Annotated in this window: 95 protein-coding genes, 1 other RNA gene and 8 pseudogenes (2 of these 104 cut by a window edge); 55 read left to right on the top strand and 49 right to left on the bottom strand. The window is 41.9% G+C overall.

Translation table 11 applies throughout. The annotated features are described in order from the left end of the window. The 5 genes and pseudogenes from N8A86_RS14455 to N8A86_RS14480 all read left to right on the top strand — a co-directional run. Positions 1-147 (top strand): annotated as a pseudogene (locus N8A86_RS14455) (xanthine dehydrogenase family protein molybdopterin-binding subunit); it begins 2054 nt to the left of the window's first position. A gap of 182 nt (positions 148-329) precedes the next feature. After that, positions 330-895, top strand: a pseudogene (locus N8A86_RS14465) (molybdopterin cofactor-binding domain-containing protein); the annotation flags it as partial. A gap of 103 nt (positions 896-998) precedes the next feature. Then, complete coding sequence (locus N8A86_RS14470) at positions 999-1919, top strand: sugar phosphate isomerase/epimerase family protein (RefSeq protein ID WP_273566041.1); 921 nt, start codon at positions 999-1001, stop codon at positions 1917-1919. 79 nt (positions 1920-1998) lie between these two features. Next, a pseudogene (locus N8A86_RS14475) lies at positions 1999-3563 on the top strand (carboxylesterase/lipase family protein). 193 nt (positions 3564-3756) lie between these two features. After that, a complete protein-coding gene (locus tag N8A86_RS14480; RefSeq protein WP_273566042.1) occupies positions 3757-4251 on the top strand; it encodes a heme-binding domain-containing protein in 495 nt (164 codons plus the stop codon). Positions 4252-4323: 72 nt separating this feature from the next. Here N8A86_RS14480 and N8A86_RS14485 read toward each other — a convergent pair whose 3' ends face one another. From N8A86_RS14485 to N8A86_RS14495, 3 genes and pseudogenes are all read right to left on the bottom strand, one after another. Then, a complete protein-coding gene (locus N8A86_RS14485; protein ID WP_273566043.1) occupies positions 4324-5646 on the bottom strand; it encodes a prolyl oligopeptidase family serine peptidase in 1323 nt (440 codons plus the stop codon). Positions 5647-5694: 48 nt separating this feature from the next. Beyond that, positions 5695-6579, bottom strand: coding sequence for a dienelactone hydrolase family protein (locus N8A86_RS14490; protein ID WP_273566044.1), 885 nt, complete (start codon positions 6577-6579; stop codon positions 5695-5697). A 153-nt stretch (positions 6580-6732) separates the two neighbouring features. Further along, positions 6733-7973, bottom strand: a pseudogene (locus N8A86_RS14495) (exo-beta-N-acetylmuramidase NamZ family protein). Between the two features lie 3 nt (positions 7974-7976). Between N8A86_RS14495 and N8A86_RS14500 the strand changes: the two are divergent. The 13 genes from N8A86_RS14500 (at position 7977) to N8A86_RS14560 (ending at position 19278) form a co-directional block, all read left to right on the top strand. Then, positions 7977-9218, top strand: coding sequence for an ABC transporter permease (locus N8A86_RS14500; RefSeq protein WP_273566045.1), 1242 nt, complete (start codon positions 7977-7979; stop codon positions 9216-9218). A 57-nt stretch (positions 9219-9275) separates the two neighbouring features. After that, positions 9276-10256: a PLP-dependent cysteine synthase family protein gene (locus tag N8A86_RS14505; protein ID WP_273566046.1), complete on the top strand. Its 981-nt coding sequence runs from the start codon at positions 9276-9278 to the stop codon at positions 10254-10256. 252 nt (positions 10257-10508) lie between these two features. Next, the gene (locus N8A86_RS14510; protein WP_273566047.1) at positions 10509-11693 is read left to right on the top strand and encodes a CotH kinase family protein; all 1185 of its coding nucleotides are present in this window, start codon (positions 10509-10511) and stop codon (positions 11691-11693) included. A gap of 9 nt (positions 11694-11702) precedes the next feature. Next, positions 11703-12479, top strand: coding sequence for an aldose epimerase family protein (locus tag N8A86_RS14515; protein ID WP_273566048.1), 777 nt, complete (start codon positions 11703-11705; stop codon positions 12477-12479). A gap of 15 nt (positions 12480-12494) precedes the next feature. Next, the gene (locus tag N8A86_RS14520; RefSeq protein ID WP_273566049.1) at positions 12495-13127 is read left to right on the top strand and encodes a Crp/Fnr family transcriptional regulator; all 633 of its coding nucleotides are present in this window, start codon (positions 12495-12497) and stop codon (positions 13125-13127) included. 119 nt (positions 13128-13246) lie between these two features. After that, complete coding sequence (locus tag N8A86_RS14525) at positions 13247-13834, top strand: DinB family protein (RefSeq protein WP_273566050.1); 588 nt, start codon at positions 13247-13249, stop codon at positions 13832-13834. A 104-nt stretch (positions 13835-13938) separates the two neighbouring features. Then, on the top strand, positions 13939-15117 hold the full coding sequence (locus N8A86_RS14530) for a MalY/PatB family protein (RefSeq protein WP_273566051.1): 1179 nt from the start codon (positions 13939-13941) through the stop codon (positions 15115-15117). Positions 15118-15204: 87 nt separating this feature from the next. Then, positions 15205-15525, top strand: coding sequence for an ArsR/SmtB family transcription factor (locus N8A86_RS14535; protein ID WP_273566052.1), 321 nt, complete (start codon positions 15205-15207; stop codon positions 15523-15525). Between the two features lies 1 nt (position 15526). Further along, complete coding sequence (locus N8A86_RS14540) at positions 15527-15991, top strand: SRPBCC domain-containing protein (RefSeq protein ID WP_273566053.1); 465 nt, start codon at positions 15527-15529, stop codon at positions 15989-15991. 10 nt (positions 15992-16001) lie between these two features. Then, positions 16002-16241, top strand: a complete 240-nt coding sequence (locus N8A86_RS14545) for a DUF1059 domain-containing protein (protein WP_273566054.1) — start codon at positions 16002-16004, stop codon at positions 16239-16241. Between the two features lie 114 nt (positions 16242-16355). Beyond that, positions 16356-17834: a zinc-dependent metalloprotease family protein gene (locus tag N8A86_RS14550; protein WP_273566055.1), complete on the top strand. Its 1479-nt coding sequence runs from the start codon at positions 16356-16358 to the stop codon at positions 17832-17834. Then, positions 17831-18004 carry a hypothetical protein gene (locus N8A86_RS14555; RefSeq protein ID WP_273566056.1) on the top strand — a complete coding sequence of 58 codons (174 nt, stop codon included), beginning with the start codon at positions 17831-17833 and terminating at the stop codon, positions 18002-18004. Before N8A86_RS14550 ends, N8A86_RS14555 begins: the two co-directional genes overlap by 4 nt. Before the next feature lie 95 nt (positions 18005-18099). Then, positions 18100-19278 carry a cytochrome-c peroxidase gene (locus N8A86_RS14560; RefSeq protein WP_273566057.1) on the top strand — a complete coding sequence of 393 codons (1179 nt, stop codon included), beginning with the start codon at positions 18100-18102 and terminating at the stop codon, positions 19276-19278. Positions 19279-19284: 6 nt separating this feature from the next. Here N8A86_RS14560 and N8A86_RS14565 read toward each other — a convergent pair whose 3' ends face one another. Beyond that, positions 19285-20172 (bottom strand): 3-keto-disaccharide hydrolase, encoded by an 888-nt coding sequence (locus tag N8A86_RS14565; protein ID WP_273566058.1) that lies wholly within the window; start codon positions 20170-20172, stop codon positions 19285-19287. A 113-nt stretch (positions 20173-20285) separates the two neighbouring features. On the opposite strand from N8A86_RS14565, the gene N8A86_RS14570 reads away from it, so the two are divergent. The 5 genes from N8A86_RS14570 (at position 20286) to N8A86_RS14590 (ending at position 24417) form a co-directional block, all read left to right on the top strand. Beyond that, positions 20286-22016 (top strand): SulP family inorganic anion transporter, encoded by a 1731-nt coding sequence (locus N8A86_RS14570; RefSeq protein ID WP_273566059.1) that lies wholly within the window; start codon positions 20286-20288, stop codon positions 22014-22016. A gap of 59 nt (positions 22017-22075) precedes the next feature. Beyond that, positions 22076-23485 carry an MBL fold metallo-hydrolase gene (locus tag N8A86_RS14575; protein ID WP_273566060.1) on the top strand — a complete coding sequence of 470 codons (1410 nt, stop codon included), beginning with the start codon at positions 22076-22078 and terminating at the stop codon, positions 23483-23485. Positions 23486-23644: 159 nt separating this feature from the next. Continuing rightward, complete coding sequence (locus N8A86_RS14580; protein WP_273566061.1) at positions 23645-23851, top strand: YgaP family membrane protein; 207 nt, start codon at positions 23645-23647, stop codon at positions 23849-23851. 69 nt (positions 23852-23920) lie between these two features. Continuing rightward, the gene (locus tag N8A86_RS14585; RefSeq protein WP_273566062.1) at positions 23921-24061 is read left to right on the top strand and encodes a hypothetical protein; all 141 of its coding nucleotides are present in this window, start codon (positions 23921-23923) and stop codon (positions 24059-24061) included. 173 nt (positions 24062-24234) lie between these two features. After that, positions 24235-24417 carry a hypothetical protein gene (locus N8A86_RS14590; RefSeq protein WP_273566063.1) on the top strand — a complete coding sequence of 61 codons (183 nt, stop codon included), beginning with the start codon at positions 24235-24237 and terminating at the stop codon, positions 24415-24417. A 91-nt stretch (positions 24418-24508) separates the two neighbouring features. Here N8A86_RS14590 and N8A86_RS14595 read toward each other — a convergent pair whose 3' ends face one another. Beyond that, positions 24509-25900, bottom strand: coding sequence for an exonuclease domain-containing protein (locus N8A86_RS14595; protein WP_273566064.1), 1392 nt, complete (start codon positions 25898-25900; stop codon positions 24509-24511). A 392-nt stretch (positions 25901-26292) separates the two neighbouring features. Between N8A86_RS14595 and N8A86_RS14600 the strand changes: the two genes are divergently transcribed. The 3 genes from N8A86_RS14600 to N8A86_RS14610 are packed head-to-tail and all read left to right on the top strand — an operon-like array spanning position 26293 to position 31561. Continuing rightward, a complete protein-coding gene (locus N8A86_RS14600) occupies positions 26293-27879 on the top strand; it encodes a sulfatase family protein (protein ID WP_273566065.1) in 1587 nt (528 codons plus the stop codon). Next, positions 27880-29475: a sulfatase gene (locus N8A86_RS14605; protein ID WP_273566066.1), complete on the top strand. Its 1596-nt coding sequence runs from the start codon at positions 27880-27882 to the stop codon at positions 29473-29475. Next, positions 29462-31561, top strand: coding sequence for an alpha-L-fucosidase (locus N8A86_RS14610; protein ID WP_273566067.1), 2100 nt, complete (start codon positions 29462-29464; stop codon positions 31559-31561). The genes N8A86_RS14605 and N8A86_RS14610 overlap by 14 nt, the downstream gene beginning before the upstream one ends. A gap of 166 nt (positions 31562-31727) precedes the next feature. Here the strand turns inward: N8A86_RS14610 and N8A86_RS14615 are convergent, their stop codons facing one another. Then, entirely contained in the window at positions 31728-32513 is a 786-nt protein-coding gene (locus N8A86_RS14615; RefSeq protein WP_273566068.1) for an SDR family NAD(P)-dependent oxidoreductase, read from the bottom strand. A 10-nt stretch (positions 32514-32523) separates the two neighbouring features. Then, on the bottom strand, positions 32524-33573 hold the full coding sequence (locus N8A86_RS14620) for a sugar phosphate isomerase/epimerase family protein (protein WP_273566069.1): 1050 nt from the start codon (positions 33571-33573) through the stop codon (positions 32524-32526). Between the two features lie 304 nt (positions 33574-33877). Here N8A86_RS14620 and N8A86_RS22125 point away from each other — a divergent pair. The 5 genes and pseudogenes from N8A86_RS22125 to N8A86_RS14640 all read left to right on the top strand — a co-directional run. Beyond that, positions 33878-34788: pseudogene (locus tag N8A86_RS22125) on the top strand (dihydroxy-acid dehydratase domain-containing protein); the annotation flags it as partial. 120 nt (positions 34789-34908) lie between these two features. Next, on the top strand, positions 34909-35520 hold the full coding sequence (locus N8A86_RS22130) for an IlvD/Edd family dehydratase (protein ID WP_488226206.1): 612 nt from the start codon (positions 34909-34911) through the stop codon (positions 35518-35520). A gap of 10 nt (positions 35521-35530) precedes the next feature. Then, positions 35531-36868, top strand: coding sequence for a GntP family permease (locus N8A86_RS14630; protein ID WP_273566070.1), 1338 nt, complete (start codon positions 35531-35533; stop codon positions 36866-36868). Between the two features lie 38 nt (positions 36869-36906). Further along, positions 36907-39057 carry a DUF7133 domain-containing protein gene (locus N8A86_RS14635; RefSeq protein ID WP_273566071.1) on the top strand — a complete coding sequence of 717 codons (2151 nt, stop codon included), beginning with the start codon at positions 36907-36909 and terminating at the stop codon, positions 39055-39057. After that, entirely contained in the window at positions 39054-39389 is a 336-nt protein-coding gene (locus N8A86_RS14640) for a c-type cytochrome (protein ID WP_273566072.1), read from the top strand. Before N8A86_RS14635 ends, N8A86_RS14640 begins: the two co-directional genes overlap by 4 nt. 133 nt (positions 39390-39522) lie before the next feature. Here the strand turns inward: N8A86_RS14640 and N8A86_RS14645 are convergent, their stop codons facing one another. Next, positions 39523-39702: a hypothetical protein gene (locus N8A86_RS14645; RefSeq protein WP_273566073.1), complete on the bottom strand. Its 180-nt coding sequence runs from the start codon at positions 39700-39702 to the stop codon at positions 39523-39525. Positions 39703-39976: 274 nt separating this feature from the next. Between N8A86_RS14645 and N8A86_RS14650 the strand changes: the two genes are divergently transcribed. The 4 genes from N8A86_RS14650 to N8A86_RS14665 all read left to right on the top strand — a co-directional run bounded on the left by N8A86_RS14650 (position 39977) and on the right by N8A86_RS14665 (position 44060). Next, positions 39977-40558, top strand: coding sequence for a hypothetical protein (locus N8A86_RS14650; RefSeq protein ID WP_273566074.1), 582 nt, complete (start codon positions 39977-39979; stop codon positions 40556-40558). Position 40559: 1 nt separating this feature from the next. Then, complete coding sequence (locus N8A86_RS14655; RefSeq protein WP_273566075.1) at positions 40560-42425, top strand: sensor histidine kinase; 1866 nt, start codon at positions 40560-40562, stop codon at positions 42423-42425. Continuing rightward, positions 42422-43036, top strand: coding sequence for a response regulator (locus N8A86_RS14660; RefSeq protein ID WP_273566076.1), 615 nt, complete (start codon positions 42422-42424; stop codon positions 43034-43036). Before N8A86_RS14655 ends, N8A86_RS14660 begins: the two co-directional genes overlap by 4 nt. 328 nt (positions 43037-43364) lie before the next feature. Beyond that, complete coding sequence (locus N8A86_RS14665; protein ID WP_273566077.1) at positions 43365-44060, top strand: response regulator transcription factor; 696 nt, start codon at positions 43365-43367, stop codon at positions 44058-44060. Positions 44061-44453: 393 nt separating this feature from the next. Here N8A86_RS14665 and N8A86_RS14670 read toward each other — a convergent pair whose 3' ends face one another. The 12 genes from N8A86_RS14670 to N8A86_RS14725 form a co-directional block, all read right to left on the bottom strand. Next, entirely contained in the window at positions 44454-48614 is a 4161-nt protein-coding gene (locus N8A86_RS14670; RefSeq protein ID WP_273566078.1) for a hypothetical protein, read from the bottom strand. Positions 48615-48835: 221 nt separating this feature from the next. After that, complete coding sequence (locus tag N8A86_RS14675; RefSeq protein WP_273566079.1) at positions 48836-50812, bottom strand: hypothetical protein; 1977 nt, start codon at positions 50810-50812, stop codon at positions 48836-48838. A 158-nt stretch (positions 50813-50970) separates the two neighbouring features. Further along, the gene (locus N8A86_RS14680; protein ID WP_273566080.1) at positions 50971-54282 is read right to left on the bottom strand and encodes a hypothetical protein; all 3312 of its coding nucleotides are present in this window, start codon (positions 54280-54282) and stop codon (positions 50971-50973) included. 204 nt (positions 54283-54486) lie between these two features. Next, entirely contained in the window at positions 54487-54729 is a 243-nt protein-coding gene (locus N8A86_RS14685) for a hypothetical protein (protein WP_273566081.1), read from the bottom strand. Positions 54730-54774: 45 nt separating this feature from the next. Continuing rightward, a complete protein-coding gene (locus N8A86_RS14690) occupies positions 54775-55059 on the bottom strand; it encodes a DUF1360 domain-containing protein (RefSeq protein WP_273566082.1) in 285 nt (94 codons plus the stop codon). An 11-nt stretch (positions 55060-55070) separates the two neighbouring features. After that, positions 55071-57311 carry a hypothetical protein gene (locus tag N8A86_RS14695; RefSeq protein WP_273566083.1) on the bottom strand — a complete coding sequence of 747 codons (2241 nt, stop codon included), beginning with the start codon at positions 57309-57311 and terminating at the stop codon, positions 55071-55073. Between the two features lie 202 nt (positions 57312-57513). Continuing rightward, complete coding sequence (locus tag N8A86_RS14700) at positions 57514-58284, bottom strand: hypothetical protein (protein WP_273566084.1); 771 nt, start codon at positions 58282-58284, stop codon at positions 57514-57516. Next, on the bottom strand, positions 58232-58465 hold the full coding sequence (locus N8A86_RS14705) for a hypothetical protein (protein WP_273566085.1): 234 nt from the start codon (positions 58463-58465) through the stop codon (positions 58232-58234). Before N8A86_RS14705 ends, N8A86_RS14700 begins: the two co-directional genes overlap by 53 nt. Before the next feature lie 71 nt (positions 58466-58536). Further along, positions 58537-59001, bottom strand: a complete 465-nt coding sequence (locus tag N8A86_RS14710) for a D-Ala-D-Ala carboxypeptidase family metallohydrolase (RefSeq protein ID WP_273566086.1) — start codon at positions 58999-59001, stop codon at positions 58537-58539. A gap of 9 nt (positions 59002-59010) precedes the next feature. Then, a complete protein-coding gene (locus tag N8A86_RS14715) occupies positions 59011-62130 on the bottom strand; it encodes a hypothetical protein (RefSeq protein ID WP_273566087.1) in 3120 nt (1039 codons plus the stop codon). Between the two features lie 54 nt (positions 62131-62184). Continuing rightward, positions 62185-63759, bottom strand: coding sequence for an FAD-binding protein (locus N8A86_RS14720; RefSeq protein WP_273566088.1), 1575 nt, complete (start codon positions 63757-63759; stop codon positions 62185-62187). A gap of 9 nt (positions 63760-63768) precedes the next feature. Further along, complete coding sequence (locus N8A86_RS14725; protein ID WP_273566089.1) at positions 63769-64131, bottom strand: hypothetical protein; 363 nt, start codon at positions 64129-64131, stop codon at positions 63769-63771. Positions 64132-64794: 663 nt separating this feature from the next. Between N8A86_RS14725 and N8A86_RS14730 the strand changes: the two genes are divergently transcribed. Both N8A86_RS14730 and N8A86_RS14735 read left to right on the top strand, forming a co-directional pair. Continuing rightward, positions 64795-65562 carry a hypothetical protein gene (locus N8A86_RS14730; RefSeq protein ID WP_273566090.1) on the top strand — a complete coding sequence of 256 codons (768 nt, stop codon included), beginning with the start codon at positions 64795-64797 and terminating at the stop codon, positions 65560-65562. Between the two features lie 33 nt (positions 65563-65595). Next, positions 65596-66621, top strand: a complete 1026-nt coding sequence (locus N8A86_RS14735) for a phosphotriesterase family protein (RefSeq protein ID WP_273566091.1) — start codon at positions 65596-65598, stop codon at positions 66619-66621. 47 nt (positions 66622-66668) lie between these two features. Here N8A86_RS14735 and N8A86_RS14740 read toward each other — a convergent pair whose 3' ends face one another. Further along, positions 66669-66953: a DUF2188 domain-containing protein gene (locus tag N8A86_RS14740; protein ID WP_273566092.1), complete on the bottom strand. Its 285-nt coding sequence runs from the start codon at positions 66951-66953 to the stop codon at positions 66669-66671. 113 nt (positions 66954-67066) lie between these two features. Next, positions 67067-67312, bottom strand: coding sequence for a GIY-YIG nuclease family protein (locus tag N8A86_RS14745; protein ID WP_273566093.1), 246 nt, complete (start codon positions 67310-67312; stop codon positions 67067-67069). A 1000-nt stretch (positions 67313-68312) separates the two neighbouring features. Here N8A86_RS14745 and N8A86_RS14750 point away from each other — a divergent pair. The 4 genes from N8A86_RS14750 (at position 68313) to N8A86_RS14765 (ending at position 71012) form a co-directional block, all read left to right on the top strand. Continuing rightward, positions 68313-68723 (top strand): 6-pyruvoyl trahydropterin synthase family protein, encoded by a 411-nt coding sequence (locus N8A86_RS14750; protein WP_273566094.1) that lies wholly within the window; start codon positions 68313-68315, stop codon positions 68721-68723. Continuing rightward, complete coding sequence (gene folE, locus N8A86_RS14755) at positions 68686-69387, top strand: GTP cyclohydrolase I FolE (RefSeq protein WP_273566095.1); 702 nt, start codon at positions 68686-68688, stop codon at positions 69385-69387. Before N8A86_RS14750 ends, folE begins: the two co-directional genes overlap by 38 nt. A 16-nt stretch (positions 69388-69403) precedes the next feature. Then, positions 69404-69928, top strand: coding sequence for a glutathione peroxidase (locus N8A86_RS14760; protein WP_273566096.1), 525 nt, complete (start codon positions 69404-69406; stop codon positions 69926-69928). Positions 69929-70361: 433 nt separating this feature from the next. Then, the gene (locus N8A86_RS14765; RefSeq protein WP_273566097.1) at positions 70362-71012 is read left to right on the top strand and encodes a hypothetical protein; all 651 of its coding nucleotides are present in this window, start codon (positions 70362-70364) and stop codon (positions 71010-71012) included. Positions 71013-72047: 1035 nt separating this feature from the next. Here N8A86_RS14765 and N8A86_RS14770 read toward each other — a convergent pair. From N8A86_RS14770 to ssrA, 8 genes and pseudogenes are all read right to left on the bottom strand, one after another. Continuing rightward, a complete protein-coding gene (locus tag N8A86_RS14770) occupies positions 72048-72422 on the bottom strand; it encodes a DUF2237 family protein (RefSeq protein WP_273566098.1) in 375 nt (124 codons plus the stop codon). Positions 72423-72435: 13 nt separating this feature from the next. Then, a complete protein-coding gene (locus N8A86_RS14775) occupies positions 72436-72600 on the bottom strand; it encodes a Lacal_2735 family protein (RefSeq protein ID WP_273566099.1) in 165 nt (54 codons plus the stop codon). Positions 72601-72611: 11 nt separating this feature from the next. Further along, positions 72612-72836 (bottom strand): annotated as a pseudogene (locus tag N8A86_RS22050) (hypothetical protein). A 425-nt stretch (positions 72837-73261) separates the two neighbouring features. Then, entirely contained in the window at positions 73262-74146 is an 885-nt protein-coding gene (locus N8A86_RS14785; protein WP_273566100.1) for a HipA domain-containing protein, read from the bottom strand. After that, complete coding sequence (locus N8A86_RS14790; protein WP_273566101.1) at positions 74133-74468, bottom strand: HipA N-terminal domain-containing protein; 336 nt, start codon at positions 74466-74468, stop codon at positions 74133-74135. Before N8A86_RS14790 ends, N8A86_RS14785 begins: the two co-directional genes overlap by 14 nt. Next, complete coding sequence (locus N8A86_RS14795; RefSeq protein WP_273566102.1) at positions 74465-74695, bottom strand: helix-turn-helix domain-containing protein; 231 nt, start codon at positions 74693-74695, stop codon at positions 74465-74467. The genes N8A86_RS14790 and N8A86_RS14795 overlap by 4 nt, the downstream gene beginning before the upstream one ends. A gap of 1187 nt (positions 74696-75882) precedes the next feature. After that, the gene (locus N8A86_RS14800) at positions 75883-77127 is read right to left on the bottom strand and encodes a site-specific integrase (protein WP_273566103.1); all 1245 of its coding nucleotides are present in this window, start codon (positions 77125-77127) and stop codon (positions 75883-75885) included. Between the two features lie 234 nt (positions 77128-77361). Then, positions 77362-77761: a transfer-messenger RNA gene (ssrA, locus tag N8A86_RS14805) on the bottom strand. 248 nt (positions 77762-78009) lie between these two features. Here ssrA and N8A86_RS14810 point away from each other — a divergent pair. The 5 genes and pseudogenes from N8A86_RS14810 (at position 78010) to N8A86_RS14830 (ending at position 86888) form a co-directional block, all read left to right on the top strand. Further along, positions 78010-79217, top strand: a pseudogene (locus N8A86_RS14810) (NAD(P)-dependent oxidoreductase). A 64-nt stretch (positions 79218-79281) separates the two neighbouring features. After that, positions 79282-80013 (top strand): sterol desaturase family protein, encoded by a 732-nt coding sequence (locus N8A86_RS14815; protein WP_273566104.1) that lies wholly within the window; start codon positions 79282-79284, stop codon positions 80011-80013. Beyond that, positions 80014-81894, top strand: coding sequence for a beta-ketoacyl-ACP synthase III (locus tag N8A86_RS14820; RefSeq protein WP_273566105.1), 1881 nt, complete (start codon positions 80014-80016; stop codon positions 81892-81894). A gap of 10 nt (positions 81895-81904) precedes the next feature. Beyond that, positions 81905-82783: a DUF6999 family protein gene (locus N8A86_RS14825; RefSeq protein ID WP_273566106.1), complete on the top strand. Its 879-nt coding sequence runs from the start codon at positions 81905-81907 to the stop codon at positions 82781-82783. 247 nt (positions 82784-83030) lie between these two features. Continuing rightward, positions 83031-86888: a T9SS type B sorting domain-containing protein gene (locus N8A86_RS14830; RefSeq protein WP_273566107.1), complete on the top strand. Its 3858-nt coding sequence runs from the start codon at positions 83031-83033 to the stop codon at positions 86886-86888. 36 nt (positions 86889-86924) lie between these two features. Here the strand turns inward: N8A86_RS14830 and N8A86_RS14835 are convergent, their stop codons facing one another. The 5 genes from N8A86_RS14835 to N8A86_RS14855 form a co-directional block, all read right to left on the bottom strand. Next, positions 86925-88040 carry an Sb-PDE family phosphodiesterase gene (locus N8A86_RS14835; protein ID WP_273566108.1) on the bottom strand — a complete coding sequence of 372 codons (1116 nt, stop codon included), beginning with the start codon at positions 88038-88040 and terminating at the stop codon, positions 86925-86927. A gap of 109 nt (positions 88041-88149) precedes the next feature. Then, the gene (locus tag N8A86_RS14840; protein WP_273566109.1) at positions 88150-88791 is read right to left on the bottom strand and encodes a DUF1361 domain-containing protein; all 642 of its coding nucleotides are present in this window, start codon (positions 88789-88791) and stop codon (positions 88150-88152) included. A 96-nt stretch (positions 88792-88887) separates the two neighbouring features. Next, positions 88888-89340, bottom strand: a complete 453-nt coding sequence (locus N8A86_RS14845) for a Coq4 family protein (RefSeq protein ID WP_273566110.1) — start codon at positions 89338-89340, stop codon at positions 88888-88890. A gap of 49 nt (positions 89341-89389) precedes the next feature. Next, positions 89390-89680 (bottom strand): winged helix-turn-helix domain-containing protein, encoded by a 291-nt coding sequence (locus tag N8A86_RS14850; RefSeq protein ID WP_273566111.1) that lies wholly within the window; start codon positions 89678-89680, stop codon positions 89390-89392. A 212-nt stretch (positions 89681-89892) separates the two neighbouring features. Further along, entirely contained in the window at positions 89893-90531 is a 639-nt protein-coding gene (locus N8A86_RS14855) for a hypothetical protein (protein WP_273566112.1), read from the bottom strand. Between the two features lie 128 nt (positions 90532-90659). Between N8A86_RS14855 and N8A86_RS14860 the strand changes: the two genes are divergently transcribed. Further along, positions 90660-91019 carry a DUF1801 domain-containing protein gene (locus tag N8A86_RS14860; protein WP_273566113.1) on the top strand — a complete coding sequence of 120 codons (360 nt, stop codon included), beginning with the start codon at positions 90660-90662 and terminating at the stop codon, positions 91017-91019. A gap of 49 nt (positions 91020-91068) precedes the next feature. Here the strand turns inward: N8A86_RS14860 and N8A86_RS14865 are convergent, their stop codons facing one another. From N8A86_RS14865 to kdsA, 7 genes and pseudogenes are all read right to left on the bottom strand, one after another. Beyond that, the gene (locus N8A86_RS14865; protein ID WP_273566114.1) at positions 91069-92235 is read right to left on the bottom strand and encodes a serine hydrolase domain-containing protein; all 1167 of its coding nucleotides are present in this window, start codon (positions 92233-92235) and stop codon (positions 91069-91071) included. A gap of 190 nt (positions 92236-92425) precedes the next feature. Continuing rightward, positions 92426-93034: a DUF2268 domain-containing putative Zn-dependent protease gene (locus N8A86_RS14870; RefSeq protein WP_273566115.1), complete on the bottom strand. Its 609-nt coding sequence runs from the start codon at positions 93032-93034 to the stop codon at positions 92426-92428. Next, entirely contained in the window at positions 93031-93378 is a 348-nt protein-coding gene (locus tag N8A86_RS14875; protein ID WP_273566116.1) for a hypothetical protein, read from the bottom strand. Before N8A86_RS14875 ends, N8A86_RS14870 begins: the two co-directional genes overlap by 4 nt. 110 nt (positions 93379-93488) lie before the next feature. Further along, positions 93489-94379: a sulfatase/phosphatase domain-containing protein gene (locus tag N8A86_RS21655; protein ID WP_337251627.1), complete on the bottom strand. Its 891-nt coding sequence runs from the start codon at positions 94377-94379 to the stop codon at positions 93489-93491. A 37-nt stretch (positions 94380-94416) separates the two neighbouring features. Next, entirely contained in the window at positions 94417-94983 is a 567-nt protein-coding gene (locus N8A86_RS21660) for a sulfatase-like hydrolase/transferase (RefSeq protein ID WP_337251628.1), read from the bottom strand. 195 nt (positions 94984-95178) lie between these two features. Beyond that, positions 95179-97137, bottom strand: coding sequence for a TlpA family protein disulfide reductase (locus N8A86_RS14885; protein WP_273566117.1), 1959 nt, complete (start codon positions 97135-97137; stop codon positions 95179-95181). A 97-nt stretch (positions 97138-97234) separates the two neighbouring features. Next, positions 97235-98055 (bottom strand): annotated as a pseudogene (gene kdsA, locus N8A86_RS14890) (3-deoxy-8-phosphooctulonate synthase). 75 nt (positions 98056-98130) lie between these two features. On the opposite strand from kdsA, the gene N8A86_RS14895 reads away from it, so the two are divergent. Both N8A86_RS14895 and typA read left to right on the top strand, forming a co-directional pair. After that, positions 98131-98721 (top strand): hypothetical protein, encoded by a 591-nt coding sequence (locus N8A86_RS14895; RefSeq protein ID WP_273566118.1) that lies wholly within the window; start codon positions 98131-98133, stop codon positions 98719-98721. 135 nt (positions 98722-98856) lie between these two features. After that, positions 98857-100656 (top strand): translational GTPase TypA, encoded by a 1800-nt coding sequence (typA, locus tag N8A86_RS14900; protein ID WP_273566119.1) that lies wholly within the window; start codon positions 98857-98859, stop codon positions 100654-100656. A 66-nt stretch (positions 100657-100722) separates the two neighbouring features. On the opposite strand, the gene ppgK is transcribed toward typA, so the two are convergent. From ppgK to N8A86_RS14930, 6 genes are all read right to left on the bottom strand, one after another. Next, positions 100723-101475: a polyphosphate--glucose phosphotransferase gene (ppgK, locus tag N8A86_RS14905; protein ID WP_273566120.1), complete on the bottom strand. Its 753-nt coding sequence runs from the start codon at positions 101473-101475 to the stop codon at positions 100723-100725. Positions 101476-101550: 75 nt separating this feature from the next. Next, a complete protein-coding gene (locus N8A86_RS14910; protein ID WP_273566121.1) occupies positions 101551-103047 on the bottom strand; it encodes a sulfatase in 1497 nt (498 codons plus the stop codon). 45 nt (positions 103048-103092) lie between these two features. Next, positions 103093-104214, bottom strand: a complete 1122-nt coding sequence (locus N8A86_RS14915; protein WP_273566122.1) for a serine hydrolase domain-containing protein — start codon at positions 104212-104214, stop codon at positions 103093-103095. Between the two features lie 74 nt (positions 104215-104288). Then, complete coding sequence (locus N8A86_RS21665) at positions 104289-105104, bottom strand: NUDIX hydrolase (protein ID WP_337251629.1); 816 nt, start codon at positions 105102-105104, stop codon at positions 104289-104291. Positions 105105-105175: 71 nt separating this feature from the next. Next, positions 105176-105847, bottom strand: a complete 672-nt coding sequence (locus tag N8A86_RS14925) for a LytR/AlgR family response regulator transcription factor (RefSeq protein WP_273566123.1) — start codon at positions 105845-105847, stop codon at positions 105176-105178. Then, a complete protein-coding gene (locus N8A86_RS14930; RefSeq protein ID WP_273566124.1) occupies positions 105840-106721 on the bottom strand; it encodes a sensor histidine kinase in 882 nt (293 codons plus the stop codon). Before N8A86_RS14930 ends, N8A86_RS14925 begins: the two co-directional genes overlap by 8 nt. A 380-nt stretch (positions 106722-107101) precedes the next feature. On the opposite strand from N8A86_RS14930, the gene N8A86_RS14935 reads away from it, so the two are divergent. The 4 genes from N8A86_RS14935 to N8A86_RS14950 are packed head-to-tail and all read left to right on the top strand — an operon-like array spanning position 107102 to position 110590. Further along, entirely contained in the window at positions 107102-107404 is a 303-nt protein-coding gene (locus N8A86_RS14935; protein WP_273566125.1) for an EF-hand domain-containing protein, read from the top strand. A 25-nt stretch (positions 107405-107429) separates the two neighbouring features. Further along, the gene (locus N8A86_RS14940) at positions 107430-108911 is read left to right on the top strand and encodes a CotH kinase family protein (RefSeq protein WP_273566126.1); all 1482 of its coding nucleotides are present in this window, start codon (positions 107430-107432) and stop codon (positions 108909-108911) included. 39 nt (positions 108912-108950) lie between these two features. Continuing rightward, a complete protein-coding gene (locus N8A86_RS14945; RefSeq protein ID WP_273566127.1) occupies positions 108951-109961 on the top strand; it encodes a YHYH protein in 1011 nt (336 codons plus the stop codon). Positions 109962-109972: 11 nt separating this feature from the next. Then, positions 109973-110590, top strand: coding sequence for a hypothetical protein (locus tag N8A86_RS14950; RefSeq protein ID WP_273566128.1), 618 nt, complete (start codon positions 109973-109975; stop codon positions 110588-110590). 183 nt (positions 110591-110773) lie between these two features. On the opposite strand, the gene N8A86_RS14955 is transcribed toward N8A86_RS14950, so the two are convergent. Then, complete coding sequence (locus tag N8A86_RS14955; RefSeq protein WP_273566129.1) at positions 110774-111457, bottom strand: cell division ATP-binding protein FtsE; 684 nt, start codon at positions 111455-111457, stop codon at positions 110774-110776. A 222-nt stretch (positions 111458-111679) separates the two neighbouring features. Between N8A86_RS14955 and N8A86_RS14960 the strand changes: the two genes are divergently transcribed. Both N8A86_RS14960 and N8A86_RS14965 read left to right on the top strand, forming a co-directional pair. Continuing rightward, entirely contained in the window at positions 111680-114703 is a 3024-nt protein-coding gene (locus N8A86_RS14960; RefSeq protein WP_273566130.1) for a tetratricopeptide repeat protein, read from the top strand. A gap of 25 nt (positions 114704-114728) precedes the next feature. Continuing rightward, on the top strand, positions 114729-115343 hold the start of the coding sequence (locus N8A86_RS14965; protein WP_273566131.1) for a TonB-dependent receptor. The gene runs 1137 nt beyond the window's last position; the window shows 615 of its 1752 coding nt (coding positions 1-615); it begins with the start codon at positions 114729-114731; its stop codon lies off the right edge, out of view.

The following is a 115343-nucleotide window of genomic DNA, read 5'->3' on the forward strand; positions in this document are numbered from 1 at the left end:
TTTGTGGACAACGGCATCGACCCAACAGGATTAGGCGAACCATCATTGCCTCCAATATCAGGGGCCTTGGCCAATGCCATGTACAAGGCAACCGGTCGTAGGTATTATAGCCAACCTTATATATCAGATAGGCCTGTTGTCGGGTAGAACTGTATTTTCGAACATGAATTTTTGTTTCTGACCAATGTCCATTGAAAAAATTAAAGTCGGCAGACAATCTTTTTTAAAAAGTTCGGCTTTGGCCGGAGGTGGCTTGATGTTAAGTTTTAATTGGTTGACCTCTTGCAAAATGACACCGAAGGAAGTATCTGCTTTGCCTAAGGAATGGATTGGAACTTTTGGACCACGCGAAAAAGAATCCCGTGGGGGGAAGACAAAGATTATGATGCGGAACGTTATGCCGGAGTTTTAAAATTGGTAAAAGAAAAATCCAATTGGGACAATGGAGACGCCGATAGTAAGCGTGGGGGTGTCAGCCTATTTCTGCCATAATTCGTACGCAGCACAAGTCGTTGATATGCGGTGGGAGGATAATCGACCGATCATCGATAGGGTTACTTGCGCCATTGACTGTGGTATTGTGGTCAACCCAGATGCGGCGGTCAATTTATGCGAGGGCGGAATTGTAGATGGTATTGGAAACGCCTTTTATGGAGAATTGACCTTTAAAGAGGGTGTACCCCAAAAGAATAATTTTGATAGCTATCGCATGATTCGTATGAGCGAATCACCCAGGATTATCGATGTACATTTCGTAGAGAACAATATAGACCCTACCGGTCTGGGCGAACCTACCTTTCCGCCCATTTTCGCAGCTATTGCCAATGCGTTATATAAAACAACTGGTAAGCGGCATTATCATCAGCCTTATCTTACCGAAAAGGTGATGGGGTAGACAGTTTCAATTTTTTTTATTCAATTCTAAATCTTTTACTACATTAGATAATTACCAAATGACCTAATTTGGTGTACTCTTAAATGTATAAATTCCAATGAATATGAAAAATGTAATTACCAGTACGTTTTTAATACTTTCCCTAAGTTTATTCTTTGTTTCCTGTAAAGAAACAGGAGACAAATCAAAAGAAGTTGAAACCGTAGCCCAACCCGAAGCTGTTGGGGTTGAAAGGTTTGGCGGTCTGGCGCTCTACACGGTCCGTGATGCTATGGGCGAAAATGCTAAGGAAACGTTGAAAGCCGTAGCCGATGCGGGTTACAAAAACATTGAAGCTGCCGGTTATGCCGATGGTAAATTCTATAATATGTCTCCAGTGGATTTTAAGGCTTACCTCGATGAAGTGGGGCTTAACCCAGTAAGTACCCATCAAGGCTTGGTGACCTTAGAAAATGCCGACCAGATGATGGCCGATGTAAAAGCGGCGGGTTTTGAATATTTTGTGATTCCGGTTCCGCCGATGGGACTTTTTAAATTCGATCAGGCCACCAAGACAATGGGTATGACCGGGGGTGCGGCCAACCTGTCAGAGATTGTGAACGAATTGGGCAAGAAGGCCAATGCTGCAGGTCTGAAGTTACTCTACCATAACCATGATTTCGAATTCCAAAAAGACGAAGACGGCATCGTGCCCATTGATTATTTATTGGAAAATTCAGACCCCGAATATGTCAATTTTCAAATGGATTTATATTGGGTAACAAAGGCCGGGGCGGATCCCATTTCCTATTTTGAAAAATATCCAGGTCGCTTTAAAATATGGCATGTAAAGGATATGGACGACCAAGGAAGGTTTGCGCCAGTAGGCAATGGCACTATAGATTTCAAAAAAATCTTGGCCCAAAAAGAACGCTCTGGGATGAAATATTATATGGTTGAACAGGATATGACCTTCGATGGACTGCAACCCCTTGAAGCCATAAATATAAGCCATGAGGGACTTAAAGAAATAGGATTTAAATAATTATAGCCATCACTATAGAATCGAAAAAATGAAAAAAGTCACTATTGGATTTATCGGGTTGGCGTTCTTGCTAATGACCATGAACCTTGCCGCCCAAGAAGTCAGCACAGGCTCCACTATTGCCGTAACCGATACGGAATCCGGAAAAGTGCGCGGTTATATTCATGATGGCACTTACATTTATAAAGGAATACCATATGCCAAAGCCGAACGTTTCATGGCCCCGACAAAACCAGATCCTTGGGAAGGTATAAGAAGTTCTACCATGTATGGTCCTGTTGCGCCATTAATGAACCCGACCACTTCGGTTCAGGACGAACCTGAGTTCGTTTTCGATCACGATTGGGGCTATCCCAATGAAGATTGTCTAAGAATCAATATTTGGACGCCTAGTATCGACGATGGCAAGAAAAAACCTGTACTTTTTGGATCCACGGCGGTGGATTCACTACCGGATCAAGCCAAGAACTTCCTTCCACAGATGGAGAGAATTTGAGTAAAAAGGGCGATGTAGTGGTTGTTTCCATCAACCATCGCTTGAACATTCTGGGCTTTTTAGATTTATCGGCCCACGGTGATAAATACGAACATTCAGCCAATACTAGCATATTGGATATGGCTGCGGCACTCGAATGGGTAAAGACCAATATCGAAAATTTTGGTGGCGACCCGAATAATGTGACCATCTTTGGTCAATCGGGCGGAGGCGCCAAAGTGAATACATTGATGGCCATGCCGAATGCAAAAGGACTTTTTCACAAGGCCATTAACCAAAGTGGCTCATTCCGAACGGCTATGTTGGAAAAAGAGGAAACGCAGGCTATTGGAGCCGAGGTGCTATCAAATTTAGGCATCCAATCGGATAATGTAGACAGTATTCAAAACATACCCTTCGAGACCTTAAGTGCAGCAGGCTCGAAAGCGTTGAAAACCATAGAGGAAAAAATGAAGGCCGAAGGCAAGCCTATTATAGGTTTCGGATTGGGTTGGGGCCCAAGTCGTGATGGAATCGATTTACCCTACGGGTTCTTTTCCAAAGAGGCTTTTGAACTGTCCAAAGAGATTCCGTTAGTGATCGGCACCACAAAAAACGAGTTTGCTCCCTTTGCCAATATGCGTTTCGTGGATGCATCCGAAGACCAGATTTTGGCCCATATCAAAGAACAATGGAAAGACAAATCGGATGCATACATCAATGCGGTGCGAAAAGCTTATCCGAACGATACGGCTGCAAAAGACTTGCTGGATGTGGATACCATGTTCAGACCAGGTGCTGTCTTACAGGCCAATGACAAATCGGCAATACAAAATGGAGCGCCCGTATATATGTATCTTTTTACATGGCAGTCGCCCGTTTTCGATGGAAAGTATAAATCTCTTCACTGTATGGAACTTCCTTTTGTCTTTGACAATATCGAACGCGGTAATCAAATGACGGGTGGAGGCAAAGAGGCTTTTGTGTTGGCTGACAAAATGAGCCAATCTTGGATCAACTTTGCCAAGACCGGAAATCCGAACCATCCGGGCTTGCCAGAATGGCCGGCTTACAATAGTACCAATACGGCAACGATGCATTTTGATAACACGTGTGAAGTAAAGCCGCAATTGGATATGGAGCTTTTTGAAATGGTCGGCAATAGGTAACAAACAAAAATGCCCAAGGTATTTTTTGAAAAAGTCATATAATCTATCTCGTGGAGGAATATCCACATTTTTAATTTTGGCCTGAATAGAAAAGTAGTTTTCTTAGATGAATGGGCAAAAAAATATAAGAGGCGACTAAACCATTTCAGTCGTTTCATGTCAAACAAAATATCGTTAACCAATCAAATTTATCATGTTGAAAAAAATCTTAATCGGATTAGGAATTGTTCTTATTATCATACAGTTCTTCCGTCCCGAAAAAAACGAATCGAACGATTTAACCAATGACATTACTACCAAATATGAGGTTCCAAATGATGTAAACCATTTGTTGCAAGTCTCATGTAACGACTGTCATTCGAACAAAACGGAATATCCATGGTATGCCAACGTGCAGCCTGTTGCCTGGTGGCTCAATGATCACGTGGTGGATGGTAAGAAGCACTTAAATTTTTCGGACTTTACCAAATTACCCTTGTTCGTGCAAAACCATAAATTCGAAGAAGTAATCGAGATGGTTGAGGAAAAGGAGATGCCATTGCCCTCGTACACCAATTTCGGACTCCATTTAGAAGCTAATCTAACGGACGAGCAACGTACCAAGATTACCGATTGGGCCAAAGCACAAATGAACTATCTCAAGGAAACGTACCCTGCAGATAGTCTTAAATTTCCAAAAAGGGATTAACGAACTTTTTCTAACTTAATTATAGCCAGAAAACGTCGCCAACTATCACGTTACGGATAAAGTGAAAGATGTTTACTGCTTCCGCTGAGTGGCCATCCACTCCATTATAGTAACGGGTCTACCATCCTGTACAACCGGCTTTCCGTCAAAATCAAAATCCGCGTGATTGGCGTGTGAATAGATCCAAGACCAATGGCCATTGAAACGATAATCATCCCCGCCATAAAAACCACTAAGATCGATGACATGATCGTAGTATGAAAAATGGACGTTTTCGGCACCAGCACCGATCAATCTATTGTAAACTGGTACTACGGTCTCTTCGGGCTTGGTGGTCTGATCTTCCTTAGAATGTACGAACCAAATAGGCACATCTTTTATCTTCTGGATTTGTTCATCAGAAATATATTGATTCTGATAAGCCAACGCACTGATATAGCCCGCGGCAAAATAGTCGGGATGTTCCAAAATCAATTTTAGACTCATGTAACCCCCATTGGAGCATCCCCCGACGTAAATTCTATTTGTATCAATATCCGGATTGTCACCAACATAGTTTTTTATAAGGGCCATTAGCGCCTCATTGTAGATGTCATTGGTGTCGCCACGGGTATATTCCCCACTGGCACTTTGCATCCAAAAGGTTGGACTTTGTGGCACCAAAACGTGGGCACCACCAAAGATGGACTGAATTTCATTGGATGCATAATTGGCGGCCTTATTGGCAATCAATGGAATACTGGCATCATTACCGCCCTCGCCACCTCCATGTAACCAAATAAGCAATGGCGATTTTCCTGTGGTCTTATCCGGTGCAAATGAGGCAAAAGGAAGGGTGATGTCATTATGGGTGAAACTGCCTGTCAAATTAAATGAATCGATGAGTGGCTGGATCCGACCCGATTCGGTGTTCCAAATTTTTTCCGAGGCCGTATCGGTAATGGTCATGCGATAATCGATCCATTGGTTCGCACCTCGATTATTTGTCCGAATATATTTGATTGGAGAACCTAATACATGGTCAGGGCCGACAAATAATACCAAACTGATGTGATTTCCTTCGGAAACCCTATTGCCTTTTTCATCTGAAACATAGGCATAAATTACCTCTCGACTTCCTTTGGCCTCATCCGCACCCATTTCTACTCCTTCGGCGCTCCTTTCTACGATAACCTCAAAATCGCTGGCCTTAGCCTCGGTCACATTTTCGTCCATTGACAAAATGACCTCGCTTACGGCAGGTCCCCAATCATATACTTCTATGATTATGCTATATTGGCCATCGATAGGATTTGAAACAGTGGATTCTTTCGTATCGGTATTAGGATTGGCCATCAGGAAAACAAATGGCAAAATCATAAAAAATGCCATGAAAATTATTCTTTTTTTAAACATGATGGCTGGTTTTAAAGATTGAATTTAGGTGGTTTTTGAGGTATGGGCTTACTTCAATTTTTCCTCGAAAAAGGCTATAGTCCGTTGCCAAGCTAATTCGGCATCCTCGCGGTCGTATCTCGGTGTGGTATCGTTGTGAAAACCGTGATTGGCGTCCGCATAGAAATGGGCCTCGTATTCTTTTCCATGTTCTTTGAGGGCTTCCTCATAGGCTGGCCACCCTTCATTAACGCGTTTATCCAATTCCCCAAAATGGAGCAGGAGTGGCGCATTTATTTTTTCGATATCTTCTTTGGGTTGCCCACCATAGAAAGGAACGGCGGCTCCTAAATCGGGAACCTTGACCGCCATCATGTTCGAAATCCATCCACCGAAGCAAAAGCCCACCACACCGACTTTTCCGGTACAATCGGGATGTGATTGTAAATGTTCGAAAGCGGCGATAAAATCCTCTAACATTTCATCACGGTCGCGCTGTCTTTGAAGTTCTCTTCCTTCATCATCGTTGCCCGGATATCCGCCAAGCGGGGTCAGCGCATCGGGCGCAATGGAGATAAATCCGGCAAGTGCGGCTCTTCGTCCAACATCTTCTATATGTGGGTTCAATCCTCGGTTTTCATGTACCACGACAATGCCTGGTAATTTTCCTGTCGCATCAGCCGGCATTGAAAGCAAGGCCTTTATTTCGCCCCCGCCTTTTGGTGATTTATAGGTAATGTATTCCGATTTCAATCGTGGATCATCCTGTTTGATCTGGATTTTCTTCACATAGTCGGGGCTTATAAAGCTGAGCAGCGAGCCTACGGTGAGTCCGCCAACCGCATAGGTCGAAAGTTTATCGAGAAATAGTCTTCGATTGACCCTATTATGGGCATAATCATCATAAAGATCGAATACTTCTTGTTTGATGTCTTCTTTTTTAAGTTTTTTCATTTTCAAATTATTTTTAAACCCTCACGTGAGAGAAGTGATTTTGTCAGATTATAGTGTACTTCTAATGTAGTAATTATTACTGGGGGAATTACCCTGAAAGAACTAAATCTTAGTGCTTCGGGCTTGGAAAAGTTTTGTTCATATCTATAAAAATCAAGGATATATCAAATACTTTTTACGAATTCCCTTGAATTTTTCCAAGTCCTCCTGCCAAGTAGTTTTGATTTCCGATTCGGATAGTCCGGCCTCGATTTGTTGTTGCAGTTTTTCGGTTCCGGCGTGTTTTGTGAATCCACTTGTATTGAAAACTTTGTCCTTATCCTTTGTATTTTGATAGGCATCGATTAGCCATTGTAGTGAAACCTCGCTCATTCTATGTATTTCAGATAAATCTTTTCCGTAGCACAACGCTCCTTTATGCTTTGGATTTTTAGAACCGAAATTAGGTTTTGGCGTATATGTAAAGTTATATTGCGTTGAATCCAAAAATGGCGCTCCATAGCGTTGAAATTGAAATTCGGTTCCACGACCCGCGTTGATATTGGTACCTTCAAAAAGTCCCAAACTCGGATAGAGATTAATGGCAACATCGCTGGGCAGATTGGGCGACGGTCTGACGGGAAGATGGTATTCGGTCTCGTGCATCCAGTTTTCCAGAGAAATTACGGTCAAATCTGCTTTCACCTTGTTTTCGAGCCACCCTTCTTCGTTGATCATTGTGGCGTATTCACCAATGGTCATACCATATACCAGAGGGATTGGCGTCATCCCCAAAAACCCCGAATGCTCCATTTCCATGGTCGGGCCATCTACATAATGTGCATTGGGGTTAGGGCGGTCCAGAACGACTATGGGAATCTTGTTTTCGGCACAGGCTTCCATCACCAATTGTAGCGTGGCGATATAGGTATAGAACCGCACGCCGACATCCTGGATATCGAAAAGTACAAGATCGAGGCCGGCCAATTGTTCCGAAGAAGGTTTTCTATTTTTCCCATAGAGTGAAATGAGGGGCAATCCGGTTTTGGTATCTATACCATCGGTCACCTTTTCGCCTGCGTCGGCCTCCCCCGAAAACCATGCTCAGGTGCGAACACTTTTTTAATAGCTACCTGCGACGAAAGTAAGGAATCGACCAAATGGATATAGGTGTCCTCGGTCTTAAAAATTACGGTGGTCTGGTTCGCTACCACACCTACTTTTTTACCCCGTAGCAGCCGTAGATATTCAGCCGTTCTATTGGCGGCGACTAAAACAGGTTTCGGCGTTTTAGGTACTACGGCAACGCTGTCGAGAACTATTTTGGAATCGTTCTTTTTTGTGGGGTTTCCGCAAGCGGACACGATTAAAACCCATAATAAAACTGTATTTTTGACTCCGGATAAAAGCACCATAATTTGAATTTAGAATATTTTATAACCAAGCGGCTTATAAAAGGTAAGGAGCATAAAATTAGCATTTCTGCACCGATTATAAAAATAGCGATTGCGGCCATTGCCTTGGGATTGATTATGATGCTGATTGCCATAGCGACTGGGGATGGCCTGAAATATAAAATTCGAGAAAAAGTTTCGGCTTTTCATGGTCATGTCCAAATCAGCAATTACGACAATAATTTTTCTGATGTTTCGGTGGCCCCGGTTTCTTTGGAGCAGGAATTTTATCCTGAATTCAAGTCCGTAGAAGGCGTGGCGCACATTCAGGCTGTCGCCACGAAGGGTGGAATCATCCGTACTGAAGAGACCTTCGAGGGTGTTATAGCCAAGGGCATCGGACCCGATTATAATTGGGATGTTTTTCAAGAGTATCTTGTTAAGGGTAAACGGCCCGACTATGGCGGCGAACTGAACAGTGATGCGGTAATTTCCCGAATTACGGCAAACCGTCTGAATTTAAATATCGGGGATTCGTTTTTCACCTTTTTTCTTAAGGATGGTGACCCATCCCAAGTGCCGAACCAACGAAAGTTTAACGTGACGGGTATTTATGATAGTGGTTTTGAGGAAATCGATGCCCTCTATATTTTTATCGATATTCGCCATATACAGCGAATGAACAAATGGGAGGCGAATCAGGTAGGTAAGTTCGAGGTTTTTTTGGACGATTTTGATAGCATGGACGAGAAAGCCAATGAGATTCACGGCAGAACGGTGGCCACCCTCGATACCCAGACCATCAATACCAAATACCGAAAAATCTTCGAATGGATCGGGCTGTTCGATTTCAATACGGCACTCATCATCGGTATAATGATTATCGTAGGCGGTATCAATATGATTACGGCCCTTTTGGTGCTCATTCTTGAACGCACACAGATGATAGGGGTTTTAAAGGCCTTAGGTATGGCCAATTGGAGAATTCGAAAAGTATTTTTGTACAACGCCGCGTACCTTATAGCTATCGGTCTGTTATGGGGAAATTTCCTCGGCCTTGGCTTAATATGGCTTCAAGACAAATTCAGGTTGTTCAAATTTCCGAACCCAGAGGAATATTATATCGAATACATTCCCGTTCAAATTGATATCCCTACGATACTACTATTAAACATTGGGGTATTGTTGCTTTGCCTTTTGATGCTTTTGGTGCCTTCTTATATTATTACAAAAATCACTCCGGTCAAGGCGATGAAGTTTGAATGACTAGAAACCTGAAACAGTTCTGGTCTTTACACTTCTCAAAATCCTATCTTTGCGACAATGATATATGCTGAAAATATACTGGGAACCATTGGGAATACGCCACTGGTCAAGTTGAACAAATTGACCCAAGATCTGCCTTGTCTTGTACTTGCCAAATACGAGACTTTTAACCCGGGTAATTCGGTAAAAGACCGTATGGCCCTGCAGATGATCGAAGATGCCGAAAAATCAGGAGTACTCAAACCCGGGGGAACGATTATCGAAGGAACTTCTGGAAATACCGGTATGGGCCTAGCTTTGGCCGCGACCTTAAAAGGGTATAAATTGATATGTGTCATCAGTGATAAACAATCGCAAGAGAAAATCGATATTTTAAAGGCGATGGGCAGCGAGGTTCATGTTTGTCCGACCGATGTTGAACCAGACGACCCGAGAAGTTATTATTCCACAGCACGACGCCTAGCAACGGAAATCCCCAATGCATGGTACGTTAATCAGTATGATAATCTATCGAATACCAAGGCGCATTATTTAAGTACAGGTCCTGAAATCTGGGAGCAGACCGATGGTAAAGTCACCCATTTTGTGGTCGGGGTAGGTACGGGAGGCACTATTTCTGGTATCGGCACGTATCTAAAGGAAAAAAATCCGATTATCAAGATTTGGGGCGTGGATACCTACGGCTCCGTCTTTAAGAAATATCACGAAACCGGAATTTTCGATAAAAACGAGATATATCCTTATGTCACAGAGGGAATCGGGGAAGACATCCTTCCGAAAAATGTAAACTTTGACATTATCGATGGGTTTACCAAGGTAATGGACAAAGATGCCGCTATTTATACCCGAAGGCTGGCCCTTGAAGAGGCTATGTTCTTGGGGAATTCTGCTGGGGCGGCCATCAAGGGAGTTCTCCAATTAAAAGAACATTTTACCAAAGATGACGTGGTAGTAGTTCTCTTTCATGACCATGGAAGTCGATATGTCGGTAAAATTTTCAACGACACTTGGATGAAGGAAAAAGGTTTTATCGATTAGGTTTACTATCTTGGATGTGTAATTGTCCCAAAAACAGTTTATAATGAGGCTTTCTATTTCTTGTCGAATGCTATTTTTGTGGTCTGCCTTTATACTTTTTTTAGGTTGTAGCAAAGACGATACCGTCGCACCACCAGCAATTAATCCTCCCGTAGAGGAAACGGAGAATCCCGATCCAACAAGTCTTTTGCCCCAGATTTCGATAAATACGGGGGTAATGTTATCGTAGACGAACCCAAAATCAATGCGAGCATGGTCATCACCACACCGTCGGGAACGGACTATAATGGTAACATTGGTATTGAAATCCGTGGTGCTTCCTCCCAGTTTTTCGCAAAGAAATCTTTTGGTGTTGAAACACGTGATGCTAGTAATGCCGACTTGGATGTCTCACTTCTGGGAATGCCAGAAGAAGAAGATTGGGTGCTTCACGGTCCCTTTAGTGACAAATCATTAATGCGCAACAAGCTCATTTATGACCTGTCACGTGAAATGGGTATGTATGCCAGCCGAACCGAATTTGCAGAACTGACCATAAACGGAAGCTACCAAGGGTTGTACGTCTTCATGGAAAAATTGAAACGTGATGACGAACGTATCAATATCAGTACATTGAACCCTGACGAGAATTCCGGGGAAGACCTTACCGGGGGCTATATCTTGAAAATCGATAAAATTAATTTCGATATTGGGGAGTCGTATTCCGATTTGAATTCTTTTAATTCAGCGATAAGTCCGCCCAATGCGACGCAGGGCCAAACGATTCGTTTTTTATATGAAGACCCTGAACCTGATGAAATTACAACGGAGCAGAAAATTTATATTTCGGATTATGTAACCCAATTCGAGACGGTTTTAAGTTCAAATACATTTTCGGACCCAGCTACGGGCTATGCCGCTCATATCGATGTTGCTAGTTTTATCGATTTTTTCTTGTTGAACGAACTTTCCAACAATGTGGATGGCTATCGTTTGAGTACGTTTATGTACAAGGACAAAAATGAGAAATTGAAAATGGGGCCTATTTGGGACTTTAACCTTGCCTTCGGCAATGCCGACTATTGTAGCGGTGGCGAGACAAACGTCTGGGCCTATAAATTCAATGAACGATGTTCCGAAGACTTTTGGCTTGTCCCTTTTTGGTGGGAACGATTGTTAGAAGATCCGGCCTATGTAGCCCAGTTAAAAGAACGCTGGACTACCTTACGTGGAAGTGTATTTTCCGAGGCGACTATCGAGGCAAAGATCGAAGAATATCTTTCGGCCATGGCATCGGCCGGTGCCATTGACAAGAATTTTGGTAAATGGAATATTTTGGGATCTTATGTATGGCCAAATAATTACGTGGGTATTAGCTACAATGACGATTTAGGATATTTTAGGGAATGGATTACCAATCGCCTCATTTGGTTGGACGGCTCCATTGAAGCACTTTAGAACACCGCTATGGTCCTCTTACAAAAAAATGGTCAATCCGTAAAAGTTGATAAGGGCGAACTTGTTGGATACCAAGTCGAGGATCACGAATTTATACATCAAAAGGGAAGTCCAGGTTGGCGAAATTCCGATACAGAGATGTTCCCTATAATCGGCCCGACGGCGGAGGCAGATTTCAAGGTACACACCCCGAAGGGCGAAGCAATTCAAGACCAGCACGGTCTTTTGCGCGAGTTGGAGTATGAACTACTTGAAAGCACCGAAGCCTTAGCTGTTTTCTCTAAAAAGTATAAATCAGGAACTCCTGTAGCTAATTCAAAATTCCCAACTAAATCAACGGCAAAAACGCTTTTTTGGCCCTATGATTTTAGTTTTACAAAACGATTTGAGCTCTTTGAAGATGCCTTGGAAATTTCATTTGAAATTGAAGGTGACTTAGGGATGCCTTTTATGCTCGGCTATCATCCGGCTTTCAAATTATATGGAGAGGATGCTTCAGTAGTTGCAGGTGACAGAAGCATATCGCTAGCGGAAGTCCTTGCCGTAGGTAGTCGCGCTTTGCAAGTACCTGACTGTTCCGGAATTTTGCTGAAGGATAAAAAACAACTGAAAATAAGCACTTCCGGATTTGGGAATTTTATGTTGTGGACCGAAGTTTCGAACATGGTCTGTATCGAGCCTATTACATTTTATCCCTATTCCGTTTCACAGGAAAATTTGAACCAGGGATTTCAAAAACTCGAGACGGCAAAAGCGGAGTTTAAAGTCGTCATTACTCCGAAATGATTTAAATGCACGATTATGATGGAAGCATTACAAGAAAGTTATGGGTATCTTTTTGAAACGGAATTGCTGCAAGAAATAGCGTCGGTCGGAAAACTCAGAAAAGTGGGCCGAGGCCATCAAATTATGGACATCGGCGAAACTATTACCCACATGCCGCTTTTGCTCAACGGGGCTATTAAGATACTTCGGGAAGATGAGAACGGTGACGAGTTGTTACTCTATTTTTTGGAACGCGGCGATTCTTGTGCCATGACTTTTTCATGTTGTATGGGTACAAAGAAAAGTGAAATACGTGCCATTGCAGAGGCAGATACCGAGCTTGTCATGGTACCTGTAGAAAAGATGAACCTATGGATGGGCAAATATCAAAGTTGGCAAGAATTTGTGTTGAACAGTTATCATATTCGCATGATGGAATTACTGGAAACTGTTGATACTTTGGCCTTCATGAAAATGGATGAACGCCTCTTGAAGCATTTGCAAGATAAGTGTATGGTCAATCATGATGAGGTCGTGCAGACGACCCATCAAGATATTGCCAATGATTTGAACACCTCGAGAGTCGTGGTATCACGACTTTTAAAAAAACTGGAAAACGAGGACAAAATCGAAATGCATCGTAACCATATTAAAGTGTTGGATTTGTAATGAACATTCTTCCGTTAAAAATGTCACTGCAATTTGTCACACTGAGCTTGTCGAAGTGTTTACAAGGATTTAAAAGTACTATTTTAAATAGTATTTTTAGTAAAATCAAAAACAGTTACATGAAATTTACAATGACTACAATAGCATTATTGCTCTATCTGAATCTACAATCCCAAGAAGCCATGACAGAACTTCCGTACACCGCTATTCCCGAAGCCCCTGAAACCTATACGGCTGGTACCGTCGTTTCACGAATGATCGACGGACTCGGATTTCGCTACCATTGGGCTACCGATGGCCTGACTGAAAAAGATCTGAATTATAAACCGGGCAATGATGGCCGTACTATTGCCGAAACTATGGAACATATCCATAACCTCTCATTGACCATTCTGAAATCGTCCCAGAAACAGGCACGTGATTTCTCCGAAAAAGTACCTGAAATGAATATGGCCGAAAGACGTTTGGCCACGTTGCAAAATCTGGAACAGGCGAGCGCCCTTTTCAAAACAACCGATGATTTGACTGAACATAAGGTTATCTTCAAAAGAGGGGATAACACTTCAGAATTCCCATTCTGGAACCAGATAAATGGCCCGATAGAAGATGCCGTTTGGCATGCCGGCCAGGTGGTCGTTTTACGTCGTGCTGCTGGCAACCCTATGAATCCGAAAGTGAATGTGTTTTTGGGGAAGTTGAATGATTAAAACATGGTTAAACACTATGAAACCTCTACTGATTTCTGTATTACTTATGATGAAGGCTTAGTTTTATGATGAAATATTAAATCGGGCGATACTCAACAAAGCCAATGAAAATTGATAATAAATTAAGCGAATTACCACTTACCAAATCCAAACCAAGTACTTTAGAATCTTTGTTTGGAAAAACCGACATTGAACCATTTTGGGTTGCGGATATGGAATTTGAAATCGCTAAACCGATTCAAGAAGCTTTGGTGCAACGGATTTCTAATTCGAGTTTTGGATATGAATACAAACCGAACTCCTTTAGTAACGCTCAAAAGAATTGGTATCAAAGAAATTATGGAATTGAACTGAATACTGACCATTTAATTTATAGTCCGAGTATTACAACCACTATCGCTGTTTTACTTGAAAATTTTTCCTCTGAACATAACGGAATCATGATTCAAACTCCTGTTTTTATGGAGTTCAGGGATGTTATTAGAAATACAAAACGCAGAATTGTAAAAAATGCTTTAAGATTAAGTAGCAATCAATACCAAATTGACTTTCAAGATTTACAAGAAAAAGCAAAATTAGAGAACAACAGAATTCTGATTATCTGCAATCCTCATAATCCGGTTGGACGCGTTTGGACTAATGAAGAATTGAAACAAATCGTAAGAATTTGTAAAGAAAATGACCTACTTCTTATATCGGATGAAATCCATAAGGATATCATCCTTTTCGATAATCAATTTACCTCGGCTGTAAAATTCATTGAAGACTATGAAAAAATTATTGTTTGCACCTCTGAAGCCAAGACTTTTAATCTATGCGGAATATCGGATTCAATGGCAATAATTCCAAACGAAGACATCAGAAACTCTATTTCTGGAACATTAAAAAAATATAATTTAGGAAGAACAAATGCACTGACAAGAGTTGCTTTGGAAGCAGCTTATAATAATGGGGGGTCTTGGCTGAATGAAGTGATAAAAACTATAGAGAATAATATTGGGAGTATCGAAAAGGAATTAGCGAATACTAAAATCAAACTTATAAAACCGGAAGGAACATATCAAGTATGGTTAGATTTCAGGAATGTTTTTAAGGACACCAAAGAAATGTTCAATCATGTAACAGAAAAATCTGGAATCGGACTTAATGCCGGACATTGGTTCGGTCGGGAAGGGGCTTTATTTATGAGAATGAACATTGCAACCTCCAACGAGAAAGTAACCGATGCAATTAGAAGAATAAAAAAAACAGTTTCTAACAGAGTTTCTTTAGAAGAGCCCTAGTCCAGTTCTTTAAAGCGGTTTTTTAGTAGTAATTTGCGTAACCGAATGATTACGGTTATATTTGTAACCGAATAGTTACTTATAAGTATGCGAAGAGATGTTTTTCAAGCAATCGCCGACCCCGTACGAAGGGATATCATTGAGCTTTTGGCCGATGAAACGCTAACTGTCAATGCAATAGCAGAAAAATTCGATATCAGTAGACCCGCAGTTTCCAAACATCTTAAAATTTTAAAGGAGTGCGAAATCATCGATTATCAAAAACAGGGTAGGGAGCGGCTCTGCTTTATTCAGCCGAGAAATTTAATCCCGGCCTTTATGTGGATTGCGCAGTATCGAGAACTATGGGAAGGAAAACTTGACCGTTTCGATAGTTATTTGACCGAACTACAATCAAAAAGAAACTAACATGAGTGAATCCGATTCAATGGAAAACCGTACAATATCGCTGAAAAGAACTTTTGATGCTCCCATCCGATTAGTTTGGGAAGCGTGGACCCAATCGGAGCATATTGCCCAATGGTGGAGTCCTAAAGGAATTGAAACCAAAGTAATCGAACACGAGTTTAAAATTGGTGGAAGATGGAAATATAGCATGCCCATGCCAGATGGAAAAGAATTTATAGCCGAAGGAGTCTACCTAGAAATTGTAGAATTTGAAAAAATCATCTCATCGGCCAACTTTAGACCCATGACCGAAGGGGTAGAGATACAAGCGTTATTTTCTGAAAATGGAAGTAAAACAAACTTCACCTTTAATGTGGTTCACCCGACTGAGGAATACAAAATACAGCAAGAAAAAATGGGAATCATGAACGGCTGGGGTTCAATATTCGACAGGCTCGACCAACTTTTAAGAAATATGAACAATTAAATAAAAGCAGATGAAAACAATGACCTGTAAACAATTAGGCGGAGCATGTGATAAAGAATTTCACGCGGAAACCTTTGAAGAAATTGCCGAGATGAGCAAAAAACATGGCGGCGAAATGTTCCAACAAAAAGATGCAGCACATTTAATGGCGATGGGCGAAATGAGCGAATTAATGAAATCACCACAAGCGATGGGCGAGTGGTTCGTCAACAAGAGAAAGGAGTTCGATGCACTACCTGATGACAATTAGCCTCTTCCATTCAAATAGGGCGATTATCAATTGATATCGGTTCTTCCCCGATAGGTTGGGAGCTTTATAGAAAGTGCACTATAAATCGTATTTTTAAGGCTGAACCTTCACTCTGTGGTAGGTAATAAAAATTACAATCATGAAGCCCAGAATACTCTTTTTTTGTTGACCGTTATTTCGATCTCTGGTTTTTCCCAAGAAAAGCATTCGACCTCGCCATACGTTTTAATAGTGCAACCCATAGTCCTTCAGTCTGATGAGGGCACCAATCCGGCTTCGATGGCGCTTCCTGAAGAATTGGTGGATAAAGCTTATGAAAAAGCCGGAGTTGATTTTCACTTTTTAGAACCGCTCTATTACAATAATACAAAGGCCAGGGACGGTAAAATCAATCTTGATGAAATCGTAGGAGAAGCACAGAAAGCAGGAATGATCAAGGGGCAAGACGATATGGTGAACATGTTCTTTGTCGATGAGGTCGATGGTGAACAAGGCCCTTTGGGTCGTGGGATGATGGGTGGCAACCTCACATTTATAGCTTTAGGGGATACGTTGCAGAACGAGACTGAAAAATTACGCAATATGCAGGCCTTTGTCATTGCCCACGAAGTTGGGCATAACCTTTCTTTAAAACATGCGGTCGATGACCCGAACGTTTCCGATACCGACCCGAACATTCAGGGCGATGGGGAATTCAAGGATCGTATCGATCCCGAAAATAGCCTCAACGAGTATCAGATCGACATTGTCCATAAGAGTCCCCTGGTGCATTCAAGAATCGATTTTCTGTCCAAAGATATCGGACGAAAGGCGATTTTGGACGAATCTTTCGAACCCTATTTTTCCAAGCTCCAAATTCGTGAAATTGCGGCATTTACACAAAACAAAGTACCCACTTCCGATGTAGCAGAAGCACGGAATTTTGCCAGGGAAAAATTTGCGGAAGCTGTTGCGGAATTTACCGCTGATGAAAAAAAGTGTATTTCGTTTGTGACCCAGAAGGTCATTGAGACCTTACAGGTAAACGACGTCACCTTAATGTCGCAACACCCATGGCGATTCATAAAAATCGAGGATTGGTTGTGTGGTGGATTTGCACATACACGGGGCACCTATATTATTTTAAGCCGAAAGCATATCGACCATTTGTGCAAAGGCTGGAGTGACCAAATGACGCCCGAGGAGGAAGCTACTTTGGTAGAACGGTTTGGCGGACTTTTGGTGCATGAGCAGATGCATTCTTTACAGCGCACGTTTACATCGAAGTTTACCAAGTTGTACAGTGAATATTGGAATTTCAAACAGGCCCATGTTCAAGATGAGCAAGCGATTCAAGTGGATCAAGTATCGAATCCCGATGCGCCTATTGCGAATTGGTTGATTCAGGATCCGAAAGAAACGGATGCCTTTTTCTGGGTCCGCACCCTTTTGAAAGGCGATTCCGAAGTTCCGGTTATGGGGAAGGACTTTCAGGATACAGTTTTCTATGTGAAAAAGAAGGGGGCTAGTTTTGCGGTTCAAAAGGATGCTGCCAATAATTTGAAGAGCACCACACTCGATGAAATCGATTTTTTCAAAAATCCTTTCCAATGACGCGAGGGTTGGATCATCCGAATGAGATATCCGCCTATATGTTTTCCGATTATTTTAAGTCACTTGTGACAGGGGCCAAGCCTTTTGCGGAAATTGCCCCCGAAGCAGATTATAATGCAACTGCTTTTATTCAATGGATCGAGACTGAAATGAAATCCGATAAACTTTAACCGTGTGTATCTTGAAATGAATGGCGCGATAGACTGATAAATGTCATATTTTGATTTTTTGAATTATAGTATTTTCATTCGTTAAGTCCCGATTTATGCCAAAGGTCTATGTGTCCGTAACGTGTTTGCTCATTCTTGTAGCTATTCTGGGATGTAGAGATGAAGGTTATGAGAAGAAGAAAGACACAAAAGAAACCATGGTTTCTACGAGGATCACGGCACTTCCAAAAACGATAATATCACCAAAGGATAACCCTCCGTCCCCTGAAAAGGAAGAGCTTGGAAAATTATTGTTTTTTGATCCTATCCTTTCAGGAAATAAAGATGTCGCTTGTGCCACATGCCATCATCCAAGTACCGGTTATGCGGAATTCTTGGATCTTTCCATCGGCCCCAATGCAGAGGGATTGGGCAGTAGGCGTAAGTTCAAAACCGACCACGATATTCCCTTGGTAAAACGAAATGCCCAAACGGTGATCAATACCGCATTTAATGGGATCAATGCTTCCCATAAGTACGATCCGGAAAATGCCACCATGTTCTGGGACGACCGCGCAAAAAGCTTAGAAAAACAAGCTTTGGAACCCATTAAGGCCTTCGAGGAAATGCGTGGGCATGGTTACACGGAAGAAGAAATTCTAGATGAAGTGGTAGATCGCCTGAAAGCGATTCCCGAATACGAAAAATTGTTCGAGGCGGCCTTTGGGGAAGTAAGTATAACCATAGAAAATATGGCAAAAGCCATTGCCGCTTTTGAAAGAACTTTGGTCACCAATAATTCTCGGTTCGATAAATATATGCGTGGCGATGATGAAGCCATTCTGATTTCGGAAAAAGAGGGATTTGAGCTCTTTAAAAAAGTAGGATGTGTCAATTGTCACAATGGCCCCATGTTTTCAGATTATAAGATGCATGTACTGGGTGCTCCTGAAAACAATAAATTGGGATATATCGATGCAGGATTCAAGGATACCTTCGCCTTTCGCACGCCCACATTAAGAAACCTTCGTTTTACGGCACCCTATATGCATAACGGAAGTTTACCGAACCTGCAGCGCGTACTTGAATTTTATGAGGATATTTCCAATGGAAAAGTCCGCAATACCAACGTTCCCAAAGAAAAATTTGACCCTTTTGTGCGAGAGCTTGAGCTTTCGGTAAAAGAGATGTCATTAATTATCTCTTTCTTGAATACCTTGAACGACGATAGTTTTAGCAAAGAGATTCCAGAAGCAGTTCCTAGTGACCTTTCCGTAGGTGGAAATATCGAATAGATAAGGCTAGTTGTACATACATGACGAAGGGTCTGATTTGATGAAATATGACCCGTAATTGCTCGCTTTCGGGTCTGTGCACCCTTTTAGGTTTTTGATTTTGATATTTCGAAAATCGATTGGCTGTCCTTCGCTTTGAAGTGCTATAAAACCCTCCTTCAATAGTTTTCCGTCAATTTTTATTTTGGGGTCATATCGATTTGCGACACCTCCGCCAATTTGTGGCTGGGTATATTGCAAGACCGGTTCGCCGTCAATGATATGGGTAATCAATGAATCACCCAATACAATGGCCTCCGCTTTTACCCATGTTTCGCCCCAATACGTTTTTGAACTTGAGGATATGCAATGTCTAGGGTCGATTTTACCCTCATAGACCACGTCGGTTCCGGGAGAGCACATATTCCCCGTTGGGCGAACTTTTTCCTGTTCGGTTCCGGCCAAGAACTGCATTTCTACCGAAATGGGCCAATCTTGTTCTTTGGGCATCGTTCGAGGATCTTGGGAATGAAACATGATGCCACTATTCTTCAGTGTGAAACTTGGTGCGCCGGGATGAAGTTCTCGCACAAAGCGATACTCCAACGAAATATGATAATACGAATACGGCGTATTATAATACAAATGTCCGTAACGCTCATTAAAATCGCCTTCGTATTGATCGTAGCGAACCTTGATCATTCCATCTTCGACGCGAAAAGTTTCCCCATGGTTGTCCTTCACCTCGTATTGATGGATTTTGGTCGTCCAGTTTTCGAGATTCTCTCCGTTGAACATCGTCTCCCATGCTTCGGGTGTGTTCTGAACGGACTTTACCGTGGTTTTACATTGGGTAAAAAATAGGACACTACAGGCCAATAAGACCGATTTAAAAATCAAAAAAGCGCTTTTCATTTACTTGGGTTGTTACCATGAAGATACAATTTGTATTTGTATGGAATATTTTTCAAAAGGCAATTGCTACTTCGGTTACATTTCCATTTTAGAATTTGCAGTACCTTTGAACTATGCGCAGATTCTTTCCGTTTTTGCAATGGCTACCGGAGTATCAAAAAAGCTGGCTATCGAAAGATATCGTTGCGGGTCTTACTGTAGGGATCATTTTGATTCCCCAAGGAATGGCCTATGCCATGATTGCGGGCTTACCTCCGGTCTATGGATTGTATGCTTCACTTATTCCCGTACTGGTTTATGCATTTTTGGGAACATCGAGACAGTTGGCCGTCGGCCCGGTCGCCATGGATTCACTTTTAGTAGCGGCGGGTTTGGGCGCAATGGCCATTTCAGGGGTCGAGAATTATATTGCCATGGCCCTGTTTTTGGCCTTTCTCGTAGGTGCCATTCAATTGATTTTAGGATTGTTCCGCATGGGGTTTTTGGTCAATTTTTTGTCGAAACCTGTTATTAGCGGATTTACTTCCGGTGCCGCTGTAATCATCATTTTCAGTCAACTCAAGCATCTATTAGGTGCCGATATCCAAAAAAGCAATCAGTTTCATCAGTTAGTTCTGAATGCTTTTGAGAAGATTTCCGAAACAAATCTTCTGGACTTTGCTATCGGCATTTCCGGTATTCTAATTATCGTCCTCCTTAAAAAATGGAGCAAGAAAATCCCTGGAATTCTTATAGCAGTGATATTGGGCGTTTTGGCCGTATATTTTCTAAATCTTGAATCGTATGGGGTAGGTTTAGTGGGAAGCATTCCTGACGGACTTCCTTCTTTTCAAATCCCTGATTTCAGTATTGAGAATTTCAAGGACCTCTGGCCGATTGCACTAGCCTTGGCCTTGGTCGGGTACCTAGAGGCGATTTCAATTGGTAAATCCATCGAGGATAAAAATGGCGAAGAGACCATTGACTCGAATCAAGAACTGGTCGCCCTGGGCGCATCGAATATGGCGGGTTCTTTTTTTCAGGCCTTCCCCATTACCGCAAGTTTTTCAAGATCCGCCATTAATAATGAATCTGGGGCAAAGACCACTATCGCTTCGGTCATTAGTGTGGTTATGGTCGTTTTGACCTTGCTATTTTTGACACCCTTGTTCTACTATCTTCCGAACGCGGTTTTGGCTAGTATCATTATGGTTTCCGTTTTCGGACTCATCGATGTTTCGTATGCCCGAAGTCTCTGGAAGCATCGAAAGGATGAGTTCTTCGTGCTATTGTTGACGTTCTTGGCCACACTTTTCATAGGTATTAAAGAGGGAATTCTAATGGGCGTTCTTTTCTCACTGTTGCTGCTGGTCTATCGTACCTCAAAACCTCATTTTGCGGTCTTGGGGAATGTAAGGGATTCGGATTATTATAAAAACATCGATCGTTTTGGCGATGAGGCTATAATTCGCGATGATTTGTTGATCGTTCGTTTCGATGCCCAATTGTATTTTGGCAATGCAGGGTTTTTTAAAAGACAATTGTTAAAGCATGTCGAAGCAAAGGGTTCAATGCTAAGAGGCGTGATACTAAATGCCGAGGCCATTAATTATATCGATTCCACAGCGGCACAAATATTGACCAAAACGATTCATGAAATTCACGAGCGCGGTTTACAGTTCTACATTGCGGGAGCCATAGGTCCGACCCGTGATATTATTTTCAGTAGCGGCATCATCAACGAATTGGATAAGAAATACTTGTTTGTCCAGACCAAAGAGGCAGTGGCATGTTTTGACAACCCATATACAATTTCCGAGGTAGGGAGCAAGGTGGCCTACCAAAATCGCCTGAATAGTAACTAAGGTTACCTCAAGATTAGGAAAGTGTCATTATTTTTGTAAAGTAATTATAGTTTGAAAATATGAAGATTGAACAAATTTATACCGGATGTTTGGCCCAAGGAGCCTATTATATCGAAAGCAATGGCGAAGTGGCCATTATCGATCCCTTACGCGAAATAGAGCCCTATTTGAGAAGGGCAAAGGCAGATAACGCAAAGATCAAGTATATTTTTGAGACCCATTTTCATGCCGATTTTGTGAGTGGGCATGTCACCCTTTCAAAAGAAACGGGCGCACCCATTGTGTACGGGCCGAATGCCAATCCTTCTTTTGAGGCCGTCATAGCGGAAGATGGACAGGAATTTAAACTAGGTGATATCACTATCACGGCACTTCATACCCCAGGGCATACGATGGAAAGCACTACCTATTTACTGAAGGACGCCCAAGGAAAAGATCATGCGATATTTTCTGGGGATACCTTATTCTTAGGGGATGTCGGTAGACCCGATTTAGCCCAAAAAGCGGCAAGTATGACGCAAGAAGATCTGGCTGGAATCCTATTCGATAGTCTTAGGAATAAAGTAATGCCCCTTGCCGACGATGTCATCGTGTACCCGGCGCACGGTGCGGGTTCGGCCTGCGGAAAGAACATGATGAAAGAAACCGTAGATACACTTGGTAATCAAAAGAAAATGAACTATGCGCTGCGGGCCGATATGACCAAAGAAGAATTTGTCGCGGAAGTTACTGAGGGTTTATTGCCTCCTCCAAAGTATTTCCCCTTGAACGTAAAAATGAATAAGGAAGGCTATGACGACATTGCCGATGTTTTGGATCGTGGAACGAAGGCCTTGTCCCCGGAAGCTTTTGAAACTGCTGCCAACGAGACTGGAGCGATCGTTCTTGACGTTCGGCATCAGAATGATTTTATAAGGGGTCATGTACCCCGCTCGATATTCATCGGACTCAATGGGGATTTTGCACCTTGGGTAGGTACGCTGATCGCTGATGTTAAACAACCTCTATTGCTGGTTGCCCCCACCGGTCAGGAAAAAGAGGCCGTCACTCGACTATCACGAGTGGGATTTGACGGTACTATCGGTTATCTGGATGGTGGTTTTGATGCTTGGAAAAAGTCGGGAAAGGAATACGATACGGTTACATCGATTAGCGCAGAAACATTAAAGGAAAGGATGGCAAGCGAAAACCCGGAAATTTTTGATGTTAGGAAACCTAGTGAATTTGCTTCGGAGCATGCTAAAGATGCAAAAAGCACACCGTTGAGTTTTTTGAACGAACATTTAGCTGAATTCCCTGAAGAAGCGCCGTTTTATGTGCATTGCGCCGGGGGTTACCGATCGGTGATAGCAGCCTCTATTTTAAAGAGTAGGGGAATTCATAATTTAATCGATGTTGCCGGAGGTTTTGGTGTCATGAAGGAATCCGGTATCGAGGTAACGGACTATGTTTGCCCGACGACCTTATAAGATGATATTTATCATTATTTTGAATAACCTAGAAAGATACCTTTGGCATAATGAAGTTGAACAAGGTAATGAAGTTGATATTGATTTGTTTGCTTTGTATCGGTTTAATTTCGGCTACGGTAATTCTAATCGAATTTATTAACCAATAAGATTATAACTATGAAAAGAAATATGGGAAGTACGGATAAAATAATCCGTCTTGTAGTGGCCGTTGTCGCGGCTCTTTTGATTTATTTTGATGTCGTGCAAGGCACGTTTGCCTATATCTTGCTAGCGGTAGCAGGTATTTTCGTGCTAACCAGTTTGATTAATTTTTGTCCATTATACACGCTGTTCGGAATGAATACGTGCAAGACAAAAAGTTAAGTTTTTCTGATATTTATCATATAATCTTGTGATATGGATTGATAATTTTGGTTCTCTAAATTGAATTGTATGTCACTACTTCGAATGTTACCCCTGGTCAATTGGAACAACGGAATCATCATGATCGTCGTTTTTGCGGCTGTCTGTATAGCCTTGATTACTGCACTTGTACTTTTCATGAATAGTGGAAAGAACAAAAAAAGCACTTGAATTTATTTGATTAGATTTACAACGGAAAATTTCCTCTGGAGCAATGAAATTTTGTGGAAAAGGACATTTTTATAGCTTTTTTTAAGAAATTGTAAAATGTTAAGATAATCTTAATATTTTAGCTAATTTTCAATCTTTTTTAACTATATTTAACAAGAATCACTTTACGTAACATGATTAAGAACTTTATTGAGAAGGTCGGGGCAATGAATTGTTTATTGTTACTGGTTGTGGTTTCCATCATTATAGTATCGGAATATCTATTTCTGAGCGGAAAAAAATTGGATGCTATTTTCGTGGCTTTTTGGGCACCGACCATATTAGGTTTTATGAACTATCTGAAATATAAAAAGTAGTGGACTTTATTTTCATATACTCCATTTTCGTGGCCGTCATCTTTTTGGCGTGGCTACTTTTTATAATTCGGATGTATCGAGAGCTAAAGGACTAAGAACCGGAATATGTCGATAGCTCTTCAAACTGCAAGACCTTGTCCGCATTTTTATTTATATACGACCTGATAATTCCCTGGGCCTCCACACTATTCTTACTTCGGATTAAAAACGGTTCTAAATCCGCAAAGGACGAAATTTCCATATTTTTTTCTAGAAACCCATATCCCTGATAGCTATCGTCTTGAACGAGCACAAAGGCTTCTTCCTCAAAGTTTCTTCCTTTTTCGCGGATGATGAAATTTTCTTTTCTCAACTTCATATGATGTATGGCTGCCATCACTTTCCCATTGTAAACAGAAGTGGTTTCCATTCCCCTACAAATACCATCGCATTTGGGAATCCGATAATGGGAGCATGTCGTAACGTTTTCCTGTAAATGGCAATATTTAGGACAAAGCCCGTAGGTTTTACAAATTTCTTCCAAATAAAGGCGGCAATCCGTGGCATTCGAAAATGTGATCAATGCGTTGGGTGCGGCCTTCAGCTTATTAAAGGCTAAATGCAGTATTCCGTTACGATCTTCATAGGAGAAAATTGCATATTGAAGCAAGCTTCTTTTTTGGGCTCGATTATAAGTTGGGTAATAGTGCTTGATGGCATGTGATTCCATCAACAATGCAATGAACTCACTACCTGAGATTTCAAAATCGATATCCGCCGTTTCTTGGCACATACGCACCTCTTTTGTAGCCTTATCATAAAAATGGCTCAAAACACGTTTTTTAATATTGATGGCTTTTCCTACATAAATAATTTTTCCCGTTCTATCCTTAAAATAATAAATACCGGGTTGCGTGGGCAATTTTTCGTAGATAGCTCGAGGCAATGAAGGTGGTAAGGTCGCCTCTTGGGAACGTGAGTTCAGAAAACTCTTAAAAACCTGTTCCGCGCCATCGGTACGCAATAGTTTTTTGAAAAGCAGTACCGTAGCATGGGCATCACCTCTTGCGCGATGTCGGTCGGTAAGTGGAATACCGAGGGCCGAACAAAGTTTTCCTAAACTATAAGAGTTGTACCCCGGGATCAATTTACGGGAAAGACGAACGGTGCAGAGTTTCTTTCTTGTGAATTCCAGTCCCAAGTCCTTGAATTCGTTTTTGATTACATTATAATCAAAATTCACGCTATGGGCCACGAAAATGGTGTCTTGGGTAAGCTCGAGCACTTTTTCCGAAATTTCCTGCAATTTTGGAGCATTTCGTACTAGGTCATTATCGATGCCGGTAAGGCCGGTAATAAAATACGGAATTTCGCATTCAGGATTGACCAGGGTGGTAAACTCATCAATAATATCGTGGCCGTCAAATTTGAAAATACAGATTTCGGTAATCTTATTACCCTTAATACCGTTTCCAGTGGTCTCTATGTCAATGATACTGTACAACTTCAATTTTGCTTTCTGGTGCCCATAAAGTTAGCGTAAAATCTTGAAGGAAATCTTTTGGTTCGGACTTTAAGCAAAAAAGCCACTCAGGAGTGGCTTTTTATAATGAACACTAGCTCAAATAATTCTATCGGAGGGAACTTTGCAAATAGTGTTGCTTAAAGTTACAAGATCTACAGGAATTTTCTAAAACTTATCCTACAAAATATACTACTTTCTTACTAAAAAAAGTATTATGTCAAATTTCAGTAGGGAATAAAGGATAGGTAGATAGCCGTAAATTCTTCAAATGACATACGAATCAATATAATTTTGGCGGCATTTCTATCCGAATCCAGAGTATGACTTGAATTGCTTAATTTTAGTTTCTTGCTATATTCAAGTTCGCCATTATGAAAACACCATTTTTTTTCAACTCCAACGCACTATTGACTTTGTTGTTGCTGATTTTTCCTTTTGGCAAAAAGGTTTCAGAACCGATAGATGAAAAACCACCCAACATCATTTATATTCTTGCCGATGATTTAGGTTATGGGGATATTGGCAGCTTTAATCCTGAAGGTAAAATTAGCAGTCCGAATATTGATAAACTAGCTGCCGAAGGCATGAAGTTTACTGACGCCCATAGTCCTTCAGCTGTATGTACGCCCACACGCTATGGTATTCTTACGGGTAGGTATAGCTGGCGCAGTCCTCTTAAAAGCGGAGTATTGACAGGAAAATCCAAAGCCTTGATACCCAATAATCGTACTACTGTGGCATCCCTATTGAAAAAAGGAGGATACCATACCGCGTTTATCGGTAAATGGCATTTGGGTTGGGATTGGGCACAAAAAGATACTTCCGATTTTGGCGGTGAGGGATGGAATGCCGACGATTTCGAGAATATCGACTTTACCGGTCCAGTAAAAAATACCCCGAACGATATAGGCTTCGACTACGCATATGGTCATTCGGGCTCACTGGATATGGCACCCTATGTATATGTTGAGAATGGCAGCATAACTACGGAAGTAAATTCGATTACCGAAGATACCGGCAAATATACATGGTGGCGAAAAGGACCTACGGCCTCCGATTTCGACCATGATGAGGTCACGCCCAATTTTTTCAGAAAATCGATGGATTATATAAGGAAAAGGTCGTCCGCAGAGAAGCCTTTCTTTCTCTATTTGGCCTTGCCTTCGCCCCATACCCCGATTTTGCCGACAAAGGCGTGGTTGGGAAAAAGTGGCTTAAATCCCTATGCCGATTTTGTCTCAATGATAGATTCATATGTGGGTGATTTAATGAACGTATTGGAAGAACAAGGGATGAAGGAGAATACGATGGTTATTTTTACAAGTGACAATGGATGTTCCCCTGAAGCCGATTTTGAGATCTTGGAAAAGAAAGGACATCGACCAAGCTCGATATATCGAGGGCATAAAGCGGATATTTTCGAAGGAGGCCATCGTATTCCGTTCATTGTTCGGTGGCCTGAAAAAATCAAGCCGAATTCGATAGCGGAGAATACCATTTGCCTGACCGATTTGACGGCTACCTGTTCTGATATTCTAGGAATACCGTTGCAGGAAAATGAAGGAGAGGATAGCTTTTCTTTACTTCCAATATTCAACGGTGAAGATGCTGAAAAATACGAACGAAAGACAACCGTACATCATTCCATCAACGGAAGTTTTGCTATACGGAAGGAAAACTGGAAATTTATTTTTTGTCCGGATTCAGGGGGTTGGAGCGATCCTAAGCCAAATGCTGAGGGTATTGATAAACTTCCCGAATTTCAACTGTACGATTTGGAAAAAGACCCTGGTGAAAGAACGAACCTCTTCACATCATATCCAGATAAAGTAGAAGAATTAAGAGCGTTAATGGTTTCCTATATCGAAAACGGAAGAAGTACAGAAGGACCGATCCAAAAAAACGACCCGGAAGCCTTTGGAACAAAGGATTGGAAACAGATTTCAATATTCAAATAAATGAAGGATATTTTTGTCTTGGTCAAAAAAGTATTTCAGATGGTTAAGAATACTCTCAAAGTAATTGTCCTAGTCTTGGTCTTGGCGGTTTTGGGTTCATGTGAAAATGATGAAATTCAAGAACCGCCCCCAAATATCGTTCTTTTTTTGGTTGACGATATGGGCTGGCAAGATACCTCCGTGCCGTTTTGGAGTGAACGCACTGCGTTCAATGACCGTTACCATACGCCTAATATGGAACGCCTTGCCAAAGAAGGAGTTAAATTCACCCAAGCCTATGCCACACCAGTATGTTCTCCTACACGGGTAAGTTTGATGACGGGCATGAACGCCGCACGACATCGCGTCACCAATTGGACTTTGAAAAAAGATTCGCTGCAACCTATGGAAACCGACCATCCACAACTTGAATTTCCGTTATGGAATGTGAATGGTATGAGTCCTGTTGCAGGCGATTCCTTGGCAGTGCATGCCATGCCATTGCCACAGGCCTTGCACGATATAGGGTATTTTACGGTACATTCAGGGAAAGCCCATTTGGGAGCGATTGGCACACCCGGCGAAAATCCCTTGAACTTGGGATTTGATGTAAACATTGCCGGCCATGCAGCAGGAGCCCCTGAAAGTTATCTGGGCACAGAGAATTTTGGCAATGGTAAGGAAGGAAGAGAAACTTGGGCGGTACCCGGATTGGAGAACTACTACGGTAAAGATATCTTTTTAACAGAGGCTATCACGCAGGAGGCATTAAAAGTAGTGGATTCCGCCGTTACCCATCAACAGCCTTTCTTTCTTTACATGTCACATTACGCTGTACATACCCCGATTATGGGTGATGAACGGTTCGTTCAAAAATATCTTGAAAAAGGTCTCGATTCCACCGAAGCGAAATATGCTTCTTTGGTAGAAGGTATGGATAAAAGCCTAGGGGATATCCTGAATTATTTGACCGATAAAAATATCGAGGAGAATACTATCGTTATCTTTATGTCGGATAATGGCGGATTGAGTGCCCATGCCCGTGGTGGCGAACCGAATACGCACAATAAACCGCTGGCAAGTGGCAAAGGCTCGATGTACGAAGGCGGCATTCGAGAACCGATGTTGGTCAAATGGCTGAATAAAACTGAACCGGGAACCGTGTCGAACGAGCAAATCATCATTGAGGATTTTTATCCTTCGATTCTTAAAATGGCTGGTATAGATAGTTTGGAGACAGTGCAAAAAGTAGATGGGCAAAGTTTTGTCGAGATTCTCAAGGACGAACCGAAGTATGAAGGGTTGCGGCCGTTGATTTGGCATTACCCCAATGAATGGGGAGTTACTGGTCCCGGTATCGGTGCGGCCAGTGCGGTACGGCAAGGCGACTGGAAATTTATTTATTTTCATGCCGACAGACGAATGGAACTCTATAATCTTAAAACGGATATTGGAGAAACCAAAAATTTGGCTTCCGAACAGCCTGAAAAATTGTTGGAGATGGCATCCATACTCACGACACAATTGAAAGCTAAAAGAGCTCAAATGCCCATTGACAAAAGTACGGGTAAGCCTGTGGAATATCCTCTTGAAATGTTACCTAATGAAAAGGAATAAAAAACTTTGGTGTTTGATTCTGGTGGTATTACTATGTGCGTGCTCGCAGGTAAAACCTCCCGAACCGGTCGGGCCATTACCTTCCGAGCGCCAACTGGTATGGCATGATTTACAATATTATGCTTTTGTACACTTCAACATGAACACCTTTACCGATATGGAATGGGGTACGGGCGGAGAATCCCCCGAACAGTTCAATCCATCGGAACTTGATACGAGACAATGGGCCAAAGTAGCCAAGGAAGCGGGTATGAAAGGCATCATCATCACGGCAAAACACCATGATGGGTTTTGTCTTTGGCCCACCAAGACTACCGAACATTCCGTCAAGAATTCCCCGTGGAAAAACGGTCAAGGTGACTTGATAAAAGACCTGTCGGAGGCATGCCAAGAATATGGACTCAAATTCGGGATCTATCTTTCCCCTTGGGACCGACATGATAAAGATTATGGAAATCCGGAATATGTAAAGAAATTCCATGAGCAACTTCGAGAACTTTTGACGAATTACGGTGAGGTGTTCGAAGTCTGGTTCGACGGCGCCAATGGCGGATCCGGATATTACGGGGGTGCCAACGAAACCCGGAAAATTGACAACAAAACCTATTATGAATGGGATAAGACCACGACCATGGTACGCGAGTTTCAACCGAATGCCGTAATCTTCAGTGATGGCGGACCCGATATTCGATGGGTCGGCAATGAAGAAGGATGGGCGAACGAAACAAATTGGAGCATCATGCGGCGTGACGAAATCTATCCCGGGTGGCCAAGGTACAAAGAATTGCGTTCGGGCCATGAAGATGGCACCCATTGGCTACCTGCCGAGGTCAACACCTCTATTCGACCGGGGTGGTATTATCATCCTAGGGAAGACCATCAAGTAAAGACCTTGCCGAAATTGATAAAAACATTTTATGAATCTATTGGCCGAAACGGGAATTTCCTATTAAATCTTCCAGTAGATACGCGAGGACTGGTTCATGAGGAGGATACAAAACAACTCATGGCCCTGAAAAATCAATTGGACAAAGATTTTGCCACCGAAATCGCAAAGGGCAAAACGGCGACGGCAACAAACGAAAGGGGTTCAGAAATACGGTTCGGTGCCCAAAATGCAAATGATGGAGACCCTGAGACCTATTGGGCGACCGATGATAGCGTGACACGAGCCACGATTACCATTGATTTGGAAAAACCAACGGAAGTGAATCGGATATTGATACAAGAATATATTCCACTCGGTCAAAGGGTAAAACGATTTATTCTCGATGCGGAAATAGACGGAAAGTGGCGCGAAATTGATGGACAGACCACGGTCGGTTATAAACGAATTTTACGTTTCAACACTGTTGAAGCGACCAAAATAAGGGTAAACTTCTTGGATGCCAAAGGTCCTTTGGCCATCTCCAATATCGAATTGTATCGAGCACCGAATTTGTTGGTCGAACCTACGGCCAAAAGAAACCGGGAAGGAACGGTGTATCTGAATGTTCCTGATAAAAATATAAACATGCGTTACACGCTGGACGGGAGTGAACCTTCCTCGGAATCAGCCCAATATAAGGCCCCTTTACTAATCAAAAAGCCAACGATTGTAAAGGCGATAAGCGTGAATCCTGATAATGATGAACAGACCCCGCCACGGGAATTTTATTTTGATATCGCCAAAAAAGATTGGAAGGTACTTTGGACCTCTTCGGGCAATTTAGAGGATACATATAAAATGATAGACGAAAACCCCAATACATTTTGGGCTACCGATGAGGGAGTCAAAAACCAACAAGAGATTATCATCGATTTGGGCAAGACCTATAATCTAACAGGGTTCACCTATTGGCCCATTCAAGAACGCTATCCCTTTGGAATAATAACCGAATATGGATTCTCCGTGAGTACGGACAACAAAAATTGGAAAACGGTAGCTACGGGAGAATTTGGAAATGTGGTGAACAATCGTATTTTACAAACCGTTACGTTCGAGCCTACGAAAGCTAGGTATATAAAACTCAAGGGTGTAAAAGTTGATGGGGAAGATTTCAGGGCTTCCATTGCCGAAATCGGAGTGATTACCAAACCCAACTAAGAGACTGTTTTGAAATGTGTGATTAGAATTGTTATAGGTCGTTTTTGATGCCATTATAGGCAAAATTTTATAGCATAGCCATAGCTACGGTCTAAAATTTTAACGAAGAATGGCGCAAAAAGGGGCATAACAAAATAATCGACATATTTCAAAACAGTCTCCAAAGCTACTTTGCCGTCCACCCACCATCTACGGTCAACATGGACCCGACCATATAGCTTCCCGCATCACTGGCCAAGAAAAGTGCCGCTCCCTGAATCTCTTTCAGTTCGCCCCAACGGGCAAGTGCGGTTGCACCGACAATAAAATTTTTGGCCTCGGGAGTACCCGCAATCGGGATGTTCATTTCCGTTAAAAAAGGGCCTGGGCAAATGGCATTAACATTGATGTTGAACGGGGCCAATTCCAACCCGAGGGCACGGGTCATCTGAACCACGGCACCCTTGCTGGTGGCATAGGGCGTGCGATTCGCCAAACCGACCAGACCCAATGTACTCGCCATATTGATAATCTTGCCGCTGCCCTGTTTTTTCATTTGCGGAGTGACGGCGCGGGAAACGTTCCAAGTGCCATTGACGTTTACGTTCATAACTTGACTGAATTCATCAGGAGTCAATTCATCGATAGCCCCACGAATATTGATGCCCGCACTATTGATAAGGATATCCAACCGGCCAAATTCAGCGATAATCGAAGCCACTACAGCTACTACTTCGGGTAAATTGGTAACATTGGCGGCGTATGCCTTTGCCGTTACCCCATAATCTTTGGCCAATTGCTGGGCGGCGGCTTCACCTTCCTCTATATTTCTATTTAATAAGGCAATATTGGCCCCTGCGGAAGCGAGTCCTGCGGCCATCGCCAAGCCCAGGCCTTTTGAACCTCCTGTTACTAGGGCACATCGCCCTTTTATTTCAAAAAGTTTTATTCCTGGTAAACGTGTGTCGCTCATAAAATGTATTTTATCTAAATCCTAAATGTTGTTTGGCATAGTTCATTGATATGCGATTGTTCTCGACTTCGAGTCGCAATTGTTCATCAGTCGGCTTGTCGGAGAGTATGGGCAAAGGTGCTTCTGATTTTATCTCTTTGATATGATGCAGATACCGCCCGAGGTCCTTGGCCGAAATCTGGTCGAATGTGGCCCAATATTTTTCGGTCAAACACGGAATTTTTAAGGGATCCCGTGTAATCATTTCCAAATTGAACCGAATATCGGGATTCTGTTTTTTAATCGTTGCAATCATGCCCGCGATATCCAGATAGCCTTCCCCTAAATTGACCTCCGACATTAAAAATCCATCCTCATATTCCTCCACGGCCATATCCTTTAAATGAACGGAAAAGGCATAGGGGGCCAATTTTTCCACTACCTCCATCGGATTTTCCAAAAGCGAAACATTATTGCCGGTATCCAAGGTAACCCCGATCCATTTACTGTTTAAATCCGTCAGAATCTGAATAAACTCATCCGCACGCCAATCTTTGTGATTTTCGACGGCCAATTTTACCTGATGTTTCCGAACGATAGGCTCCGCGCGTTGCATGGATTTGATCGAGGCTTCCTTAAAGCTTTGAAAAGCTTCCATGGAATCAAAGGTTTCGTAACGTCTTCCGGAAAGGCATGCGGTTCGGAAAACTTCTATGCCTGTTTCCTTCGCATTTTTCACTTCTTCTTCAAAACGGGAAATATCCTCATCCTCTTGGGGCAATCTGATTTGGGCTTCCAGAAAAACGTCGAGTTCTTCTTTTCGCTTCCGTATTTTTTTGGCGAATTTTGGATCCCATCCCCCGACACCGACTTGCATCCCACCAAAACCTAAGTCCGCACAATGATTAATCATTTCCATGGCATCGGTAAAGGGCGGATAAAGCGCACTCTCGATATTTCGATAACGCCGCATCATATAGGACGCATCGGCAACACCGAAACGGGTCTCTGCGAAATCCACCGAAAATGAAGGTAGTACCGGCATGGTCATCATGAGACTTCCCGCCGCGGTTGTCTTCATAAAGTGTCTTCTTTGCATGATGCGGATTCGATAAAGATTATCTTCAAGATAAAAAATAAAAGTAACAAAAGATTCCCATGCATGTGATGTATTCAACGAAAAGAAGAATCAATTAAAAAATTAATAAGATTTCGATTTTGTAAACTCCTTTAAAGATGATACCTTGATTTCGCAAATTTAGAAATGCTTTTATCGCGCAAGTGGATAATTAAAAATTATGGAGAATAAGAAGGATAAGAAGTTAAGGAGTGCCGCATGGTTTAGTCCCGATGACCCAAAATCGGCATTTATTCATCGTTCATGGATGCGCAACCAAGGCTTACCGACCGATTATTTCGAAGGTCGCCCGGTTATCGGCATTTGTAATACATGGTCTGAACTGACCCCTTGCAATGCCCATTTACGCGATTTTGCCGAGTTTGTCAAAAAAGGAGTGCTAGAAGCAGGGGGCGTACCGTATGAGTTTCCGGTGACCAGTTGCGGTGAGATTTTGATGCGGCCGACCGCGATGCTTTTTCGGAATTTGGCCAGTATGGATACCGAAGAAAGTATTCGAGCCAATCCGCTGGATGGGGTGGTGCTGTTAACAGGCTGCGACAAGACCACGCCATCAACGGTTATGGGCGCCTGTAGTGTCGACCTACCGACTATCGTAGTGCCTGGCGGACCCATGTTGAACGGAAAATATAAAGGAAAGCGCATAGGATCAGGCACTTTTGTCTGGCAGTTAAAGGATAAAATAAAAAATGAGGGCTTCACGCCCGAAGATCAAATTGAGGCAGAAATATGCTCGGCCCGAAGTGCCGGACATTGCATGACGATGGGTACCGCTTCGACCATGGCCTGTATGGTCGAATCATTAGGACTTACCTTACCCGGTGCTGCCGCGATACCGGCAGTGGACTCCAGAAAAAAGTAATGGCGCAATTGTCAGGTCGGCGAATCGTCGAAATGGTGAAAGAAGACCTGAAAATATCTAAAATACTGACCAAGGAAGCCTTTGAAAATTCGATAAAGGTCAATGCCGCTATCGGTGGTTCTACCAATTTTATCATTCATTTACTCGCCATAGCAGGTAGGGTAGGAGTCAATTTGGATTTAAAGGAGTTCGACACCTTGGGAAGCAAGATTCCCTTACTGGTCAACTTGATGCCTTCCGGACCCTATTTAATGGAGGACTTTTTCGATGCGGGAGGTTTGCCCGTCGTCATTAACGAAATGAAAAAACACCTGCACCACAATGTGATTACGGTGAACGGAAAGTCACTGTTGGATAATAATGATGGGGCCGAATGTTATAACGAGGAAGTAATCGCAAAACTCGAAAAGCCCTTTATGGAAGAAGCAGGAATTGCCGTTTTGTATGGAAATCTATGCGAAAACGGTGCCGTCATCAAACCTTCGGCGGCAACGCCCGAATTGATGAGCCATACAGGTACGGCGGTCGTATTCGAGACCATTGAGGAATTTTTACAAACGGTCGACAATCCCGATTTAGAAATTGATGAAAATAGTGTGATGGTGCTAAAAGGTGTTGGACCTGTCGGATATCCTGGAATGGCGGAAGTGGGCAATATGGACCTTCCTGAAAAATTGCTGAAGAAGGGAATAAAGGATATGGTCCGGATCTCCGATGGCCGCATGAGCGGTACTGCTTTCGGTACGGTCGTACTGCATGTATCCCCTGAATCTTCGGTAGGCGGATTGCTTGCTCTGGTAGAATCGGGAGATCGGATTATATTGGATGTTCCCAATCGAAAGCTGCATTTAGATGTCGATGAAGTCGAACTTCAAAAAAGAAAAGCCGCTTGGAGGCCTCCTACGCCTCCCGTGGATCGAGGTTATACCAGTCTATATACAAAACACGTTCAACAATCACATCTTGGTGCAGACCTCGATTTTCTGGTCGGAAAATCCAGTGCTGATGTGACACGCGACGCTCACTAAAAACCAACCTATGTTAGCCATTCTCTTATTAGTACTCAGTGTATTGTTTATCATTTTACTGACCGTAAAATGGAAAGTCCACCCGTTTCTGGCCCTGCTCGGGGCCGCTTTGTTCTTTGCCCTGTTCTCTGGAATGGATTTAGAGACCATTGTGAATCTGGTCAACGACGGCTTCGGAATTACCTTGGGCAAAATCGGTATCGTTATCATTTTGGGTGTTATCATTGGTGCCTTTCTCGAACATTCGGGGGGAGCTTATAAGCTCGCTGAAGTAGTGCTAAAGGTCATTGGCAAAAAAAGAGTCCATGAGGCGATGGGTATTGTGGGTTTTATTGTTTCGATTCCCGTTTTCGCCGATAGCGGATTTATCATTTTGAATCCCCTGAATAAAAGTTTGACCAAAAGAGCGGGGCTCTCCATCGTGGGAACGGCGACAGCTTTGATATTGGGTCTGATGATTACGCACGTTTTGGTGCCACCGACCCCGGGCCCCATCGCTGCAGCAGGAATCATTGGTGCCGATGTCGGGCTTGTGATGTTGGTTGGGCTGGTTGTAGGGTTGCTTTCATTGGTGGTGGCCATAATCTATTGTAAAAAGATGGGTTCGAGAACCTACATTGACCCAAATCCAGATGTGACCGATGAGGTGATTGCCGAAAAAATGAAACAGGCTCCAAGTGCGTTCAAGTCCTTTTTGCCTATTTTGATTCCGATTCTTTTGATCGTAGGTAAATCGATTATGGAATTTAATCTCGTCGAGGGAGCTGAAGTAACAGGTCTGGTAAAATTTATATCTTTTATCGGTTCTCCCATCATTGCGCTGCTGATCGGGATGTTCTTATCCTTTTTATTGCCCAAAAAGTTTGATCAAGAAATGCTCTCGACCACTGGATGGGTCGGCAAGGCGCTTACCGATGCCTCCAATATTATATTGATTACCGGTGCAGGGGGAATATTTGGCACCATACTTCAAAATAGTGGCATTGCGAATGTATTGGCAGATGCCCTTTCAGGGGCGAATTTGGGTATTTGGCTTCCCTTTCTACTTTGTGCCGCGATCAAGACCGCACAAGGTTCTTCGACGGTGGCTTTGATTACAACGGCATCCATTGTTGCACCTTTGTTATTGACGATGGGCTTTAGTACCGAAATTGACAAGGCGTTGGTCGTGGCTGCTATTGGTGCGGGTGCCATGGTGGTATCGCATGCAAATGATAGCGGCTTTTGGATCTTGACCCAATTTTCCGGGATCGATGTTAAAACGGGATATAGGGTCTACACCTTAGGAACCTTAGTGGTTGGTGTTTTTGCAGCACTTATGATATATATTGCTTCCTTTATCCTATAGCTAGAAACATGTTTGAAAATAGTACGGCAAAACGGTTCATGGTAAAGACAGTATTGCTTTGTACTTTTCTTATGCTTTTTTCGGCATGTGAAAAACAACCTTCTCCTCCTTTATCCCCTGAAGAAGCATTAAAAACTATTGTTTTAGCGGACGAAGATGTCAAAATCGAGCTGGTCGCCGCCGAACCTTTGGTGCAAGATCCCGTAGCGATAACCTTTGATGAAGCTGGTCGGCTTTGGGTCGTCGAAATGTTGGGTTTTATGACCGATATCGATGGCTCCGACGAGAAAGCAAGAACAGGAAGAGTTTCCGTGCTTTTTGATGATAATGGGGATGGGCAAATGGACCGGAGCTCGATTTTTCTGGATAGTCTCGTTATGCCGCGTGCTATAGCCCTGGTAAAAGGAGGAATTTTGGTCTCTGAAAATATTCCCCTTTGGTATGCGCAAGATACCGATGGCGATTTTAAGGCCGATACCAAAGTACTGATTGATTCCACCTATGGTGGTTCGGGAATGCCCGAGCACTCCGCGAACGGACTTTGGCGCGGATTGGACAATTGGATCTATAACGCCAAATCGAAGTATCGCTACAAGAAAATAGACGATGAATGGATCAAAGACGAAACCGAGTTTCGAGGGCAGTGGGGTATCATGCATGATGATGCGGGCCGCTTGTTCTACAATTATAATTGGTCGCAGTTGCATGGGGATTTGGTGCCACCGAACGCCCTGATGAAAAACAAAAATCATACCCCGTCAAGTGGCATCGATCACGGACTCACCTTGGAACGTGAAATTTTTCCGATTCGGAGCAATACAGCGGTGAACCGGGGCTATGTTCCAGGGACACTTGACGAGGAGGGAAAATTACTGGAATTTGCCTCGGCCTGCGGCCCTTTACTATATCGTGGAAATGCACTACCCGATAATTATAACGGAAATGCCTTCGTCTGCGAACCCACCGGAAATTTGATCAAGCGAAATAAGATTACCGAGGAAGGTTTTATGCTGAGCGCGCAGGGCTATTATAAGGACAAAGAGTTTCTTGCTTCGACCGACGAGCGTTTTCGGCCCATTTCACTGGCCTCGGGTCCTGATGGGGCTATGTATGTGGTCGACATGTACAAAGGGATCATACAGCATGGGCCCTATATGAGCGATTACTTGCGCAAAGTGACGTTGGAACGCAAACTCGACAAGCCCGTGCACATGGGGCGAATATGGAGGATTACCAAAAAAGATAATGCGAAGATCGAACTTCCGGATTTGTCTCAGGCCGATTCAAAAACCTTGGTCGGGTACTTGGGAAGCGCCAATGGATGGTTGCGGGATATCGCCCAACGGCTTTTGGTCCAAAAAGGGGATGCCATTGCTTCTGATTTGGAAAATGTTTTGAAAACACAAAATCCTTTGGCTCAGTTGCATGCCCTTTGGGCATTGGAAGGATTGGGCTTGGCACGACCTGAAAATGTGCTTCCCGCCTTGAAATCCGAAGACCCTAGGGTTGCGGCAACGGCCTTACGAATTTTGGAAAAATTAGCATCCGATCATGTCGATGTAAAGGTAGCACTAGAGCGTTTTATCCAAGAGCAGTATGATACAGCCCATCCCTATCTGCAAATGCAGCTAGTACTTTCCAGTGATATCATCGATTCGAAAGTTGCCTTTGCCATTTCCGAAAAATTTCTAAAACGATTTGGTCCACTTCCTGTGGCGCGCGACGTAGTCATGAGTGGTATGCAAGATCGTGAAATGGATTTGCTGACCAAACTTCTTTCCGACGATGCTTGGAAGAACTATGATCAAAACCATGAGATATTTACCGAAATGTTGGCGACCGCCGTTGCAAATAGCGGAGAAGAAAAAGATATACTACAGCTTTTTAAAATCGTCAACGCCCATCAGAACGAGGATAAGAAATGGATAGGTTCGGCCGTCGTAAACGGCATCGCAAGTTCAAGAGGTTCCAATGAGGCCGGGGAAATCGTTTTGACGGCAAAGCCCTCGTTTCTCGAAAATGAGGATAGGGATTATCCACTCTATAAAAAATTGACATGGCCCGATAAACCGAAGGCAGCCATTGCAGCGGTAGCCGAATACGAAATCGACAGCAAGGTATTCGCCAATGGGCGGCAAAAATTCCTCAACCTTTGTGCGAACTGTCACGGTACACGGGGGAAGGAATGAAGCGCTTCGCCCCGCCCTTAAAAGATTCCGAATGGGTCAATGGGGAAGAATTCAAATTGGCCATGATTTTATTGCACGGTATGGAAGGTCCGGTTATCGTCGATGGCAAGAACTATGATATTCCCGATATCCTCCCTAGTATGCCCTCGTTTACGACCTTACAAAATGAAGATATTGCGGCCATTGCCACTTATATTCGAAATTCATGGGGTAATTCGGCTACGCCCATTTCCAGTGGAACGATCGGGCATATCCGTTTTCGCACCCAAGGTCAGATTACGCCTTGGAAAGCCAGTGAATTGGATACGTTGATGTTTGATGTGGATCTCTAACCGTACCGTTTAATTCGGTAGTCCTTAGAATGTTGAAATAGTTTTTCAAAAAAACCTTCCGTTGGAGTCATAGCGATCGTTCCCCCGATTAACCGCTATGCTTTCGCAGAAGGTTCAAGCTAATGGCCTTTGTTCAGTGTTGTAGCAGTCTTGTAATCAGGGAATTTGAATTCCTTTTATACCGCTGATGAAAAGTCATCAAAAATCGGATTTCACTTTCCGATAATTGGTATGCTTTCTCAATCGCTCTTTGCTGTTTTGGACTCAATGAAGAAAGCATCGTCTCGGTAGTCATCATTTTTTTAATTCTCATGGTTTGGCATATTTGAACAAAACTAGGGGTATACCCGTGCCGTAGCAATACCCATTAATGGGTATTTATTAGGGTTTTCTGTAGGAAAAATCAAGGAATATCTGAATGCGAACTTATTCTTTGCAAATCGGTGATGGCGAACCCATTGAAAGTGTAAAAAGTTTTTTAGATTTAAGGTAACGACCTAATTCGTATAAAAAATACCCATGAATAGGTATGGTGTATCATTTCAAAATGCACGAAAATTGTAGCATAACCAAAACTCGATTTAACTATGAAACTGTACAGATCCAAAAACTTTACCCCGTTAACGGTCAATGTGAAAAAGAGCGATAGCAAGAACCACCAACTCATTTATGCCAGTCAGTTGTACGGAACCTTTTTTGCCGTAGGCGCAAAACTTTTACTCTCGGACGATAAAAAAAGCTTGATCGGCATGGAGCTCGCCCTTAATAATTATAAGGGACTCTATAATATCGGATTTTTAAAACAAACCGAGGATTCGTGGGATGTTGTGAAAAAAACGGCTGTTATCATTTTACATGTACAGGTCGATGATAATCAATATACCAACAACGTCAACCGAAAAAGAACCATCACCTTAAAGAAGTCGGTTCTTCTATCGAGCATCGACGAATTGTTTGTAGGCCGACAATTACACTGTTTAAGCAGTGCGTCACCTGTGGACCATTTAGACGATGCCATATTCGACAGCGAGTTCTATGTACGAAATGGCTCTTATATCGCAAAGATCGATCGCATGGATGACCATTTGCCTGGACCCCCAAAAGCGAACATGCCCACCGGAGGAAGCCCGACCAGTCATTGTATGAGTACTCTAGCAAAACTCATTTGATTTGATTCGCAGCCTTCTATTCGTTCTAATGCTTATGTTGGGCTGCTTATGTGCTCCGGCACAGACTATGGACAATAGCGGTGGCGGATCACCCAAGACCATTGAAGTGTTTTTTGATGCCCTGCGCCGCATGGAGATAAATGAGGCGCATAGGGCGTTGCAAGAATCCCAGCAGACCAAAGATAATACGTTGGCTTTGGCCTTGTTACAATCGTACCAAGGTAGAACCCAAACTTTCGACGCCGATACTACGGAATTGGGCGTGGATGGGAAAATATTGTGGCATTTGGTGAATGGCTATTCCAATGAGGGTGAAGACAACGAGAATACGGTAGCGGCATTTCAAAATTTTTCAAGGGCGATTCAATTGTCGGATTCGTATAATCGTGTGAACGCCTTAAAATTTTCGCTGACCAGTATGCTTGAACTGTTGCGAAAACAGTTTTTCTTCGGTGACGAATATTTTTTACCCTATCTCAACCATTATAGGGAAATTGCTACCGACACCGATGATGCGCGCATTTTACTGTTGTATGAAATCGGACTTAATTCTAATGAGAAAGATGATATGAGCAGTGAGTTTCAAGGCCTTGATATGATGCGTAAATTGGATAGTCTTTTTATCGATGTATCGGATGAGCGGGCGTTGAAAACAAAATACTATTTTGAAAAGGCCATCCAATTAAAGTTAGAAGCGAAATACGAACAAGCCATGTACGAGCTAAGGCATGCCCTTCGTAATGCGAATGGACAACCAGAAAATGTAGCGATACAAGAGGCTGCTACCTGGCATATTTCAACCTTGCATTTATTAGGAGGTCGAAAAGATTCCGCTCTGTTTTATTGGAATCGGTCATCTGCCCTTTCCAAAAAACTGCGAAATAAGTTTTATAACGAGCGTTTGGCTTCATGGATTTACAAGGATATGGGGCAAATGGATTCGGCCTACCATTATTTGAATGAATCGGTGTTTACGGAAGCTTTGGTAGATGGAAAGCAACAACGTTTTCAATCCGCCCTACTCTCTGTTGAAAACCAGACCGAGAAACTAAAACTGGACAAGTTACGACTGGACAATCGCAGAAAGACCAATCAAAATTATTTGATCGGGGCCATATCCCTATTATTGATTGGTACCTTGACGGCATTTTTTCTCCATCAGAACACCACCAAAAAACGAAAACTGGCCGAACAAGAAGCCTTACTCGAACAGCAAAAAGTCGAAACCTTGTTAAAGGAACAAGAGTTGGTCAGTATTGATGCCATGATCGAAGGTCAGGAAAAAGAGCGCACCAAAGTCGCCAACGAATTGCATGATGATTTGGGCAGTCTTATGGCAACCGTAAAACTGCATTTTGATAATGTCAAGGTCGATAAAAAAGACCCTGCCCTAAAAAATGCCCAAGACCTGCTCGAAAAAGCCTACCAAAAGATTCGAGGTATGGCCCATGCCAAGAATTCGGGTGTTATGGCCAATCAAGGTCTATTACCAGCGGTTCAAAAAATGTCCCGGACCATCAGCGAGACCAAAGCCTTGGAAGTCACGGTCGAAGATTTCGGCATGGCAGACCGTTTGGAAAACTCTTTGGAGTTGACCATTTTCCGGATCATTCAAGAATTGACCACCAATATCATCAAACATGCCAAGGCGACAAAGGCGAACATTCAGTTCACCCAACATGAAGATAATCTGAATATCATTGTGGAGGATAATGGTAAGGGTTTTGACATATCCGCCATCAAAAGAGCGTCCTTAGGTATGGGCCTCGGTACGATTGAAAAACGCATTGAACATTTGGGAGGAACTTTTACCGTTGACAGCGTCTTGGGTAAAGGCACCTCCATTTTAATCGATATACCCGTATGATCACCGTAGCGATAGCAGAAGACCACCAGGCCCTAATCGATGGCATTCAATCGTATCTGGAATACGAAGATGATATTACCATCGTCGGACATGCCAATGACGGCGAAACCCTTTTGGAGCTGGTCGAAAAACGAAACCCGACCCTGGTACTCTGCGACATTCGCATGCCCAAAGTTGATGGTATTGCGGCGGCCAAGATTATTCAAGAAAAATACCCGAACACCAAAGTAATTGCCTTTACGATGTTCGATCAAGAAGATGCCATTCGCCAGATGTTACAAGCGGGAGCGGTAGGCTATATTTTAAAAAATTCTTCGCTAGAAATAGTGCTCGAGGCCATTCGCGCCGTAGGTGCCGGAAAAACCTATTTTGATAAAAAAATCCATATTCCCACCGCTGAAAAGAACACCTCGAAAAGCGTGCTTTCTTCTCGTGAAAAAGAAATCTTGGGACTCATCAGTCGCGGTAAGACTTCGCATGAGATTGCGGACCAACTTTTTATTGGGAAAAGTACTGTCGATACCCACCGAAAGAATATGATCCGTAAACTTGGGTTAAGCAGGGCGGGGGAGTTGTTGCGGTATGCGTTGGAGCGGAAGTATGATTTTTAATTTTTTTAGTTAAAGATGACTATGAAAGTCATTGGTCAATAAGAAATTATAAAAGGAAAAAATACCATGGGTTTGTCATAAGATTAAGGTTTTTAACCCCAGTAAAGTTTTCCCTAACCTATTAAGAATGCAACAATTTCATCCTTTGTTTTTTTGCACTTTTCTTAGTGAAACGGCTTCTGCGAACAGGCCAATTTGATGATTACGCAATGTGTGTTGGTTTGGAGTAGGTAAAATAGGTCATTTATATATAAATTCTTACCAACTATACAATTTCTTACAAAAAATCGCTAGTTGTACCTTACTTTTAGACAAATGCCCCACATTTATGAGCTTAGCCGAAAGAACATCAGGTCTAAACCTGCACGGCCTGTATGAAAATGGACTAATATCAAGTATTACCGAAATACTTAGGGTCAGCGAATGCTCAAAAAACTTGATGATAGGCATATACTTGATAAAAAATGCCCGTTTCCTGTATTGCAACCAAGGACTGAAGAACATTGTGGGCAATACCTCCAACAAGTTATTTACGGAAGGATGGGATTTTTGGTATTCCAGAATTGATCCCAAAGAAGTATTCCTAATAAAAAATAAACTCACTGAATTTTTTCTAGAACCTTTTAGCGGTAAGCCACTTACACTACTTTACCATGTTACTGATTCTGAAGGCCGACGAATCAGCATTAAGCACGAAGTTCTTTTGCACAGATTGAAAAGACAGGAACTCGCCGTAAACTATTTGTTCGATATCTCTGACAAAGAACGTATCGAACACTGTTTCGATATTCCAAAAGATAAAAGGGACGTTCATTTTCCCGAAGAGGATAATTTACATATTTCCGTAAGGGAAAAAGAGGTATTACAGCTGATAGCGAACGGTTTTTCCTCCAAAGAAATAGCCGACATGTTATTTATCAGCAACCATACGGCAATATCTCACCGGAAGAACCTCATCGAAAAATTCAACGTAAGAAATACGGCCCAGCTTATCAAAAGGGCTTCTAAAGTAATGGAGTTATGAATACCTCTTCTTTTTGTAGAAAACCACAACGACATTTTTAATCTCAATAATTTATCGATGGTTTTGCCTCGATTCTGCCTTTGGGCATGTAGTTGCCTTTTCGATTTTACAGTATTCGCGAGACCCAGTGATGGGGAGAAATAGGTCATGTCTTGCTCTGGGGATGATTGGTTTCAGTTTTTTAGGAGCCAGTAGATTACTATATAGAATCGAATGATACCAAAGTCTGTCAAATGACTCCTCTCCTTCCGATAGATATCAGGAGGAGGGTACTGAAAGTGAAGAGGTATCTTCTGGATACAATAAACACGCAATAAATCTCCTCCGTCAAATAGCGGGATAAATTTCAAATTAAAGCATGTAAATAATCACCGATATTTGAAATCAATCGCCTTAACAGTCCGTACAACAAACCTCCGGCACTTTAGTCAAAGGCGAAGTACGCATTATACGATGATGGCCCAACTGATCACTTACCGGACTAGGTTTTCTTGGTGCTCTCGCAGCAGCTGTAGTTGTACCTTGTCGTGCTCCGAATCGGGTCTTATGTTCTTTGCTAAAGGCAATTTTCTGGTTATTATCCATAAAATCGACTGCTGCTTGTGCCGTGCCCGGTTTTTGCAAGTCAGTCATATAATCGAAGATATTGGTAATCTGAGGCAAAGTTTCTACTACAATAACACTTAGGGCGGAATCTTCAGGGAGACCGCAAGTGGCCAAGAGCTGCGCCACTTCTGTATTGCTCCATACCGTAGTACCGTACTTGGTCGAACTTTTGTTCTTTTTGCTAAAGTCAACCAATTTTAAGAAGTTACCCGTCTGTACCACTGCGGTTTCGCCTTTTAAGGTTTTTAAAGTGATATCGTTCAGCAACTGTAATTCATTTTCAGAGTACCGTTCAAAAACATTGACTTCCTTCTCGGTTTCTATCTGAACGCGCCAATCCAAAGGTCTGTCGTCTAGTAGAATGTTTCGATAGTCTTTGTTATCGGCTTGTTTTACCTGGGCGTATAATAAGGCCCACAATTCGGTCCGTGGTGGATTCGCAGTTACGTTTTTTCCATCGTGTACAGCCACGGCGTATGGGGCGGTTACCCATAATTTGTCTTCATCCCGATTGGGCATACATGTCAGGGTCGGAGCCGGATGCTGAATTCCGTTGGATTTCAAGCGTCTTCCAAAGCGGCCTTGGGCGGTAGTCCATACCTTTTCAGGAGTGGCATCGGGATTTTCCAAAGGAAGTTCAAAATGACCCACCCTAAATTCATAGGTAAAGAACCCGAACATCTCATCGCTATTGGCATGCAATCCGGGAGGAAGGGGCAGAATATAGTGACGATCGCTCGATGTACTTTTTAGCATGGGCTGCATCGCGTTGAGACCGGCTAAATCATTGGAAGAAGCTGGAGAAATGACCCGTAAGTTTTCTGAATCTATCGGCAATGGCGGTTCTTCAGGAGCCACAAATAAGGAAGGATGATTGTTGCTTATTAATTGATCGGGTGAATTGGCCAGCACTCGGGCAAAATAGCTATCCTGTGGATCCTGCACAGGTTCATCAAATTCAATCCATAAGAATCGCTTGCGCGATTCGGATGAAGCATATTTTTCATCACGTACATAAGGAGATAGTGCCATACCGGCCGAAACGATTTTCGGAACCTGTGCGGGGGGAGTGGTTATCGGTAAGGTCATGGCCGATACTTCTGGGTCATCTTTTTCTGTGGCATGATTATCCTTGAACTGAGGTTCTAGTGTATAACTTACATCAATAGTATCCGGAAATACGGGTTGTGCTCCCTCTTGTTCTTTCTTGGGCTCTACGGCATCAATAAAGATAATTCGGGTAGCGTTGCGCTGGGGTACATCCAAAGCTTCAAAAGAGGCAGTACGAATCATTTTTATACGTCCTATTTCTGCATCCTCTGCTTGCGGTTGGTCGTCGTGCGTAAATCCATAGGTACGTTTTACGATGAAACTATTCGTTTTCAGGGCATCCCACATCCAATCGCGATCGATTTCGACACTTACGCAGCAGAGCCAATGATTGATGAGGTCACTTTTGGAGGCAAAGGTAATCGACGACCCATCAGGTGCCAAAGTATGGCGAATTCGGCTCGAACAACCAAATACCGCTCTTTTGCCTTTTGGAGCGTTTAAGGTGAGTCCGTTACTTTCCAAATCCAACTGATCGGCCAGCTGTTGTACATTGTTGAGGGTGGTATTGTTTGTTTTGCCAAAAAGAAGGGTACTTGCCTTACCGTCAAATACGGTTTGCACATCGGGTTGCATAAAAATACCTTGTATTTGGGGTACTCCGGGAGTTTGTACCAATAAGCCAGTTTCATCCTCCGAAGCTTTGTACAACTGAATGCTAAAGGATTCCCCATAACGTACATCCAATCGCTTATCGGCTTCCTTGATTACTCCGTAATAGGCATTGGTTTCACCTTCCGTTTCCTTATCCTCACACACGGCGCGTATGGTCAAACGTGCCATTCGCGCTGTCGGTAATACCAATTGTGATAAATTGTCAATGTCATCCGATAGACCTAGATCTTGTGCTAGATTCAGTTCATTCCCGAGGTTCAAAACTTTATCCGGACCTTGAATATCCACATATTCAATGGGAATGTTGAGGTTTGCCTCGTAGTTGTCCTCATTACCATCAATAGCCGGGAATGCCCTTCGGGTGGTATATAGATGAACATAATCTTCTTTGCCGTTTACACTATCGAGCTTGTCAAGCTTTAAGGTTTCGATTTCTACCACGATTTCTATTGCTGAGACATCGGGATCGGCAATTCCTAGTCCAACGCGATGTTCCGCATTGGCAAGATCCGGCTGCAACCCGAGATTGGATTGATTCAAAAGGCGTTCAACAGGATTGGTATATTTATCGGTATAAACTACCGCTGGATACCCAAGTTTTGGTCTTCTGATGTTCAACTCATTAAGTTCTGAAGGTCCATCAGTACTTAAAACGGGATGCTCCTCATTTTCATCATAGGTTTGAAGTGCTTCGATTTCCTGTATTCTAGGTTGAATGGGTGTAATATAGCGTTTGAAAGCACAGGTGGCAATGTCGGAGGAAGTTTCGTTGATAGGCTCTAAGTCAATACTGGGCGAACCACCACTAATGTCCTGCATTCGGACCCTGAATTGATAACTGCTGCCGTAGCGCAATTGCGAATTTAAGGCTCCGGCGATGTACATTTGGTTCAATTGATTTTGAGCGGGTCCAGTCACACCGGTCCCTGTAGTTCTTTGGATGCCATTTTCATCGAGAACCGGGTTGCCATCTTTATCAAAAACGGGCACACCATACGGATCACTATCTACGTTCGTGTTGGTCGTCTGATATACCGTAGAGGCATCAGGATCGGGCAAAACCATACTATGCCCGTTCCAATTGGCAAAATACATGGGTAGCCAATAGGTTTGTTGCTGTCCGGTTACCTGTTCGGTGCCATCGAGTTGTGAAGGATATACTTGATAGGGCAATTCCCCCTCAAAACCCCCCAATTCAATGACCTCTGACGGATTGTTGGGATTCCGTGCCAGTGTAAGGGGTTGTCTACTGGTAACCCTGTTTAAGGATTCCCATGGATTTTCTGGATTTCCGGCATCAGCCAACTCCCTAACATCCAAATGATATCCCAAGACCCCAAGTGGAGCGTCCAATCGTTTTGAGGCATCTGTTACCGAGTCATCTTGCATCAGTTGCCGCATATACCATATCAAGATTTGTTCGTCATTCCAAGAGCAATGAATACCCGTTTCTTTGGTCGGATAAGAACCATCAGCTTCCTCCTCTATGGGATTACGGTGCGGGGGTTGGTGGCAATGGACTATTTTTGCAAAACCATCATCGAATTCCGCTGTTTCCTGAAATAATTCGTCATAATTGCCGTCGTGAGTAGCCAATACTGGATATAAGAGTGGTGCAAAAACATGACGTGGTTCCCCCGGGGTCAAAGCGGGAATTCGAGCGGCATAGTTTTTAATAAAGTTAGGGTCGGCTGTACTTTGCGGACTAAAACTACTGCCATCCGCTAAATCAATATACAGATAGCCCCCATCTGGAAAAGTATCTGCATCAATGGACAGGGTAGTGGAGTAAATAAAGCCTGCCGCCCTGGCTAATAAAGGCTGTCGTAGAACGTGGGCGAATACCTTTCCCCAACTCACGATATCCGAACTTCTTTGAAAACCGGCATAGTACTTTGCCGTTTTCACCGCACAATGGTAACTGTCATCGGTTACCGCATTTTTGGTACGGGGCGTTGTAAAATTAATGGCGTTTCTATAACTTTTTGGTAAATATTTGCTTACCGAAACGTCTCTAGGGCGCGCATCTTCAAATTGGCGTTCTTTGGGAATGTTTTGGAGATTGATATTTGAATTCTCCATATTCGAATCGAAAATTTGCAGATGATTTGCCATGGCCTCAAAAATTTCTCGAGGATTATCAGGCGAATCCGTGATAAGTGGAGTACCAAGATTCAAGGGTTGAGGTTGCGGTAAAGGGTTGGTGCCAAAACCTTGCAACATTTGTGCGCTAAAGGAAAACTCTGCATCGGCAAATGCAACCTCCGAATCAAGTATTGGTGGATCTCCTGGTTCGGGGGCTCCCCACCGATGAGTATCGGATTGAGTGGATTGTGGTCACGTGGAAGTACCACTATATTCAAATGTAATTCGTTTCCATCAAAGAATTGTGGAAATGTCATTATCGATAATCGCTGATTGGGTTGCATAATATTATTCTTTAGTTAAGCGATCTGGCGTTGCTCTGACCAAGATTCTGAAAAACTTATATTTATAATAAAGGCGATGCTAATGTCCAGACCAAAAGTCACCTGACATTCGAGATCGGTCCGTGAACCTTCTCCGATGGCCTTTTTAGTGTAAGTGCCTTTGGCTTCAATGCGTATGGTGATGGCAACAATACCACCTAAGATCTCAGCATGACCTTCAAATAGCATGAAGGCCGATACTTCAAATATTCCCGTGGCAATGAAAATTTCGGCGCCGACCACAAAAAGAACACTTACATTACCCGCTACAGGTAGCCCGATAACTATTTGGGCCCCAAAGCCAAATTTCATTTTTAGGGATGGCCCAATTTTAGTATCTGCGGCTATATCGACATTTGCCTGCCCGATAGCATAAATTGTTGCTGCCGATACGGATACGCACATAACGGACAGACGGGCATAGAAACCAAGGAATCCGCCCGTACTAGGTAATAACTCATTGGCATCCGTAGTCACTTTTAGGGCTGCATTGAAATAGGCACCAAGGGTTAAACCACATTCGAGTTTAAAAGGAGTGTTCGGATCGTTGTATACCGCATCGGGTACAGGGAATCGTAATACGGGAATCTCTTTAGAAGCTTCGAATTTGTACTCCCAACTTCCAGCTTTGTTACTCATGGCGAGTTTCAAGCCTTTGCCTATGGCGGCCCCGTAATCCCCACTTTGCAGACTTTGTAAGATTTCAAGGAGATCTACAAGAGGTTGTAGTTCGGGTGAAAATTTCAGTTCTGGTTCGGGATAGGTGGCTTCCTCTCCATTTTTTGAATCCCAATTCCCCCTTATCGTCATGAGACGTTCAATACCTGCCAGGTCGATGACCAAACCAATATTGTTCATTTTGCTTTTCCAGCTCTTCGCTACTGAATCAATGTCAAATTCCAAAGACCCTGGGTCTTCTACATTGCCATCGTCATCCGTTTTGGCGTATTCAATATAAATCCTGAAATTCCCGTCCCCGACATCGATGAGTTCAAATTCGGTGGGCAAATCAAATAGTTCTTCAGGATTATGGAGTAATTGTAAGCCTTGTTGTTTGACACTATCGATGGTATCTTGTATGTCCATCAGTTCAAAAACATCTTGACCGAGATCTTGCAAACTGCTAGTATTAAAAGGAAAAACTCCATTTTTTTTCATTAGGATGGCCTCTCCTACAGTTTCATTGACAAAATTTTCTGCATCCCCTATGTTGGGAAAAATACCTTTGGAGTTTACTATGCGAAAAGCATCGACAAAAAGTGGTGGGGTCTTGCTCAACAATTTCTTATCATCCTTTTTAAAGGAAGGTGTCAAGAACAATGCTTTCTGTGTATCGGTACTTTGTAAAAATCCGTAGTTCAATGTAGTATCTATAGGTTGTCTCAGCAGTTCGGTAGGTTCTGCGATACGGGTAAGGGCACCACCTACAGGCTCCTCTACTTTTACGCTATCATTTGCAATATCCTTTACGATTTTCCCCTCTCGGATTACCGGAATACTTAAATCAGTTGGAACCGGACTCACATCTCCCGTGCTGCGTTCATGTTTTACCATACTCCAGCTACCATCTTTGGGTAACAAGACATTTCCGCGACCAGCGACCGCGAAAGTGGGACCGAAGCCATCACTGGCAAATGAGTTGCTAAAGTCGAATCTACTGATGCGCATTTTCTGTGAACTCGCGGCAAGGTCTACCTCACAATCTAATGGACCTCCTATGGTACCCTGACGTAAGACAAGTCGTTTTAGGGCATCCTCGTTCAGGGGCAATCCTTTAGGAGCTAATTGCACAAAACCTACGATACGTTTAGAAGGAACCACATCTTTTTCACCATCAGCTGTTTTTTTGGAAACAAAGCCTGTTGTCGTATTTTCCAATTCTACATCCGCATCAAAATATAAGGGCTGTAATTTTACATCAAATACTTTATTGATACCCGTCTCATTCTCCAATTCCTCACCATTTTCATCTACATAAAGTTCTCCTGGCTTGATAATAATCTGGTCAATGAACGGTTCAATTTCTGCTGTTTCTACAATATTAGTTATGTTATAAAGTCCTTTTACCAGACCTGGATGTATCTCATAATCAGCAGACCTTTCTGCTGCTATCAGGGAGGTACAGGAGGATTGGCAGGATTAGGCACAAAAACAAAATATCTAAAATCGAATTTTCCATCACTCTCGGCTCGCCAACCAGAATCAAATCGGTACGTGTAGCCACTGGCGACCCTGAAAAGGGTAATGGTACGGACCACTTTTATGGCCCACGGATAAACAATACTTTTTACTTGTATGACCTCATGAGCGCATCTACCCATGAAAATATCGAACTTCGCCTGACTCGTTTCGGCTAGGGCGGCTTTTGAATTCAGCCAATTACTGAACATATTGGCACCATAACCGCTCATGTCCATTCGGGTCACGGGTACCCCACGGTCTTTCAAAAGATTAAAAGGACCGGGTTGCGGATTAAAAAACTCCCCATTAAAAATTTCGGTAACACTGGCGCCTAAAGTACTGTTGCCAGTTGCTCCCCCGAATAGGTTTAAGATATTATTGATTTGTACCGTGGTGCCCATGAACATTTTACTGTCGCCCTCACGTAGAGGCATACCAGCATCTAATCGAAGCTGCAGGCCACTTTCCACATTATTTTCAAACGTTATTTCATCGCGATTGATATCGGCTCCTTCCCTACTTTCACTGCCGGCTCCATAGGTTTGTTCCATGGAGGCAATTGCCTTTATGCCAAAAGGTAGCGTGAAGAAAGAAAAAGCCATGAACTCCTCATTTTCTTCTCGGTTTTTGACCAAAAATTCGGTTACCGGAAGCGGGGCCAAGGCTACGGGCTCTCGACTATTGTTCAGAATATGTGATGGCCCTCCATCGTTGGGGTAGTAGTTAAAGCCCCAATCAGGGTCACCGGGAACGGGACTTGGAGGCGTAAGATTGAAAACGGGCTCCCAAGAAACTTGAGGTACGGTAAAGGCTTTTACATTGGCACCAGTACTCACAACTTCCATTCCATCCACTTGTACCGGAAAGAAATTTGCAGTCGCTTCCCCACTAGCGTTTACACCCGTGGATACCCGAAAATCCCTTTGGGTCAATAAATCAAAGCTGATACCGAAAAGATCGGCATTAGTACTTACATCCAATAGCGCAAAAAGATCTCTTCGGTAACGGTATGTTTCTTTATCCCAACTGGATTCGTAATCCGGAAGGTTAGGAAGGTCGGGATTGAATGCAGCAGCAGTGGTATTTACAGGTGCTGCAACATTTGTAACACTTCGAGCGGACGAAGCTGTTGTGTTACCCCGTACCGCATCTGGGACATTTAAGACCCCCAAAGCAGAAGCCGGTGAATTGATTTGGGTCAGGTTGCCCAAGCTTGAACTGGCACTTATGTCAGCGGTAGAAGTCGCTAGGTTTCCAATATTTCCTTGTTCGGATTCTTCCTCCTCGGGCCCCTCAAAAGATATCCCCGCAAACGGATTGTTGAGCGGTGCAAAATGGAAAGAGACCTCCACCACGTCATTTTCCGATTCATCCGAAGGAACATCCCATGCAATTCTGCAGACCAACCAAGCCGTAAATTGTTGTTGTGAAACTGCTGTGGCACCCGTTCCTACAGGTCGATTGGCATCTTTGCCCCTGATTTGTCTGTTCAAAATGCCCAAATTTGCAGCATAGGGATCAGGTAGGGTTGGTACATAGGCCAATAGGCCGAAGGTGAGGAAAAAGAAACCTTTTTCCACTTTTTGAAGATCTTCGGAGAGCGAACCGAAAAGCAAACAACCGTTGGGTTGTAATACCTTGAACAGGGCATTCGTAATGGCAAAAGCCATTCGATCAGGAATGATGGGATCTTCGTTATTGATTTCCGCATCGTCGAGTATCAGATTGTCATCGAGCAGATAGATAAGCCGGGTAGTCTTATTTACCGCCACTAGCAATAGCGAATTGAGGGAACGAACCACAGGAGGTTCTCCATTGACCCTGACCGGTCTGTCGATTTCGAAGGAGGCATTGGTGAAAGCCATCAGCAGTTCGTTGCCATTGGCATTACTGGCATAATAGAAAGGCATTAGCGAGGACTGATTCGAAAAGCTCAACTTCACTTTAGTCCCAAACGGATTCAGTTCATCTTTCCATAGGTCTAGTGTTTGACTTGCATGTGGATTTCCGGCTTGAAAGTCGATAAGGAAAATTTGACCCGGACCTACAAGAAAGGCTGGATTTGAAAGGGCAAGACCTCCGCCTTTCAGGCCGTTCCAGGTGGAAAGGATCCCTTTGTCTTTGCATATGACAAAAATCTGTCCGATGCCTTCAGCCGCTATGGGCTGCGAAATATCTATCATAGCGACAGGAAGCACCCATCCGCTGATATTAGTTGGAGCTTGACCACTCAAGCGATTGAATTTCGATTCACTTTGATGTATGATAAGGTCTGGTGAAGAAGGCTCAAATCCAAAAACAATGCGTTGAAGATTGGCATCGTAGTTGGTTTGCAGTCCTTTCTTCCATTTAAACAGCATCTTCTGTCCATAAAGCGTCCAATTGGCGTTGGAAACTTGATCTATAGTTCTTCCGTTTCCTGAAAAATGAAACTTCAGGGCGTCCGGCAAGCGTAAAACCATCTCACGGGCATCTTTGCCGTGAGGACTGGTAGGATCCGCGTCAGTTACTTCAGGTTGATCTAATTTTAAATCTACCGTGATTTTAGTATTTCCTGAAACGGTAAGTTTTCCTCCAATTGTTTTAGGTATGATACTCAAGGTAAGTTTGCCACCATTGATCGTAAGGCCTGTATAACCACCAACAGGAGCGTTGGGCGCGAGAAATTTGGAGCGTATCCAAATACTTCCTTTTCCCAGGGTATAGGTTTTGGATGGATTGATTCTTAGTGCCGAATCCGAGGTCGTACTAAGCCGCTTGCCTTGCTTTACCCTGAATAACAAGACGGGTTCTGCTTCTCCCTGCATGTATAACTTGATCAATTTCTCAATCGTAAAAAAGTCATACCAGAATTGACGTCCGTCTTTATTTTTAAAAGGACCGATAGAGTGGTCCACTTTGGCACCCACCGCCCAATCAGCTATCGAATTGTGAAGCAGATGTTCGCGAATTGGGGCTTCTCTTCTAAATACTTTGTATTGTGTTTTGTTGTTTTTCTTTATCCTATTTTTACTGACGTCGGCGATGATTTTTTTTCGCGCGCTATCGATTTTATTCTCAAAAAACAGGTCGGATTTTTCGAAATTGAACTCCGTTTTTATGGGAGAATGACAAGCTGATTCCAAAGAAGATTGGGAAAGCGATTTTCCGAGTCGGTTAAGATTCTTTTGATCTTCGGGCGTATCTAGAACCAAGTGCCCCAAGAGACTCCGTAAGGTTGCGTTAAGTTGCTTTGTTTCCATCCTGATGTTTTAAGTTTATGGACGTCCGTACAGATTTGAAGTATGGAGCTGAAATACGAAAAACGCATTCCTTGTTCAGGAGGGAACTTTACACCTCTTAAAACTATAGGAAACGGCTAGGTGGGTCAATCCCCATTTTTAGGGATTTTTCGTCTTAAACTATTCGTCTTCTCTCTTATGATAAGACATTATTTGATGCCGATACTAGGATGACACCCGCTGTAAATAAGGCTCCGCCAACATGGACGGAACATCTCGAATATCAATCGCCAAAATATCTCCTTTGAAACGGAAAGTGTAACTTTTGTTGGTTATCGACCCTTTGACCGATAGTGAAGAGGTACCAATATATTCAAATGCAAGTGGGCTTTTCTCAACAGTTAGGTTTGCGTTAAATACATCTTGTTGCTGTTGGTCAGTAGTATAATAATCTCGTTGCTGTTTCAAGGCAGCTCTTTTTTGTCCACAACATGACATAGTATTTGTTTTAGGTTATACATTTCTGGTAACTGCCTTTTCCAGTACACAGGCAAATCCGGATAGGGCCACCCACTGCAGTAAAATAATCCCTACTGTGCCAGCTTTCCAGAAAGCAAAGGGTAAGGCTATCCAGATACTCAAACAATAAAAACAATCGAGCAAGGTTCCGAAAAACCCTTGCCCGACTCGTTTTCTCAATGTGAAGACCACATCAAACGGACCATCTTCATTACTCAATAAATGGGTAATGCGCCAAACTGCCAATCCTTTCAATAGAAAAAGAAACCATTGGTCCACATTTGAATCTTTTAAGGTTGAGGTCTTTCAATACCTATCAAAACACCCGTTGCACGAAAATCAGGGTACCCAGAAGCTCCATCTGTCAAGCGTAAGGTTCCACCAAGGTGAATACCGAAAGCACAGAAATTCTGGTCGGTTTCCAACCAACCTCCCGAAGCAGGTTGTACCGTTACTGTATAATAACCTGAAGGATCGGCACTAACTTCATTGACCGTTCCCTTAAAGCGGGTATTGCAGCTTAGGTTATCAATATGTAGATAGTCGCGACCTCTGTTCACCACACCATCCAACACGCCGACACCAACAAAATTCGCATTGACCACTGGTACGTTCAAACCAAAGTCACCGGTAGCACCTCTTGACATCGACATGGCATAGCCGTTGATAAAACCAAAGGGACTACTACCATCAGGGTTATGTTCCACTTTGAAACGGATGGTAATCGGGGCATTTTCTATCACAGTTCCGCTACCATCCACGGGTAAGGTAAATAAGGCGCAATCGCCCAATGTAGCTCCTCCCAGGGTCACGTTTGAATCGATATCGACCGTAGTAGTACTATTGTGGAGGTAAAGTTTAATTTCCTCCTTAGCGCTGGCAAACTTTGTGCCATCACCCTTATACCCTTGAATTCTAAAGGTATGGGTGCCGTTTTCGAAGGCACTTGTGCGAATATCGGCCTTTATGTTTTTAAAGGCTTCCAGCCAGAGTCCGCTGTCGGTTTCCACGTTGAGATATCCATCAATTGGTAAACCGCCGGAGGGCGTAAAAGTTCGATTTACCAAAGCGGATACATTTAGGGAGCCAAAGATTCTCGGCAGGCGTAGGGTCTGGTTAAAAGGCAACCATGGTCCAAAACCTTTTCTGAATTCCAAGGTATAGTATTTAATTTCTGGATTTTTAAGGCATCCCCTTAATTTCAGTTTGCCGTGCCATGCCGCACAACGAACCCCTGGGGCCAGCGAATCAAATGCGGTAATCACCCCTTGGCTGTTCAAATAATTGTTAAAACCAACCCTATTGCCACCAACTTCTGCCGCCAGTGCGACGTTTCCGACCCCTTGTAAGATATGATTGCCTGTACATGCGGTAGGGATAACTCCGGATTTTTCCTTTGGAATGCAGAGATTGATTCTTTTTAGAAAGGGAATGTTCCAATAAGGCGCCGTTTCGAACAGTCCCGTATTGCTATCGAACTGGTCCAATAGGGTTATGACCAAATCGGGTCTCGACTGTACAAGAGCATTTTCTCCCGAACCAACATCACCTGCCACTTCGCCTACCACGTCACTGGTACTCCGCTGGAATCGGAAGATGTAATTTCCGAAAAAGTCGGCATTGACCTGTCCTAAATTTTCCCGTTGGCCATCTCCAGTATACGATCCGCCCGATAATTCTGAAAGTGTTCGGTCGTACTCCTGAAATTTTAATAAAGCGTGCGGTACGGGACCGGTCTCACAGTTTAATCTAAATCTATCAACTACTCTGGCTGCGTCTTTGAAAACATTACTGTTCGCAGTACTGATTTCGGTAGACAAGTCAGCCGAATTCGCCTTCCGCGTTGTTGAAGATCGCAATGCATTATAGGAATACTTTACTGCTTCCACTTTTGATTTTTTGTCAGCTTTGATCGAAATTTCGTTCGCCTTCGAGATGGTCACAACTTCTTCCTTTTCAGGGATGGCAGGACCCCCAAAGGGTATCATAATAGGTTTGAACGGATCACCAGGAGGTTCTGGCTGCGGATTGAACGATACCGAATCCACCAGTGAGGGATAGTAATTTTTAACCGCGTTTAAAATGCTGGTATTCCGTAATGCCTCTTTGAGTTTGAGACGCGTATCGATTACAATGATCCGATAACATGGATTTAGAAGACATCCTTTATAGTAACTAATATTACCATAAACAACATAATCTTGATCAGTAACTGGTGTCCTAAACGTGAGGACAAGATCATTGAAATCTTCATCGCTCCCGGTATCGTTTGACTGCAGGTCAAATTTATACTCTCCACCATTTACCTGTGGGTACTGTAGTTTCATCGTAGAATTCAAATACCCGGATCCTGGATCATGTTGAATACTGATGTTCCATGCACCGCCGGTGACGAGCACTTCTGGGGTCGAGGTAAGACCATTATAGGTTCCGTTACCTGAACTGGCACCACTTATGATATAGCGCTGACTGAAACTTGCCGATTTGGATTTTACTTTCACAAACCAAGCACCTTGCATTGAAATTGGCATAGCATATTGTTTTAGGTTAATACTCTTTTTACTGTTCGACAACTAAACTATTTAAAACCTAAAGGCGCATCAATCCCCATTTTTGGCGATTTTCATGCTAGAGCTGATGGTTAGGAAGTATGGAACAGGGAATGGATCGAGTAGCGATCGAGTCTAAAACAAGTAGGTAAACGGAAGTGTTCAGTAGTATCGAAAATCAGAATTAAAGATTGATTTTTTTACTTTTTTTATTGAGGTAACCCACTAACGTATCGACCAAACTATCATCTTGTTTAATGAGGCCCTTTTCAATTCGTTTGTCGATGTCATCCATACTGTTCATATGCTCGACATCGTACCACTCAGGTAGTTTGATGATTTCTTTGTCCTTCAATAACTTTTTGCATGCCTCGTAGAAATCAACGAACATTTTTCGATAGGGACTGTCGTAGTCATCGGTTATGAATTGGCCCATGTGGGGTAAATCTTGAATGGCTTTCCAGACCCATTTAGGGGGCTGTTGAATTAGTTGATGGGTTTTTTCTGACAGAAGTACCTCGGAGGAGAAATAGGATTCCGGATGGGTTTCAACCATCTTCTTTACAAAATCTTCTCCCGCTCTTTCTTTAAGTCGTTCATGAAGAAACTGCCTATTGGAGATGGCCGGATAGTCGGTTTTGTACTCATCGGCCAAAACCTGTAGATAGGCGATTAAATAATGAATATAGAGTCTCAGTTGCTTGAGTTTTTCTTCTTTGCCCTTCATCATATCTTCTGAACCCACAAGGTTCCTTTTAATATCGAACAGTGCAGTAATGGATGGAATAATGTTCAGCCGAATTCGCTCGCTATAGGTTTTGGCCGATTTATGCGCTTCGATAAGAAGCCGTGCCCCGTCTACACTGTCGTATATCTTTTGTAGCCGATATAAGAGTTCGGCTTTAAATTTCTTGATTTTTTCCCGCTTCTTTTTTGTCTTCTTGGTATTTGTCAAAAATGAGTTTGATGATGCCCCCAAAAATAGCGGTAAAAGAAAGACCCATTATGCCTTTCGCAAGTTCCTGTAACCATTGGAAGTCGCTATCAAGTTCATAAAGAATTCTGGAAACATGTAATAATAGGAATCCAAAGAGGACAATAACGAGGGCAATCAGAAGTTTCTTGATCCATTTCATAGTAACTATTTTAATTCGTCAAACGAAGAAGTTTATCCCATGGGATACGACTCAATTTGGAGACAAATCGCTTATGTCAATACTTCATAAACCGTTTTGCCCATAGACCTCCTTGCCCGTAATTTTGAATGTCTATTCAATTCGGGATTAACATAGGAAACATGTACCCAATCGGGGTTCTCGTCGGTGCCAAACTCCCAGATGACCTGATCAAAATTTAGATTGTAAACAATCCAGTAGAACATTTCGGCATTTGACATGCCGCCATGGGTATCGTCAATATCGATTGCCTGTCCTAAAATATGTTGTGATTTAGTACTGCCTCCAAGAACCTTGTTCAGGCGCCTGCTCCTAAAAAAGGAATTTATTCGAATGGGCCTATTGCCATTTGCCTCGCGTAAAGGCTGAAAGATATTTTTGGCCACGGCTCTCATGTTCTCGATGATTTCAGGTTTTGGGGTATTCCATATGCCCCATCGTTTGGCGGTATTGCTCCGAACGGCTTCACGATAGCTGATGTTTTTTGAAATACGCATGTTACAGATCTATTTGTTTTTTAAACTGTCCAACACTTTTTTGCGCTTTTTATAAATGGAATTCTTCATGTCTTTGGAAACCCCTCTTCTTTTAAGGTTTTCCTGAAATACATTGTTGATGATAGTTTCCGTTTGAGCATACACCAAGATCCGTTCTATGGCATGCTGCACCGACGGATGATTGTTGACCATCGCCAGTTGGTACTCCACGGCAGGTTTACTCAATATTCTGGCAAGTGGTGGCTGTACTACGCCCCATTTTTTATAGTCATAGCCCTTATAATCCTCCAAAGCCCTGTCAATGGTGTCGTTATGTGCTTTTATGATTTTCATAAGTCGTAAGGGGTCGGCAACCTCGCCGTTCAACACTCCCTTGACTTTTTCATAACTCAATTTATGGGGCATCATTATAGGTTCGACCGCGAACTTTCTGGCTTTTATTTTTTCGAGTACGTATCGGGGCAGTTTGTCGATGGAGATGATGGTACCAATGATGGATCCCACCTCGCTTGGGTTTCTACGGTTTTGGGATCTAATACCATACTCTTCGATTTTTTGGGCGATATAAAATTCCTCGGAATTGATGATGTTGATAAAGACCGGATTGATTTTGTTGAAATAACCCTTTGAGGAATCTCCCGCGAGCGCATCGAAGATTTCCAAGGCACTGAGAAGGCCCGAATTTTCGAAATATCCCCCATCCAAATAGCTGCCCTTAGAAGGTATTTTGGCGGTAGGGCTGAATAATGGAAAGCGGTTGGTAGTGGAAATGGCGCCGAAGTAAGTGAGGGTCTTGTTGGTATTTTTCCCGTTGAAGTCCGTAATGTTGTCCGCCCCTGCAAACGTATTATCAGGAAACTTTACGGTAGAGGCCACACCTTGATGACCGCTGACCGAAGTGGTGTTCATGATAAGTGCCGGAAACTTTTTGTTTTGACTTTCGTAGATCTTACGCCAATAATCGGCATAACCTATTTTATTGTATTGCTTCATGCCCGTATGCTTGGCATGAAGTTCCATGCTTTTATACGACCGGTCTTTGCCTTCATAAGAAGTAGAAGGAATATACTCTCTGATCCAATCTTTGCCAAGTAGATAGGTCAACTCGTTCGAGAGTACGTTGGAATTGCCTATCTGTTCGATCCGTTTCTTCAGCTCCAGAGAATCATTTTGCTCATATATCAGGGAAGCGAAATTTCCAATGCCTACGGCTCCGCCCGAAACGCCCGACATTACCAGGGTGCGGTCCAAGAAACTTTTATCGGATTCTTGTTCCAATTGTTGAAGTAGCAGTAGGTTCCAAAGATTGGCCTTTAGCCCCCCGCCGTAAGACCCGATAAAGAAATAATTGTTTTTAACACCCAAGTTGGTTCCGTTGGTCATTGATTTCAGAAATTCGGTATGGCCTAAAGCGGGACTTTGTTCTTCGACCAAACGAAGTTCGTGAAGGTCGTTTTCCATGTTCGCGGTATACTGGGTAATGCCCACTAAAAGTAAAAGCAACAAGGGGATTCCGAACTTGAAAAAATTTCCGTATCGTCGGGATTCCTCTTCGAGGCGACTGTAGTATAGAATGTGTTTGAACGTGATAACGATCAACGAGTATAAAAAGATGATATAGAGCAATATGATGTTCAAGGGGTTTAAATAGCTGGCTATGGTAAAACTAGAATTGGCCAAAATGATCGCCACCAAAGAGATAATTCCGCTGAACCGCATGATCTTTAAATAACTGATGTTGTCACTCAACTTTCCGAAAAAGCGGTAGAAGGTACCAACGCCCCGTTGCCTATCGTGATCATACTTTGCGAAGAGCGCAAGGGTCTCTGGGTTGAACATATTTTTGTTTGATTCGAAAAGCGCATCGGAATAGTAGACATATTTAAAATAAGTTCGGGCGATTTTAAATTGAATGTACAGGAACATCTGACATCCCAAGGAAATCAGAAAAACAAAAACCCCGATTCGGCTCCACCCAAAAAAATATGCCAAGAACGCAGCGCAGATGATCAGCGCGGTACAACCCATGTAGTACGCTGGAAATCGGGTAACATACCGTACAATATCGTTTACGGTTTTTTCTTGCTTATGTGCATTCGGTTCTTTGGGATCAAGCGTCCTTCGCCATTCTTTATACCGTTCCCCTTCCAAATAATAAATAAAGAGGGTAACAGTCAAGAGGAACAGGGTCAATAACAGCGCATTGAATTCCACTTCATAAAAGCGTGTGATTACACCGAAGAAAATATTGAAGACCGCTATGTAGAGCAGAATGCCCAAGCTTCGGCGCAAGCCTTTGACGACCATATCATGATAGGCCCTGGTTTTTTCACTTTTGGCGTTAAGTGTGTCGTAATACACGATCCCAAAACCTAAAAAACGCCATTTCGGGTCCATTCTAAGGGCGACGCACGTGTTGTCGGCATGCATCCAGATATCGACGTATACAGGAAAATGTGAGATTATCACGGCCAAAAATGTGACCATAAAGAAAAAAATGATGATGTTGGCCGGATGGTAGAACAGGTCGACGATAATGGTACCTCCCTGCGGCATCATGGTAATCAAACCATAGATCAGCAATATAAAGACAATGCTCAATATCGAGGTGCCGACGAACCGCAGGATCGATTTTAGATTGGGCAACAGGTAAGATTTGAGGAACCAATAGCATAAAAATCCCAAGCATATCAAATAGCAACCGATTTTCAGGGGAACAATATAATTTAGTAAGCCGCTATTGTAGGTCCAGTAGTAAATACCTTCGAGAGTGTCCAAAACGAAAGCCAAAAACGCAAACCCGACAAAAAGGTAGGAGGCTATGGTTCTTGACCGTTTGTAATCGATTAACGGAATACCTTTTGCATCTTTTGAAAGGCTTCCGATAATCGCCAAAAAGTATAACGCCCAGAAGAAGTCGAGAAAAAAATAAGTTCTATACCAAAATTGCTTCCCCTCTTGTTTGATAATTTCCGAGATGCTATCAAAATCATCGAACATACCATGTTGTGGATGCGTGATATAGTCATTGATCCAAAATGCCGAATTGCAGAAGAGAATCAGCACCGAGAGTGCCATCCATATCGTAATAAAAGTATTCGTTCCCTTAACAAACCACTTTAGAAACATTATATTCAATTTTTAGGTTGTACTAAAAAACAACTACTTCCAAACTCCTGATCCCTACACAATCGCCCCATGAATTTTATCCAAACCACACTGTTCCAAAAACTTGTTTGTAAATATGGGTAGTGCCGCGGTATCCAACAGTTGGTTACGGGCATCGATCCATGATTGAACCGCCGCGGTGCCATACATTTGTTTGATTCGGGCCTCGTTCAAATTAAAATTGATTTTGCCCCAATGCAGGGCATAGGAAATATTGGCCTGCTCGAATTTATTCCAGACCGTTTCAAAGAATTCCCGTGCCGGTTGGCCATCTACGCCATCCATTTCCAACACACAGGTATTGTTGAATTTGGTAAACCCTAAGGTCGCTTTCGTTCCTTTTACATAGCGTAAGGAAAGTCCGCCCGGAAAGGGTTTTTGCTTGTTCACTTCGACGATAAGTTCCACGGCCCTGGGCGAATCTTGAATATCGATTGCCATGGCGGCACTAGCCACTTTGCCCCTGAATTTAGTATAGTTGAACATTTCACGCACCGTGCCGACCCTTGGGGGCTCTGGTTTAAAAGCGAGACCGAACATTAAGTTTACCATGGCCGGAATGGCTTTCCCTGAACCCGGCAGCTTGTCCAAAACGGTTGAAATGATGCCCAAAAGATCATCCCCATAAGTAAAGTCATTGTTACGCTGCAAGGGAGTATGTGGTAATTGGAACGGTTTCTTGAACATATATTTTACAAAAGCGCCCTTTGCGGGATTGTTCGGTTCAAACTCATGGATATTGAACAGCACCTCAAAATGGTACATATCGCCATGCACTCCCGTACCGGGAAGATTAAGACCTGAAAAGTCCAATGTTCTCATGGCATTTTTCAGCGTATCGTTATAGGTCATGGGACCTTCACGGAACTCGGTAAGCAAAAATTGCGGCTCGGTCTCCACCATGATCCCATGAATGAAGCCAAAGCTTCCAAAACTGACTAGGGCAGCATTGAACAGCGCATCGTCTTGTACCAGATCGGCATCCAACCAAGTCACAAATTCTTGGGATGCTACGGGATAAGAAGCCCTTTCGAGCCAAATGTGTTTATTGGCCCCTGTAATCAAATGGAGGCCTACCACAAAATCGGGAATCGCCCCAACGCGAATGGCCGCTCCGTGGGTACCCGTCGATAGTGCTCCGGCGATGGTCTGCCCATTACTCGCCCCCGAAGCTTTGATGGACCGTTGTGGAACTTTGGCAGCGAGCCTGGTGTTCACTTCATGAATGATGGCTCCGCACTGTAAAAAGTAAAGGTCATCTGGTCGCTTTGCATAATTGGGACTCGTATAATTCTGGGTAACGGGAAAAGAAAAATTTAAGGAAGCCGTATCGATCAGTCCCCCTTCGGTAACGCCTACTTTGGTAAAGGACCAACCACTACCAATCGCCCTTAATTTCAGGTTGTGGGTCATGGCATGGTCGATCAACCATTGAAAATTCTTGGTCGTGGCCAAATACCGCTCCCTGTGCTTTTGACCGGGCGGATTCCAAAGTTTGAAGGAGGCATTTGCAACCAGGTTATGGGTAAAATTCTCGTGTTTGTTCGTCCATTGTTGAATGGGTAACGGGTCTATTCCAGTGGGTGTCATAGCGTTGTTTTAATTGTCCAAAGTAGGTTCGGTAGGCTGTTGTGGTCGCGCACACCCGTAGGTAACGGTTCTATGGTTCGCAATACCCAGCGTAACGGAGCTTAGCAGAAAGTCGGTAAAGGAGGTTTTGACCACTACCCATGATAGGGCACCTTCCCGACAAGGGCATGTGTTACCTGCAACTTCAGGGTTGGCATCTACACGTTTTTGTTTAAGCCCCCAATAGTAGCTCCAACTCGATTCTTTTCGGCATTCGAGGTTTTCAACACTGTCTTGATATGGGCTGGCTTCTACGCGTGTGCTCACGCAGGAGTAGGAGAGGAAAGCGATGGCCACAAGAAGGGCCATGACCATAGGTCGTTGCTGTTTCATCGGATGTGGGGTTTCGGTTGTTCAAAAATTTAGGGTCTACCTACTAGCTCCAAGGCTAGTGCGGTTCAATTTGCCTAACACCTTTTTTCGAAAAGCGAACACGGCAAAGGGTTCAGATATAAGGGGGACTTTTTGAAAAGGGAAGCTTAAATCTTACAAATATGTAAGATAAAAATGCTATTCCCTCAGAATAGTTACCAAGATACTGTAATTGAAATCTCTATTTTCTTAAAATTGTACAGATGGGTGAAAGTAGTGTATAAATGGTAGGGAATTTTAGGTTGTTTATCTATGTTAATGTGATTTAGCAAGCATATTTCCTTTTGTCACCATTAAAAAGAATTCTAGAGAAAGACTCAAAATATCTCTAAGAAATTGGCGTGTTAGGCAATATCGGAAATCTATTATCAAGATTACATAAATTACATATATGTGTCCAGAATGCTCGCCAATTTCTCTGAAAATTTAAGGTATACGATTTTTTTTGATTGCTAAAATGATTAATTTCAAATCTCACACGCCTATTTTTTAAATTAAGAAGTCCATCGTCGTATTGGGCCTTGTAAAAAAATTGAAAATGAATCACCGCCTTGTATACCTAATTCTAATGGCATTCACTTTGAGCGTGAGTGGGGTGGTGCTTGGACAGGTACCCCCCAAGAAGTGGCACTATTTCATACGGCACAAAATCAAAAAGTGAGTCCTGTTTATTTTAATGAGGTTAACCAATCCTTACGATTTCTACCTGCTGATACTATAAAAAAACAAGGCATATTAGGGGGCGGTATCGGTGCCATTGTTATGAGTACTATCGTTCCCTATGTGGTAAAGAAAATACCAACTTTGTTCTATAAGCCCGAGAATTTTATCAAGGCCTATGGTACTACCTTGCAATATCCCGAAACCCCGATAGCCTTGGGTGCAGGGATGAAAGGCGAAAGTTTTGATCTGGTATACAAAAAAGAAGGGGTTAAAACGGGGCAGGTCGACAACAATGACCCTTCGATTATTAGTAGCTTAAAATTTCGTTTTGACCCGATACAAAATAATTCTTTACCAGGCTATTTTGCAGTTTCGCTTATCGCTTATCGATTCGAGGCAACGCAGGTGAAATTAAAGTCCGAGCACCAAAAAATCAATGCCGTGGTCGAGTTGGTATTCCATTATTTCGATGTGCAACACCAGAAGCAAGAGTTTACGTTTACCCCAATAAAAATCGAAGAAATCTCGCTTCCTAAAACACAAGACTTCTTGGTGAAAGGTAGTGCCAATGTCCTGCAAATCGTACCCCCAATGCCCATCATCGAAAGTTTGACCCTACGGATCACCGAGGTCAACACCCGAAAAAAAGATTGGGACAAATGGCTCGAACTTTATAACGCGAAGGAGGGTGAGTTAAGCAACTATCTGTTGCAAGTGATCAGCAACTAAAAGCTCAAATTAGTAAAGCATTAAAACTGACAAATGAAAAAGTCGTTTCGATTGTTGCGGTTGGTTTTGATCGGGTGTATACCCGTTTTTGGTACATCACAGATAGTTACCGTAAACGGAGACATAGCGCCTGATGAAATGGGGTTGGCGCTGATTCACGAGCATATCATCGTCGATTGGATCGGTGCCGATAGCACAGGCTATCACCGTTGGGACCGCCCCGAGGTTGTTGCCCGCGCCTTGCCCTACCTGAATGAACTGAAAGCACATGGCGTAACTTCGTTTCTAGATTGCACCCCGGCCTATCTTGGTCGCGACCCCTATGTGCTCAAAGAATTGTCAAATCGGACCGGAATTCACATCTTGACCAATACCGGGTATTACGGCTCCGGAAATAACAAATTTATTCCTAAGAATCTCGTAATTTCGTCTCCCGATCAAATGGCAGCGCATTGGATCAACGAGTTTCGAAATGGAATCGACGACTCCGGCATACGTCCGGGTTTTATAAAAATCTCTGTCGAAAATCAGGATATCCTTTCCAAAACGCATGAGAATTTAATCATGGCCGCGGCATTGACACATCTCGAAACCGGCATGGCCATCGTCTCGCATACCGGCACTGACGGTCCCGCTATGGCACAAATCAAGGTGCTACAAGAAATGGGCGTATCACCCGCAGCCTTTGTTTGGACGCATGCGCAAAACGGCACGATGGAGGGCTATGTCGCAGCAGCGAATCAAGGCGCCTGGATTTCCTTGGATAATATACAGGACCGGCCTTCAGAGGAAAGCGAGGTTTCGGGGAGTATTCCCTGGTTTACCAAAACGCTGTTGGAATTAAAAAGTAAAGGAATATTAGACCACATACTCATTTCCCACGACGCAGGATGGTACAATGTGGGCCAAGAGAACGGCGGAGCGTATCGGGGCTATACCGACCTCTTTACCAAACTTATTCCCCACCTCAAAGAAAATGGCTTTACCCAAGACGACTTGGACCTGCTTTTAAAAGAAAATCCCAAAAAGGCCTATGCCCTTCAAATCAGAAAGAGATAATTTTTCTGTCAAAATGGCCATCTGTTTTTCTGATTATTTGGTAATTCTTAATCATCATAACTTATCCGCTCTCGAATACCGCCACCAGCGCGGTGAATAATGACATCGGCTTGGTATTTTCGAGCTAAACTTTTGGCCTTGCGTATGGCGGTGCTCTGTTTTCGATGTTTGCTAGTTATACGCTCGTTGCCTTCGCGACGCACTGCCCAACCTTCCTCATAAGGAACCACATGTTGATGCCAAGTACGGCCTTGTTTACTTTGTTGCGAACTGTTGAAAAAGACTTCAAAGAGGTCTAGGAAGGTGCGTAACCACGTTTTGCCTGTTGACATCGTATTCTTTTGTTGGTTATTAAGATACTGGTATTCCTTTACAATCCATAAATCTCGAGCTTTCTCTTTCGCTGAAGCTACAGCGGATGTGAACGGAGGACGAGTTATCTATATTAGAGTAGCCTCTTATTCCTGAAAGCAATTCCAGACCCAGACTTTAAGTAGCGCTCAAAGTCGTATGCTTTTTGTTTGTTGGCGAATAAAGAAAGATGAATTAGTTCAACGGGTAATTTGTCTTTGGTAAAACTTACTTCACCTTTTCTATGTGCAATTAATCTATTGGTGATGTTTGCGGTATAGACTGTATAGTGTTTTCCGTTAGCGCATTTTAAAATGTAGATGGCGTGGGGGAGGGTCATGGTGTTGGTTTTAAGACAATTTATGTAGTTAAGATACAAAAATGTCCTCCAACATTTCTCGTAAACTCGAAACTTCGAAGTACGCAGGGATCGGCATCCGCCGCCCGCGTGGCGCTAAAGCTTTAGGGGGGGCGGCAAGCTCTCCGAATTTAAAGTTTGGAAGCTATCAGCAATTCGTATTACGTAAAAAGCCCTCCTTCGCTCGTCGCTTCGCGCGAGCTTCGAAGGGCGTAGGTGGAGCCGGAGGGTCTAGAACTAACCTTTCAAACCCTTATAAAAAAAGGCTGTTCAACTATCCTAAAAATTTGTGCTCACCGAATAGGTAACTACTTCCAAAGAAAGCAGGTTCGATTCCTTAAATAACTTCAAATAGCTGCAAACTTCAGGAGTGTGATGTTCAGTTAATCATCATGATTGTTGTCCCAAAAATCGTTCGTCTTATTGAACAAATGATAAAATTATGTTTTTTTATGAATCGGAATTTGGACCATAAAATCACTTCAAATTAAAGACTTCCCCTTTTTTTGTGAACTTGGAGGACACATTCAAGAAAGTATTGAACCATTGATGGTTTCTATAACCCCTAAAGCCGCTTAAGCACCTTAAACTTATCCGTTATTGTTCCAGTACTACAGACTTATGTTGAAAACAGTAAAAGTATATCTCTTAAATGATATGCGATTATAGATTGCTTGCCTTCATCGAATATGGCAACACCGGGGGTGAACTTCTGTAAATCCAAAGCATCTAGATCAAGTGCTAGGTATGCAGTCAATAATACTTGAAACCCTCTGTCTTAGTGATACCCAACTATAAAATCTGTCTTTATAGCACCACCCGCTCTTTCAGACGCTTCCATTATAACAGGCTAAAGGCATTATCTTCTTCGAACGTACACTATATACTTCCCAAAATCAGCATTATTTATATTTGTTTAACATTATAAACATATCTTTAAACAAAAAAATACAATACTTTTGTTCTTAGATAAGGTTTATACATGAATAAAACTGCAATTGTACGTTGCGAACATTTTAACGCAGCACATAGATTACATAATAAAATCTGGAGTGACACAAAAAACAAAGAAGTCTTTGGAAAGTGTAACAATCCTAATTATCACGGCCACAATTACGATTTAAAAGTAAAAGTCATCGGTGAATGTGATCCTGATACCGGTTATGTAATTGACACAAAAATTCTTTCCGACCTCATAAAAGAAAAGGTACTTGACAGATTTGATCATAAAAATTTAAACCTTGATACAGAAGAATTTAAAGACTTAAACCCCACAGCAGAAAATATAGCAATTGTGATATACAAGCTCTTAAAGGCTGAGCTATCATCACAATTCGACTTAAAAATCAAGCTTTATGAAACACCAAGAAACTATGTTGAATACCCTTATTAAAGAGAACGAATTAAACGGTTTTTCAGAAGAAGAAATTGGCGATGACCATATTTACACTGGCCTTGAAACACCGATGAAAGCAGATGCTTTCAAAGCTTCAGACGAAGAAAAAAAAGTAAAGATATCTAATCTCTTTGCTCAAATAATGGATGTAATGGGTCTGGATCTGACAGATGATTCTCTGAAAGGCACTCCTAATCGTGTGGCAAAAATGTATATAGAAGAAATATTTTCAGGACTTAACCCTGCCAATAAGCCCAAAGTGGCACTATTTGAGAATAAGTATCAATACAATCAAATGCTGGTCGAAAAGAATATTACTTTTTACTCTAATTGTGAGCATCATTTTGTCCCTATTATGGGAAAAGCGCATATCGCTTATGTCTCTTCTGGCAAGGTAATAGGACTTTCAAAACTCAATAGAATAGTACACTACTATGCTAATCGCCCTCAGGTACAGGAGCGATTGACCAATCAAATTGCAGCAGAACTAAAATCTATTCTAGAAACAGAAGATATTGCGGTTATTATTGATGCAAAGCATTTATGTGTTTCCTCTCGTGGTATTAAAGACGATACCTCATCAACGGTAACTTCGTACTATGGAGGCGTTTTTAATACTTCTGAAAAGATTGCTGAATTGCAGAATTATTTGAATAACTAATATAGGACTGAGTTTTATGAAAACAACGAGCGCTGCAAAGACAACATTCTCGAAAAACGTGATGACGACAAATTCATCTATTTATGAGATAGCACTAAAAAGTCTTGATGGTAGCCTAATTGACCTTTCCTCTTTTAAAGGGAAACATCTATTATTTGTAAATGTTGCTTCAGAATGCGGTTTCACGAGCCAATATAAAGATATACAAAAATTAAGCGATACCTATACGGATGAACTTGTTGTTATTGGGTCTCCCTGTAATCAGTTTGGGAAACAAGAACCTGGTAATGCTTCTCAAATTCAAAGTTTTTGTGAGCGTAATTTTGGAGTTACTTTTATACTTACCGAAAAAATCGATGTTAAAGGAAGTAAACAACATCCGCTATACAAATGGTTAACTAGCAAAGACCTAAACGGGAGAAAAAATTCTAGCGTAAGATGGAATTTTCAAAAATATTTAGTTGATAAAGAAGGCAAGTTAATCGATTATTATTTTTCCATTACTAAACCTATGAGCTCAAAAATTACCAAGTATTTATAGATTTCGTTGAAATTTTTAAGCTGTAATTCACTTTCGATTAGGTGTACTATTTTTAATGTTACAACTGGTTTATTTACCCAAGTTTTTTACATTATACGACAACTAGTCTAGTAGTTTGGCATAGAAAGTATACTTCCATAATCGGAACTAGTGTTACTCCTTTGATGATGTTACAAATTGGTATTTCAATCTATCAAATAACAATTGAAGTTAATCTTTACACGATAAGTAGTCTAGTGATTTCAGGTTTATTATGGAAAGTTACATGCCTTCAGTTTATACCCATTCACAATACTGTTTCAAAGGGTGGTATGAGCGATAAGATGCTTTTATCTTTGGTGAGGAAAAACTGGATACTTACTTTTATTTGTACATTCTTATTTATGTACAACTTTTCAATAACGTTTTTTAAAGTTAGATAAAATACGTCTGCATGATAAAGAAAAAGAATATATTACCATTTGTATTTAATATTCTACTCTCAGAGAATACGCGCCTCAGAACAGAAAAAATTATTCTAAATATTGCGCTAGCAAGTTTCTTCGTTCATTTATCAATTATCTATTTATTGAAGTTCGATGTTTTATATTTTCAATCGACCCCGGAATTACTAACAAATCCGATAGCTGCAATTTATACTCCCTTTTCTTTTATTATTGTTTATGAGGTATATCTGTTAATTTACTACTTGCCGAAGTCGTTTACTACTTATATAACTAAGCAGTATGAAATTATTACCCTTATTATTATTCGTAAATTGTTTAAGGATTTAGCTTCCTTAGAACTTTCTTCAAATTGGTTCGAAATCAAAGGAGATTTACAATTTACCTATGATTTAGTAGCATCGCTTTTACTCTTTTATTTAATATTTCAATTTCAAAAGCATGGAAAACGCATATTTGGCCAGGGAGTTGAAATAAAACCTGTCATCGAAAAATTTGTCATCAAGAAAAAAATAATTGCAGTCATTTTGGTGCCATTATTTTTTGTTATGGCCTTAAATACGCTTATAGAATGGTCTACAGAAATTTTCTTTCGCCCACTAAATTGCCATCGTTCGAAAGTATCAATAATCTCTTTTTGATCTATTTTTTACTGTATTGATTTTAGTGGACGTTGTTTTGCTTTTAATCTCATTCTTTTACACGGACCAATTTCAAAAAATTATCAGAAATTCCGGGTTCATTATTTCGACGATTTTAATCAGAATGTCTTTTGGTGCAAATGGATTAACCAGTACTATTTTAATTGTGGCGGGTGTTCTATTTGGGCTATTAATAATTATAATACATAATAAATACGAAAAAAATATTCTGTCCAGCGGCTCGTAGATTAAATAATGGTTTAAGCGCTAGGAATATAGGGAAGCCTTCAAATATCATAATTAAGCATTAAACGTTAAACTATTTATCTAGTGCTCACCAATTTTAATATGTGCATCTTTCTTTTCTTATTGAGTTTCGCAAAACATTCGCACAAGCGTTCTTAAAATGGGTCAGTTTAATTTTTCTATATAATTTAACCCTTCTTCGACTTAAAATACTTTTTGGTGGTATGATTTTCCATTTGCTGTGAAAGCCAAAAAGAGCTTATATGTACATGACAGAAAGTACAGAAGTGAAAAAGAAAATAATCCATAAAAAATGTATAGATGCAGCTATAAATAGTTTTGATTCACAAGTCCTATTCATCAGTACATCTTTCCGCGTCAATTTTTCACAACCCGTCTTTGTTGTCGGTTTCATCTGAATCGACCTGAGAAGGTATGTTTGCATTAGCAAATTTATTTTTTCTCAAATTTGGATAGTTTTCCTCTCTTTGTTTCCGATGAGAGTAGAAAATATTCCAAAATGTTAATCCCACGTATACTGCGAATATTATACCGCCTACTAAAAGAAATTGTATGTTCATGTTCTTCTTCTTTGTCTAATCGCTATTGCGAATAATAATATTGTACCTGGCCAATGTGCTGAATATTGTGCTTCCTCTGTCATACTAAATAGCCCGAGTCCTACGGAGTATAATAAGCAAAGGAATGCCAAGATGATTGGGTACCATTTTAAAATAAAACTTTTCATTTTCTAACTTTTTATGATTAATTATTAATTCGAGTGTATGATTAAACTATTGCTTCATATTCTTGCAATACTTCTAATGTGGTATATTCTAATGCTTTTTTGTGAGTTGCTTCAAGAATTACAAAAGGCGCTTTGCCTGCACTTTCGGCTTCTAGCCATCTAGAAATGCACAAACACCATTTTGAGCCTACTTTAAGACCTGGAAAGCTCCAATGTGGTATGGGAGTGGTAAGATCGTTTCCACGAGATTTTGTGTAATCCAAAAATTCTTGAGTCATGACAGCACATAAAATGTGAGTCCCAGAATCCTCTTGAATAGTTCTACAGAATCCATCCCTAAAATATCCTGTAACAGGATTATCACAGCAAGCTTCTAAATCCGCACCAAGAATATTTAATTCTTTGTTTTTTGTCATTCTTAAAATAGGATTAATTCAATTTTTCAAGTTGCTTCATCACTTCTTCGGCTTCGAATACTTTTTGGTCACTTAGTTTTCTATTTGTTGTTGAAAGACTATGCGCCTCTTTTAAAAGCTCGGTGTATTGAGCTTGTAGTTTTTCTTTTTCTGATTTCTTTTTAAATAGTCCGAACATATTTTTATTTATTAAAATGAATTATCTGGTCTGCCTTTCAGACGTTTGTCAATTCTTTTTTCTTTACGGTAAGACGCTTCATAATATCCATCAAATTTGCATCCTTAGTTTCTTTATAAATTTCATTAATGTTTAAAATAAGACGTTTAGCTTGTCTCGAAGCGTCAATACGGTCACTTGTAGTCATATTACTCGTTGGCATTCTCAAAAGCTAAAGCTTCCTTTAAAATGTCTATAATCAATTTTGTTTAAGTATTTACAAATATAGTCAAACAAAAAGTGAAATAGCACCGAATCCCCAGTATATCTTTTTGACCTGAGTTAAAACACTATAAATTTTTACATTCTTAATTAGAATAGTCGCGAAAAACGGCCGATTAAAAGGACAGTTTGCCTACACTTTAGAACCTCGTGATCAAAAGTCTCAAGTGTGGTCTCATTTAGTGGTATCAAAAATTTGCGTTTTACGGGATACTTTGGGAGTATATTTCTGCGACCTGATTTTAGACTTATATTGATGGCTTCACCAAACTTTAAGTTTGAAGCTCACTTTTAGGAGACATTTGTTCTTTTTATTGTAGGTATTTTAAAAGTTTATCATTGGTTATAAATTCTTTCGTAGCGTTGGAGTAGTAGCGTTTTATACTTTTCTTTCATTTCATTAGATAAAAATGAAGCGTTTATCCATTTTAGTGCATCTCCCTTCTTTTTTGTAAAAACGATGGAACACTCCTTGAATCTGCTTGTCGGTTAAACCCAATCCTTTTCCAAATGATTCAAAATGATCACGTTTTAGCCTACTTTTCTTTCCTTCCAAGGTAAGGGCCAATTCTTCTTGGTCCTTGGGATTCACAATAGCCACATTCAATAAATCATAGGCAGGTGCAAATAGCCAACCAGAGGTAGACTTGATCATGGAGAAATTTTTCAAATGCATGTCGTTGTTCCCTGTTAAGAAACTAAATAAGGCTAATTCAAAGAAGAAGATTTTGTCCAATAGTGTATTATCGGAATAGGTGCCTAAAGCCTTACCAACTTTTTCCATGGAGCTTTTATATTTATCATATGCTTCAGTAATCTGGAACATATCCAACATGTGAACCTTTTCGCCATCCTCAGTTCTATCGATGCGTTTGGTGATATAGGACAGTTCGCCGGAATGTAGTTTGATTAAACTTGAAGGTACAGTTTGAATGCCATAAGATTCAGCAATACGCATAGTAACATGTTCGTTCTCTGGCATTTCGGGATAATCTAAAGATGGGGGTTTTAAAATATAATTACCACCCAAAGCACCCACTACTGTCAATCTGAAATTTCCTTCTTCCCTTACTTCGTTGATAAGAGACATTGATAATTTGGGTTGTACCCCTGGAACGGATATACTTCGTTCAATGACATTTTTTGCAAGTTCTGACATTTGGTAAAACGAATAGTCTAATTTCGGAGCTTCCTTTGTTCCAAAGAATTCCTGACTACAGGATTTATGAAAATCCTTCTCTCCCTTCAAATCGGTATAACAGTATAAACACTTATGCTTCATCATTGGCAATTATAGGTTGTACACTAACAGCACCTATACAATTTTGGCAACAGGCCAATAATAGTCCCATACGGTCATTTGGGTTCAGTTTCCAGTTTTTGGTAGCGATGTTCAATAACCAACCTTCTGGAATTAGACCTTCAAAAAATGGAAACAACCTATTTTCTGTATACCCTTCTTTTCTCACGGGCATGGAGAAAGTTATAAACTGTTTTGGATAGTTCTTTATATAGTTGGTGTTGTATTGGAATACGTAATCACCATCATCGGTCTCAATAAGTTGTCCGGCTTTAATGTCGTTATAAAATATAGTTGCCTTTCTCATTGGTCGTCGGTATTGTCTCTATTCTTAAACTCCTTGAAGGGTACTGCTGTAAGCGTATGGCCGAACATACTCAATACCAAATTGACCTTATCCATATTTAAGTTGGTCTTGCCCTGCTCTATTTTACGAACAACGGTTAGCGCAACACCAGCACGTTCTGCAAACTCTTTTTGGGTGAGATTAACGGCTTTACGACGAACTTTCACAAATTCGGACAATTCTTTCATTATATGCTTTTAAATATAAAATTGAGTAAATATACAAAAATATATGTAAAAACATATAAAATAGATTTTTAATACGTAATTATATGCTTTTGCATATATAATTAATTTCATATAAACGCTCTGTATAAAAATAAACTTCCGCCCATTGCCTTCCATTCCATTTCAATCAATGCGCATCGTTTAAAAACTCTTGAACCCCATATATTTTTGAAAATAAAAATATATGGAGTTCGCTTGGTCTGTCTGGAGAATATCCGTCAAAAATTTGATGGGGAGGTATACCAAAACAGTATAAAACAGTATGAATTTTACCTAGGGCATTGAATATCAATTTATTAACTATTTTAAACCTTTTATTTGCATGAAAAGACATGAAGATATAGGCTATTATTATGTGAGTCCAAAACGGTTTTAAATCATATCCAAAATGCGAAATAAAGGGATGTGCAAGATAGCTTGACTTCTGCCAATCTAGAACAGTGATATACCTCAAATGCAAAATTTTTAAACCTTTCTTTTATTTTTTTCTAGAGATATATTATAAATGTTTTGAATGTTTAATATAATAGGTAACAAGTCCATTTTTGGGACAGTAGCGTTTCATCAGTGTACCAGCATGTTCCATTATTGTACTAGTGTAGTCCCAAAATTGTACTACTAGGCCAATCTGTCAAAACGGTTGTTTTTATACCAAATTTGATTTGTTCAAAATAGAAGCCTCCTATTCATTTATTGGTCTAGTATTTAGCATGATTCTAATCGTTTTAGGGGAAGAAGGAAAAAGTAGAGCAAGAGGGTAACACGCTAACGCGGTGTTACGTTTTATATGTGATTGATATTCAGCATACTAATAAATATTATCGTTAAGTAAGGAAAGCAAATTTGCGTCAAATGAACTGGAAACCCCTATAAAATGGCAAAAATTTGCGGCAAATTCATTTGGAGAGACGCTTCGAAGAAAGATTTTTCACATGCGTTCTTAGGTGAATCCTTAGTTGTAAATTACAAAACAATTGGGGGCTTAATCGAAGTCCATAAAAAGGTTTCGCCATAGCCTGTGCGCCCTATTTCGATTTTACTTAACGCTTATCTGTCGGAACACTATAAAATCGAAACAGGATCCGGCGCAGGTTAAATTATGGTAAGATTTGGGAGTTATAAAATCTCGTTTTTCTGCCATAAAAAAGTTAGTGCGAAGATTTTCTTACCAGTGCAACATGTGATAGCTTCTCTTTGAGGATCGCCATATCCTCGCTTACCTTCTTATTCACGATTTTTGCATAGTGCTGCGTAGTTCGTAAATTTTTATGACCTAGAAGTTTACCTACCGTTTCGATAGGCATCCCATTGGAAAGTGTCACCGTAGTCGCAAACGTATGGCGGGCCAGATGGGTGGTCAAGTTTTTAGAAATACCACAGCGGTCGGCGATTTCCTTGAGGTAAGCATTGGATTTCTGGTTGCTCAACACCGGAATGACACACTCCCCATTTTGTACTTTGGGGTGGTCTTCATACTTTTCCAAAATTTCCATGGCCGATGGGAGGAGGGGAATCCCCAATTTCGAGCGCGTCTTTTGCCGCGCACTTTGAATCCATTGACTGCCATCAATATGCGGTACGATATTATTGGGTGTCAACTTTTTTACATCGATATAGGCCAGACCGGTAAAGCAACAAAAGACAAACATATCCCGTACGATATCGAGCCGGGGCATCCGGATTTCCAGATTGACGATGGACTCCAATTCCTGTTTGGTAAGGTATTCCCGTTCGACTTCTTTGAATTTCACCTTATAGTTGTAAAAAGGGTCTTTTTGTATCCAATCATTGGCCACCGCCATCCGAATTATTTTTTTGAAATTATTAATGTACTTAAGGGCACTATTGTGATTGCACTCTTTCGTGAACTTCAGGAAGTATTCTAATCGGGTAATGAATTTATGGTCGATGTCTCGTATCGGAAAATCGTTTTTTCCAAACTGTTTTTTGACAAAGCCGGCCACATGTTTATACGTCGTATTGTACCGCTTCCAAGTACCCAAGGCGAATTCCCTTCCGATCAATGACTTCATCTGCTTGTTGTGCTCCTCAAAAACATCCAGTAACATCTTGTAAGGTTCGTGTCCACCCAGGAACCTCAATTTAATATCTTGTGCCGAAAAGGGCTTTTCTTCTTCGACCAGATGATGATGGATTTTGTTCAACTTGTGACGGATGGTCGTCATATAATAGTTCAATTCCTTTGCCTCATCGTCTTTTCCTTTCACCTTGTTCATCCGAGAGTCCCAATGTTCAGGGGCAACCTTGCGTTTCAGGCTCAGTGCGGCACGGCGACCGTCTACGGTAATCCGTACATAAATACTTGCCTTGCCGTTCTTGTCAAGTCGCTTGTCTTTTAGGTAAAATAATATGGAATAAGTATGCGCCGCCATTTTGGGTGTCGAATAGGTGTCGATTAAGATGGAAAAAAGATAAAATAAAAAAATGTAAAATCCTAAAAATTAACAAATTACAAGGAAATCGACACCACTTTTTAGAGGATAGAAATGCGCACCGAATAGGTGACTTTTTAAACGGTTTCAAAACGATTCTTTTGAGTATAAAAAAAATAAAACCCCTTGATAATCATAAGATTAAGAGGTTTTTGAATCGTTTTGGTACTGTTTTAGTGGAGCCGGAGGGATTCGAACCCTCGTCCAAACAAGCAACGAAAATGCCTTCTACATGTTTAGTTTCCGATTGATTTTCGATGCCTGCCTGACCGGAAACGGCCTAACATACACTTAGCTTCTTTAGGTTTTGGTGGTAGTACCAAAGCGAATACTACCCTTATATCGACCTTTATGGTGCTCCTGATTGAATCGCCGTCGACAGGGGCTATTCAGGAACATCTCGCTTCGCTACCTAGTAGCGACGAGGCATAATCCTACTATAATTCGGATTAAGCGGCAAGAGCGTAATTATTATCGCCAATTAAAAGTATGAAGTATGATATTAACGAGCTGTACCCCAGCGCTCGACATGCTTACATTGCCATTGGTCTCGCTGTCAAAACCAGTCGGCCCCATAATGAGTTAGGTAAGCTACGCTTACCGTAAACGAATTACGTCCTCCGAAGCTTTAGCGAAGGAGGACATTCTACTCCTCCACAAAAGCTTCGGAGTACGTTGTCTCATTGTTTTTTCAAAGAACATTTTTCAAACGGATAGCAAAGCTAATGAAAATCGACACCCTTCCTAAATTTATTGATGAAGGAGTTTGCGCACCGTTGCTATTCCTCTTAAATTAGGGCAAAATTTATACCAAACCTATATATGAAATTTGGAATCATCAGGGAATGTAAAAATCCGCCCGATAGGCGCGTTGTGTTATCCCCAGAAGCCTGTCAAAAAGTCCTATCTACCTATCCAGAAGCTGAAATTATCGTGGAACCCTCTCCGATTCGTACCTATACCGATGCGGAATACAAGGATTTAGGCATACGGGTAGCTTCCAAAATGAAGGAATGTGATGTGCTTCTTGGGGTAAAGGAAGTGCCGATAAAGTCCTTGATTCCCAATAAGAAATATTTTTTCTTTTCCCATACCATTAAAAAGCAGCCCTACAATCGAAAATTGCTTCAAGTGATTCTAGAAAAGAATATCGAACTCTTCGACCATGAGGTCATTACGAACCAAAAAGAACAACGCCTGGTGGCCTTTGGGAGATACGCGGGCATCGTCGGTGCCTATAATGGATTTAGGGCATACGGACTCAAATTTAGACTTTTTAAACTCCCGAAAGCGGAAAAATTAGGAGATCAAAAAGCTTTGATCTCCGAGTTGAAAAAGATAAAATCGAAACTACCGAACATCAAAATTTTATTGACCGGAAAAGGAAGGGTTGGAAATGGATCTCGAGAGATGCTTGACGGTATGGGCTTGAGAAGGGTCAACGTGGCCGAATACCTGGAGGAGGAGTTCAAAGAACCCGTCTACTGTCAAATCGATGCTTCAGAATACAACAAGCGTAAAGACGGGGTTCGGGGTAACAAGGCGGATTTCTTTGCCAATCCGCATGAATATAGATCTGATTTTTCAGGTTCGCCAAAGTAACCGATTTTTATATTGCAGGTCATTTCTATGGCGATGGGGCACCCTACCTATATACCTGTGACGATGCCAAGCATCCCGATTTTAAGATCAAGGTAGTCGCCGATATCAGCTGTGATATCGATGGGCCGGTGGCAACAACGATCAGGCCATCGACCATTGCAAAACCCATTTATGGGTACAATCCCCAAAAGGAAATGGAAGTTAATTTTAAGAATAAATCCGCGGTCGCAGTAATGGCAGTGGATAATCTACCCTGTGAACTTCCACGCGATGCGAGTGAGGGTTTTGGCGAGGCTTTTTTAAAAAATGTGATTCCGGCCTTTTTTAACAACGATAAAGATGGGGTCTTGGAACGCGCCCGAATGACCAAAAACGGAAAATTGACCAAAAGGTATTCGTATCTAAAAGATTATGTCGCCGGAAAATAAAAATTGAACCATCCGAACGTACGCCAACCGTAATTTTAGCGTTTATGTGGTATTGGGCATTCGTATGATAGATTCAACTATAGCGTACATTTTCTCTGAATGGTGGTTGACTTTCACGTTTACCTTCCTGTTTTTTACCGCACTCTACTTTGGTGGTATTCTCTTGCTGCAAACTTTATTGAGCATTTTAAAAAAGAAGGATATACTCCATAGCATTGTCGATTTCAAAAAACCCGGACAAGAAAGGGTGGAGATCAAAAACTCGATGGTGAGTATTTTGATATTCGCATTACAGGCCATTCCCCTGCAAATTCTGTATCAAAATGGCTATGTGCAATTCGGCCAACACGGAGGCTTGAACCTGCTTTGGGAGATTCCTGTTTTATTTCTTTGGAACGAGATTTATTTTTATACGAGTCACTGGCTTTTGCACCAAAAATGGTTTTTTATGAACGTGCATCACGTACATCATGCATCCCGTGAACCGACCTTGTATTCAGTATATAGTTTTCACTGGTTCGAGGCCTTTCTATTGGGAGCTGTAATTTTCTTGCCGATACTCGTTTATCCTTTCCATATCATTTCCGTTCTAAGTTTGCCGATAATGAGTATCGCACTAAACTTTTTGGGGCATTGGAACCATGAGACCGAGACAACGAAAAATCCGGATTATCTGGGTAGATTTACATTCCGGCATACGATGCACCACAAGTGGAGCAAAGGCAATTTTGGCTTTATGCTGCCTTACCTCGATATGCTCTTTAATACGGCAACCCCAAAAAAAAAAATGAAATAAATGTGCAGACCTGTTTATATAAACGCCATAGGAAAATATTTGCCCGGTAAACCCATCGATAATGACGAGATGGAAGAATATCTGGGAATGATCGATGGCCAACCATCACGGAGCAAGAGCAGAATGTTGACCCAAAACGGAATCAAGAGCCGTTATTATGCTTTAGACAAGAACCAAAAAACCACCGAATCGGTTTCGGGTATGACTGTAAAGGCAATCAACGATTGTGTGCAAAAGAACGCAAGCGATAAAGCATCCGTTCAGTTTTTGAGTGCTGCGACGACCCAGGGAGATCTTCCGATTCCGGGTTTTGCGAGTATGGTACATGGGGAATCCGATTTGCCGATTTGCGGGATAGCCAGCCATCAAAGTGTCTGCGCCGCTGGTATGATGGCCATAAAAAATGCCTTTATGCACGTGCAGTCCGGAGAAATTGATACCGCAATTGCCTGTGCGGGAGAATTGGCCAGTAGAATGTTCAAAGCGGAGCGTTTTGAAAATCAAGATGCAATTTCTGAGAAAGGGTCGCTTCCTTTGGAAACCGATTTTTTACGCTGGATGCTTTCTGATGGGGCCGGTGCTTTTTTATTGCAAGATAAACCTGGGCAGGATGCATTTTGCCTAAAAATGGAATGGATCGAACTAAAATCGTACGCCACACTTTTTGAGCCCTGTATGTATACGGGAATGAACAAAACAGAAGAAGGGGAACAGGGGCCGTCATGGATTAATTTTAAAAGTTTCAGCGACGCCGATCGTTCCGGGGCCATCAATCTGAAGCAAGACATTCGGCTGGTGAACCATATCGTTAGTTTAGGTGTTCAACACTTTTTTCAACTCATCGATGAAGGAAAAATAAATCCCAAAAAACTTGATTGGCTTCTTTGTCACTATTCTTCCGAATATTTTAAGCAACCGATACTTGATTTATTGCAAAAGGGCGGTGTCGAAATTCCCGAAGAAAAATGGTTCACCAATCTGCATTCAAAAGGCAATACGGGGTCGGCTTCCATTTTTATTATGCTCGAAGAGCTACTGTACAACAAAGACCTAAAAGATGGCCAAAAGATTCTTTGCATGGTACCCGAGAGCGGACGCTTCATTACTTCGTTCATGCTATTGACCGTGGTAGGGCCAACGAGAAAAAAGAAGGAATTGCCACTGCATATGGAGGACGAAATATTGGCACCAACAATTTCTACTGATGGCAAGCCCATACAAGAGTGGCTGGTCAGGGGCTTGACTTCGGTCTGGGTAGATTTTGAAAATGACCTGCGCAGCGCCCCGATCATTAAAAAGATCTACAACGGCACGATTACCTTGGAAGAATATCGACTGCTGTTATTGAACCTTCGACAGCAAGTGGTTGATGGGTCGCAATGGATTGCCCGCGCCGCATCGAACGTCAGCATGGAATATTTCGATGTGCGTTCTTCCTTTATTTCACATTCAAGGGACGAGCACCGTGATTACCAAATGTTGGAGAAAAACTATATCAATTGTGGGGGAGAAAGGGATGATCTTTATAATGGCGAAAAAAATGTGGGTAGCGAGGCCTTGAGTGCCTTCATGTTCCATACGGCGAGTAAACCGAACCCGTTTGACCTACTTGGCGCGATGTTTATCATCGAGGGCCTCGGCAACAGAATTGCCGGTAAATGGGGTCGCGCAGTACAACAATTACTACATTTGAATGACGATCAAGTCTCCTTTTTCACTTATCATGAAATCAGTGATAGCAACGAAAACCATTTTGAACGTTTTGAAAATGCGATAAATTCCGATGCCCTTACTGAAGAATTGGCAAAGAAAATATTGAAGACCGCAAAGGTGGTCGCCAAATTGTATCGCATGCAATTGGCGGAGATCGGTAATTTTTAAAAAATGACCTATGCTGCACAAAAGTGAGTATTTCGAGAATCTGAAGAACGACCCGCGGGATCCCAGTCATTGGCACACCTTGTACCTTGATAAAAGCATTCCCTTCAGTCCGGATGCCAAGGCGGCCTTTCTCTATGATTCGGGTAGAAAGTCAAGACAGTTCTTGCTACCCTTTGTCAGGGTATTTGCGCGATTTTTTATCATCCTGATGCAACTTTTTAAGGCCATTTCGCCCAATCTTATCAACGCTCCGAAAATGTTGCACAAGTCATTGTTTCTCGGAATGAAGTATATGGTGAGCCCCGAGGCCAATTATTTGATATTACGACACTTTTATTTGGGTTCCGAAATACTGAAATTTATCAAAGTCAATGTCAAAGGCACCGAAGACATGCCCATGAACCCATTAAAGCCCTTATCGGTGAATGAAGTAAAGAATGACCTGTTCTTAGAGCATGATTTGAACTTATATAACTTCATTATCAATCTCAATGCGGCAATTAAAGAAAAGGGATTAAAAGTCGAGAAAGTCGATCGTCCGGATTTTAGTGCCTTGACCGTAGGGGAAATTCCTTTTGAGGAATTTAGGGACAAGTGGTCGAACTTCATGGACCTGTCCACCGCGATTGAAATTTTCACGCCCGTCTATCAGTTTTTCTTGACGGATAATGATTTTTGGAGGGCCAGCAATTCATTGCAATTAGATGAGGTCATCGGAATTTACGCCACCACGATCATGGATTGTCCGGAAAAATTGATCGGGTTGAATAATAAACACCCCATGATACCCTTACCGACCTATGGTGCCGCCTTCCGATTGACGCTGCATGGTTTGTCCACGGAAATACTGCATGCCCTTTTGGTAAATGCCAAAAAAGAAATGGTTTAGTTTTCTAGTTGTCTTGAAGTTGGATCCCGTAATTACTCACGACCGACTGGAAAGCGAGAACGTATTCTTCGAATACGCTTATCCGCAAGATTTTGTCGATGAATGGTGCTAAAAAAATCATACTATTTTGATGGTTCTGGCGTTAAGTCATAAGAAATAGTCCGATGGTCTAATACTACGTAAGAACAACGATTTTTTAGTGTACGATTTTTCTACGGAACTATTTTTGTTTTAAAAGATAGTTGTGATGGTCCCCAAGAACGTGAACAGCCTAATGTATGGCATTATTCAGCGAAGTTTTCAGCTACTGCTCTTCGTTGGTGTATTTCTATTTTCATCTGAAACGTTTGCCCAGGATACGGATTCCGATGGCGTTCCGGATGCCGTAGATAATTGCGTGAACATTGCCAACTCGAATCAAGAAGATTTTGATGGTGACGGGGTGGGCGATGTTTGTGACGTGGATGATGACAATGATGGTATTTACAATCAATATGAACCGGGTTGTACCCTGCCTATTGCAAATTTTGGATTTGAAGAGGATATATTACCTCCACTGCCAAATAATTATACCCAATGGGTAGACCCTATCGGATGGACCGCCACGACTCCAGATTTTCAAGCGTACGGGGTGCATGGCCTGGATGCCACGAATTATACCAATGCCGCCGAGGGGAATCAATTCATGTATTTTAATACCATAGTAGGAGGGGAAACCTATGCAACCTTATCGGTTCCTGTTAGTACCTATGCGCCAGGACGATATATTCTGACCGTCGCCGTTGGCGATGGAATTGATAACACAAACTACAGAAACGATGCTACCACAGAATTAGAACTGGGGTATGGCGCCAATGCTGCTTCCTATACCACTTTGAATACAACGGTTGTTGACGGCGCCACCCAAACGACCGGAGGCACTTGGACAGATTTCAGCGTGAGCGTCACCATTACAGCAACGGATCCCGCATTGGGTCAGGGTATTTTGATCCGTATTCGACATATCGGCGCTGCGGGGGCTTTGGTCGGTAATTATGATAATATTCGATTGCAGATCGATGCGGATAACGACGGAGTAATTGACTGCTTTAATCTCGATAGCGATGGTGACGGATGTTCCGATACTTCCGAAGCAGGATTAATTGATGATGGCACCGGACACCTTTTGGGTACGGGTATCAATCCTGATGGCTCCGTTGATAATGGACAGGGACCTGTGGGAACGACCTCGGCCGTAACCGATCCAGCAGTGTTAGGCTGTACCCCTCAAGATGAGGATTTGGATACGCTTGTAAACGGCGACGCCTACTATATCGATGGCTCGGGAAATCACTTATACGACGAATTTGATCTGGATAACGATAACGACGGTATTACCGATATCAATGAGGAATGTGGCCTTACTTCAGGAGCGAACCAAGAGGCGTATAATTTCGAATATCCCATAAATAGCACCTTTTTTAGTCCAGGTTCTGGGGGAATTCTTGAAGATCCGTATAACAATGGGACAATCATCCACTGGTCATTGTCTGGTTCAGGAGCTATAGGAGTACATTTAGCGAATGTCGAACAGATAATCGATCAGTATTCTGGTCAGTTTTATGCCCCGAACTATCAAACCGATGGTACCCGATTGCCCGATAATCCCGATGATTTGGATGATCAGTTTGCCTATATCAACGACACGGGTACGATGACCCAAGTTTCTACAGCTTTTAATCCGATCATCAAAGAGGGGGGATATATCGTTACCGTTGCCTTGGGTGACGGAATCGAGGATCAAAGGCCCTACCGAAATGATGGTACGAGTTTGATCGAGGTTGGATATGACAATGGTGGCGGCTTTACACAACTGGCCTCCAGAACGATTTCCCCGGCCGAGACCCGAAATGGAATGTGGACGGATTTTGAAGTGAATGTCGTGATTCCTCCGGGAGACCCTTCCATCGGTCAAAATTTATTGATACAGATAACGCATACCGCCGCTCCAACCGATTATTTGGCAGGTAACTATGATAACATCCGTATCGATTTTGATTATGACGGCGATGGTATCAAAGACTGTAACGATTTTGATTCCGACGATGATGGCTGTGTCGATGCTATCGAAGCCGGATATGATGACGGTGATTTAGACGGACAATTAGGAAATTCCCCCGCACCTATTGATGCAAACGGTTTGGTCACAGGTTCTGGAGGATATACAACACCCGTTAGTCCTAATGTACGCTCGGTAGGAAATGTGACCATAAACACGAATTTAGTTGACGTTCCCGTCTGTTTGAGCGATACTGCACAATTTACCGTAGGTGCCACAGGTAGCGGCACATTACAATACGAATGGACGGTAAGTACCGATGGAGGAACTTCCTACGGCGCTCCTCTAGCGGAGACGAGCAACACATTGACCTTTATCCCGGTAGCTGCCGATAATGGAAATGTATATCGCGTTGAGGTCTGGGGCGCTGATTATCTCTGTAGACAAGAATCTACGGCAACTTTGACTGTGAATGCCTTACCCATCTTAACAAATTTCAGTGCCGCTTCTAACGCCCTCTGTTCGGGTGGTGACGCTGTATTTAACTTTGAAGGAACGCCAAATGACATCATAACATTCAGTTTGGATGGGGGAACAACAAATGAACCCTCCGTTACCTTGGATGGAACTGGAAATTATTCCCATACCATTTCAGGAATTACAGCGGATATTACTATGGATATAGTTAGTATTGAAGATGCGATTACAAGTTGTATATCCACATTTACGGCTCCCTATACCTATACACAGACCATTACCGTAAATCCGATACCGGCCATGATTATACCTGTAGCTGTATCCAATCCGATTTGCGAAGGGGATAATGCACAATTTACTTTGGCCGGTGACCCTGATGATATTGTTACATACACCTTTGACGGAGGAACAACTACACCGACCGCAACGCTAGATGGTTCGGGTAATGCTATAATTACTATACCAGTGCCTACTGCGGACATTACCTTTGAGGTTTTAAGCGTTACGGATGATTTGACGACTTGCTCCATTTCCGGTTCAGAAACTGCCTTGGTAACGGTTAACCCGCTACCAGTTTTAACGGTAGATGGTACCACATGCTCGGCCGATTCGACTACATATTCGGTTGATTTTACAATCGGTGCCGGTATCGTTTCAACTACGGCCGGAACCGTATCGGGGAATACCATTACGGGAATACCTAATGGAACGGATATTGTCATCACCGTTGACGACAATGGCTGTATGGCAACCTATCCCGTGAATGCGCCAGATTGTAGTTGTACTTTGGTCGATGCGCCGATAAATCCTGTTGATGCCCAAACTTGTGTTGGTTCTACCAATCCGGCTTTGACCGTTGAATTACCGAACGGCGGATTTGGGGATGCCGTGAACTGGTACGATGTGCCTTCTGGAGGAACGGTATTGGCGACATCGTTAAACTATGTTCCTGGCGATACCACGGCAGGTACCTATACCTATTATGCAGAAGCTGAGGAAACTGCAACAGGCTGTTTCAGCGCTACTAGAACCGCTGTGACATTGGTAATAATCGATGGCGCAGAACCGCTATCGGTCGAAGTGGAAGTGGGCTTTTCACCTTCACAGGGAAATACTACCAACACGGTAACGATTATAACGACTTTCAGCAATGGCGATACCAGTGGTTTTGAATATGCACTGGACGATGCCAATGGACCGTACCAAAGTTCAACTGTTTTTAGGGATGTTGAAGGTGGAATGCATACGGCCTATGTAAGAAGTACCTCAGGTTGCGGGATGACGCTGAATAGTGAATCGTTTTTAGTCATTAATTACTCAAAGTTCTTCACCCCGAACAACGACGGATTCAATGACACATGGAATGTTCAAGGATTGAACGACCCAAGTATTACCGCAAGTGCTTTCATTAACATTTATGATCGATACGGGAAATTCTTAAAACAACTAGATCCAAACGGAATCGGTTGGGACGGTCTTTACAATGGCACCCCATTACCGGAAAGCGATTACTGGTTCAGGGCCGGTTATATCGATACCGACAACAGCGAAAATGTACAGTTTAGTGGGCACTTTACGTTGAAGCGATAGTAAGGATAGATTGTAAAAAGATTTTTTGAGAAAGACTTATTCGACCCTAATCGCCCACTCCAAAACAGGATGTTCCTTAGGTGCTGTATACGCCCCCATTGCCCTTAGTTTTAAGGTGGTACTGTCTAACTTTTCCAACGTTTTCAGTTGCAACGTCATTTTTTCTCCTGCTTTCAAGGTGAAAATTGGCGCATTGCTGTAGAACGTATAAGGTGATGCATTTTCCAACAGGAGGTCGCTACTCGAAATATTTTCGATTTCCACGGCCAGCACTTGGGTATCGTCATGATAGGCCGCACTATTTATTTTTACGCTTGCTTGAAGTAGAGGTTTTAGATATTCCGGTTTTCCTACCAGAAGGGAATTGTAGACAGCCACAGTTCGACCCGCAAAAAGGGCTTCGCGAATACTTTCCACACTTTTTTCCTTGGCAAAGACCAAGGTAATGGGCCGATGTTTTCCGTTTTCGGTGTAGTCCCAATCGATGAGTCCGTGTACATCGCTGGTTCCCATAATGGTTAGGTTCTGTTCCAGGGCAAGGGCCAACGACTCCTCGGCATAGTCAAGTGAATTGATGACCTCGATACCATGCAGTTCCCCATTTTTGATACGTTCCTTTTGAAAATCGCTCAATACGGGGTTTCCGGTAGGACTCTGTCGATACCAAGCCGGATGGTTCCAGAACACAAAGGCTTGCTGTTTTTTTGCAGCCGCGAAAGCATCCTCCGCTTTGTCATGCAGCAGCGTATTCGCATCCGAAATAAAAACGGCATTGCTATGTCCGATAGGTTCCGACCTTGTTATTTCCGAACCGGGTATGATCAGAAGGTCATGCCCCTTGGCTTCCTCGAGGGCGAGATTGTGGGCCCGATTTCGGTCGGGATGCGGAATATCGGCCTTGTGTGGTTGGTATTCTAAATGTTCCGTTAGGGAAATGGCATCCAAATTTTCGCGTAGTGCTTCCTGCACCCGAATGGTCGGCCATACATTTCCATCCGAAAAAACAGAATGCATGTGCAAATCGGTCTTTAGGGTTTTGAATCCTTCGATATCGGGATAGGTGAGGGGCTGCGCCCCGCTATGGGAATGATTTTGGGCATTCAACCCGTGCAAGGTAAAAGCAAAAAATAGAATTAATTTCAAGAGTTTCATTTCGGTCGGTTTTGTTCAAAAATAGTGGATTATATTTCATGAAAATACTGAAAAACGAAATGCTTTGGTTACAAAATGGTTAATTTATTATGCTTGATTCCCTTTTTGCTCAGGGATATCTCACGGATTTGAGCAACAGAAATAGAATCCATAAAAATGTGCCGAATGCCAAAGTCATAAACCATGCCTTGGGTTCATAAATACTATATGCCATTTGACTAAAGAGTTGCAAGGGTTTGGTCAGGATGTCCCATGAATTGAATCTCAAAAAGCGGCCCAGATAAATTCCATAACCACTTAAGAGACAAATAAGCAATATGATGTACTTGGATGTTCTTAGGGAAATTTTCTCACCTAGAAAGAAGTAGATGTTATGTAAGGACAAAAGACCTAGTAAAAGTCCGTTTAAGGCAAAGACAAAGACTAGGAACATATCGAACCAAATCTGTTGTGATCCATCGTTATGTAGATGTATCAGGTCGGTAATGATGTACGGACTGTTCGGTAAAAACAGCAACCATAGTAGGCACAGGAATAGTTTTCCTGAAATAGGAAGTCGGGCCTCCGGCAAGCGGACGATGGTTTGGGATATAAAATAGGGTAGGGTCGCCAAGAAGAGGTTCCACACCAAAAAGAAAAAAGAAAGATTACCCGTTAACAAGAAACGGAGAATCAGTAACAATGCTCCAAAGCACATCATCAATGCAATGTTTTTATGAAGTATACCGGAATAGTCAAGTGTAAGTTTCATCTGTTTATATTTATTTGTTTCTAATTGGTCAGATGTAATTCGCCATTAAATATTTTGGTTGGTATAGGCTGTTTTTATGGCTCATTTCATAGGGTATTATTTGATTAAAAATGTGGTTTTTATTTTTTCAATCGGCTGGTCCAATAGTTTTTGAAAATCGAGTTTGTGAAAGCTCAAGGCCGTCTTTCCTCGGCAATATGTTCTATAATAGAATTTCAGATAATCAGGATACAGTAGGCTACCTAGAAAAATCACCGTAAAGAGATACGGACTGCGTTTACCGTTGCCCAACAAATAAAATTGCATGCTGATTTCCTCGGGTACCGTGATCCCTGTATCGGTGAGGACGTGAAACACATCATGACTTTCGAGTTTTTGTTGCAGGTCGAAGTTGTTTCTTGACAGAAAACAGCCTAGACTATAGCCCAAAGAGTCTTTGCGATAATTCAATAATTCACCGATACTTGTGTTCCATGCATCGTTTTGTTTTAGGGCCTGATAGGGTACCAAACTCCATTCGTATAATTTCTCAAGAATAATAGCTCTCATGTTTATATTTTAAAAGTACTTTGAATTTCAAAGTAAAATGATAAAAAAATTACTTTCCAATTAGTTTTTCAAGGGCGTCGATGTGTTTTTGAAACTCTTTTTTGCCCAAGGGGGTAGTGGAGTAACGGGTATTCGGCTTTCGGCCGATAAACTGCTTTTCCACTTTTATATAATCCTCTTTTTCAAGCGCTTTGGTATGGCTCGCCAAATTACCGTCCGTAGCACCCAATAATTCTTTGAGCATATTAAAATCCGCATAATCATTGACCATGAGAATACTCATTATACCCAATCGGATGCGATGGTCAAAGGCTTTATTTATGTTGTCAATTAGACTCATATAGTGGCATTCCCTCGCAAGAGGGAATATTTACTTTGTTTCATTAATTCACTAGAGGGATTAAACCCTGGTGTTCCAAAAACATCTCCCTTACTCCCCTTCAAAGGAGGAATTACACCTTTTGTTAAAAGCCAAATAAGCAATAATCTGAAATTTTTTCATTTTACCCAACTTCCAACTTCCAACTTCCAACTTCATTCATCAATTATCCATCATGACTTCCTATCATACTTAAAATACATCATCGCCCCATAAATAATATGGAAAACCCCGAACCCGAGGGCCCAAAAATACAATCCATATCCGATAAATTGGGTGCTGATCAAACCGATTATGATAAAAGCCAGGCCCATATAGCGCACGTCGCCCAAGGTATACTTACTGGCGTTGACGCAGGCCAATCCGTAAAAAACAAGGGTAGCGGGCGCGACTAGGCCCGTATAACCGTACTGTAAGAGGACGAGACAAAAAATACCTCCGGCGGCCAAGGGAATCAAGAAATTGAGCACAAGACGACGACTGGCCGAGTTCCATACCTTCTCACCACTTTTGCTGGCTTTTCGATACGATAAAATAATTCCGGTCAAAATGGCTAGGACCACAACGACCAAAGCAATTACGATAAGTTCATTGATCAGCTGAGAGCCGAATAGTTCGGAACTCCTTCCCGAGAAATTGTTATAATTCTCGGTAGAAACGGCTTTTAACTTACCGTAGGCCACTGCCGCACCGATAAGGGCGTAGACTCCGGCTAAAATTCCTGACAGTCCGCTTAGCGAAATAAACCGCGACGAGCGGCTCATCATATTCTTGATTTCGGAAATGTCTTCTAGATACTTATTTGATTCCATATTTAAAGTACTTTGAAATACAAAGTTAAAATTATTTTCTATTCGTGCAACAAGGTTGTTCAAAAAAACGATGAACGACACATCTTAAAGATAATTTGTATTTTTCGAAGTAATACAAATCTATAACCGTGAACCCCGCCGAGGACTATATCTTGAATCAAGCCGAGCCTTTTCGGAGCATACTTTTACATGTACAATCGGTAATCGAGCATAAGGTACCCGACATAGACCTGAAATTCAAATACCGAATTCCGTTCTATTATGTTGAAGGACGACCTTTTTGTTACTTGAACCAAAGCAAGGATTATGTCGATGTGGGATTTTGGAATGCCGCGCATTTGACCAAAAATCTGGAATTCATGACCACGGCCAATCGAAAGATGATGAAATCATTGCGGTATCGCTCGTTGGAGGAAATCAATGATAAAGTGTTACTGGAAGTACTGAAAGATGCCTATTCGGTAAAGGACAAGAAGTTTTGGAAGTAATTTGTAGTTGTCTTTCCTCAGAATAAAATAATGACCGATAGGCGCAACACTATTGAGTATCGAACAAGTTTTCGGTGGGCCAATCGGTTCTATTGCTGATTTTCGAGTTCATAAATTCACGAATGTTTTGGATGGTAGCCGTAAAATTTGCCTCCCCTTTATTCAACAGCACAACATACGAAATCGGATGCCCAACGTTCATAACAGCTGTTGTGCCGGGTAAGGCCCCATCATGGCTCCACGTTCCGAATCTTAAATAGCTAACGCCTGCATCAGGAGGCAAAAAATCAACGACTGAAGTATTGACATCAGTATGTACGGCCAGCAATGCCATTGATTTGGCCGATGAAATCCATCCACCATGCGAATCCATTCGACTTACGTTCAATTCGTAAGGAGACATCCAGTTTGAATAATAACTCACTTCGTTTTCAAAAGCCTCTTCTTTTGTGTTGCCGCCAATGTTCATATCCGAAATTCCCATAGGCACAAGAATGGCATCTTTTACATATTCCTCATAGGGTTGTTCGGTCACCTTTTCTATAATCCTTCCCAATAAAGAATATCCGAAATTGGAATATTCATATTTTTCGCCGGGGGAATATACCAACGACCTTTCGTCAAGCACTTTTCCTATTAAATCATTTTGTGTCAATGAAATATCATCGAACATAATATCGATGGGTTCATCGGTGAAGCCCGCCCGATGTTCTATCAAATGGGAAACCGTGATGTTCTCTTCGCCCGCCTCGTACGGAGGTGTGCCATATTCCGTGCCCAAAATTGAATTAGGACCAAAAACGGTAGCATCAAGGTCCAGTTTGTTTTCGGCAACCAGCTTTGAAATTGCCAATAAGGTTATGGGTTTCGAAATACTGGCGATTCTAAAAAGCGATGTTTCGTCTACCCCTATATTACTTTCGATATCGGCCTTTCCGAAAGATTCCAAATAAATGAGCTTACCGTTTCTGGTGATAGCTATTTGAGCGCCTTGGTAACCGTATAACGCGCTCAATGATTCAAACCCTGTTGTAATATCATCCAAGTTGCCCTGTGCATTTCCGGTATCGCTTCCTTCTGCAGGAGGGTTATCCTCATCCGTTGCTACAGGGGTTTGCGGCGTCCCGCCCTCGACAGGTTTAATGAACGGTTCTTCCGACTTGTTGCATGCAACCGTCAGCATCACCATTACCGATAATCGAAAAAGGGTTTTCATACTTTACCTATAGTCGTAAGAATGCTACTAAATTGACATTAGAGTAGTAGAAAGGTACAAATTTGTTAGGGTAGCATCAAATGACAACCACGGGTTCGCGGTTGCCCATCCTTTTAAAAATGATTTGTGGTTTTCCTTTTAAAAGAAAAATAATATATTTTTCAAATACTACTTACAGTGTGGAGTTTAATCATTTTTTTGAGAAAGGATTTAACAGCTTTTCCTTCTCGGCATCGGTCATTTTTTCAACGTTCTGAATATATGGATATAGAAAATTACCCTCTTCCAAAAAATGTTGGGCATTTTTAAATTTCAATATTTCTTCAATGGCACGCTTTTTATCTTCGGCCTTATCAAAATAGCTCTTTGTAATCTTATACCCCATCCAATACCCTAGATCATTAGGTCGCTCATCTTTTCCTGAAACTTCGTAAAGCCAATCCTTTCCTTCTTGTTTTTCCATGGAAACGACAAACTCCATGGCCAGTTTATCTTGATGCTGCTCCCCGAATTTGAACGCTTCGGAATTGATATTTTGTCCGGAAATCAATTCCCCTATAAAATCGGCGGAGCCTTCCATGATGACACCATCCAAGAGTGTATATTGCGCTTCGGGAATTTCGATTTTTTGTTGAAAATGTATCAGTTCATGAGCAACTAGGCTTGGCAAACCTTCTAGGTCCTTGAGTTTTTCAACCCCTAATATGATACCATCTTCTGATACGGTTCCCCCGGAGTTGAACCTACCATGCACAAAATAAACGGGAGGGAAAATAGCCGCAGAATACCAATATTTCATGGCCGCATAACTTGCTTGAATACGTTTTTTCTTCTCGGCCAGATTATGAAGTACATTTTTGAAGCCAAATAGTCGGCCTTTCGCGATTTTACCATAATCAGAAGGGAATCGGCATTGATAATCCGATAGGGTATGAAACCCTTCAATCCCAAAGTTCCTTGATCGATATAAGCCTTGAAAGGATTTACGGAATCCGACCCCACCTTTTCAAAGGCGTTCCAGAAATGTTGCACATCATCCGTAATGAATTTTGCTTCCAAAGGATCACTGGAAAAATCTGGATTACCCTGTCCGAATAGTAGACTCGAGAATAAAATCGAAGGTAGTAAAGCTCGTATTTTCATGGTTGCGTTTACTATGTAGACGCAGGTAAATTTAAAAAGGTTGCCCGAAAAATTTAAAAATGTAACTTAAATTTGGTCTGGGCCGTAAGAAGCTACAGGTAGCAGAACGATCATTCGATCCATCCTTTATCTTTATATAACTGAATATATTGATCGCTCAGTTCATCGGAGTCACCATATTTTTTACGTAGTGTCTTTAGTTTTGACTTTAAGTCACTGATGATGGAGCTGTATTTTGGGTCGTTGATGACATTGTTCACTTCATAAGGGTCTTTTTTTCTATCGAACAATTCCCATTCATCCACATCGTAATAGAAGTGGATCAACTTATAATCTTCGGTTGCAATGCCATAATGTCTTTTGACGGCGTGTTCTGCCGGGTATTCGTAATAATGATAGTAAACGGCATCCCTTTTCCATTTTTCTATTTCCCCCTTCAAAAGTGGAACTAAGCTTTCGCCCTGCATATCTACAGGAGGGAGAACACCTGCAACTTCTAAAAATGTCTGGGCAAAATCTAGGTTTTGCACCATTGCTTCCGAGGTGATGCCCGCAGTGATGCTATTGGGCCAACGAATAAGCAATGGGGTTTTGAATGATTCGTTGTACATAAATCGCTTATCGAACCACCCATGTTCCCCCAGATAAAAACCTTGATCAGAAGTGTAGACCACAATCGTATTTTTAGAAAGTTCTTTCGAATCAAGATAGTTCAATAACCTACCCACGTTTTCATCGACGGCGGCAATGGTACCCAAATAATCTTGCATATACCTTTGATACTTCCAAACGGTCAAAGTAGAATCGTTCATGTGCTTAAAATCCATTGCGAATTTTTCCGCTATGGGGTTGTAAACAGCATCCCAAGACTCCCTTTGTTCAGCATTGAGGCGGTTCACCCGATTGCCCAGCTGGTTCCAGTTTTTAATATCAAGAGTTTTTGCGATGCTATCAGGTACTTTTAGGTCATAGGAGAGCTGCATATGTTGCAATAGTCCCATTTCGGCCGTTCTTGCCGCTTGGCCCCGAGTTTTGTAATCATCGAAAAGGGTTTCCGGGGGGGTATGTATGCTTGGTAAATTCCTTATAATGCCTTTCGGCGGGCATCCAAGTTCTATGCGGGGCTTTGTGGAGGTACATCAATAGGAATGGTTTTGCGGTATCCCGCCTTTTTTCCATCCAGTCCAAAGTGAGGTCCGTGATAATATCGGTAACGTAACCTGTAATGGTAGTATCACCATCTTGTGTAATGAACTTCGGATTGTAATAATCACCTTGACCCGGTAAAATTTTAAACTCATCAAAACCTTTGGGATTATTGCCAAAGTGTAATTTGCCGAACATAGCGGTCTGATAGCCCGATGACTTTAGTAGTTGTGGAAAAGTTATGTTCGTGGTATCGAAAGGAGATATATTATCGATTTTTCCGTTGATATGTGAATGCTTACCGGTCAAGATAACCGCCCGCGAAGGGGCACAGATAGAGTTGGTAACACTTGCATTCGTAAAAAGCATCCCTTCATGGGCAATGCGGTCGATATTCGGAGTATGAATGAGTTTGTCGCTGTACGCGCTGATGGCCTTATAGGCATGGTCGTCGGACATGATGAAAACGATGTTGGGGCGCTTTTTGACTTCATTCCCTACCTGTGATTTATCACATGAGTATGTTGATAATACTATTGGAAGAATTAAGTAAAGCGGGTGATAAATTTTCATCGAAGTATTGGTTTCAAAACTTGAAATACCGGATAAACTATGCCACTGAAAAGCCACAGTTTGAAAACAGCTAAAGGAACATTAATTTAAAAATACATCTTTTGACTGTGCCAGCCCGATCATTAAATCAAGTTCGGCTACTAATTGGTCTGTGCTGCCCATATAGCCTACCGATTTGAATTTTACCCTTCCGTCGGGCCCTACAATGATTTTGGTAGGTATGCCCTTGATTTCGTAGTCGTTTGTCGTAACGAAAGATCTACTGCCTTCTTTAACCGGATTATCGAAAAGCACATTAAAGGTATATTTGTTCTCAAGGATAAAATCGCGGACCAACTGTTCTCGTTTTTCAAAATCACCTGCTTCCATGGTATCGATAAACAAGAAAACCACGTTCGGATCGTCTTTGTATTTATTGATGGCCATTTGCATGCCGGGAAACGAATCTTTACAAGGTCCGCACCACGTGGCCCAAAAGTCAAGTATTACAGTTTTGCCCCTTAAGGAGGACAAGATGACTTCATCGCCGTTAAGATTTCTAAGTGTAAAGTTATGGCTTTCTTCATCGATCATTTTCTTTTTTGTTTCAGCCAATGCTTCTTGGTTAGCCTGAATTTCCAAATCTTCAAGAAACTCTGAAAATCTTTCTTTTGAGCCGGTATTGGCTACGTAGGCGTCTTTCAAATAATCTTTTATCTTGGGTGTTTGTTTGTTTATTTTGATAAATCGGGCGGCTTCTTTCTGAGCTTCGTCATGTTTATTGTTAGCCAATAAAAACTGTACATAGCGTTCGTTGACATCGGGGCGTCCAACTTTTTCTTCACCAATGGCCTCAAGCTGGTACTGTAAAGCTTCTTCTTTCTTGCCCTGTTTAGAAAGAATAAATGCGTAGGTATCCACATTCATTAAATAATTACTTTTTATTGCATCTTTGAACTGTTTTTCAGAATAATAGGTGGGTTTCTTAGCGGATGGCTCCTGCATTGCTTTGAGCACATTCAAAGACTCTTTTGAAAATTTGTTGGCCTTTTCTAAGTCTTTACCATTCTCTACCATGTTCCAAGCAATATTGTTATAGGTACCTGCTTTTTGAAAACTGTTTTCCATTCGGCTCAAATATGAATCAAATGTGTCATAATCCTTTTCGTCTGCTGCTGCATTTGCCATCATACTCAGCATGAAATCATAATCTCTGGAAGATTTACCGAATTGTTTCACGAACGCTTCAAAAGCTTCTTTTTGTTTTTCAGGTTTTTTCTGTTCTTTGAAGAACTTATCCATGGCCTGATTTTCTGCGACTATACCTTTTGGATATTTCCCTATGCCAATACCTATAATAGAATCGGCTTTTTCTTGATTGCCTAAAATTCTGTGAAAATTGATTAGGTTTTGATATTGTTGGTCATTTAGTTCCGGTTTTTGCGCATAATTGTTGATTCGCTGGCCGATCCACTTCTCGCCCTTCTCGGCATTTTCCCTAAAAAGTAATCTCGGATAAACTTTGTCCCATTCCTCAACTATTTCCATATTATTTTTGAGGTCATTCTCCATTAGCGTCAATACTGAGTCTTTGTCAGCTTTTATTCCATAGTATTCCGCGCCTGTGAGATAGAAATACCCTAGACTTGCCATGCCTCCGGCCAGTGTATCGCCATCTATTCCATACAAAGGGTGTGTATATCCTTTTTTACCATTGGCTTCATATTCCTCTGCCGTCTTAAAGTGATATACCAATGCGGTCGCCGAATCAGGTATGACCAAACTACCCGTAAATAAGTCATAGGTCTTTGTAAGCGGAATGTCTGCCGGGTACATCACATTGTTGACGAAATAGGTATAAAATACATGAAGCTCATCATCGTCATTTTCAGCGACCATGACTTTATAGCTAATCTGCAAAGAATCACCAGGTGCGGGTTTTGATTTGGAAATATGAAGAGCCCCAAGGGAAAGCCCCAGATCGGTTTTAACTTTTTTCTCTTGACAAGAACCAAAAGTGAATAAAATGATGGCGCCCAGCGTATAGGAAAGTAATTTCATAAGAACAGTTTTATACTTTCCTAAAGATAGGTGTTTCTTACCCAAGTAATCGAAGAAGGGATTTTAAATAAATGTTAAATGATTGTCTAACAGGTAATTAGATGAACTTGTTCACCGTTTTCCGAAGCGCGACCAAATTCGTCAAAAGCCTTTCCAAATAATCCAAATGCAACATATTGGCGCCATCGCTTTTTGCATTGGAAGGATCAAAATGGGTCTCCATGAAGATTCCGTCCACTCCGGCCGCGATGCCTGCCCTTGCCATAGTATTGATGAGTTCGGGGCGACCCCGGTAACACCGGAAGCTTGATTCGGTTGTTGTAACGAATGGGTCACATCGAGCACCACCGGCGCATATTGTTTCATCGTTGGGATTCCTCTGAAATCAACGACCATATCTTGATACCCGAACATGGTACCGCGATCGGTAATACAGACCTGTTGGTTACCAGAATCAGTGACCTTCGTTACCGCATGTTTCATACTTTCGGGACTCATGAATTGTCCCTTTTTAAGATTTACGACTTTGCCGGTTTTTGCAGCCGCAACTACAAGATTTGTCTGACGTACCAAAAAAGCGGGAATCTGCAGGACATCAACAAATTCGGCGGCCATTTCGGCATCTGTCGTTTCATGAATATCGGTCACCGTCGGTACTTGAAAAGTCTCTGAAACTTTTCTTAGGATTTTCAATGCTTTTTCGTCCCCGATGCCTGAAAAAGAATCCACACGGCTGCGATTGGCCTTTTTGAAACTCCCCTTAAAAACATAGGGAATTTGAAGTTTATCCGTCACCGAAACTATCTTTTCCGCAATGCGCAGAGCCATTTCTTCTCCCTCTATGGCGCAGGGTCCTGAGAGCAGGAAAAAATTGTTTTTATCGGTATGTTTTATTTGAGGAATGAGCGAAAGATCCATTTCTTAAAATTTCCCCAAAGATAGCATTTAACTGTGGTTTCCTTTTTAGATTTATCGGAGACAAAGCCATTATATATGAAGTTATATTTCGTTTACCTATTGTTTTTGGGAATTCTGATACGTCCAATAAACAATTATGGACAAGTCAAGGAGCAAGGTAAAACTTTCGGACTCATTAATTTGGAACGCCATCAATTTAAGTTCGATTTGCTCTCTCCTGGGCTAAGTTATGAGTTGGGAATTTTCAAAAACGTAAGCGCTTCCGGTGGCCTTGGTATAGGTTATGCTACCTATGAAGAAGGGTATGCCATTGGTCTGACACTACATACCAGGGTACGTTATTATCATAATTTGAATAGAAGAATCAGTAATAACAAGAATGTTTCAGGTAATTCGGGAAATTATATTGCGGCTGCTCGAAGTATTTTTTTCTCCCCATTGCGATTGGCAACGAATATAGAAGGCCCTGATGACTTTAACATTGGTTTTTACGGAGTTACCCATGGAATTCAGCGCACTTACGAAAACGGATTCAATTTTGATGCAGAGCTGGGGGCAGGATATTACGTTGGGGACGGAGTGCCATCGGGTTACGGCCCGCTATTCAATTTCAAATTCGGTTGGGTCGCCACAAAACGGAAATCACGGAAGCCGGTTTTTAATTGAGTGTTATTCTTCATTGCAGTCAACTCCCTAAAAATCAACAATCTAAAAATAACACATCTTTAGGTTTTCCAGAGAAAAATAGCAGTATCTTTGCACGCTTAAAATAGCAGAGTATTGCTATTAATTTTTAGAATTATGTCAATAACAAAAAATATCGCGATCATCGCACACGTAGACCACGGTAAAACTACCTTGGTCGATAAGATCATGCACCATTGCCAACTGTTCCGGGACAACCAGAACACGGGTGAACTGATTTTGGACAATAATGATCTGGAACGTGAGCGTGGAATTACCATTACCTCTAAAAACGTTTCGGTAGTCTATAAAGATGTTAAAATCAATATTATCGATACGCCAGGTCACGCCGATTTCGGTGGAGAAGTAGAGCGTGTTCTGAACATGGCCGATGGCGTTTTGTTATTGGTCGATGCTTTTGAAGGCCCGATGCCTCAGACCCGTTTTGTTTTGCAAAAAGCCATCGATTTGGGCTTGAAACCCTGCGTGGTCATCAATAAAGTGGACAAGGAGAACTGTACGCCCGAAGAAGTTCATGAAAAAGTTTTTGACTTGATGTTCGAATTGGGTGCCGAAGAATGGCAATTAGATTTCCCGACCGTCTATGGTTCTGCCAAAAATAATTGGATGAGCGACGATTGGAGAAATGAGACCGATAATATCGAACCACTGTTGGATATGGTAGTTGAATACATCCCTACTTTTGAAGTCAAAGAGGGAAACACGCAAATGTTGATTACTTCATTGGATTATTCATCCTTTACAGGAAGGATAGCCATCGGAAGATTGCAGCGAGGTACATTGAAAGAAAACCAACAGATTTCATTGGTCAAACGTGACGGTAGCCTTGTAAAATCCAAAATAAAGGAGCTTTTTACTTTCGAAGGTCTTGGCCGTTTGAAAGTAAAGGAAGTTGTGGCAGGAGATATTTGCGCCATAATAGGGCTTGAAGGTTTTGAGATTGGGGACACAATTGCTGATGTCGAAAATCCTGAGGCATTGAAGACTATTGCCATCGATGAGCCGACGATGAGTATGTTGTTTACCATTAATGATAGTCCGTTTTTCGGGCAGGATGGTAAATTCGTCACCTCACGTCATATCAAGGAACGATTGGAGCGTGAGTTGGAAAAAAACCTGGCCTTACGGGTCAACGAAACGGATAGTGCGGATAAATTTTTGGTTTTTGGTCGTGGTGTATTGCACCTTTCCGTTTTGATCGAGACCATGCGCCGTGAAGGCTATGAATTGCAGATCGGGCAACCTCAGGTTATCATCAAGGAAATCGATGGGGTTAAATGTGAACCCATAGAACAATTGACGATTGATCTTCCTGAAGAAGTTTCGGGTAAGGCGGTTGAAATGGTTTCTATTCGAAAAGGCGAGATGACCAGTATGGAAGCCAAAGGCAACCGTATGGTATGTGAGTTCTTGATTCCTTCGAGAGGAATTATCGGACTACGAAACCAATTGCTGACCGCTACCGCGGGCGAGGCCATCATGGCTCACCGATTTTTGGAATACCAACCGATGAAAGGCGATATTCCACAACGTCAGAACGGTTCTTTGGTTTCTATGGAGAAAGGAAAAGCGATTCCGTATTCTATAGATAAACTTCAAGATCGTGGGAAGTTTTTTGTAGATCCAGGCGAGGATATCTATGAAGGTCAGGTTATCGGGGAGAATTCCCGTGGCGATGATATGACCATCAATATTACCAAAACCAAGAAACTTTCAAACGTTCGTTCTTCTGGTGCCGATGACAAAGCAAAAATTGTTCCTGCGATAAAGTTCTCTTTGGAGGAAGCATTGGAATATATTCAAAAAGATGAATATGTTGAAGTTACTCCAAAACATTTACGACTTCGAAAAGTCTATTTGAAAGAAGTCGATAGGAAGCGGAATAAGATAGATTAATACTTAGTCATAAAAAAAGACCCGATCAATGAACTTGATCGGGTCTTTTTTTTAAAGCCGTTTGCGTTATCCAAGAATATGTTTCCTGACCTGGGCCGCACAGGCCGCACCGATAATACCGGCATGGTTTTGCAGTTCAGCAGGGATTACGGGCATTTCTACTTTTATATAGTCTTTAAACTCGTACCAGTCCTTTGACGTACCGCCACCAAGAATGACCAGATCCGGAGAAACGATCAATTCGACATATTTTAGAAATTTATTGAAACGCTTGCCCCATTTTTTAAAGGAAAGTTCTTCTCGTTCCATGGCCGAAGCAGCCGCCCACGTTTCTATTTTATCGTATTTTTTATAGGGAATTTGTCCCAATTCAAAATTCGGGATCAAACGGCCGTCCAAGAAGGCGCCACTGCCTAAACCCGTGCCGATAGTAATCATGACGACGAAACCCATTTCGCCTTTGCCGATTCCGTAATTCATGGTAGCATAACCGGCCGCGTCGGCATCATTGATAACGGTAAATTCGAGTCCCGTTCTTTTTTCAAGAAGTTCTTCAGCGTTCAGGCCGTCCCAAGATTCATGCAAATTGCCGGAAGATTTGCAAACTCCCTTTTTGATTACGGTAGGAAATCCGCAGCCTACATTTCCTTTGTAATCGAAGTGTTCGATAATCTGTGCGATCACATCCGCCATCTCGTCGGGTTTTCGAGATTCGGGCGTGGCAATTCGAAATCGTTCGGTAGTCATTTCCCCGGTTTTCATATCCACCAAGGCACCTTTTATTCCGGAGCCACCAACATCAATACCAAGAATTTCCATGAATTAGGATTTGCTATTATGGGCGCAAAAGTAATAAAAAGTTTATCCAACACTGAAATAATGTTATGAACCGTCTTAATTCTGTGGTGTGTCCATATAAAGTTTGGAGTTTCCATTTTGGAGCATTGGCAAGAGTTCTTCAATTAGGTCCTCATTTTTGCTCGCGACATTCTCTGTTTCCAACAAATCTTTGGTGTGATCGTACAGTTCTAGTATTGGTTCTTCATCCCTAAAGTACTTTGTGAAACGGTAGTTATCAGTTCGCATCGAAATGCCGTTGTAATAGTAGCTATAGGCTATGTTCTCAAAATTTCCGTTTGTGTTTTCCATTAACCTGACAAGGCTTTCGCCATCCAATTTTTTGTTCGATTCAAGTGCACAAAGCTCTAAAATTGTTGGATAGAGATCAACTGTTTCTACGATATTCTCTACTTTTAGAACGGCATGGTCCATATAGGGCGATTTGATGATCAATGTGCTTTTTAATGCATTTTCAAAAAGGGTATGTTTACCCCATACCCGTTGGTCACCCAAATGCCAACCATGGTCTCCCCAGATGACGATGATGGTGTTTTTATCAAGTCCTGAGGATTTTAGTTCCTTCATTAATTTTCCTATTTGGGCATCGACATAACTTATGGAGGCGAGATAGGCGTGTCTCAGTTTTTTTGCGTATTCGTCGGAAACCGATTTTGAAAGACTAGCTTTTTCGTCACCCAAAGCATATTGATTGAATTCTCCACTTTCATGTAGGCTTTTCAAATTTATATTTTCAGGGATGTTCGGATTTTCACTTATCGGAATAGAATCCGGCTCGTACATATCCCAATATTCTTTAGGTGCGTTAAAGGGTAGGTGGGGCTTGAAAAATCCAACACCCATAAAAAAGGGTTTGTTCTTATTTTTGAGTTCTCGAAGTTTTGAAATGGCGAGATTGGCCGTTATCCCATCAGGATATCCTTCGTCATTAACTTCCCCTGCCTCATAAGGTTTCACTTGTTTTTTAAGGCTTTGGCGGTTTTCGCCATCGGCATATCCGAAAAAAGCGTTCCATCCGGTTTTCCATTTTCCGGAATCGAACAAAAGTTCGCTCCAGCTATGGGGTAGCTCCCTTTTTTGGCTGGGTTCTTCTTCATAACCATATATATACCCGTCTGCGGAATGGCTTATTTTTCCGATTCCGATGGTGTGATAGCCTTCTTGTTTTAAGCGATGGATAAATGTTTCGGGAATGGAATCTTCAGGTTTATCGGAGAGTTCCTTTTCAATGGCATTGTTCTGCAAATGGATTTTTTTCCATGGGCGATATCCTGTCAACAAAGCATGGCGTGAGGCTCCACAGGTGGGTACTTGCACATAGTGGTTTAGGAAAATGCTTCCTTCCGATGCCAAGGCATCCATATTGGGGGAGATCACATAATTCTTTCCGTAGGCACCGAGTTCAGAGCGTAAATCATCCACGGCTATAAAAAGAACGTTCGGGCGACTTTGCTTTTCAACAAAGGGTTTTTCTTCTTTACAACCCAAAAGCGAAACGGCCATTACGGTAAATACAAGATAATATTTTGACATGCTCGGTCGATTCGTTTGCGTTGCAACCAAGTTAGTGAAAAGTGTTTATAAACTTTTCTTGATTTGAGCCACCGCTTTTACGATCAAAAATGCGGGCATGACGACCTTGAGTTCTGATTGGTTGATTACAGTAACGATGGTAGCATTTTGATTTTCCAAATACGCCAAGTAACATGTGTAACCTGGGTCAAAACCACTATGACCCATGACTTTTCCTGTTTTTCGGGATGTATCGTAAAGCATGACCCCTAGACCGTATCCCTTTTCAAAATCGAGCATTTTATCCAAAGTGGTCTTTGATTTGAAAAGTTTCCCGCTAAAAGCAGCTTGTCCGAATAACAGGAGGTCATCGATATTGGTTAGAATACCTCCTGAGGAATTCATATGATTGAAATTCAATGTGAATTCGGTCAAGTCCCAATCGGTATAGTAGCCCTTGAACATCATGGGAAGAACTTGTGCAGAGGGTTGTAACGATGTATTTTTCAACGCCAAGGGTGTGACGATTCGATTGCCAATAATATTGGCAATGTTTTTCTTTTCAATTTTTTCCGCAATCATTCCCAAAAGAATATAATTTGTATTCGAGTAATTATATTTACCAAGCTTGTTGACCGAGGGCGTAACGTTCAAAGCGATATCGATTCGGTCTCGTAGTGAATATTTTCTTTCAGGTTCATTTTTCAGGGCATTGAGATGTATCTGTCCTTTGTTCAGATAATCAGCAATTCCACTCGTATGGCGTAAAAGATGTTCTAAGGTCAATTCCTTTTCATAGGTTTTACCCTCAAAAGCCGTCAACTCTTTTATCATCTGCTCATCCAGATACTTGGTTGCCTTGTCTTCGAGGGATAAAAGCCCTTCCTCCTCCATTTGCAACATGCAAACGGCGACAAAAGTCTTGGTAATGCTGGCGGCAATGAAAAGCTCATCGCCTTGTAATTTGTTTTCTTTTTCTCGACCGATATGGCCTACACTATGCTTCCAATTCAATGTATTCGGATAGTCCACTGCGGCCATCACTCCACTTGCTTCGGGATTTATTTTCAGATATTCGTCGGCTAAAGATGTCAGGTCTTTCTCAAGGGCATAGGATGATTGGCTGCTTACAATACCATGGATAAAGAGAAAAATGAAACAACTAATTTTAAGGACTACCATCTTCATGGATGTTCGATTTTGATTACGGTAAAAAGAGGATAGAGGAAAAGAATTGTTACAGTTTCGAAGATGAAAAACTTTTAGCGCAACGTGCCACTCGCTTTTAGGAAATCAAATATCAAAACGTCCACAGCTGCCACTTTATCTATATCGGAATAATTGAGCCAAACCATCTCTTCGATTTCGGAATCGGGCAGCAGTGTTCCTCTGTAATTTGCCGAATAACATGTCATTCGTACTAAGATTCCGGGTTTATGGCCATCGGCCTGCGCTTCGAAAATACCGAGAAAATTCAAGGTTGGCAGTTCGAGATCGACGCTCAATTCTTCCTTGATTTCGCGGGACAAAGCTTGGGCGTCCGTTTCGCTGGCTTCCCTCTTTCCACCGGGAATGTAGTATTTTGTTTTTCCTTTCGAACGTGTGCTTAGAATCTTTCCACCGACAATATAGATCCAGGCCAGTTTATCAATAATCTGATCGGAAGGTTCTATATAGTAATCAATGGAATTCAAGGAGTGGTTCGGGTCGATAAAATCAAGGAATTTATCAATAGCTTTTCCGAAATCCGTTAAAGTCCCCAATTGGTTATTTCTCCCCAAAGCACTTGAAATGGTCTCATCACGATTACCGAATCTGTACCCTCCTTTTTTTATCCACAATATATTCAGCAAATGTTGCATCATTACATTGCCCAATTGGTCGATGGAGATGGCTATTTTCAAAAGATAATCGCCAAGACCTTGAAATCCTTTTGTGAAAAAAGCATGGAAAATTCCATAAATAAATCCGAAGGGACCAGTAACCACCAACAGCACAATCGAAATCAAAAAAAGTAAGATTCCGATAATCGGATTCGCCTTCTTGTCGGGCTGGTAGACTTGTTTTTTGAGAATCATGTAACACCTATTGTAATATGTATGAAGTTACAAAAAACACAAAGTAGTGATGGTTGGTCGGACTTAAATACTTAAAACAATTTTTCACGAACTGCATTAAAATAACTATCACTCACGGGAATTTTGGTTTCACCAATCAACAAATCCCGTCCTTTTAAGGCAGATACTTTTTGGGTGTTGACTATATAGGAGCGGTGGACGCGCATGAAAATATCGTTTGGGAGTAGGTCCTCCAATTTTTTAAGCGATTGGTTACTCATTATTTTCGATGGTGCCGTATGATATACAACATATTCACTGTCACTTTCTATATAGAGAATGTCGCTATACTTTAACTTGTGCAAATCATAACCTGATTTAACGGTAATGGAATCGGACTTTTCTTCGGAAGTTCCTTTCGCTTTGCTAACTGCTGCCAGAAAACGTTCAAAGGTTATCGGTTTTAAGAGATAATCGAGTGCGCTGAGCTCAAACCCTTCCAAAGCATATTCGGAATACGCAGTGGTGAATATGACTTGTACATGTTGCGGTAGTAGTTTGGCAAAGTCCGTTCCCTTGATTTCGGGCATTTGAATATCCAAAAACAACAGATCCACCTGCTGGCTATTCATGATTTTCATCGCCTCTAATGGGTTTTCTGCCGTTCCTGCCAATTCCAGAAAATCCAATTTTCCGATATAGGTCGCAATCAGCGTTCTTGCCAATTCTTCGTCATCGACTACCAAACATTTGATCTTAGCCATTCAAATCTATTTTTAAGTTCACCTTGAAAGCTTGTGAGGTTTCATTGATCAACAACTCATGTCGGTTAGGGTATACTATGGCCAATCTTTTCTTTACATTTTCGATTCCAATACCGCCTACTTCATCTTTTACTACTGGCACTTGTGGTTTACTATTTTCTATTTCGAACAGGACCCTATCTTTATCAGCATCAATTTTCATCCGAATAAATACATCCTTTATTTTTTCAATATTGCCATGTTTTAGGGCATTCTCCATAAAGGGAATAAAAAGCATAGGGGCAATTTTAATATTTTGACTGGTCACTTTAAAATCAACTTCAATAGGATACTTTTTACTGCTCTTTAGTTCAAACAATTTGATATAGTTTGTAATATAGGTAATCTCTTTTTCCAGCGGAACCAGTTCCTGCTCACATTCATAGAGTACATAGCGTAACATATCGGAAAGATAACCGATACTCTGTTGCGTCTTGCCGGAATCAATAACCGAAAGTGCATAAATATTGTTCAGTGAATTGAACAAAAAATGAGGGTTGATTTGGGACTTTAAAAGTTTGAGTTCCGTTTGTAAGGCTTCGTTCTTGTTCACTATTATTTCTTCTTCCTTTTTCTGGGCAAACAAAAAGGTTTCTATAAACGTAGCCGCTATATAAGAAATGGACAGCATCAACAAGTTTATCAAGAATTTTGGTGGTGGCTTTCGTTGCATCCCCCTAGAAATATCCATGTCCGGCCCAGGAGGTGGCCCCATGCCGGGGCCGGGTCTAGGTCCAGATTCAGGTCCTATTCCCGAACCTTGAGCCGCCGCAATATCAGGAACAAGAAAGGTACACAATAAGAGTACCCCTATGGATATTAAGGCGAATAGCAAATACTTCTTTTTGAATAAAAGCGCTGGTGCTGTATAAAATACCAATACGGAAATTACCAAAATCTGGAAGACAAATGCAAGGCCATTCTCCTTCAAAAATTGGAAATCCTCTCCGAGAAAAAACCAAGAAGTCAGCCATATGACAAGCCATAAAACTACCTGAAAAAGAAATCGTTTGAGTTGGTTCATACTACAAATAAAAGGAAATAAAAATCATTCGACTATCGAAAACCCACTTTCAGATAGGTATTAAAATAGGAGTTACCGTCTCACATTGTCCATTCACTTAAAAGGAACACCCATTCACTGAAATCATCGATTCAGCATTAAACTAATACGGAGATTTACACTCAAATTATAAACATAAATACATATAAATCATGAAAAATAACAGCTTAAAATTCGGAATACTAGTAAGTAGCTTCTTCTTATTTGCTTCTTGTAATGCTTTTGGTCAGTCTGACCAAAAAAGACAAAATCAAGAACCACCTTCCGTTGAAAAAATCTTTGCCGATTTGGATAAAGATGAAGACGGACTCATTTCTAAAAAAGAGGTCAAAGGACCCTTAAAAAATGATTTTGCCAAAATCGATGCCGACGAAGATGGTTTCATTTCCAAGGAAGAAATGGAAAAAGCACCTAAGCCAAAACGAGGTAAGGGAAGACCAGAGAATAAAAAATGAAGTCAACTATTAGAAACATAGTACAATGAAAAAATTAGCATTAAAATCCATATCTGTTTTAAGTATTTTATTTCTGGCAACATTCTTATTTACAGGTTGTTCTGATGATGATCCGATACTAGAAACAGATGACAATACTTCAGTTGTCGATGACGATTCTTCGACGGACGATGACAGCACAACAGTAGAAGATGCCGACTTTGTCGCAACCGATTGGACAACGGAAACTCATAGTAACGATGCGGATCCAAATTTTGACGAGGTATTCGATAATACCACCGTAAAAAGATTTGATTTCGTGATCTCGAAAGAAAACTGGCAACTGATGCTAGATGATATGACCGAATTATACGGCACTTTCGGAAGCTCAAGTGGCGGCCCCGGAGGGGCAGGAGGCCCTGGTGGTGGAACAACTTTTTCAGATGAGGATCCGATTTTTGTACCCGCATCTGTTTTTTACAATGGTAAAGAATGGTATAAGGTAGGCCTGCGTTTTAAAGGAAATTCCAGTTTGGCTGGTGCTTGGGGAGCAGGAATTTTAAAATTAGCCTTTAAAATGGACTTTGATGAGTACGAAGATGATTATCCCCAAATTGATAATCAACGTTTTTATGGCTTTAAGAAATTCAGTTTGAAGAATAATTATAATGACCGATCCTTCTTAAGGGAAAAAATGGCGGCAGAAGTATTTGCAGATGCAGGCTTGGCGGTTTCCAATACCGCATTTTATACGCTGTATGTAGATCATGGCGATGGACCAGAATATTTTGGACTGTACACTTTGGTCGAAGAAGTAGATGGCACGGTAATGGACACCCAATTCTCAAGTGATGATGGTAATCTCTATAAGCCCGAAGATGATGGGGCCAACTTTGCGGAAGGTACATTCAATGAGGAGGGTTTTGAGAAAAAGACCAACGAAGATGATGCCGATTGGAGTGATATTCAAGCTTTGTTCACGGCCTTACATGATGATACCCGAACTACGGATCCCGTAACATGGCGCACCAATTTGGATGCTGTTTTTGATACCGACGTTTTCTTGAACTATCTCGCGGTAAATACAGTTATCCAAAATTGGGATACCTATGGTAGAATGCCACATAACTATTACCTGTACAATAATCCGGATAACAACAAACTCACATGGATTCCTTGGGATAACAATGAAGCCTTACAAGAAGGAAACAGGGAAGGCTCGTTAAATCTTGATTTTTCGGATCTGGCCTCAAGCGAGTGGCCTTTGATCGAATACCTGTATGCAGATGAAACGTACAAGGCCATTTATGACAATTATGTACAGGAAACCGTTGATGGGCCATTTGAAACATCCCATATACAATCGGTCTATGCTACCTACTCATCGTTAGTTGAATCCTATGCAACTTCAGAAGTGGCAGGATATACTTTCTTGAACAATAACGCTGATTTTCAGGCAGCAATTAACGAGCTGAATGCGCATGCTTCGCAACGTTCGTCCGCTGCAAATACGTATTTAAATCAGTAAAAAGGACGGTAAACGAATTTGAAAAATAAAGATAATACCATGAAAAATAGAACTAATCTAATACCTATCATTTTTGCACTTGTAATTTTTGCCTTCTTAGGTTGTTCTGCTTGTAACAATGATGATGCTGGTACAGCAGACGACACCATTATCGACGACACCACAGACGATTCAACAATTGTAGATGTTGATTCCTCCTACTTTTATACCGCCGATGGGTCGGTCACGATTACCACCGTACCATGTACACTTTCCGATGGCACATCAACGGATTGTTACCAGATTGTTACCACCAGCCTACCCGGCGATCACGAGATGGGACCATGGTGCCCCGACAACATTGCTGACGATGCCTCGGCTGGAGGTATTTGGCTGGAAGGCGGAGAAGTATATGATGTAGACGGGGCCTTTGTGGAAAATATGGCGACATTTTATAATGATACCAAATGGATGATGTATGATGCCAATGGAGACATTTATGTAACGGAAACCGAAGACGATTGCATCAACGCCGCCAATCCCAATGTTGGAGCCGAATACGAAAACTTCTGCGTTGAATGTCTTCCTTCGTATATAACCGATCTATCGCAAACTTGGACAATTCCAATTACCCCTGTTATTCAAGACAGCTCCACATTATTTGCCACGGGACCAGGTGGGCCAGGGAATAGTGCTCCCTCTACTCGTGGAGTGGCGTTAAATGGTATTGAATTTTCCGCACCGGCCCCTGTTGATAATATTCTTGGCGCCTATACCCTCGCTCCATTTGATGATGCCGGCGGTCATATTAATGTACACCAAGGGTATCATTATCATGCGGCTACCGGGTTCGGTACACAAATAGCACAAGATGATGGCCATGCCCCTTTAATCGGGTATGCTTTGGACGGATTCGGAATTTATGAATTATTGGACACTAGTGACAATGCTCCAACAGACCTGGATAATTTACGCGGCCACTCAGATGATACCAGAGGCTATCATTATCACGTAGATGAGGCCGGAAACAACAATTTTATCAATGGTTTAAAAGGCGCTTACGCCAATTAAAGGACATAAAGATGAAAAAGCAGCTGTTAGTATCTATAATCGGATTGTTTTCACTGGCAAGTTTTGCCCACAATCCCGATGCTTCTACCACCATGTTGGTAGAGAAAGAGAATAATGTTTGGGTGCTGCAGATCAGTACGTCATTGACCGCTTTTCAGCAAGAAATACGGACCCATTATGCTGAAACTCCTTATAAATCCCCCGAGGAGTTTCAAAAAATGGTGTTGGAACATATCAATAACAATTTTCATCTCAGTTTCAATGGCGGCGAAAATATTACCCTCGACAAAGGGCTCGTAAAACTAGGCCATGAAACCAAGGTGGTTTTTGAGGTACTTGGTATTCCTTCGGATATACAATCCGTTCGTATAAAAAATACCTCCTTTAAGGACATCAGTAGGAATCAAAACGCTTTCATGCTTTTCAAGGAAGGTTTTAATAAGGAACAATTCGTTTTGAACAATGCCAATGACCATACCCTAACATTGGAAGTAAACGGAAAAAAGTTTGTAGAAGCTAGTAAGAGCAAGGCAAGTTTCTTTTCGCCCTATTTTGGACTAGTATTTATAGGTCTTTTGGGCATCGGCTATTTACTCCATTATGTCTTTAGCAGTAAAAAATGGCTTTAAAACCCGTTCGCTAATTTCCATTCGTTGAACGGAACACTCTTTTTGCTTAAAGATTCCTACCGTGTATTGCAATCAAGTTTTTTGGGATAAAATTTCACAGAACTTCATCCAAAAAACTCAAAAGATTTTGAACTATAAGAATTGAATACTATAGTCTTGAAAAAAGAAGGTTGAATGTAAGAATCAAACCGCCCTTTGCACCACCTCAAAAACCTTATTCCCATCACATTTCAACGTCTTGGAAGGATATTTGAGAATTAGTGCATAGTCATGGGTGGCCATTAAAATGGTGCGTCCCGATTTATTGATGTCTTGCATTACTTTCATGACCTCGACACTGGTCTGTGGATCCAGATTTCCGGTAGGCTCATCGGCCAAAATAAGTTCGGGATCATTTAGCAATGCACGCGCAATAGCGATCCGTTGTTGTTCCCCTCCCGAAAGTTCATGCGGAAATTTAAAGCCTTTCGTTTTCATTCCGACCTTATCCAGTACTTCCTCTATTTGTTTACTCATTTTCGCCTGGTCTTTCCATCCGGTTGCCTTGAGCACGAATTGAAGGTTGTTGTTGATGTTGCGATCGGGCAATAATTTAAAATCCTGAAAAACGATGCCAAGTTTACGACGTAAATAGGGGATATCATTTTCCTTCAAGGTCTTCAGGTCAAAACCAACGATGCTTCCAGAGCCTTTTTTGAGCGGTAAATCCCCGTAAAGTGTCTTCATAAAACTGCTCTTGCCACTTCCGGTTTTACCGATAAGATAAACGAATTCACCCTTTTTGACCTCAAGGCTTACTTCGTTCAGAACAAGGCTTTCCTTTTGAAAAATGGCAACATCGTTAAGTTCCAGTATCGTTTCGGGCATTTTTAATTGTAAAGGTTAATGATTTTTCAGGGTTCCGGACAACAGATTCCTATTTCCTGTTTCGTACTTCTTACCTCGTACTTCCATTTGTTGATATAAAAGTAATAAGTTAACCCGGATAACAAATTATCGTTCTACTTATTCTTTTTCTTTTGTATTGCGTGGGCACATACTTTGATTCCGTTTTTCACGTTATAAACACTAGAAAATAGTTAGAACACTATGTTTAGAAAGATATCCACTTTCCTTCCCATCCTTTTGGGAATGGTATTTTGGGGCATTTCCCAAGAAACCAAAATCTATACCCACGAAAATAAAGACTACCAAGACGCGCTGGCGCTCTACAACAATGAGCAATACCAAGCGGCTCAGACCATTTTTGGCAAAGTAAAGAACACGACCGAAAATCTAGAGGTCAAAGCGAACAGTGCCTATTACGAAGCGAACGCAGCAGTCCGTCTAAATCAATTGGGCGCCGATAATTTGATGGAAGACTTTGTGGAAAAATACCCAACATCCACAAAACGCAATTCCGCTTTCGCTGATGTGGCGGAATATTATTTCGAGACGGGCAAATATCCGTATGCCTTAAAATGGTACGATAAAGTAGATCAGGGAGCCCTTTCCAGAAAGGAAATGGACAAATTCAACTTCAATTATGGGTATTCCCTTTTTTCCTCCAAGAAGACCAAAGAGGCCGAACGCTATTTGAGCAAGGTTACAGAATCACCTGTTTATGGTTCCCAGGCAAAATATTACATGGGCTATATCTCCTACGAACAAGATGATTATCAAACGGCCAATGAACGTTTTGATGAGATTACCGATCCTGAGATCCTTGATGAAAAATTGAGTTACTATCAGGCTGATATGAACTTTAAGTTGGGCCGCTTCGAAGAGGCCATTGCCTTGGCGAAAAAACAGTTGACCAAAGCGGATAGAAGCGAAGTTTCGGAACTCAACAAAATTATCGGAGAAAGTTATTTCAATCTAAAGCAATACGACAATGCGATTCCCTTTTTAGAAGAGTATAGGGGAAAGAGAGGAAAATGGAGCAATACCGATTATTATTTATTGGGATACAGCTACTACAAACAAGGTGATTTTACAAATGCGGTTCAACAGTTCAACAAGATCATAGGGGGAACGAACAATGTTTCACAAAACGCCTACTACCACCTGGCAGAATGCTACTTGAAACTCGATAAAAAACAGGAATCCCTGAACGCTTTCCGCAATGCCTCTCAAATGGATTTCTCTCCAGAGATCCAAAAAGATGCCTATTTGAACTATGCCCGTTTGAGTTATGAAATCGGAAATCCTTATGAACCCGTACCACAGGTCATTTCAGATTATTTGAGCAAATATCCGAACGATAAAAATGCACAGGCCATGCAAGAATTATTGGTCGATTCGTATATCACCTCGAAAAATTTTGCCGGGGCCATGGAGCTGCTCGAAAAGAATCGAAATTTCGCTAGCAAGACGACCTATCAGAAAGTTGCCTTCTATCGCGGGGTCGAACTCTTTATTGACGCAGACTATGCCGAGGCGGCGGAGAATTTCAAAAAATCATTGGGCAGTGCCGAGGATGGCCTTTTTGAGGCACGGGCAGCTTATTGGAAAGCGGAATCGGAATATATGTTGAATCGCTTTGAGGATGCCTTGGCAAGTTACAAACGGTTTCAGCAAAGTTCGAGCGCAAGATCAACGGAGGAGTATAAAGATCTGGATTACAATTTGGCCTATACCCATTTTAAACTAAAACAATATGGTCCGGCCATTTCAAATTTCAACAGTTTTACCAGTTCATCGCCTTCCGATACCCAAAAACTATATGATGGTTATCTCCGATTGGGCGACAGTTATTTCGTAACCAGTAAATATTGGCCTGCCATAGAAACCTATAATAAGGCCTTGGATTTGTCAGGTCCCGAAAAGGATTACGCCGCATATCACAAAGCGTTAAGTTATGGATTCGTAGATCGGGCAAGTACGAAAATCGAGGAATTGGAAAATTTCACTTCAAAATATCCAAACTCAACCTTAAAAGATGACGCCCTCTTCGAGTTGGGAAACTCCTATATCACCTCAGGACAAGAGAATCGTGGCCTTCAGGCGTATGACCGTTTGATCAGTGAATATAAGGCAAGTGCCCTTGTGCCGCAGGCCATTATGCGACAGGGATTAGTCCATTATAATGGAAGCAGAAACGAACAGGCATTGGCAAAATTCAAAACGGTCGTACGCGATTTTCCGAATACCCAAGAAGCGATTCAGGCGGTATCAACCGCAAAACTTGTTTATGTAGATATGGGTCGGGTAGATGAATACGCCGCTTGGGTACGTGACCTCGATTTCGTAGAAGTGACCGATACCGAGTTGGATAATGCCACCTATGAATCGGCCGATAAAAAGAATCTTGAAGGGGACAAAAATGCTGCTATCCGGGGATATGAAAATTATATCAAACAATTCCCCAACGGACTGCATGCGATTAAGGCGAACTTCAATCTGGCCCAATTGTATTTTGCCCAAGGTGATAAGGAAAAGGCATTGGTCTATTACAAATATGTGGCCGATAAGGGAACGAGTGAATATACCGAACAGTCGTTGACACGCACATGTGAAATCTATATCGGTAACAAAGATTATATCTCGGCACTACCTTATTTGGAACGATTGGAGGCCACGGCCGATATTCAACAGAATAGAACATTTGCCCAATCGAATTTGATGAAGGGATATTATCAGCAAAAGAATTATGATCGCACCCTGGCCTATGCGGAAAAAGTATTGGCAACTCCGAGTATCGATAACCGAATCAAAAGTGATGCGCAGATCATGATTGCCCGGTCGGCCATCGCCACGGGGGATGAATCAAAAGCGGAATCGGCCTATGCCGACGTATTGAAAATAGCATCAGGAGAGACCGCAGCCGAAGCACTTTATTATGACGCTTATTTCAAAAACAAAGCCGGACAGCACGAAACGTCTAACACTTCGGTGCAGAAGTTGGCAAAAGATTTTTCCGCGTACAAAGAATGGGGAGGTAAGGGACTTATCATTATGGCCAAGAATTTCTATGCTTTGGGCGATGCCTACCAAGCCACTTATATTTTGGATAATGTGATTACGAACTTTAGCCAATATCCGGAAATAGTTGCGGAAGCACATGGTGAACTATCCATCATTAAGGCCAAGGAGGCACAGAGTAATTCTTCCGTAAATCCGGATGGAAATTAAAATATTCGAATACTAAGGAACACTCATGAAGAAGTACATCAAAATAACCCTATTCGTTTATCTTGGATTCTTCCAGCTGGCCCAAGGGCAAGATGAAGATGACGAAGGCATAGGCACGGAGACCGTAACGGTAACGAAGGCATACACGCCCACTATTTCCGATGCCTTTAAAATTAAGTCGATGCCGAATATGAACGATTCCATCGTCCTTCAAAAGAAGAAAATAGAATACAATATCTTTTCGGTTCCGGTGGCTTCGACTTTTACCCCGGCGAAGGGCAAGGCTTCGGCGGTGAAAAAGGCACCTCCTCCGATCCTATACAATTCCTATGCTTCTGCGGGTGGGGGTAATCCGGCCAACATTATGGCCAAATTCTATACGGCCCGAACCATCGACAGAGAATCGAATTTTACTTTGGGTCTTGACCATAATTCATCACGGGGCGATATCGCCGGAGTGATTTTGGACAATATCTATTCAAAAAGCAAGCTTGATGCGTCTTATGCAAAGCGAGATCGAGATTTGAATTGGGGCGCTGATTTGGGTGTAAAGCATCAGCTCTACAATTGGTACGGCCTGCCCGAAGGTACGGATCCGGTAACGGTGGCCGGTATCGACGAACGCCAAAATTATTTTATG

Origin of the sequence: Maribacter halichondriae, assembly GCF_027474825.1 — a bacterium.
Classification (GTDB): domain Bacteria; phylum Bacteroidota; class Bacteroidia; order Flavobacteriales; family Flavobacteriaceae; genus Meishania; species Meishania halichondriae.

Bases quoted from the DNA above. Each gene is read 5' to 3' on its own strand.
- N8A86_RS14705 (WP_273566085.1), bottom strand. From the start codon at position 58,465: ATGAAATGGATCAAGAAACTTCTGATTGCCCTCGTTATTGTCCTCTTT.
- N8A86_RS14790 (WP_273566101.1), bottom strand. From the start codon at position 74,468: ATGAGAAAGGCAACTATATTTTATAACGACATTAAAGCCGGACAACTT.
- N8A86_RS14820 (WP_273566105.1), top strand. From the start codon at position 80,014: ATGTGCAGACCTGTTTATATAAACGCCATAGGAAAATATTTGCCCGGT.
- N8A86_RS14875 (WP_273566116.1), bottom strand. From the start codon at position 93,378: ATGAAAATACGAGCTTTACTACCTTCGATTTTATTCTCGAGTCTACTA.
- N8A86_RS14545 (WP_273566054.1), top strand. From the start codon at position 16,002: ATGAAAACAATGACCTGTAAACAATTAGGCGGAGCATGTGATAAAGAA.
- N8A86_RS14510 (WP_273566047.1), top strand. From the start codon at position 10,509: ATGGTCATCACCACACCGTCGGGAACGGACTATAATGGTAACATTGGT.
- N8A86_RS14590 (WP_273566063.1), top strand. From the start codon at position 24,235: ATGATTAAGAACTTTATTGAGAAGGTCGGGGCAATGAATTGTTTATTG.
- N8A86_RS14600 (WP_273566065.1), top strand. From the start codon at position 26,293: ATGAAAACACCATTTTTTTTCAACTCCAACGCACTATTGACTTTGTTG.
- N8A86_RS14615 (WP_273566068.1), bottom strand. From the start codon at position 32,513: ATGAGCGACACACGTTTACCAGGAATAAAACTTTTTGAAATAAAAGGG.
- N8A86_RS14605 (WP_273566066.1), top strand. From the start codon at position 27,880: ATGAAGGATATTTTTGTCTTGGTCAAAAAAGTATTTCAGATGGTTAAG.
- N8A86_RS14870 (WP_273566115.1), bottom strand. From the start codon at position 93,034: ATGAAATATTGGTATTCTGCGGCTATTTTCCCTCCCGTTTATTTTGTG.
- N8A86_RS14535 (WP_273566052.1), top strand. From the start codon at position 15,205: ATGCGAAGAGATGTTTTTCAAGCAATCGCCGACCCCGTACGAAGGGAT.
- N8A86_RS14750 (WP_273566094.1), top strand. From the start codon at position 68,313: ATGAATAAAACTGCAATTGTACGTTGCGAACATTTTAACGCAGCACAT.
- N8A86_RS14800 (WP_273566103.1), bottom strand. From the start codon at position 77,127: ATGGCGGCGCATACTTATTCCATATTATTTTACCTAAAAGACAAGCGA.
- N8A86_RS14940 (WP_273566126.1), top strand. From the start codon at position 107,430: ATGAAAAAATTAGCATTAAAATCCATATCTGTTTTAAGTATTTTATTT.
- N8A86_RS14470 (WP_273566041.1), top strand. From the start codon at position 999: ATGAAAAATGTAATTACCAGTACGTTTTTAATACTTTCCCTAAGTTTA.
- N8A86_RS21655 (WP_337251627.1), bottom strand. From the start codon at position 94,379: ATGGGACTATTGCAACATATGCAGCTCTCCTATGACCTAAAAGTACCT.
- N8A86_RS14775 (WP_273566099.1), bottom strand. From the start codon at position 72,600: ATGTTCGGACTATTTAAAAAGAAATCAGAAAAAGAAAAACTACAAGCT.
- N8A86_RS14910 (WP_273566121.1), bottom strand. From the start codon at position 103,047: ATGTCAAAATATTATCTTGTATTTACCGTAATGGCCGTTTCGCTTTTG.
- N8A86_RS14850 (WP_273566111.1), bottom strand. From the start codon at position 89,680: ATGAGTCTAATTGACAACATAAATAAAGCCTTTGACCATCGCATCCGA.
- N8A86_RS14795 (WP_273566102.1), bottom strand. From the start codon at position 74,695: ATGAAAGAATTGTCCGAATTTGTGAAAGTTCGTCGTAAAGCCGTTAAT.
- N8A86_RS14960 (WP_273566130.1), top strand. From the start codon at position 111,680: ATGTTTAGAAAGATATCCACTTTCCTTCCCATCCTTTTGGGAATGGTA.
- N8A86_RS14650 (WP_273566074.1), top strand. From the start codon at position 39,977: ATGAAACTGTACAGATCCAAAAACTTTACCCCGTTAACGGTCAATGTG.
- N8A86_RS14575 (WP_273566060.1), top strand. From the start codon at position 22,076: ATGAAGATTGAACAAATTTATACCGGATGTTTGGCCCAAGGAGCCTAT.
- N8A86_RS14760 (WP_273566096.1), top strand. From the start codon at position 69,404: ATGAAAACAACGAGCGCTGCAAAGACAACATTCTCGAAAAACGTGATG.
- N8A86_RS14845 (WP_273566110.1), bottom strand. From the start codon at position 89,340: ATGAGAGCTATTATTCTTGAGAAATTATACGAATGGAGTTTGGTACCC.
- N8A86_RS14640 (WP_273566072.1), top strand. From the start codon at position 39,054: ATGAAGCGCTTCGCCCCGCCCTTAAAAGATTCCGAATGGGTCAATGGG.
- N8A86_RS14835 (WP_273566108.1), bottom strand. From the start codon at position 88,040: ATGAAACTCTTGAAATTAATTCTATTTTTTGCTTTTACCTTGCACGGG.
- N8A86_RS14610 (WP_273566067.1), top strand. From the start codon at position 29,462: ATGAAAAGGAATAAAAAACTTTGGTGTTTGATTCTGGTGGTATTACTA.
- N8A86_RS14585 (WP_273566062.1), top strand. From the start codon at position 23,921: ATGTCACTACTTCGAATGTTACCCCTGGTCAATTGGAACAACGGAATC.
- N8A86_RS14670 (WP_273566078.1), bottom strand. From the start codon at position 48,614: ATGTTGCAAGGTTTTGGCACCAACCCTTTACCGCAACCTCAACCCTTG.
- N8A86_RS14540 (WP_273566053.1), top strand. From the start codon at position 15,527: ATGAGTGAATCCGATTCAATGGAAAACCGTACAATATCGCTGAAAAGA.
- N8A86_RS14560 (WP_273566057.1), top strand. From the start codon at position 18,100: ATGCCAAAGGTCTATGTGTCCGTAACGTGTTTGCTCATTCTTGTAGCT.
- N8A86_RS14950 (WP_273566128.1), top strand. From the start codon at position 109,973: ATGAAAAAGCAGCTGTTAGTATCTATAATCGGATTGTTTTCACTGGCA.
- N8A86_RS14955 (WP_273566129.1), bottom strand. From the start codon at position 111,457: ATGCCCGAAACGATACTGGAACTTAACGATGTTGCCATTTTTCAAAAG.
- N8A86_RS14490 (WP_273566044.1), bottom strand. From the start codon at position 6,579: ATGAAAAAACTTAAAAAAGAAGACATCAAACAAGAAGTATTCGATCTT.
- N8A86_RS14895 (WP_273566118.1), top strand. From the start codon at position 98,131: ATGAAGTTATATTTCGTTTACCTATTGTTTTTGGGAATTCTGATACGT.
- N8A86_RS14785 (WP_273566100.1), bottom strand. From the start codon at position 74,146: ATGATGAAGCATAAGTGTTTATACTGTTATACCGATTTGAAGGGAGAG.
- N8A86_RS14830 (WP_273566107.1), top strand. From the start codon at position 83,031: ATGGTCCCCAAGAACGTGAACAGCCTAATGTATGGCATTATTCAGCGA.
- N8A86_RS14635 (WP_273566071.1), top strand. From the start codon at position 36,907: ATGGTAAAGACAGTATTGCTTTGTACTTTTCTTATGCTTTTTTCGGCA.
- N8A86_RS14815 (WP_273566104.1), top strand. From the start codon at position 79,282: ATGATAGATTCAACTATAGCGTACATTTTCTCTGAATGGTGGTTGACT.
- N8A86_RS14630 (WP_273566070.1), top strand. From the start codon at position 35,531: ATGTTAGCCATTCTCTTATTAGTACTCAGTGTATTGTTTATCATTTTA.
- N8A86_RS21660 (WP_337251628.1), bottom strand. From the start codon at position 94,983: ATGTCCGACGACCATGCCTATAAGGCCATCAGCGCGTACAGCGACAAA.
- N8A86_RS14505 (WP_273566046.1), top strand. From the start codon at position 9,276: ATGATATATGCTGAAAATATACTGGGAACCATTGGGAATACGCCACTG.
- N8A86_RS14770 (WP_273566098.1), bottom strand. From the start codon at position 72,422: ATGACAAAAAACAAAGAATTAAATATTCTTGGTGCGGATTTAGAAGCT.
- N8A86_RS14865 (WP_273566114.1), bottom strand. From the start codon at position 92,235: ATGAAAACCCTTTTTCGATTATCGGTAATGGTGATGCTGACGGTTGCA.
- N8A86_RS14925 (WP_273566123.1), bottom strand. From the start codon at position 105,847: ATGGCTAAGATCAAATGTTTGGTAGTCGATGACGAAGAATTGGCAAGA.
- N8A86_RS14710 (WP_273566086.1), bottom strand. From the start codon at position 59,001: ATGCGTATTTCAAAAAACATCAGCTATCGTGAAGCCGTTCGGAGCAAT.
- N8A86_RS14485 (WP_273566043.1), bottom strand. From the start codon at position 5,646: ATGTTTAAAAAAAGAATAATTTTCATGGCATTTTTTATGATTTTGCCA.
- N8A86_RS14525 (WP_273566050.1), top strand. From the start codon at position 13,247: ATGAAATTTACAATGACTACAATAGCATTATTGCTCTATCTGAATCTA.
- N8A86_RS14660 (WP_273566076.1), top strand. From the start codon at position 42,422: ATGATCACCGTAGCGATAGCAGAAGACCACCAGGCCCTAATCGATGGC.
- N8A86_RS14645 (WP_273566073.1), bottom strand. From the start codon at position 39,702: ATGAGAATTAAAAAAATGATGACTACCGAGACGATGCTTTCTTCATTG.
- N8A86_RS14565 (WP_273566058.1), bottom strand. From the start codon at position 20,172: ATGAAAAGCGCTTTTTTGATTTTTAAATCGGTCTTATTGGCCTGTAGT.
- N8A86_RS14840 (WP_273566109.1), bottom strand. From the start codon at position 88,791: ATGAAACTTACACTTGACTATTCCGGTATACTTCATAAAAACATTGCA.
- N8A86_RS21665 (WP_337251629.1), bottom strand. From the start codon at position 105,104: ATGATTCTCAAAAAACAAGTCTACCAGCCCGACAAGAAGGCGAATCCG.
- N8A86_RS14885 (WP_273566117.1), bottom strand. From the start codon at position 97,137: ATGAAATTACTTTCCTATACGCTGGGCGCCATCATTTTATTCACTTTT.
- N8A86_RS14935 (WP_273566125.1), top strand. From the start codon at position 107,102: ATGAAAAATAACAGCTTAAAATTCGGAATACTAGTAAGTAGCTTCTTC.
- typA (WP_273566119.1), top strand. From the start codon at position 98,857: ATGTCAATAACAAAAAATATCGCGATCATCGCACACGTAGACCACGGT.
- N8A86_RS14735 (WP_273566091.1), top strand. From the start codon at position 65,596: ATGAAAAAGTCGTTTCGATTGTTGCGGTTGGTTTTGATCGGGTGTATA.
- N8A86_RS14855 (WP_273566112.1), bottom strand. From the start codon at position 90,531: ATGGAATCAAATAAGTATCTAGAAGACATTTCCGAAATCAAGAATATG.
- N8A86_RS14530 (WP_273566051.1), top strand. From the start codon at position 13,939: ATGAAAATTGATAATAAATTAAGCGAATTACCACTTACCAAATCCAAA.
- N8A86_RS14725 (WP_273566089.1), bottom strand. From the start codon at position 64,131: ATGAAACAGCAACGACCTATGGTCATGGCCCTTCTTGTGGCCATCGCT.
- N8A86_RS14570 (WP_273566059.1), top strand. From the start codon at position 20,286: ATGCGCAGATTCTTTCCGTTTTTGCAATGGCTACCGGAGTATCAAAAA.
- N8A86_RS14715 (WP_273566087.1), bottom strand. From the start codon at position 62,130: ATGTTTCTAAAGTGGTTTGTTAAGGGAACGAATACTTTTATTACGATA.
- N8A86_RS14825 (WP_273566106.1), top strand. From the start codon at position 81,905: ATGCTGCACAAAAGTGAGTATTTCGAGAATCTGAAGAACGACCCGCGG.
- N8A86_RS14580 (WP_273566061.1), top strand. From the start codon at position 23,645: ATGAAAAGAAATATGGGAAGTACGGATAAAATAATCCGTCTTGTAGTG.
- N8A86_RS22130 (WP_488226206.1), top strand. From the start codon at position 34,909: ATGGAAGAAGCAGGAATTGCCGTTTTGTATGGAAATCTATGCGAAAAC.
- N8A86_RS14555 (WP_273566056.1), top strand. From the start codon at position 17,831: ATGACGCGAGGGTTGGATCATCCGAATGAGATATCCGCCTATATGTTT.
- N8A86_RS14765 (WP_273566097.1), top strand. From the start codon at position 70,362: ATGATAAAGAAAAAGAATATATTACCATTTGTATTTAATATTCTACTC.
- ppgK (WP_273566120.1), bottom strand. From the start codon at position 101,475: ATGGAAATTCTTGGTATTGATGTTGGTGGCTCCGGAATAAAAGGTGCC.
- N8A86_RS14915 (WP_273566122.1), bottom strand. From the start codon at position 104,214: ATGAAGATGGTAGTCCTTAAAATTAGTTGTTTCATTTTTCTCTTTATC.
- N8A86_RS14620 (WP_273566069.1), bottom strand. From the start codon at position 33,573: ATGAAGACAACCGCGGCGGGAAGTCTCATGATGACCATGCCGGTACTA.
- N8A86_RS14740 (WP_273566092.1), bottom strand. From the start codon at position 66,953: ATGTCAACAGGCAAAACGTGGTTACGCACCTTCCTAGACCTCTTTGAA.
- N8A86_RS14520 (WP_273566049.1), top strand. From the start codon at position 12,495: ATGATGGAAGCATTACAAGAAAGTTATGGGTATCTTTTTGAAACGGAA.
- N8A86_RS14515 (WP_273566048.1), top strand. From the start codon at position 11,703: ATGGTCCTCTTACAAAAAAATGGTCAATCCGTAAAAGTTGATAAGGGC.
- N8A86_RS14680 (WP_273566080.1), bottom strand. From the start codon at position 54,282: ATGGAAACAAAGCAACTTAACGCAACCTTACGGAGTCTCTTGGGGCAC.
- N8A86_RS14945 (WP_273566127.1), top strand. From the start codon at position 108,951: ATGAAAAATAGAACTAATCTAATACCTATCATTTTTGCACTTGTAATT.
- N8A86_RS14745 (WP_273566093.1), bottom strand. From the start codon at position 67,312: ATGACCCTCCCCCACGCCATCTACATTTTAAAATGCGCTAACGGAAAA.
- N8A86_RS14695 (WP_273566083.1), bottom strand. From the start codon at position 57,311: ATGCCAATTTCAATGCAAGGTGCTTGGTTTGTGAAAGTAAAATCCAAA.
- folE (WP_273566095.1), top strand. From the start codon at position 68,686: ATGAAACACCAAGAAACTATGTTGAATACCCTTATTAAAGAGAACGAA.
- N8A86_RS14665 (WP_273566077.1), top strand. From the start codon at position 43,365: ATGAGCTTAGCCGAAAGAACATCAGGTCTAAACCTGCACGGCCTGTAT.
- N8A86_RS14720 (WP_273566088.1), bottom strand. From the start codon at position 63,759: ATGACACCCACTGGAATAGACCCGTTACCCATTCAACAATGGACGAAC.
- N8A86_RS14480 (WP_273566042.1), top strand. From the start codon at position 3,757: ATGTTGAAAAAAATCTTAATCGGATTAGGAATTGTTCTTATTATCATA.